Raw genomic sequence first — 115,343 nt, forward strand, 5'->3', positions numbered from 1 at the left:
CGAGCGATTCCGCGGAGACATTCGTAGCCTGCGGGTGCATGTCCCGCCTTTCCTGGCAGCTACCTGCCAGTTGATCTAGTAAAGACCAAAAAAGCGGGACTGAGTGACTATATCCGCGGAGATTTTCTCCTCCGCCCGCGCGTAGGCGAGATGGTTCGGCAGGGATCCCGCGGAAATTTTTTCTGGTGTCTCTCCCGGGCATGAACCATCGGAGGGGCTCTCTCCATGCAAGCCCTGGCCTGGGCCGGCTTCAGCGCCTGCTCCCTGGGTTACCTGCTGGTCCCTGCCTGTTGCGCCCACACAAGGCCCCGTGTGTTGGTCCCCGCCTGCTACACCCACACAGGAATCAGCCTGCCCCGGCGCACCCTCGGCAACCGCCTCCGGCTTTGCATCCCCACGCTGCAGGAGCTTCCGCGCCACCGCCTGCATGCGCGCCTTCTGCCTTGCCTGCCACTCGTCTTGGCGCGCCTCTGCCAGCGGCCGGACCACAGACTGCACGGCCTTTATCACCAGCTGCCCCTGCTCCGGCGGCAGCATAGCATGCAGAATCCACATGCCGTCCTCGTTCTGGAACCAGTAGAGCTCCCGGGCCAGCTCGCGCATGACTTCGGCGTCCGCTGCGGGCGTGCCGCCACGCCCGGCTGCGTGATCCCCACTGCCGGTAGCGGCATCATCCGCAAACCCGGCAGCATCACGCTCGACCGCCTCATCCGAAGCCCCAGCCGCCGCTATCTCGCCGGGCTCGCAATCCAGCAACCCCGCCAGCCCCGGCTCTGGCACGGGTTCATACCGGCTCACCAGTCTCTCCAGATGCCTCGCGCTGTTCTGCTGAGCCAGGTGCACCATAAAGCCCTCGTTCTCCGGCGTCGCGACGCGGGTGATGGCGCGCACCTTGGAATAGGAGAGGCCGCCCTCGGAGAAGGCGTCATTTACCTCCGGCAGTACCTCCAGCTGCCGCGCCACCCGCACCTTCTCCCGTGCGGCTCCCAGGGTGATGCCGCAGTGGGCCACCAGCCAGTGGGCGCAGGAGCGCATGGTGCCCTGCTCGCGCCAATGACCAGAGCGATCGAACTCGGCAATCAGCCGCAGCAAGCGATGATTTGCCGCATTGATTTGCCCTGAGAGGAAAGTTATCGCCTGCCCCAGCTGCGCCCCGGTCAACCGCTGGGGCGAATCCTCGATAATCGCCGGCATGCCCATGACAAAGCCCTCAATACTGTATGAATACACAGTATATTAGCCACGCCGCAGCAATACCCCAAGGACCGCGTTTCATCAAATGCGGCCACCCTGCGCGGGAGCACAGCCATCAGCACTAGAACTCAAGGAGATACTGCGCCGGTACCGGCTCGGCCACGGCGTGTGCCGCTCCCGCATCAGCCACTGGCGTCTCCAATCCCGACAGCGACAAGCCCAGCAGGCGCACGCCACGCGGCACCGGCAACAGGCCAGCGAGGATACCGTGGGCAACAGCCGCGAAGCTTGCGCGATCCGGAATCGGCGCATCCAGCGAGCGCGCCCGGGTAATCTGCTGGAAATCCGCGAACTTCATTTTCAGGGTCAGCGTGCGCCCCGAGGCTGACTGCCGGGCAATCCGCTCCCAGACGATGTCGATGATCGCATCCAGGGCCGCCACCAGCTCCGCGTCCTGTTGCAGATCCTGCGCCCAGGTACGCTCGCCGCCGATGGACTTGCGCTGCCGGTCCGGACGCACCGGGCGCTGGTCCTCGCCGCGGCTGGCGCGGTACAGGTACTCCGCAGCCTTGCCGAAATGCTGCTGCAGGAAACCCAGGCTCTGCGCCCGCAGGTCGGCGCCGGTGTGGATACCCAGCCGCGCCATGCGCTCCGCCGTGCGCGGCCCGACACCGTAGAAGCGTCGGGCCGGCAGCGTCGCGACAAAGGCGAGAGCGTCCTGGGGCAGCACCACGAACTGTCCGTTGGGCTTGTTCTGGTCGGAGGCGATCTTGGCGAGGAACTTGTTGTAACTGATGCCGGCGCTGGCGGTGAGACCGGTTTCCGCGGAAATCTCCCTGCGGATGTGTTCCGCCACCCGGATAGCGCTGCCCACACCCTGCTTGTCGCGGGTAACGTCGAGGTAGGCTTCGTCCAGCGACAGGGGCTCGATCAAGTCCGTGTAGCGGGCAAAAATCTGCCGGATCTGCTGCGACACCGACTTGTACACCTCAAAGCGCGGAGGCACGAACACCAGCTGAGGGCAGCGCCGTTTCGCGGTGACCGAGGGCATCGCCGACCGCACCCCGAACACCCGCGCTTCGTAGCTCGCCGCCGCCACCACCCCGCGCAGCGCGGAGCCGCCCACCGCGACCGGCTTGCCCCGCAAAGCGGGATTATCGCGCTGCTCGACGCTGGCAAAGAACGCATCCATATCGATATGGATGATCTTGCGGCGCGCTGGCGGGGTCCCGGATTGCATGGCCGGAATGGTAGGCGCGTGCCCGATGGACGGCAAGCGCAATGGGTACCTGCACCCGTTCGACTGGCGCCAACAGGCACAGTGGCAGCAACTCCGGGATGAACTAGCCCTGGGCCTGCGCTGCTGGCGATGGCGGGAGTTGCTACAATACAGTCACAGGTCACTTGACCCAGGCAATGCGATTACCCCATGGAAACGCCCCAGCAACGGAAGATTCGCGAAGCCCTGAACCGGCCCTCCCCCGACGACGAAGGCAGGGCTGCGGACGCCAAGCCGGAGGGTAACACTTCGCTCCAGGCACATGCCCTCGAACACACCGATCCCGACTACATACCGAAAACCCTGACGCCGCATGAGTGGGAGCAGTGGTACGCGGAACACGGTGTGCCCGAATCCCATCGTCGCTCCCGCAAGCCCGGGCCAGCCGCACCCTCACTCTGGCTGCGCGTGCTGCAATTTTTCCGCCGCTCCTGAGGGGCGGGTGTCAGTGGCAAACTTGAATGGCAAGACCTCTCGTGAGGCCTGTGCCAGGCTCATCCGACCGGCTTCATTTCTTTGACGTACAATAGTACATTGAATCAAGAGCTGCTTTAGGAGCACACCATCGCCATCAAGCCCCGCGCCGCCCACGCCCTGATCTGGTCTCTTGCCCTGGTACCGGTTGCCTTTTTCGCAGCTGGCCTGGGAACAGCAGACTTCGCCTCGGCAAGCGCCATCCTCAATATGCTGGGACGGCTGGCCGGGGTGGCCGGGCTCGCATTGCTGCTGTTGGCCGCAGCGCTGAGCGCCCGGGTGCCCGGGGTCGACCTCCCCTTTGGCGGCCTCACCAAGCTCTGGCGCACCCACCACCTCCTGGGTGCGGGTTCGCTGTTGCTGTTGCTGATACATCCACTGCTGCTGGCCTTCGCCGCGTCGGCCTGGGGTCAGGGGCTGGCGTTTGACACGCTGTTCCCGCCACTGGCGGATCGGGCAACCTGGGCCGGTTGGCTGGCGCTGCTATTGATGATGACATTCCTGGCACCGAGTTTTGCTTTCTTCGGCGCCCCCAACTACGAGCGCTGGAAGCGCGTGCATGCGCTGGCCGGGCCCGCGGTCATCCTGGCGCTGATTCATACCTTCCTGTTCAGCCGCACTATGCCGGGGCCGACGGATACCATCATCTGGTCCCTGTTTGCCCTGCTCGGTGTCGGTGCCGTGGGCTGGCGCCTGGTGTTCTCGCGCCGTATCGGCCGCCTGCCCTACACTATCACCCGGGTTGACGCGGTGGCCGACGGAATCGCGGAACTGAGCCTGCGACCGGAAAAAACCCACCTCGCCTATTCCGCCGGCAATTTCGTCTACCTGACTCCCCTGGACCCCGGCCTCGCGGCAGGCCACAGGGAAGAGCACCCCTACACCCTGTCTTCCTCGCCGCTGGAGCCGGAACTGCGCATCGCGATCAAGGCGCTGGGCGATGCCAGCCGCGCCATCCAGACCATTCCCGTCGGTACCCCGGTCACCGTGGAAGGGCCCTACGGTCGTTTCTTCCCCACCGACGCCCGGGTGACCACGCCGGAGCTGTGGGTCGCCGGCGGCGTCGGCATCACTCCCTTCCTGGCCCGCATGCGCCACCTGCGGGCACTGGGCGAGCGTGGCGATATCCACCTGGTCTACGGCGTGCAGGATGAAAGCCGCACAGTCTACGGCGAAGAGCTGCGGCAGTTGGCGGCGGAGATCCCCGGTTGCGCCCTGACTTTCCACTACTACTTCCAGGAGGGCCCGGTGACAGCAGCCTTCCTGGCCACAGCCTGCCCCGACCTCGCCCGCCGCGATGTCTACATTTGCGGCCCACTGGCGCTTAACCAGCTGATCAGGGATCATGTTCGCAAGGCGGGCGTCAGCGCCGACCGTATTCATTCCGAGGAGTTTGAGCTGCTATGAAAAAAGTCGTGTTTGCTACCTTTGTGGCGTTCTGGTCCAGCATTGCCACTATCGCTACGCTGCATGCCATGGCACCCACCGAGGCGCCAGCCGGAACCGGCCAGGAACCGGTGGCGGCCGCAGCGACGACGCCCGGATACACCCTGGAGCAGGTCGCAGGGCACGCGACTCTGGACGATTGCTGGATGGCTATCGACGGCGCGGTGTATGACCTCACAGCCTATGTGCCCAGCCACCCCACCCCGGCCTTTGTCCTGGAGCCGTGGTGCGGCAAGGAAGCGACCGAAGGCATGCGCACCAAGGGCTATGGCCGCGATCACTCCCCCGCCGCCTGGGCGATGATGGAGGAGTACCGGGTGGGGGCGCTGGTGGAGTAGGACCGACGAGACCTGACCTTCACATGTGTGCCAGGCCTGGATTGGTGACGATGAAATCCATGCCCCGCCGCACCCTGATCAGGAACCGCCTGCTCGCTGCCAGCGAGCGCTGTTGCCGCAGCGCGAGCCCGGAATTCGGCGGCACTGGCACCACCGAGTCAACCCGGTTCGGCGACAGCCGCAACCCCTGGAACCTGGAACCTGGAACCTGGAACCTGGACCAGGACAAGGCTGCCTGCGAGGCGGAAGCGGAAGCGGTGAGCCTGTCGGATTCTTTTACAATTGGCAGGCGCCAGGCCTCCCCGAAAACTGGTAACCCATTGTTGCAAAAGGGCAATAAAAATCTGGCCCAGTTATTGCGAAGATTAATAAAAGAAGTACCACATCAAAGGAAATGCAACGAATGAACAGCAAAACATTACTGGGAGCAGCATTCGGAATCGTGGGATTGATCATTTCCACATTCGCCTCGGCATCCATTATCGGTAACCCGGTGGTCGACCGCGCCAACGCAGACCAGTGGAGCAACTTTATCGTTGCACTGACCAGCCAGACATTCACCCACCCGGGTACCGTTGGTAATTGGAGCGTCTGGGCCGCAAACAGCGGCAATCTGGGCCTGCTTGTTCTGGAAGACCTTGGCAGCAATTCATACAGCGTGAAAGGCGCAGACCAGAGAACGGTTTCCGCCGGTCTGAACACGTTCGCGTTCACTCCAAATTCCGGCAGCGCTTCCGTGCAAGCGGGATGGCTACTGGGGCTTTGGATTGGTAGCGCCAAAGTTGACTACAGCAGTGGTGGCCAGAGTGTCGCCTGGTGCAGCCAAAGTGGCTGCTCTAACGAACTGCCCGTTGCAGGGGGAGACACCCTGACGCTCGGCAGTGCATCATTCCCCGGGAGTGGTGGCGGTGCACGAACCTACTCTGTTCAGGCTTCCGTTCCTGAACCCGGCAGCCTTGCCCTTTTCGGTCTCGGACTGCTCGGCCTCGCCATGGGCCGGAAGCGCTGGTCGAGGCGCGCTGCCCCCCTCGCTGCGTAAACGGGTGAATCTCGCAGGGTGTGGCGCTCTCGCCACACCACGATTCACATCCAGCTCAATCGCCCGCCACCAACGTTTTCCTGTCAGCCACAGACTGCCGCATTAGTTTGTGGGGCAGCACATCGCAGGTGGTGTCATAGCCAACCGTGAACAGCCGCTCCTTTTCCGCCCGACCCAGTTTCAGATCAAAGGGCGAGGTATCGCCGGTCTCGATAACAATGGTCGACAACCAGAAGGCCTCATTGATGTATTCGCGGGACAGCGCTGTCATGAAGGTTTGCACCAGCAGCTCGAGATAGTCGCGCAGGGGCAGCATCGACGCCCTTTTTGGTCTACGGCGACCGCCGCCGCTGCTGCGAAGCTTGAAGACCGCCACCGGAGTGCCATCTCCCGCCCAATCCCGCTGCAGCGCTTCTTCGGAAAGAATGCTGCCATCGACCATCAGGTGGTCGCCGTACTCCTTGAAGCTCAGCAGGATGGGTACCGACATGGAAAAGCGCACCGCCAGGGCAACGGGCGTGTCCGGGTGCGTGTGGCGACTGAAGACCACCGGCCGTCCCGATCGCACATCAGTTGCCACCACGTAGTAGTCGAAGTCCAGCTCGGCAAAGGTCATGCCCTGCAGCAGGTCATTGACCCAGGCCTCGAATGTGTTGCCGCTGGAAAGACCGCCTGTCCGCAGCAGTGACAAGATGCTCGGGTCGGCAAAGCTGGAAAGGTCCGTCTCCAGGGTCAGTTTGCGAATCTCCGCCAGCGAATAGCCAAACGCGGCCAGTGCCCCGACAATACTGCCGCCGGAAACGCCCACCAGCGTATCGTAGCTGATGCCCAGCTCCTCTATCGCCTGCAGCGCACCGACATGCGCGGCAAAGCGACCGCCGCCACCGGCCAGCACCGGGACGATGCGAGACTCGTCGCTGCCCTGTGTTGGGACCACGTTTCATTTCCCCTGCTACCTCAATGCACAGAGTATAGCCTGTGACCGAAACAAGGGCAGGATCCCTGTCACATCGCTCCCGGTCGACAAAAAGCATGGACGCGGCTCCACCTCCCACATCCAGCCTGGAGCCATCTCCGGGAACGGTTGCTGTACCAACACTGTTGCCCAGAGATCCAGTGTAGGCACCGTCAGGGGCCAGGACCTCGTCACCTCCACACAGTTCCAGGGATCCAACCCCGTCGTCGCTGGTCTCGATATAGACGACATTACCCGGCGAACAATTTCCAGTGCAGACGGGCGCTGCCACCGATGAGTAACTGGGTACCGCGATAGCAAGCGCAGCAAGAATTCCTCGGTAGACATTGCGGACCCACTTCATTTTCTGTTGGTTCAAACCGTATCTGGAAGCTCGTTCACCTTGTCCACGATAGCTCCGTGGCCCACTCAGGTCATGAACAATATTGGACACACAAGTTGATTTATCAGGGGCAACCACTGCGCCGACGAAACTCCACGAAGATATAACCGATGGTCCGGCGCAATGTCGTCTACATCGAGGCTCAGGTTGCCTGAGTGCGGAGCAGTTCCCTCGAACGAAACAAGTAGATCCGTACGCTGACTCTGTACGCTGACTGAGCGCCGCTACCTTACTGCGGTACGCTCGGGACTCTATTCGGACAGCAAAGCCCCAAAGAGCAACACATAGCCCCTCGCTCTCCGTATCCCGAAGCAGGACAGGCCACACTTCGACCGCTTTGACACCACGCCCGCAGGCCCCGGCCACCGTTTCTTATCAAATTGCGAGCCTGACCAGCAAGGGCTATACCGTGCTCGCGACGCACTCACTAGGGGAACCGTACATGGTGATCGGGCACACACCCGATCAACCTGTCTGCACCGCGCTGCAGCGCGCCATCATCTGCGCCAGTTCTACCTGCTGGCGGAGCAACAACAGCTGGCACACCTGGCCGTGCCTGGGGCCAAGGGCAACGATACCAATATCTGCAACATCTGGTTGGCGCCGTAGTTGCTGGCATGCTGTCAGCCGGGCCAGCTGCTGGACACAGGCTGATACAGCACGTCACCGCCCTGCTCGACGCCACGTGCCGGGCGGGCCGGTCGACGCTGATCTTGGTGCCACCCACCTGAAATTGTCGGTGCTAGAGCACGTTATCGATTGTCTGGGCAGCTCGCGCAGCCGCGGCACCCAGCGCGTCAGCGTGCGCCAGTCACTCGAACCAGTAGTGGGATTCCGCCCCAGCCATTTCCGTCTGACGGGAGGACGAACACCGGAGCAGCTTGTCCATGGCGATATCCCGTTGACCGAGCCAGGGCAAGGTTCCACCCCCTTTCTGGATGAAAAGCGCGGTTGATCCCTGGGCGATCAGCGATAGGGGCGCCCCGTTTCAGCGCAAAGCAGTCAGCTTCAATGCCGACAGCAGCATCGATTTCGTCCCCGGTACGCCGGAGCAGGCACCATCTGCCGCGACCACCGCAGCACCGGCGGTGGCCGCAGCGGACAAGCACCCGACCCTCGAGGTCTCCACCCTTGACGCGAGTCCGGGTGGCTACAGTATGGACAGGCGCAGCGTAACCCCCAGGCCGGTGAAGACAGGAGACCTGATTTGCCTGCGCGGCGATCGCGACAGCCCATGGTAACTTGTGTCATCCGCTGGTCGCGGTAAGAAAAGCCCGAGGGCACTCAGCAGACCGGCATTGTGCTGAAAGCCCCCCAACCGATGGAGAGCTCAAGCTGGGAACAACGCTATTCGAGTAGCGATTCAACTTCCTGCAGTATCGAGGACGGCTCAATTTTCTTACCGTATATTCCAACGGCGATACCCGCTTCAGCATCCTGGTCTGTATCTCCGAGCATGAAGCTTTCAGACATCAGAGGATTCCAGCGCTCAATCAGGCTTATTAACATACCGGTGTTAGGTTTACGGCAATCACACTCCGTGGAAAGCGAGGGCACGGAGCCCTCCGGGTGGTGGGGGCAGTAACGAATATCATCTATATGTGCGCCCAACTCACACAGTTCGCCCGCCATCCAATCGTGGAGCGTTTCCACTGCTGCCGCATCATAGTAGCCTCGAGCAATACCTGCTTGATTGGTGACAATAAACACCAGATAGCCTGCATCGTTCAGCAATTTGATGGCCTCCTTAGCGCCGTCGATCCATTTGAACTCCTCGATCTTGTGCGTGTACCCACCATCGTGGTTCAGTGTCCCGTCTCGATCCAGGAATGCAGCGGGTTTCCTGAGATTGTGCGAGAGATTGGCTCTGGCAGCTTCCAAATCCTCAGGAATTCCAATATCGATAAAAAAGCCCTTATAAGTGCGACCAAGCATGCGGCCCTCGCTCGCAAGCCGGGGAAACACGTCCTGTTCCAGCGAGCAAGGACCTACCTCTATCGCATCGATCATCTGGGCTTTCAGCCAATAGACACCGCTATTTATCAGCCCTGATTGTGGCAGCTTGGGCTTTTCCCGAAACGCTGTTATCAGCGATCCATCAAGATCAACAAATCCATAGCGTGTGGCGCTCTCCACGGCAAGAAGTGCAACACGGCAGAGCCAATCATCAGGTTCACCTTCACGCTGGCAGTTTGACAAATCCAGGTAATTGAAATCAAAAATGGAATCTCCGTTGAGGAGCAGGAACTCATCCTGAAGGTGTTCGCGGGCGTGCCTGAGCGCGCCACCAGTACCCATTGGCGAGGGCTCAACCACAACCTCGATATTGGCTTCGAGTTGCTGCGCGAACGTTGACTCCAATGCGTATTTCTCGTATACAACCTTGGACTGGTAGCCCGCCAGTAGAACGAACTCCGTGAAACCGAAGCGGCGCAAGTTGAGCATGATGTGCTCCACAAAGGGACGGCCACACACCTCAAGCAAGGGCTTGGGTGTGATCCGCACGGCGCTACCTAACCGGGTACCCCTGCCTCCAATGAGAATAGCGGCTTGTTTCACACTTTTCATGAAAATATCTTTCCTACTGGTTTGCAAGTGCTTTATCTATGCACGCTTGCCCTCTACTATCGTGGGGTCAATATAACTGTGCCCTCATGACGGAGCAAGGGCATACCTTGCCGCGTTGATCTGAAAAGAAGCTGAATGAAAAAACTACTGTACTTGGTCCACCGATTGCCTTTTCCCCCGAACAAAGGCGACAAGATTTCCTCGAACAACATGCTCAACTACTTCTCGCAGCATTGGCGTGTACACTTGGGCACTTTTGTCGATGACCCTGAGGATCTGCAATATGTAGATAGGGTCATGGAGAAGTGTGAGGATGGTTGTATCGTAGAATTACCCAGGTGGAAGCGATTGACCGGTAGCGTTCTGGGTCTGATTAGGGGACGGGCATTGAGCTTGAGCTACTACGATAATGTTGAGTTACAGCAGTGGGTGCGCGCCAGTATCAAGCAAGAGTGTCCCGATGCAGTCTTGATTTTTAGCGGCGTTATGGGGCGATTCGTAAAGGGATTACTTCCTGCGCATGTGCCGGTGGTTTTTGATGCCGAGGATGTTGACAGCGAGAAATGGCGCAGTTATGCCCAGGCAAAGCACTGGCCTTTGTCTTGGCTCTACCAGCGAGAGGCAGAGAAACTGCTGGCCTATGAGCGCGAAATGGCAGCCTCTACACATGTCAGTATTTTTGTCTCACGGGAGGAGGCTGCCCTGTTCAAGCAACTTGCTCCCGAAAGTGCAGACAAAGTGCAGTATCGGACACAAGGCGTAGATAGTGCGTATTTCGACCCGGAGCATTACTTTGAGAACCCTTATCAACCCGGGCAGAAAGTGCTGGTCTTTACGGGAGCAATGGATTATCGACCGAATATCGAAGCCGTGAAGTGGTTCTGTGAGCATGTGTTGCAAGCAGTGCTCGCAAAAGAACCAAATTTTCTATTTTGCATTGTCGGGATGAAACCCACCGACGAGGTAATGCAACTAAATAAACTGGCTGGAGTGAGGGTAACGGGTGGCGTCCCGGATGTTCGCCCCTATCTTCACCACGCGTTGGCTGCATGCTTGCCATTACAATTGGCGAGGGGGATTCAAAATAAGGCCCTGGAGGCAATGTCAATGGCATTGCCGATCCTGGCTACACAGGATGCCATGTTGGGTATCATAGACTATCCAGAGACCCTCTCAATTGTGGCTAACGATGCCAATGCGATGATCTCTGCTGCATCGGAACTTCTGGCGCAACCTAGACAAATGAATACGGCAGGTCGTGCTTGTGTGCTGGAACACTACAACTGGGATACAAACTTGCGGCGAATGGAAAAGTATCTGATCAATACCAAGGATGCTCAGTAATGCATGTACTGCACGTACTCGATCACTCCATTCCCCTACAGAGTGGTTATACTTTTCGTACAAAGGCTATCCTGAAAGAACAGCGAGCGCTCGGCTGGAAGACTACACAAATCACTGGCCCCAAGCACAATCCTGGTAAAGCGATCAACCCCATTGAGAAAGTTGACGGGTTTGAGTTTTATCGTTGCCAAGGGTCACAGAGACTGTTCGAGCAACTGCCAGTTGTCGGGCAATGGTCAGTGATAACGGTACTCACGAAACGGTTGCTCGAGATAGCTCGGAAGGAAAAGCCAGATCTGCTACACGCGCACTCGCCGGCACTGAATGGCATCGCCGCAATCAGAGCAAGTCGAGTTCTCGGCCTGCCGGTAGTTTACGAAGTTCGCGGATTTTGGGAGGACGCCGCCGTCAGCCACGGCACCAGCCATGAGGGTGGCCTGCGCTATCGACTGACCCGGGCGATGGAAACCTGGGTTCTCAAGCACGTCGATGCAGTGACATGTATCTGTGAGGGCATACGTCAGGATTTGATCGCACGTGGTATTGCCGCAGATAAAATTACGATCATTCCCAACGCGGTCGATGCCGACCGCTTCCAACCCGTAGGCAAGCGTAATGCCGATATTGAAGAGCGACTGCAATTAACGGGGAAAAAAGTTGTTGCCTTTATAGGATCGTTCTACGCCTATGAGGGTCTTGACCTGCTCGTAGCTGCTATGCCACAACTGTTGCAAGCGCGCTCGGACATCAGGTTATTGCTCGTCGGAGATGGTCAAATTGCCGATGCATTAAAGCAACAGATCGCGCAGCTGGACTTGCAGGATGCCGTTATAATGACGGGCCGTGTTCCATATGAGGACGTCGAGGCTTATTATTCGGTCACGGATGTGCTGGTATACCCGCGAAAATCCATGCGTCTGACAGATTTGGTTACTCCGTTGAAACCACTGGAAGCGATGGCGCAAAAAAGTCTATTTCTCGCTTCAGATGTGGGAGGACACAAGGAGCTAGTGCGTAATGGAGTAACGGGCACCTTGTTCAAAGCCGATGATGTAGATGATCTAGTGAGGTCCCTTTTGGATTTGTTGGATCATGAAGAAAGGTGGCCGGCTATCCGAGAAGCGGGTCGAAACTTTGTTGAAAATGAACGCAATTGGGTGAACAGCGTGGAAAACCTGAAGTCGGTTTATCGGCGCCTGGCGCCGGGAGGCTTTCAGTAATGTTAATCAGGTCAAAGGCACCTCTCAGGCTGGGTCTGGCTGGCGGAGGTAGCGATGTAGCACCGTACTGCGATCTTTATGGCGGCGCGGTACTTAACGCCTCAATCAATCTGAGTTCATATTGTACGATTGAGCCCTGTAACGATGGCACGGTCACATTTACGGCCACAGACCGCGAGGAAACATTTACCGCTCCTTGTGCCGCGCACTTTGCGTACGATGGACTCCTGGATCTGCACAAGGGTGTGTACAATCGGGTTATTCGTGATTTTAATGACGGCGAACCACTCTCGCTGAAGATTTGCACGTATTCGGATGCCCCGGCGGGTTCTGGTCTGGGTTCATCATCTACTATGGTGGTTGCCATCCTGACGGCCTTCGCGGAACTGCTGCACTTGCCTCTCGGGGAGTATGATGTAGCACACCTCGCCTTTGAGATTGAGCGTTTGGACATCGGCCTAAGAGGCGGCGCGCAGGATCAATACGCGGCCACGTTCGGCGGTGTCAATTTCATGGAATTTCACGAGCACAGCCGGGTCACAGTCAACCCACTGCGGATAAAAAAGTGGATTCTGAGTGAGCTGGAGGCCTCCATTGTGCTGTATTACACCGGCGTTTCTCGCTCGTCGGATATGATTATTGCCCAGCAAATCGAGAGCTTTAAATCGGGGCCGGGAAAATCTGTGGAAGCAGTACATCAGCTCAAGCAGGATGCGGGAGCCATGAAGGATGCATTACTGCGCGGCAATATTCGGCGCTTTGGCGAAATATTGGGCCGTAGTTGGGAAACCAAGCGAAATTTGGCAGACAAGATCAGTAACCCACAAATCGAAGAGGTCATGGGTGTTGCGCAAGCAGCAGGTGCCTGGGCCGGAAAAGTCTCTGGAGCCGGCGGTGGCGGCTTTATCATGTTTATTGTCGACCCAGTGGAACGGGTGCGATTGATCAGGACCTTGAATCAACTGAACGGCGATGTCGTTCCTTTTCAGTTTGAACCAGATGGAGCTTGCGCATGGAGCGTCCCGACCTAAATTACGTTGTTAGTGAGCTTCAAGCTTCGGTAGTGGTAAAGCAGCGCATTCTGGCTGACTCCCGGTTAATGCAGCAGATCACGGCCATGGGGCATCTACTAATTGACCGCTACGAGGCAGGTCACAAATTGTTGGTAGCAGGGAATGGCGGTAGTGCCGCTGACGCCCAGCATATTGCTGCGGAGTTCGTCAGCAGATTCAATTTTGATCGCCCCGGATTGCCGGCGCTTGCGCTGACTACAGACACATCCATTCTTACTGCTGTTGGCAATGATTATGGTTACGACCAGCTTTTTAAACGCCAGATAGAAGCCAATGGCCAGAACGGCGATGTCTTCCTGGGCATCTCAACTTCGGGCAACAGCCCGAATATTCTACTGGCGCTCGAAGCAGCGCGTCTCAAAGGCATTACGACTATCGGGCTGACGGGGGAGAGTGGCGGCAAAATGCGCGACCTGTGCGATCACTGCCTCTGCGTGCCAAGCGATAATACGCCTCGGATTCAAGAAGCTCATATTGTCATAGGCCACACGCTCTGCGGGATGGTTGAGCTCGCGTTGTTCGACGATCCACGTTAGGGACCCTCGGAACCACCGTTGATTTCAGCCGCGCGGAGCTTGCAATGGTGAATCCTGGTCAGAATTCGGTTGTACCGCTGCCGCCCACATTGTAGCGTAACCTGTCCAGCTCAACTCGTCGGGGATTCATCTGGGACATCTGGCGAACCCGCAGCCACTGCGGTAACCTGCACCGTTAATGCACCGAAAGCGCAGCCCTCATGAGCAACTTGCCCGTCAGCATACGTATTCCGCCGCAGGACCGGCAGAGGTTTGAACGGTTTGCCACCACTGCCAAGGCGGCCGCCGGCTGGAGTGAGATGCTGCCGATGGGCAATCCGCAGGCGCTCGCCAGCACACTCTGCGAAGCCCTTGACGAGTTCAACCGTACGCCACTCCCCGCCGCGCTTCGCCACGACCTGCTGCTGACCTTGCAACCAGCGATACAACAGGCCATGACGCTGGTCGGTCACAGGCTCGCCAATCAGCCGCTGGAATTGCCCAGGGGACTGCAGGCGCTGGCGAAACTCGCCGACCAACTGGCGGGACTGACCTGCACCGCGTACTCCATCGTCGCCGTGCACACGCTGGACGATCCCGCGAGTGTCGGCAAACGGGATCCGGCACGCATGACAGGCGAATCACTGCAACGGGCGATCCACTTCGCTGCGCAGAAGGTGCTGCTTGCCTACCAGCTGCACCTGCCACTGGAAGCGCGTGTGTGGAATACCCTGCACCAGCTCTACCTGCTCGCCGAGCAGCAACAGCTGGCAGCAATGGCCTTCCCGGGCCCGGACGGCAGGGACACCACCGTCCAGGCGACCTACCTGCTGCCCTTGCTGCTGGCCTGCTGCCAACCGGGCCAACTGCTGCAGGCAGACGTCAACCAGGTGTACCAGGGCCTGGGATACTGGGCACGGCTCTGTCGCCTGTACACGCCCCGCTCCGGCCAGGGTCTGCTGGCCGTGGACCTCGGTGCGTCCGCCCCCCCGACCTACACCGCAACCCTGCGGGTACTCGATACGCTCCGCCATCGACTGCTGGACACCGGGCCACTGGTCACTCACGTGGCTGACCTCATCGAGTCCGCGCGGCAGGCACAGCGCAACGACATCGTGCTCGGCAGCACGCGCCTGCAACTGCCGATACTCGAGCATGTCATAAACTGTCTTGGCAGTGACCGTATTCGTGCTGCCCAGCGCGTCAGCGTACGACAAACACTCGATGCAGCGCCGGGCTTCAGTGCCAGCCACTACTACCTGGCCGGAGAACGAACACTGGAACAACTGACAGGCATTGCCGGGGACCCGGTGGCCAGATCGCCAGGCGGCGCCGAAAACCCCTTCCTGCGCGAGACCGGGAGCATCGATCCCTGGTCGGTCGCCGAGGGCGGCGACCCGTTCCGGGGCTCGGCAGCAGCGATGAATGCGGATGGCAGTATCGAGATGCAGGTTGAGGAAGCCGCCCCCGAGACGATTGCAGCGCCCTCGCCGCCCCCCGCCAGCGTCTTTTCCATCAGCCCCGCCATCGCAGTGGACGCCAGCCCCGGCGGTTACTGCCTGGAGTGGGATTGTGCCCTGAAGAGCTCGCTCAGGAGCGGCGAATTGCTGTGCCTGCGAGGATCGGAGAAGGCACCGTGGCAACTGGGCGTCATACGCTGGGTGCACCAGGAACATGGCAAGAGTGTGCGCACGGGCGTTGAGCTGCTGGGCGGCAACCCCGCTCCCTGGGCGGCGCGGCTGCTGCGCGAAGGCAGCAACAAGACGACAACCGCCAGGGTATTCCTGCTGTCAGCCACAGCCCTGACGGAACATCATGCCACCCTGATAACGCCCCGCAGTGGATTCACCGAAGGCCAGCTGCTGGGGCTGGAGCGCGATGGAGAGCACACCAGGGTGCGGCTGCGGAAGCAGATTGCCATGAGTGCGGGGATGAGGCAGTTCGAGGTGGAGCGGTTGTAGGCGCTGCGTGAGCATTTGCGCTGGAGCACGAACCCCACGCGATGAAAACGCCGGGCAGGCCAAAGCCCCGGAAGCGTCAGTACCGCTCTACCGGGGCCATGGCAGGAGTTATCAGGATTGAATGCTGCGCCGACGACGCAGGAACGCAAGCCCCGTCAAGCCCAGACCAAACAGGCCAAGCATGCCGGGTTCCGGCACTGACGCAGTCGGGAATTGGAATGAGGCCTGATTGCTGTTGCTACCCGTAGCGTTCAGTGCATCAATGGTGAAAATCGATGCGCCGGACACATCGAGAAAATCCAGATTGTATACATCACGCTCGGAGCAGCAATCCGTGCGACCGAAGATCGCGATACTGCTTAGGTCCGTCGAGGACGCCAGCGATGGGGAATATCCGGTCCAACCTGGCGCGTTACAATTTGCTTTCTCATTGGTGGCGGCGGATACTCAACGGGTATCCAGCACAGATAACTAGAGGGAGCAGGGTGCACGATGAATGAATGGATTGACTACATCGGAACAGCAACCGGTACCGCCGGTATCCTGATCTGCGCCCTGGCAGTGGTACTGCGCCTGGGCGGCCAGTTCTATCTGTTGGGCACTGAACTGCGGATGTGGTTGCTGGCCGGCGTCGCCCTGCTGGCCGCCGGCTGTTTCGCAAAGATTCATGTCCTGGTGGCAGAGCAAAGGCGCTGAAACTACGCCCTGGCCAACTGCAACAGCAAGCCGCCCAGCCGTTGCTATGCCGCCGGGTCGGGCTGGCGATACTCGAAAGGGGTGATCACTGCCTTGTGCCAGAGGTGGCGCGCCAGCAGCGGCAGGGGCATTTTCAGGTAATGTGAACGCAGGTAGAGCGCGAACCGGGCAAACCCGGGCCAGCCCCCCTGCCCCGTGACCGCAATCGGCAACAGCGCGCTCGCAAACAATCGATCCATTATCCAGCGCACAGGCGCCACCGGTGCCGCGGATTGCAATCTGGCGGTGACATCCGGCGGTACCGCCAGGTCCAGCAACTGCGCGAGATAGCGCAAAGCGTAGTACAGGACCCGGCTCAACCCCAACTCCGCTGCACGCGCCGGCAGCGCATCCCAGAACCCGGGATCAGCCGCACTCAGTTCCGTCAGCAACAGATACAGGTCGGACAGGTCACGGAAGGCATTGTCGAATTCACCTTCCAGCAGCAGATGCGCCGCGCTGTGCAGCACCCGGTCGCTGGGCGCCAGCACATCGACCCCCGGGAAATCGGACGGGGTAATGCCCGCGGCGAGTGCCTCCGCATCCAGTTTGACCCGGGAAGTCAGTGGCAGCAGGTTGTGATGCACATCCAGGGCGATGCCCCGGGAGCGGTGGATCAACGGCGGAATTTCATGCATCCAGCGGCGATAGTAGGCCTGGTCGTACGCGCTTAACTCTTCGCCAGACCAGCCCTGCCAGCGGAGCAACTGCTCGACCGCATCGATATGGTCACGGGGCACAAAGATATCCACATCGCTGTACAGGCGCCCAAGCCGCGCCCGATCACCGGCGGCCAGGTAGGCGGCCCCCTTGAGCAGGACGGGGCGCACGCCGGCAGGTTTCAACGCCCGCGCGATGTGCTCCACCTCCAGTCTGACATCGTCACTGTGCGCGCGATAGACGGTAAAGGCGCTGTTTAAATGCCAGCGCACCTCAGGTGGAATCCGGTCACCGAGGTCCGCTTCGCGCAGCAGCGCGGCCACCCGCGCCAGCAGGCCCGCTCCCCGTGCCTGTTGCACCAGCAGATCCCACTGCCCGAGATCATACCCGGCGGCGGTGTCCGGCTGCAGCAACACTGCACGCAGGGGGAAATCCACGTTGCTATTCGATTTGTTCACGACTCTACCAGGGCATCCATGGTGGCAAGCGTGTCGTCAACATCGCCACCATTGGGAAACTCGTAACAGCGGCTCTGATCAACCAGGGCAGCCAAGGCCCGGAAAGCCGCCGCACCGAGGATGGAGTAATTGAAGGCGTTGTCTGCCATGCGCATGAAAGCGTCCCCTCGGGGCAGTGGAGCGAGCTTCGCCTGCGCTCCTTCGATAAACCGGGGAAATACGATCAGCGCGGGTGCGGCTGGCTCATCCACTCGAGCAATACTGTCCGGCGGTGGCCGCAGGTGTGCCACGGTGCCCTTGAGCGTATCCGCCACGGCCGGGCTCAAGACGGCCTCCGCCACCGTGCGCTGCACGATCCCGATGGAGGCGTTCTTGAGGCTGACAGGGCGCGGATTCGGGTGCAGCAGACCACTGGCGAGATCGATCAGCGCCAACTCATCGGAGAGCAGGCGCCAGCCTCCACGAGTCGTCAGCAGTGCACAGAGGGTACTCTTGCCGGCACCGGGTGCCCCCGGCAGGATTAACGCCTGGCCGTGCTTTTCCACCACCGCGGCATGAACAATCAGGTACTGATGACAATGGTTGCTGACGCACCAGTTCAGGCCCCATTCAAGCAGCGGGTAGGCATGGGCCAGCGGCAATGGTGCGAACGGCAGTGCCCCGTTAAGTGAAAACAGTGCCTGCGGCCGGTACCAGCGACGCAGTCCCGAAGCCGGCTGTACGCGCACGGTGAAATCGGCGAAGGCGGGATCCAGCCTGTCGCTATCCGCGTAAAGTTTGTGAACGCCGTCCGCGACATTGGCAAGCGGGGACATCAAGCGAACCGAGAAACGCCCGGCGCGAAGCACCACACCTTCTCCACCCAACTGCGCGGCAAATTCCTGCGCCGGTAGCTCCGCCAGCCTCATTCGCAGGCGCTGATCAGATGTTGCTGTTCAAGCGCCACCAGAACCGATTGCAGCTCCTCCACACCGACCAGGGTACAATCCTCGTCGAACCCAGCTGTCGTTCTCAGGCGCTGCAGAATATCCCCTCCGGCCAGTCCATGCGGCTCGCAGAGCAGTATGGCAAATACCGCTCCTGCGGGGTCGGGGAGGTAGGCGGTGGACTTGTCACGGGCATTGAACACTGCGACACCCTCGGGAAAGCGGTGCGTCACCAGAGCCTCGGTGACGCGCGGCTGCCACAAGGCAGCGGCTGCAGTCACGGGAAATCAGTGATAGGTCTGTTCAATGAAGGCCTTGAGGTCAAACCCATCCATCCGGATCGTGGCGCCTTTCACGGTGGTGTAAGACGAGTAACCGTAGAACGTTGCCCGGTACAGGCCGATGACGTCTTCTGTGGCCATGTAGCCGGGAATGGTCGTTGAATTCAGAAGTGCGGCGACCACATGAAACTCCAGCGACCCTGAACGTTCGAGCAAGACATCGTGCAGGGTGCCAAAATGGTCGTTGACGCCGAAAACGTCAAAGAAGAGGGTTCCTGGGGGATCAGCAAAAGTATCTACACTTCTGGACTTCTTGGCCGATTTCTCAGCCGATTTTGCGGCGGGGCTGGCATTACCCTCTTGCCGGGGGTTCGGAGCGAATGGCAGCCATTGAGCCCGGCTGCCATCACCTTTACCCGCATCCGGAGTCTTCCACGCACCGGGGCTGAGACCACCACAAGCGGCCTCATGCCGGCGAATCCCGGATGGGTTGTTGGGCGAGTAGGATACGAAGCCCGAGGGAGTGCACACAGCCCCGAAGGCCGGCCGGCTTGCCAGCGACAGGATCACCGGTGCGGCAAGGCCAGCGCCGGTAAAGCGGCGGCGCGAAAGCTGGCTGTCGGCCCCGCCAGCCACCGGCTCCTGCGCCCCTGATTCCTGGGTTTGCTTGTCGGTCGTCTTTTTCATGACTAACTCTCTTGCCCTTGGCGAACAGCCGCCTCGGCACATTACTGGCAATTTCTATGCCTTACCGTATAACCTTTTGTTTTTACATACTTTTCTGTATACACACCACCCTTGACGCCAGTGCCTGTACAGTACCTCTGTAAAAATAGTCGACGCAATGTACAGTCTTGCAGGAAAACCGGAGGTTGGCCAGCCCACCACGCTGGAATTGCGACCAGCATCACGTTTCATCGGACTGGCTTGCCCCGGCTCTCTCGGGTACGCGCCACTGCCGGAAAAAAAGTGCGAACATTCCGCGCAGCCCATGATCCCATTTAACAGCAGTCGCGACGATCGCAGCGGCGTGAATCGCACCACCCCCGTCGCGTCCCGAGTGCTATACCGACCCGGTGTTCACCGCAATGCAAGCTCCCTGAAAGGACGTCACGGTCAGCTCTTGCGGTTACCGGGAAGCCGGGACAGAGCCACCAAACCCAAGCCCAGCAAAAACAGCGTGCCCGGCACCGGAACCGGATTGACTACAGCACGCGGCGCCACGACCACGTTGTCCAACTGGATACGAGTGCCAACTCTCGTGTTGCCTGGTTCGGCCAGCATGAACCGCACCGTACCGTTACCAGACCCGGTAACCAAATCAACCAGCGAGATCGAGCCGCTGTAAACCAAGGGTGCGTTGAAGGAAGCCCCCGCACTCGACTCGGACAGCAGCAACTCCGTCACCGCCCCGGAAGTCGATGCGTAGGTCAGCTCCACCCCGAAAAAGTCTGGAGTATCCGGCGTGCCCGTTTGCCACTGGTAATCAAAGCTGATGCCGAGACTACCTGTGCCGGCGAGAATGTCGAATGACTGCTCGAAGACTGCCACCCCGGAAGGGCCGGGACGACCGACATGGGCCGTGCCTGCTACCCAGGTCACGCCAGTCGTGGTGATGGGGTTGATCGTCCAGCCTGAAAGGTCGCTGTCGAATCCGGGGTTGACCAACAAATTGGCGTGGACAGAGCCACACAACAATAGCGCCGCACCGCCAGCGGCCACCCGATTCCATACCCCTGTCATCATCTTCATATTCCACAACTCCATTGCCGGAAGCTTCCCACACGCTCTGCGGGCTCATCCGAAACATCTTGGTTTCGACAAGCTTATAACAAGCACATTCCAGGCCATCCCATATAATTTTTCTATTTATCAGTAAGTTATGAATCCACTTTCTCTGGAAACTCTTCTCGCAATAGGCGTTGTGTAAAAAAAGTTGACTCCGGGTTTCAGGCTGCCTTCATCGCCACAACGGCCCCGGCCACCAGTGAATCGGGAGCAGCGCAACGGCCCCCGCACGGCATTTCGGCCAATGGCGATTAATCCTGCAGCTCCGCCAGTAACTCACGAGCCTTTGCCTGTTCAGGGAACGCCGGCGCAGCCACCAGTTCCCTCAGAATGGTCACCGCCTCCGCGTTATCTCCCGCCGCCGCCAGGATTTGCGCCCTGTGGTAGCGGAACTGCGGGTACTCGGGCGCGGCATCCAGAGTCTTCTGGTTGACTGCCAGCGCTTCACTGTGATCACCACGCTCCAGCAGGATCATGGCGTGAGTATCCAGGACCGCGACATTGCCCGGAGCCGCCTGCAGGGCTTCCTGCACGAGCTCCAGAGCGCGCTCGGTGTTCTTTTCCCGATAGGCCCAGGCCAGATTGTTCAGCGCCACCACATCCCTGGGCGCTATCCCGTGCAAGGTTTCATAGACACGCACGGCATCGTCATCGCGGCCCTGGCTCGAATACAGGGTGCCCAGCTGGTTCAATACCAGGGCATCCTGCGAATTCTGCACCAGCCAGTCCTCAAGCAAGGCATAGGTTTCATCCCGCTTGCCCTGTTGCCACAGCGCCGTGGACAGGAACACCACGCCGTTGCTGTTGGGCTGCGCGGCATTTGCCTTGCGCAGCAGTTCCTCGGCCGCGGCGAAATCACCCTGGGTCAACGCCAGGCGACCTCGTGCCAGGTCGAGCTGGGCCGGTGGCACTACCCCTTCGGGCAGCAGGGCCAGCTGCTCGCTGGTTTCGGCCAGCTTGTTCTGCTGCAATAGCACTTCCACCAGCAACTTGCGGGAATCAACGTCACGCGGCTGCAGCTCCAGTGCCTTGCGCAGCCAGTTCTCGGCCGCGGGCAGGTCACCGTTGGCGCGCTCGGCCTGGGCCGCCAGGCGCAGGGCCCGGACGTTGTCGGGCAGCAACTCCACCAGGCGACGGCCGGCGTTCACCGCGGCGCCCGGCTGCTCCACCGCGATGAAGGCGCCGACCAGCAGCTGGTGCAGGCGCGGGTCACTATTGTGCTCTTCCCGCACTTCGGTCAGCAGGCGCACGGCCTCCCCGGGACGCTGCTGCTGGAAATGGTGCCGCGCCAACAACAGGCGCGGCTCCAGCGTCCGCGGGTGGGCAGCCACCGCCCGCTCCAGCACCTTGACCATATCCTCGGTTTCACCGCGACGCTCATGTACCGCCGCCAGGTTCATCATCGACTGCAGGTCATCCGGTTGCGCCGTCAGACCCTCGTTGAGGATATCCAGCGCTGCACCCGAGTCATCATCCTGCATCGCCAGGGCCGCCAGCCCCTGGCGGGCCTGGGTGTTGCCCGGGTCCAGCGCCAGTACCTGCCGGAACTGCTCCCCGGCACTGTCACGGTCACCTTCCGCCAGGGCCAGCTGGGCGCCCAGCAGGCCGGGCAGCGGGCTCTCCGGCGCGGCGGCGCGGAATGCCTCCAACTCGATCGATGCTGTCTCGCGGTCGCCATCGGCGACATGGGCACGTACCAGCCGGTAGCGAACCTCGGTATTCTCCGGGTCGAGCTCGCGCGCGGTTTCCAGCGCCGCCACCCCGGGCCCGGTATCGCCTGCGCGCACCAGGGCAGTGCCCAGCTCCATGTGTACGGCGGCTGAATCCGGGGTGACGCCGGCCAGATCCTGGTACACCTCGGCACTGGCAGCGTGCATGCCCTGGGCCGTGAGGGCCAGGGCCAGCAGGTTCATGGTCGGCACGTTCATCGGCAATTCCTCCAACAGGCGGCGGGCAAGGGTTTCGGCGCGCTCCGGTTCACCCATTTGCAGGTGTACCGCCGCCAGCATCTGGCGGGCATTGATGTTACGGGGCTGGGAGGCCAGGAAGCGCGTCAGGTGGCTCTCCGCCGTCGCCAGGTTACCTTCGCGGAAGTTGGCGTTGGCTGCCAGGTAGATACTCGGCAAGTGATCCGGCGCCACGTTCAGCACCTTGGCCAGTTCTTGCAGGGAACCTTCAACATTGCCGCCCTCCAGCATGATTCGTGCCTGGGCGTAGTTGACCCCCGGGTGATCGGGGATGATCTGTTCGAGCTTTTCCAGCTCCTTGCCGGCCTCCTCGTGCTTGCCCTGCTCGACCAGGGTGGCAACCAGCCCGAGCCGATCGTTGAGGCGAAAATGGTTGAGCTTGCTCGCCGTCGCGAAAGCCGCCTCAGCAGTGGCAAAATCACCCCGGGCCTGCTTGAGGCTGCCGTACAGGCTCCAGGCTTCCTCAAACTCGGGATGGCTTTCGGTCAGGGCCTTGAGGATCGCCTCGGCGTCTGCGATCTCGCCCGTATGACGGACAGCGACAAAGGCCTGGGCAAGGCGCACCTGAGGATCTTCCGGCGCCAGCTCCAGGGCCCGCGACAGGGTATGTTCGGCGGTGAAGGTATCGCCAGACTGGGCCTGGGCCCGCGCCACCAGAGCCAGCCAGGCGGGCTCGTCGGCAAGGTAGGCAAAACCGGTATCCTCGTGGAGATCGACCAGCTTCTGCGCATCACCGGCTCCCAGCAGGGCTTCCGCGTAGAGAACTGCTACCGCCGGGTCCTGGGCAGACTCCAGGGACTTCTCGAACTCCACAGCGGCCTCTGCCAGCGCCCGCTGGCGCAGGTATACCTGGCCGAGCAGCCTGCGCCCCTCGGCACTGCGGGTGTCCTGTTGCAGCGCGGTCTTGGCGTCGATCTCCGCGGCATTCAGCTTGCCTTCGGCAAAAGCGTCAGTAGCGCGCGCCAACAACTCATCGTGGGACAGGGGTTTGGAGCAGCCCGCCAGCGCCAGGCTGATCGCGAGGGGTAGCCAGAGCTTGCGGCCGGGAAACGTTGGCATGAAAGGCCTCTTGTATGAAAGAAAACACTATAGCACTTTAGGCCAGACTGGCCTTGGGGCCAAGCGCTGGAACGTGCGTGGTTCACAAATCGAGCAGGCGACAGGGCTGAACGGTGGGGGTCAGAACCAGCGGCGCAGCTCCACAAACACGCGGTCGCTGTTGTCGTACTGGCCGAACAGGCCGATGCTGTCGCCGCCGAACAGGTCGGCGCCGAAGCGCAGGCGCCAGGCCTGGGTCAGATTCCAGCTGACGCTGGGCTGCAGTGACCAGTCGCTGCGGTTGAGGCCGGTCAGGTACAGCACTTCCGCCTCACCGCTGTCGCCGAAGCGCCGGTTCAGCAGCAGGGTCAGGCCGGTTTCGTCGGCATCGAAGCCCATGGCGCGGTCGTGGTCGAAGACATGGCGGCCGTAGAACTGGGCGTCGAAACGCCAGTCGCCGCGGGGAATCATGACGCCCAGTACGTAGTCGACGGCGTCGCTCTCCTGCAGGCCAAAGCGGGCGGCCGGGTCCAGCGAGAGGAAGCTGCGCCCGCTGGTGTACACCGCCTCCCCCTTCAGCACAAAGTCGCGCCAGCCCTTGGAGAAGGTGGCGCCGACCTGGCGGATACGGTCGTGGCGCAGCTCCAGGCCCGCGTCGGTGCGGTACAGGGTCGGTGCCACATCGCTGCTCTGATAGTAGAAACCGGAAAGATCCCAGCCATCGACAAGGTAGGAAAACCGTCCACCCAGGCCGTGGTTCGAGGGCTTGCTGCGGCTGGGGGTGATTTCACGCACCGGGGTGCCCGCGGGCACCGGGAAAGGGTAGAAATCGGCACCGGGCTTGCCGATCTCGTCATAGCTGGGATACGGGACCCAGAGCAGCTCCAGGTGGGCATCGCCGGCAAAGCGCTCGGCGCGTACCGCCCACTGGGGAATGCGCATGGTCTCGAATTCCTCCAGGAAGAACTCGCGGGTGTCGCGGGCGGAGACCACATCCGCGAGGAACAGTCCCACCATTTCCCCCCACACCACATGCTGGCGGCCGAGTCGGAACTCCCAGGCCCCGGCGCCGAAGTCCAGGTAGGCCTCGCGCACACTGAAGTCGCTGCGCTGGTCGCGGCGCACAGCGGACGGATAGAAGTTATCCTCCACGCTGTAGGCGCCGTCGCCCTCCATGCGCCCGGACAACTTGAAGCGCGCGCCCCAGTCCAGGCGCCCGGTCAGCCCCAGTTCCAGCCGCGCCCGCAGCTTCGACCAGTGCTCGGGATCAGCAGTGTTCCAGGCTGCGGCCAGTTCACCGTAGCCCCGCACGTGCAGGTCGCTGACGGCCGGCTGGGGCTCACCCGCTGGCACTGCTGCCGCGGCGGGTTCGGGTCTGGGCGCCGGCCTCGCCGGGCGCGATATCGGGCGCACAGGTTCCCTCGCGGCGGCCAGGGTAGCCTCCGGCGGCGGCGCGGAAGCCGGGGCTGACGCGGCAGCCGCTGCAGTATCTGCCGCAGGCGGGTCTACGGCGCCATGGTAGAGATCCACCACCAGGCGGTGGCCCGCATCGCCGTCGGGGTCAAGGACAAATGTCTTCCGCTGCACGTCCTCCCGGGCAAGGTCCAGGACCAGGCGCAGGCCGGTATCCGCATGCATGCCGGTGCGCAGGCGCGCTACCGGCGTGGCCGCGAACAGGTCCGGCGATACCGGTCCCGCCAGCCGGGTGTCCCTGAGGTCGATCACGATACGCGCGGGATCACTGAGGCTGAACACGTGGTAGGTGGCGGGCTCGCTGAGATCCACCACCAGCCGGGTCCGGTCCGGCTCCCGACCCACCCGCAGCTCTGCGTCAATTGCCGCCAGCGCCGATGGCGCGGCCAACAGCACCGGCACCAGTGCCGGCAGAAGCGAATGCAGCGCGCGCCGGGGCGGCGTGTGCCAGATGCTCACTGGGCGGCTCCGGCCAGCTCGGCAGCATTGGTTTCCAGGGCCCGGATGCGCCCATCTTCCATGTGCACCAGGCGATCGGCCATGGTCATCACGTGCTGGTCATGGGTGGAAAAGATGAAGGTGGTGCCGGCAGTACGATTGATGTTCTGCATCAGCTCCAGAATGCTGCGGCCGGTCTCGCGGTCCAGGTTGGCGGTGGGTTCATCCGCCAGGACCACCCTGGAGTGAGTGGCCAGGGCGCGGGCAATCGCCACCCGCTGACGCTGGCCGCCGGACAGCTGGTTGGGACGGTGGCTGGCATAGCGGGTCAGGCCCACCACCTCGAGGTAGTGAGCCACCCGCTCCCGGCGCTCGGCCCGGGTCAGTTCCGGCAGTTGCAGCAGGGGATAGTCGACATTCTCCCGGGCGGACAGCACCGGCAGCAGGTTGAAGTTCTGAAAAATGAACCCGAGCGTGCGGGCGCGTACATCCGCCAGCTGGTCCGGCGTCTTGCCGGATACATCGTGGCCGTCGATGAATACCCGCCCTGCGCTGGGATTGTCGATGCAGCCGATGATATTCAGCAGCGTCGATTTGCCGCTGCCGGAGGGGCCGGCGATGGCCAGAAAGGACCCGGGCTCGATTTCCAGCGAGACATCGCGCAGTGCCTCGACCACCTGCTCGCCCAGGGGGTATCTTTTGGAGACCTTTTCTACCTTTACAATCGCCATCGTGCAGAGCCAGAATGAATTGATACACCCCGGGAGGATAGCACCCATGATTCAGACATATCGCAGAAATCCCGACTTTCTGACCATTTTGGGGGGGGTGCTGCTGGCGGCCCTGCTGGCTGCCGGCACAGCTCACGCGGTGGAGATTGCGGCTGACGCAGCCGGCGGCGCACAGGAAGAAGCCGAAGCACTGGACCTTGCCAGCGTCGACGCCACTGCACTGGTGCAGCGTGCGGACGCCATACGCTTTCCCCGGGAGAGTTTCGAGACCTTCATCACCGTCACCAACTACAGCGACGGCGACGCGGGCGATGTGCGCGAATACAAGGTGATGTCGCGGGGTAACGAGAACACTATCGTGCTCACCGAATCCCCTGCCTCGGAGCGCGGCCAGGCCCTGCTGATGCGCGGCCGCGACCTGTGGATATTCATGCCCACCGTGTCGCAGCCGGTGCGGTTGTCGCTGTCCCAGCGCCTGACCGGCCAGGTGGCCAATGGCGATCTGGCGCGGGCCAATTTTGCCGGCGACTACACAGCGGAACTGGCGGGAACCGAAATGGTGGACGGCGAGAAGGCCTGGGTGCTGGACCTCACCGCCGCCGGCCGCGGCGTCACCTACGCCAAGGTGCGCTACTGGGTGGCAGTGGCGGACGATCGGCCGCTCAAGGCCGAATTCTACGCGGTATCCGGGCGCCTGCTGAAAACCAGCCGCTACGAGAACTTCCAGGAACTCGCCGGCCGCCTGCGTCCGACCCGGCTGATGCTCGAGGATGCGCTCAAGGAGGGCGATTACTCAGTGCTGGAATACACCACGATGGAGGTCAAGGACTTGCCGGAGCGGATGTTCACCCAGCAGTACCTGCGGCGGTTGTGATGAGCTAGTATGGGGCACCAATAAGTACGCATATTGGCGCCCCCAACTTCGTCATCGCACCTCGATAAGTTGGAGATGCTGAACAAAAGGTGTGAAGTCCTTGTCGGAGAAAAGCAAAGGTACGCTACGCTCAATGCAATAAGTCGCAATGTCCGCCCGCGCCGTGCGGCGGTCCTTTCGACTGCGCGTCTATCCTTCTGCCCCTACCGCTGCCGAAGCCGAGTGCTGCACGTGGCCAGGCGACCAATCCCCGTGCAACACCAAATTCCCTCACTCTCCTGAAAGTTGGCCGGTTTTGATATACGCCCGTTGCAGCAAATTTGCCATGCTATAGCTGCGGTGAGAGACAGGCTCTTGCCAGCGCCCGCAGGAGAGCTATCATGGCCACATTGGCATTCGATTCGCTCAGGTTTGCCCGCCGTCTGAGAGACGCGGGGGTGCCGGAGCCCCAGGCTGATGCGCAGGCGGAACTTATGGCGGAAGCGTTTGGATTTTATGCGGACAACATCCTGACGAAGGATCATTTCGAGGCGGTGCTGGACGCCAAACTTGATGCGCGGGTTGCGCAGCAGGACGCCAAGTTCGATAAGCGGTTTGCGGAAATCGACCGTCGGTTTTCCGAGCAGGATGTAAAGTTCGAGGGTCGCTTCGGCAAGCTTGCGCAGGTGCTGTCCGTGCATACCTGGATGCTGGGGTTTATCGTTTTGGTTTTGTTGGTACCACAGGTACAGGCTTGGCTGTTGTGAGTGACTATATCCGCGGAGATTTTTCTTCCGCCCGCGCGTAGACACCAGTGTGCTGATCAATGCCTACTAACCCCGGCTGAACGGCTGTTTCCAGATCTGTCTGTAGTGACGCCACAGCAACTACCAGGAGGAGGATGCCATGGCAACTCAGACACTTGCCGAGTTTGATAGCGAAACTCGATTCCGCAACCTGGCGGCTGCGGGTGAGGTCAATCGCGGCCTGGAGCTTTTGGACAAACTCGACGCAGCAGAGCAACGCAACTAACTACCCCCTAAACCGCCTGGCGCAAGGATTCCGCGATATCCGCCCGCGCCGCACGCCGGGCGGGGCGCAAGGCGGCGACGACAGGCGCCAGCACGCCGATCAGGAAGGACACCCCGGTAATCCACCAGGCCAGGCGGATCAGGGCGACGTAGGCGATGTCGGAGTTGGGCGGCGGCGGCATGGGGATGCCGATCCAGGAAATCAGCAGCGCCAGGCCGGTGCCGGCGACTACACCCACCATGGCTCCCGCCAGCCCCAGCAGTGCGCTTTCCAGCAGGATCAGCCGGAAAATCTCCCGCCGCGGGGCGCCGCAGGCCTGCATGGTACCGAACTCCGCCGCGCGCTCGTAGACGTTCATGTTGATGGTATTGCCCACGCTGAGGGTCACCATCAGCAGGATTACCAGTACCAGGAAGCCAAACTGCTGCTGGTACAGCTCCACCGTCTGCTCGTAGAAGGGGTTCAGCCGCCGCCAGTCCAGCACTTCAAAGCCATCGTGCGCCAGGACGGCTTGCGCGGCGCGCTTGACCGCGGCGGTGGCCTCAGTGCGCTCCAGCCGCAGCACCGCCAGGTGGACACCGTCATCCCCCAGCAGCTCCTGGGCGGCTGGAAGCGGGATACGCACGGCACGGGCGTCGTAGTCCTTGGAGAAGGTCTGGAAGATGCCCACCACTTCAAACTCCAGCACATTGACCGCGCCATCGGTGGTGTTGGCCAGCAGGTTGACCCAGTCCCCGGGGGCCAGCTTGAGAGCCTGGGCCACGCCGGCACCGAGCAGCATGCCGAAGGGATCCGATTCCGCCAGCTGGCGGCCCTCGGAGATGTTGATGTAAGTACCCAGGCGCGCCTCGGCGGCGGGTTCCACCCCCTCCCCCATGATCGCCCAGTCCGTACGGCCGTTGTTCAACAGGCCCGAGAAGACGCTGCGCAGCATCACCTCCTCCACCGCTGGCAGGGCCGCCAGCCTGCTCCGCAGGGCTTCCGGTTCACGGATCAGGAACGCCCCCGGGTCGCGGCTGCCCTGCTCCCGGTAGCCGTCGCGATTGACCTGCAGGTGGCCGGACTGGGAGTGGATCATGGATTCGCCGAGTTCGTCGACGGTGTCCTTGATGAAGCCGCCGGCCAGGATCAGTGCCACCACGCCAAAGGCGATGGCGAACAGGGTCATCAGGGATCGGCCGCGCTGGCGCAGGATGTTGCGGGCGGCCAGGCGCAGCAGCTCAAACATGGCGGATTGCATCCACGATGACCATGCGCGAGGCGCGCCAGGCGGGGTAGAGGGAAGCCAGGGTAGTGGTGACGCAGGCGATCAGCACCGTCTCCAGCACCATGCCGGGGGTGATCAGCAGGCCCGCGTGGTAGCTGCGGGCGAAGGTGGGCGGGGGCGGCATCTCGATCTCGGCCAGCGCCAGCAGCTGGCCCAGGCCCAGGGCAACCAGCACCCCCAGCGCCGCGCCCAGCAGGCCCAGCAGGGCACCTTCGATGAGGAACCCGCGCAGCACCGAGGCGCGCTTGTTGCCCAGGGCCATCACCGTGCCGATCTCACCGGTACGCTCCAGCACGCTCATCATCATGGTATTGCTGATTCCCAACAGGATGATGAACACCACGATCGCCTTGACCAGGTCCAGCTGCTGCTGGAACAGGGCCGAGGCGCGGGCGTAGAACTCCGCCAGGGCGTGCCAGGGCTGCACATCAAAGTCGGCGCCAGGCAGGGAAGCCCGCACCGGCGCCAGGGCGGCGTCGGTATCGCGGGTATTCTCCAGGAACACCAGCCAGGCATGGGCGCCGTCCACCTGGGCCAGGCCGCGGGCGAGGTCGATGGGCATCAGCAGCGCGGCGTCGTCAAACTCCTGGCTGAAGGAGCTGAAGATGCCGACCACCTCCGCCTCCGCCGCGCCCAGGTGACCGTCCGGGGTATTGGCCAGCAACACCACCGACTGCCCCACTGCCACCTCAAGCTGAGACGCCAGGCCCTGCCCCAGCACCAGCTGCCGGTGGTCGCCCGCCGCAAGCCGGCGGCCTTCAACCATGCGCAGGGAGCGGTCGTCGAGCATGTCCAGGGCCGGGTCGATACCCTCGCTCATGAACGGCAGGGTCACCTCGCCAAAACTGACCAGGCCATTCAGCAGCAGCCGCGGCGCCACCGTGGCGCCCTCTGGCAGCAGGGCTGGGTCAACCGCAATCTCCGCCGGCAGCAGGTAGGCCCAGGGGTCGCTGCGACCGCGGTCCTGGAAACCCGGGCGGGACACCTGCAGATGGCCGAACTGGGAGCGGATGGTGGCTTCGCGGAACTCGTCGAACATGGCCTCGTTGAAGCCCAGCGCCACCAGCAGCGCCGCCACCCCGAAGCCGATCGACAGCAGCGCCGTCAGGCTGCGGCGGAACTGCCGGCGCAGGTTGCGCAGGGCCAGCAGCAGCGGCATCAGCAGGGCGGAAACGCTCACCTAGACCCCGGGGAAATAGCGGAACTTGCGCTCATAATCCAGGCCCATACCGTGGGGGAATGCGTGGTAGGGAAAGCAGCACAGCTCCGGCACCGGCGCTCCCCGCCGCGCCGCGGACTCCGCGATCAGCGCCGTCAGCTCCGTCGCCACCGCCTCGGGCGTGCGCGTGGCCGCCAGGCCCAGCTGCACGTCCAGGCGCAGTCCCTCGCCGTGGCGCAGCACCCGGAAGGCGCCGGACAGCTGGTCCGCCACCTCCGGCCGCCGGTACAGCAGGGCCTTGAAGTGGTCCACGTGCCAGTGACTATCGATTTGATCCTTGTCCCGCCCCAGCACCGCGACCATCGGAAACGGCAGCGCTGCCAGGGCCGCGCGGCTGTCGGCATCCAGCGGCGCGAGGTCCGCCTCGGTCAGCCAGCGGGCACGGTCGCCGGTGCGGTAGCGGATCATCGGGATCGGCGCCCGGGCATCAAGCATGGTGATCACCAGATCCCCGACCCCGTCCCCATCCGGCTCCAGCACCTCCACATAGCTGCGCAGGGGATTGAAACAGAAAAAAGAAGGCAGCACCTGGTCTGGGTCCCGCGCATGCCAGGCGCGGCGCAGGGCGATGGTCTCGGGGGTCTCGAAGAACAGGTTCAGGCCCAGCTCCCCAACCCCCATGGAACTGCCAATGAGTGAACCCCCGGGCGCATCCAGCGGCACCCCCAGCGCCGCCGCCAGGTAAGTGCGGTAGTCCTCGGAGAACATCTCCTCCCCCAGCACCACATTCATGCGCAACCGCGACCAGTCGAACCCCTGCGCCCGCGCGTAGTCCAGCAGACGCTTGCAGAACAGGGGGTCAGTACAGAGGATGGCCTGCTCGAACAGGGGCCCGGCCTGGTTGAGGATGGCGAAGGCCATGTCCTCGCGCACGCTGACATTGGCCACGCACACCGTATTGGAGGTGAAGAACACGCCCATGGGCAGGCAGTTCACCAGCAGGGTGGAACGCTGGTCGATGCCGAAGGCCTGCTGCAGGCCCAGATCGATGTCGTCCGCGGCCAGTTGCAGCTGGCTGCGGGTACTGACCCCGAAGGCAAAGTTGCTGCCGCCGTGGCCGGAGCTGGTGAGGACGCCACCGAGGCGGGCCGGGTCCACCTCGCGCACCAGCAACTCGTTGACCGGAAAGCGTTCGAACAGGTCCGCCTTGGCCAGCACCGGGGCCCGCGCCAGCACCTCCTCCCCGCTGCGGCAGGCCGCGGCATCCACCCCCGCGTCCGCCAGCAGCGCCGCATAGGCCGGGGACTGCCGCGCCGCGCGGGCAAAGACCCGCGGCAGGCGCTTGCGGGCCAGCGCCAGCAGCTTGTCCGGGGTCTGCCGCCCCAGCATGGCCAGCAGCAGGGAGCGCTTGAGTCGGCTCAGGAAAGGCATCAGTCAGGGCAGGCCGCCAGCAGCCGCTCAGGGCCCGCTGCGAAACCACCACAGCAGTGCGGGGTTGGACGCCTCCAGTTCACGCTCCAGCCTGCGCAGATCCCCCAGATAGGGGGTGACTGGGCCATAGTAGTCGCTCTCCGGGCCGATAGGGGTGAAGTTGAAGCCGTATATTTTCAATACCCGGGCCAGCCCCTTCTCCATGGCAGCGTACCAGTAGCGGATGCCGTTTTCACAGCTGAAGCGGTAGATCTGCCGGTACAGCCCCAATACCAGCAGGGGTGCGTTGACCCGCTTCTCGCCGTGGGGGGACTCATCCGGCGCGGACGGCCCCTTGAGGTGGGACTCGTTGATCCCCCACAGGGTGTCCCCCGCCCGGCGCCGGTATTCACGTTTCACTGCGAGGCGCGACACCTCGCCGGATTCAGACTCCGGGGGCGGCTCGAAATCCGGGAACGGCGGACAGTGGTCGAAGAAGGGAAAGGGAAGGTCCGCCTGCGGCAGTACCAGGCGCGCGGTTCCTGCGACTACCCCCTCCGCATTGGTCGCAGAGAAATGGGCCGAGCGCTGGTCATGGTCGTCGATTTCCAGCCCGTCGGGATAACGGGCGGCATTAAGGAAATGGCATTCCAGGCAATAGATCTGGTAGCGCAGTGCATACAGGTCATTCAACTCGGCGCCGTCGCTGCCCTGCTGGTAGGAATGCAGCGAAAAGTACTTGGCCAGGGCTCCCAGCGATGCTGCGGCGTCGGAATCCATTGTTATCCCCATCGTCTATGGCACTTGTCTGCGTTGTGCTTATGGGGGCAGCATAGCACGAAAAAAAAACACGAAAACACGCGCCATCGGGCAGGTTTGCTCTCTTCTACGGGGTCGAGGACAGGAACTGCAGGAAATCGGGATTGCAGCACGCCAGATGGCGGTCCAGCTCCTCCAGGTCCAGCAGATAAGGCGCAACCGGTCCGCAGTAGTCAGCCCGGGGGCCAATGCGCTCGAACACCACTCCGATCCTGGCCAGCATCCGCACCAGGGGGCGCTCCATGGCGGCGTACCAGTAGCGAATGCCCTGCTCGCGGCTGTACTGGTACATCGCCCGGTAGACCTCCATCACCACCGTGCCGGTGCTGCCGCCCCCGGGCGGGGTGCGAAAGCCCTTGTTGAGCACCAGGCGGGAGACTTCGCCCGACCGCGCAGGGTCGGGCAAAAGAATATCGTCGAACAGCGGGCAATGCTGCTGGTAGGGCAAGCCACGCGCCTCGTCGGGGCATACCAGGCGCACCGCCGCTGCCACCAGGCCATCCTGGTCGAACGCCGCAAAATTCACAGAGTGGGCATCGTAGGCGTCGCACTCGACGCCATCCGGGTAGTCGCCGGGCGGAAAAAATCCGCGCTCCTCGCAGTACACGCGGTAGCGCAGGCGGTAGATGGCCTGCAAATCCTGGGGGGCGGTGATGACTTGGGTATTGAACCAGCTGGAAAGGCGGAAAGCGCCGGGATGGGTCATATAACAACTTTTCCCTGCGGGATTGAGCCCACATCTTGATGTCGGAAGGTTTTGAGACCGAAGTATCCTGCACTGGTCAACGCGGATACTAAAGGATACCCGCGGCGACCGCCAGCAACTGTCGAATTTTTTTACACCGGGCGTCCCCAGCAGCCCCATATCACACTCGAAAAACATTCAGGCTGTTGTAATAAAAGGACTTTTCATTTGTGGCACAGGCATTGCTTCATACATCGTGCGACGGCGGCCAGGCCAAAATTACTGGCCAGACGCTAACCAGAATGGCGACCTATCGGGGCCTGCCGGCAGAGACAACCAGGAGATTCATGATGAAAACGATGATCAAGACAGCAGGCGCAGCGAGTCTCCTCGCGCTGGCCGTGGCTGGCACTTCGGCGGTAGCAGCGCCTGCCTTCTCAACGCTGTATTTCAACCAGAACGCCGGTTGGGATCCGTCAACCGCACAGTTCTTCCCCGGTGGAACCGGTCTGGATGGCCTCAATTTCTCTGGCGATCCCGGCCCGGATGCGCCCGCTGGCACCCAGACCACCATGTCGTGGAACAGCCCGCTGAACGGCGGCGTCAGTTCCATTGAAATTACGTCCTACGACCACACCAACAGCATCAGCCGGGACGGCGATCCCGACAACGCCTTTGTGAACGATGACGCCAGCGACACCTGGGACGAAGGTGAGTGGTGGGTTATTGACCGTCTGGTACAGGAAAACCAGGTCCTTACCATCAATGGCGGAGCCGCCGTACCCAACCCGCTCTGGATTGCCGATACCCTGGCAAACCTGTACATCTACACTGATGCTGCCGAGACAGACGAGCTCCTGGCAGATCTGAACAGCAATGTGACGATCGAGTTCTGGGAAACCCTGAACTCCGGCGCGAACCCCCTGTGCCCGGCCAGCCCGGCGCCGCTCGGTACACTGTGCGATGATGTCTACCGTGTAGCAGCGATTGATTTTGCACCGATTTTCGCGATCCGCGATGGCTTCAAGTACACCTTTGAGTTCGATCTGGTGCCGGGACCAAGCCGTGACGAAAATGGTGATATCGTCAGTACAACCCTGGTTTGCAGCGCGTTCTCGCCCTGCGTTGACCAAAACGGTGACGCGATCGACACTGGCAGCCAAATCTGGGTGTTTACACCGGAGTTCAATCCCGGCACCAGCGAGATCAATGTGCGGATGCGCTTCGCTGTGAGCGAAGTCCCAGAACCTTCCATCCTCGGCCTGATGGGCCTGGGCATGCTTGGCCTGGGTTTCGCAGCCCGCCGTCGCAAGCAAAGCTGAAGCAAGCAAGGCGGGGGTCATCCCCCGCCTCTGCAACAAATAGAAACGGCCTCTCAGGAGGCCGTTTTTGTGTGCACCCACGGAACCTATCGCACACACTCTGGATCAATTGGCTGCAATACCCCTCCGCCACAGGAAAAAGACCCAAGCAACAACAACATTTTTGTTATAGCATCTCCCCGGTTCGAAGTGCACATACGGTCCCAGGTAGTGACTAAAGGACGCAAAATCAAAAGGATATTGGTGCTCGACGCCGACATGGTTAGCGCGTTGACCATTGCCCGCTCACTGAGGGCTCGGCACTATATCGTGGATGTTGCAAGCGCCAGGAAAGCGCCGCTTGCAGCCTACTCGAACGCGATCAACGCACACTTTCAATACCCGGATCCACTGCTTGGTGAAGCTGCCTTTCTGGAGTGGCTGCAACAGCACCTGCAGAATGCAAGGTATGACCTGGTAATTCCCGTCACGGAGCGCAGCCTCGTACCCCTCACACGCCACCGCCACCAATTCGATCACACGCGCTTGGCAATGGCTGATGAGGAAAGTCTCCGATTGGTGCTGGACAAGGCGGCAACCTTCAAGCTTGCCGAGCGCCTTGGTGTTTCTACCCCGCAGAGCCTCCATATTTCGAGTATCGGCGAGCTGCAAGCGTTGCTCCCGCAACTCCGTTTTCCGGTCGTGGTAAAACCCAGCCACTCGGTCTCGGGCGGTGCCGCGGGTTATTCCAAACGCAACGTCAGCTACGCCGATAACGAAGCCGAGCTGAACCAACAGTGCGGGGCTTGCCTGCAGCACTCCCCGGTTATTCTCCAAAGCTACTTTCGCGGCCTGGGCGCCGGTGTCGAGCTGATTGCCCAGCAGGGGGAGATCCTTTATGCCTTCCAGCATCTGCGCTTGCACGAAATCCCCTTGACCGGAGGCGGCAGCAGCTTCCGCACGAGTACCGAGCTGGAACCCGCGCTGCTGGATGCGGCCTCTCGACTGATCCGGGAAATCCTCTGGAACGGTGTCGCGATGGTCGAGTTCAAGTGGGACCCAGCGACCAATGAATACTGCCTGATGGAAATCAACGGACGCTTCTGGGGCTCGCTACCGCTGGCCGTGGCCGCCGGTGCCGACTTTCCGGCGATGCAGGCGGAGCTGTCCCTGACTGGCGGATTGGGCGACTACCCCCCCTATCGGCGTGGCGTCTACTGCCGCAATCTCTCCAGCGACGTCATGTGGCACGAGATGGTACTGCGCAGCCATAGCGACCAAATAACCCAGGTACCGTCACCCGGCAAAGTGTTGCGGGACTTGAGCAAGGTATTGTCACCCCGGCACCATTTCGATACCCAGTGCCTGAGTGACCCGCTTCCGGGCCTGATCGAAATAAAACGCTTGATCGCGAGTTATGGAAGCCGACTGTTTGCAGTACTGGCTGAGAGGTGGTTCACACTCTCACAGCGATTGCTTTGGCGCAATGGAACTGTTCGTGAGAGACTCCGGGCATCGAAAACAGTCCTGTTCATATGCTATGGCAACATTAACCGCAGTGCTCTGGCGCAGGCACTCATGACGGCCCGGCTGCCCAGTTGCCGTGCCCTGGAGGTTCGCTCTGCGGGCTTTCACCTGCAGGAACAGCGCCCCGCGGACCCGCGAATGGTCCAGGTTGCTGCGCAACATGCTGTAGACATGACTCACTCCCGGTCACGCTGTGTGAACACTGATCTGCTGGCAGACAGCGACATCATCTTTGTCATGGAGAAAGGCCACTATGACAGGTTGGTGGCAATGGACCCGGCAGTGGCGAGCAGGACTTTTTTACTGGGTGCCGGTCCAGCCGGATCAGCACTGCCCTGCGCTGAAATCGGAGACCCCTACAACAAATCAGAGACTGTCTATCGCACCTGCTTTGACGATATCCAACGTGCGGTAACGTACCTTGTCAGGGAGCTACCCGTCCACCATGCCGGCTATTGACGCCTACAGCAGCGAGGAAATGACAACGGCAGAAGAGCCACACCGGGAGCCGTTTTTCTCCATTATCATGCCTACCCGCAACCGACCAGAGCTTTTCAACCAGGCGCTGCGGTCTGTGTTGGCGCAATCGTTCCAGAATTTTGAAGTGCTGGTGATAAACGACGGCTCCAGCGATACCCACCTCCCCCAGTACCGGAAACTGGAGGCCGAAGCCGAGACACGAACACACTGGCACTACCAGCCGCAGCGGCCCAATGGTCACGGTCCCAGCTACTCGATCAATACCGGCGCCCAACTGGCGCGGGGCATATACCTGTGCATTCTGGATGACGATGACAGCTGGGAGGACATGCAGCATCTCGAGACCGCGCACAAGGTGATTGAGGCCGCCGATGGCGTAGTGGATGCGTACTACAGCAACCAGGCCGCATACACGGCGGATAACCAGCGGGTAGCAGGGCCGCTGTGGATAGAGAGCCTGGGGAACTCATTGCAGACGCCAAATGCCCCGTTTGGCACCTTCAGGGTTAGCCCAAAAGTCCTGCTGTCCCACGGTGGCTTTCCACACCTCAACTGCACCATTATCCGGCGCGACCTGTTCATGCAACTGGGCGGCATGGATGAAGGCATCCGCTACGAATGCGAGGTGGACCTGTACCTGCGTACACTGAGTCACGCCCAGCTGATCATCTATACTAAGCAGCTCATCGGCCGGCACAATGTGCCGCGCGCAGACCGGAAAGACAACGAATCCACCATGGCGAACCTCATCGAAAAACGGCTCTCCCAGGTGCGGGTCTACGAGAAAAGCCTGGCCTTGAGTGAGCACCCGGACGTCACCGCGGCTTGCCAGGCTCGACTGGCCGACCTCTACAAGCACCTTGCAGCCGATTCCAGACAACGTTACCGGTACACGCTGGCTGTGCTGTTCGCCCGCCTCGCCCTGGCCTGTCGATTTTCCATCAAGTGGCAAGCGTACACATGGTACCTCGGCGTGCTGGCTACGGTACGGGGGAAATAATGCAAGCGTTGAATCACCTGCGCACCGCGCTGCGCCACCCGATGCTCTTCAGACACTACCAGCCCGTCATGCTGCTGAGCCACATGCGTGCCAATACCAGTCTCCTCGGGCACCTGTTGGGCAGCAACGCAGAGATTGAGGGCTACTATGAATTGCATATCGGCTACTACAGCTGGAAGAGCCTCGTTCGGCAGAAGCTCCTGCACTTTGCACGGCACCCGCCAAAACGCGCGGCGCGGTTTGTCTTCGACAAGGTCTTGCACGACGATCACTACGTTGACCTGTCCCTGTTCAAACAGGGTAAGGTCATGTTCGCCCTGCGACCTCCGGAAAAAACCATCCCCAGCATCGTCAGCCTGTATCGATCGGTTGAACCCAACCATCCCTACACAGACAGCGGCAACGCGGCACGCTATTATGTCCAACGGGTTCAATCACTGGCCAGGATTGCCCAGTCCTGTCCTGTGGATTTCCTGTATCTGGACGCGGACGCCCTGCGTGAGGACACAACCCACACGCTTGCGGCCGTCAGCCAATTCCTTGGCCTTGCGCAGCCCCTGAGTGAACACTATGAGCAACAACCGTTGACTGGTACCGAAAAAGCGGGAGACTCATCCGAGTCCATTGTTTTGGGGAAGGTCGAACGCGTAACACGCAGCTATGCCGATATCCAAGTGTCAGAGGATGTAATGGCACTTGCCCGTGAGCAATTTGAAGAGGCGCGGGGGCGGATTATTGGCAGCCCACGATGTATCAGGACGGTGCTCCTCCATGTCGAAAATTGAGCCCAACCACAAGGAACTGACTGCGCACCTGGTCCTTGGCGATTGGTCTGCGCCCACAATGTCAAAGCGTGCGGTAACACAGCCCGACTCGGAGAAGCCCATCATACAGGGTGGCCAACTAGCTCGCGATGAGCAAGGCCGCATGCTGGCACTCGCGGGGGAGGCATTCGCGCCTGAGGCAGAAGCAGTTCAGCCATTGGATGCCAATGCGCTGCTGACTCGCTACCGAAACACAGGAGAAGACACATTTACGGCGCTGCAGGGAAGCTGGGCACTGTTGGTGTTCGACCCTTGCAAACAGCAGGTTCTGTTCGCCACCGATAGGCTGGGGCGTCAGCCGCTGTACTACGCCGAACTCAGAGGAATACTTTACCTCAGCACGCGACTGCCCCCCGTCATGGAAGCGCAGCAGCGACCAGTAGTGGACCGTCAAAGCCTGTATGACTATGTCTACTTCCACATGATCCCATCGCCAGGTTGTATCTACCAAGGTATTCGCAAACTGGTCGGAGGCCATTGCGGTATCGCGACCGCTAACGGAGTAGAGCTTTTCCGCTATTGGTATCCAACTTTCAGCGAGACTCCCTCGCGCTCGCGGCCAGCAATGAAGAGCTTTCTGGTCAGCACCCTCAAAGCCTCAGTGCGCCGTTCCACCCACGATGGTGGAGAGCGCAAGATCGGCGCTTTTCTCAGCGGCGGGCTGGACAGCTCCACAGTGGCCGGGATGCTAAGCGAGGTCCAGGAATCGGGTTGCGATGCCTACGCCATAGGCTTCGACGCTGAGGGCTATGATGAAATGGCCTACGCCCGGATAACGGCGCAGCATTTTGGAATCCGGCTACATGAGTACTACGTAACACCTGATGACGTGGTTGCCGCACTGCCGGAGATAGCGGCGGCCTTCAGTGAGCCTTTCGGCAACTCCTCAGCGCTACCGGCCTACTTTTGTGCCCGGCACGCCGCCCGCGACGGGATTTCGGTGCTACTTGCAGGCGATGGCGGCGACGAACTTTTCGCTGGCAATGAGCGCTACGCTCACCAGAAACTGTTCGAACGCTACAACCAGGTCCCGCAATGGATTCGAACGGGATTGATTGAGCCATTGTCCGGATTGCTACCCGAGGGCAGCCGACTGGGCAGTAAAGCTGCGAGCTTTCTGTTTCAGGCTAACACGCCACTACCTGATCGCCTGCAGTTTTACAGCTTCCTGGAGCAGAATTCCCCAGATCAGGTTTTTCAACCGGATTTTCTCTCTGCAATAGACGCCCGACAACCCTCAGCCCTACTAAATGCGCTCTATGCCACCCCGGAAGGTGCATCCAGCCTGAACCACATGCTGTTTATGGACTGGCAGGTTACCCTCGCGGACAACGATTTGCGCAAGGTCAACAAGGCCTGCGAGCTGGCGGGCATCGAAGTTCGATACCCCATGCTTGATGACGCACTGGTCTCCATGTCGATGCAGATACCCTCGCAGTGGAAACTGCCCGGGAATTCACTCCGGCACTTTTACAAGCAGGCATTTGCAGGCTGGCTGCCAGATGCCACCATCAGCAAGTCCAAGCACGGCTTCGGTCTGCCCTTTGGTGTGTGGATGAAGACTCATACTCCTCTGCGAGACATGGCATATGACAAGGTATTGCAACTGCGCCAGCGCTCAATTTTTCAGGCACGGTTCCTGGAGCAGGCTGTCATGAGGCACAAGGACGGGCACGCCTCATATTATGGCGAACTCATCTGGCTATTGGCCGTGCTGGAGATTTGGCTGGAAACACACGAGGTCATATTATGAGTCATGCGCAGAAACATCTGGGGCTTTCCAGCATCCTGACATTGTGTGCCACGCTACTTGCCATGCCTTGTCTCGGCGAGGCTCGCGGCGTTGCGCCCTGGGTAGGAGAAACATTGGACGGCCGGCAGTGCACCGGGCCGGGAACCGAAAACTATGGCCCATTCGACTTCCGTATCGACAAGAACAAGCTGCCTATAGTTGAAAACCATCACTTTACCCTGGAAGTTGAACAGCTGGTGCGCGGTGTAACCGTTACGCACCCCATACGCGATATCCGCTATACACTGACCAAGATTCCCAATCACCACCGCGCTCTGTACTCGGCAGTGCGATTCTCCATCAGCGACCCATCCAAGGAACTGAAGCGCAAGTATCCCGCAGAGTGCTTCCTGCAAAGGGCCATTCACTACGCCCCGGACGATCCTGTACCCCACATGCTGTATGGCCTGTATCTACACCGCTTGGGCAACGCCAGCGGGGCTCTGCCACATTACCTCAAGGCCGAAGCTTTATCGCCGAACGACGTCAACCTGCTCTACAATATGGGCCTGGTGTACTTTGACCTGGGGCAATATGCCGAGGCACGCCGCTACGCCAGGCAAGCCTATGCCGCTGGCGTAACCTTCCCGGGGCTACAACGCAAATTGCGCCAGGCCGGCCACTGGGACTGAGTCCCGACCATACCTTCAAGGGGGAAATACGTGACAGCTCTAGACCTCACTCGCAAGATGATTCGTTCCTGCCTGCAGTTGAACGACTCAGTACCACTGAGTGAAGATACCTATCTCATGGGTGGATTTCCCGAATTCAACTCACTCACCATCACCACCCTGATTGTCGAAATAGAGGACAATCTGGGTTGTGAGGTCGCCGATGACGAAATCAGCGGCGAAATCTTCGAGACCGTCGGCTCACTAGCTGAATTCGTGCAACAGAAAATGAACGAGGCATGAACGCGATCCCCATCGACATTTCAGCCGGATTCACCCAGGGCCCGCATCCCGCGTTCTTTGTACGCTGTGCGCCCAAAGCGGCCGAGCCACGGGCCCATGTGATTTACCTGCCGCCTTTTACCGAGGAAATGAACCGTTGCCGTGCCATCGCCGGCGAGCAAGCCCGCAGGTTTGCCCGGCAGGGCATGAGCTGCACCCTGCTGGATTTCCATGGCACAGGTGAAAGCCCGGGTGAAACTACCGATGCGACACTCCCTATCTGGTATGACAATGTTTCAGAGATCTACACTGATCTCGTCGACCGGGCGCCCGCGCCCGTCCATTTCTGGGGCTGTCGGCTGGGAGCGCTCATCGCGGCGAGCTATCTGACGGAACGCGCCACGGCCTGTGACGCGCTGCTGATGTGGCAGCCCGTGGTTGCCGGGAAGCCCTATGCGACCCAGGTTTACCGGCAGCGCCTGGCCGCGCTAATGGAACGCGGGGGCCCAGCAGAAACCACCACTGCCATCCGCGAGCGGCTCGCCACGGGTGAGACTGTTGAAATTGGCGGCTACACGCTGGGAGGGCCGCTGATGCTTGCCCTCGATGACCTCGATATGACAACCATTCCGCAGGCACCGGCAAAGCGCGTCTACTGGCTGGAACACAGTGCCGATGGCGGTCACGGCCTAAACCCTCGCTCAGCCAAGGCTGTGGAGCACCTTATCGGCCTCGGCGTGGAAACCCACCCTGTCGCATTCACGGGCTCCCCGCTCTGGCAGCTACATGAACGCGCGACCTGTGATTCCCTGCTCGAGCAGACAGGAGCACAGCTACTGTGAACGCTGCTCACCTGAACACCGAAGTAGCCTTCTCATTCCAACTGGGAGCAAGCGCACTGCTCGGTGTTATTCATGAGTCGACAACTCCGAGTGACCTCGGCCTGCTGACCATTGTCGCCGGCGGCCCCCAGTATCGTGGCGGCTGTGGCCGGCAACTGGTAGCACTGGGACGGCGCCTGTCTCAAGAAGGGGTTCATGTGATGCGCTTCGATCACCGCGGCCTGGGCGACAGTGAGGGCGAGTTTCAGGGTTTCGAAGCGCTGCACGATGATATCGCGTCCGCCATTGCCGAGTTCCGGCGGCGAGTACCGGGCCTTGCGCGCATTATCCTGTGGGGCGGCTGTGATGCCGCATCGGCGGCGCTGATCAACGCCCATCGGTTTCCAGAGGTGGTCTCCGTGGTGGCTGCCAACCCGTGGGTCAGCAGCGAACGCACCGCAGCTCGAGTCCAGCAGAAGCATTACCTCTCCCGCCTGCGTCAATGGTCATTCTGGCGCAAGCTGCTCAGAATGGAATACGATATACCCAGTTACCTGCGAAGCGCCGCCGCACGGCTGCGGAATCGCATTGGCCGCCGCCGTGACGGCACGGACGCCCGACAGTCGACGTCATCCGCACAAGCACACTACATCGACCGCATGTTGCTTGGCCTGCAACAGTTTGGTGGCAGCGTTTTATTTCTCATGAGTGGCAGCAGCCTGATAAGCAGGGAATTCGACGAGCTGGTAGCCGCAGACCGGGAATGGAACAAGACATGCAATGGCGCTGGACGGGAGCGGCTGGAGATTCCCGGGGCGGATCAGACCTTTTCCAGTTTGCAAGCAAGACAAGGGATGCTGGATGCCGCCAGCATGTGGGCGGGAAAAGTGAAAGTTTCATGACCCTGAAACACATACGCCTGTTGATGCCCACAGTCCCAGTTGCCAAAGACGGATAGAGCCTTGTCAATCGGACGATCGCTTACAATCTCAATTGCGCAGAGATACCTCACAATAGGGCTGCAACTGCTGTCCTTCGTGATCATCGCCCGGTTGCTGACACCCGAGGAAATCGGGCTGTACTCAGTAGCAGTTGCCGTTATCGGTATTGCGCAGATACTGAGAGACTTCGGTATAGGCAGCTACCTGATTCAAGAACGCGAACTCACTGACGAAAGAATACGCACAGCCTTCACTGTGACACTGATCGTATCGATGACGCTCTTTTTGATTGTACTGGGTTGCGCCAAACCTGCAGCATCGTTCTATGATGACGAACGGCTGACGGGAATACTCGGCCTGTTATCGATAAACTTTCTGCTGATACCATTCAACTCAACTACATTGTCACTTCTAAAGCGGGATATGCGGTTTGGCTTGCTAGCCATTTTTTCAATATTGGCATCGGTAGCTGGCACCGCATCGGCAATCGGTTTTGCATTTGCAGGAGCGGGTTACAACGCGTTGGTTTATTCGAGCATAATCTCCACTGTCACTCTCGTGCTCGCTGGAGCGGTATACCGCCGCTCCGAGTTTGTGCTGCGGCCGACGCTAGTAGAATGGCGGCGTATAACCGGTTTTGGTTCCCAGGTCGCATTTACTAATGTGCTGGGGCATATCGCTATCAACATGAATGATCTCGTTGTCGGCAAGGCCCTAGGATTTACCGCTGTAGGCATCCTGAGCCGAGCGCAAGGCGTAATGAATCTGTTCCACCGTGACATGATGGGAGCCATCAAGGGCGTAGCCTATCCGGCATTTGCCGAGGCGTCACGCAGGAACGCAGACATGGAGGATATCCACAACCGGAGTATCACCGCGCTGACCGCAGTCGCCTGGCCATTCTACGGCTTTTTCGCGCTCTACCCCCTGGAGAGCTTGCGCTTCCTGTTTGGGCCACAGTGGGACGCAGCTGCACCACTGGTGCCCGTGTTCTGCGCAGCCGGTGCAGTAGCGGCAATCTGGAGCCTAGCCATGAATATGACCACCGCGATGGGACGAGTCAAGTTGGCAACCCTCTCAGCGCTCATCAATCAGTCCGTAAGAATTATCGTGCTTGTACTCGTCGCTGCAACCTTCGATGACATAATGCCCTTCGCAATCGCCTTATTTGGTGTTTATTGTTTTCAGCTTGTCACAATATACACCATCAAACAACTCGCCTGCCCCACAAGGTGGAGAACGCTTGGGGTTGGACTGATGAACTCGGCAGCTCTAACGATCTTAAGCTTGGCCCCAAGCTATGCCGTGTATCGATTCATTTTGACTGCAGGGAGCGGGATTGATGCTATGTTCGCAGTCCCTTTGCTCGCAGTGTGCGTTGCAGTAAGCTGGGTGACAACGATCCGACTTATCAAACATCCGACTCTATATGATGAGATGCTTCCAGCACACGTTAAACGGATTTTACTATACCCATGGAGACCCGATAAAGGAATGCATTGAAATCGTCATTCCTAGTTAGCGCCCCAGATTCAAGGAATCACATGATCAACCAAATGGCTCACACTTAGAAATCATTACAAGCCTAGGGAAATGGAAGCACAATGATACCCTCAACTAAGAACCTTATCAAATCGACATTAATTTCCTACAGCAAGCACTCTGGGAAATTTCTTTTTGTGCTTTCCACAGGACGAGTCGGTACTGATGCATTAACAAAGCTTTTAGATCTATCTACGAGTGTAGTTTCGGACCATGAACCAGCGCCCGAGTTTACTCAGCTCACTAAAGATTCATATCAACATTCAATTTCTAAGGAGATGCGTCAAACAACGACAGATCAATATCTGGAAGCACGAATTTTTTCTCACTCTAACTGTTCTCGACTCAGAGGAGCACTACTGAAAAATCGTATCTATGCTGAGACTTCCAACCGTCTCACCTATATCGCGCCAGAGCTATCTTCATCTCTTAAGAATGCCAAATTCATTTTCTTGCATAGACACCCTGCGGAAGTAGTTGTATCGGCGATGCGGCGAAACTACTACGCCTCCAATCCATGGGATGATTTTAGAATTACTCCGAGAGAAGATGATCAATTCTACGCCGACTGGCCGTCATTCAGCCAATTTCAAAAATGTTGTTGGTATTGGCGAGGAGTGAACGAGTTCAGCCTGCAATTCCTCGAAAACTTGCCCAAAACCCAGTATTTCACTTTATCTAGTAACGACCTCTTCGCTCCGAATATACAAACTCTTAATTCTATGTTCAAGTGGATTGGCGGTGACCTCCCCGAGGAGGCAGATATATTTGAATTACTTTCTGTAAAACACAACGAACAGCGTACGGGCGCATTTCCTCCATGGGAGGAGTGGGAGGAAAAATTGAAGACCGAGCTCGCTGAAATAGCAGGACCAGTCGCAGATAGACTTGGATATAGCCTGTAAATCTCTAGCAAACGGGCTGTTTTAAGGCTAACGTTATCTTAAATTGGTTGGAGGATAAACGATTGGTATTGAATCGGGCCATCGGTCTAGAGAAGGGGGGCGTAGAGATCAGATTCACAATAAATACAGCCTAGGATCGACAATGCATATACTCTTTGCCACGAATCGCGACTATCTGCCGCAGGCTATCGGTGGAGCAGAATGGTCTACACACATACTAGCTGAAGAATTAGTACGCCAAGGACACCGAGTATCTATCATATGCAGTATCTACCCTAGAGGATTTTTTGGCACAAAAAACCGGATAGCTCGAAGAATACTAAGAGATGAGTTTCCACGCGATATTGGTCTAGGGTACCCCGTTTATCGCGGGTGGGACCCAATCCGAAACCTGGGATCCGTGGCATCAAAGTTACGCCCCGACCGGGTGATCGTGGTCGGGGCAGCGCCCAAAGCTTATGAGCTTGCAATGGCATCTGTTGAGCTCGGCTATAGCACATTCTACCAAGTGAGGGATGTCGAGTTTAGCCGACACGGGGGTGACATCGGATCTATACCTCAATTGAAATTCATTGCCAATTCCGAGTTCACACGTGAACGAATCAAGGAATCATTCGGTAAGAATGCCGCCATCGTTTTACCACCCATAGCACAAGAGAGATGCCGGGTGCCTCAGTTAGGCAATAGAGTTCTCATGATTAATCCCGACCCATCGAAAGGCGGGGATATTGCATTGGAACTCGCTGCACAATGCCCAGATATACCATTTCTGATACAAGAGAGCTGGGCAAGCAACAAGCACTTAGTTGAAATGAAACGTGCGGCAAAAAAACTCAGTAATGTGCAGTGGGAACCACCAAAAATTGACATTCGCAAGGCATTTTCCCGAGCGAAGATAATATTGGTACCATCGAAATGCGAAGAGGCTTGGGGACGAGTAGTAAGCGAGGCTCAGGTAAGCGGCATTCCTGCAGTGGCGTGTAGGATAGGAGGACTTCCCGAATCAGTCGGAGCAGGAGGTATTCTGGTCGATGTCTCCTCAGATATTTCAAATTGGGAGGTCGCACTAAGGTCGCTCTGGGACTCTCCAGAAACCTTTCAAAAATACTCGAAAGCCGCTCTTGATCACGCAAACCGACCGCAGGCTCAACCCTCTTACCAAGCCATGCTACTCTGCGAGGCATTAGAGAACGGTTAAACAATCAGTATTCAACCGGACAACATTTGATCACCTTCACAATTTTCTGCCGGCCGCACCAACACGAGAAAGTCACCTTGCTAAACACCCAAAGTCAGTTATCAATGAGCGTAATCATCCCTGCATATAACGCAGCCTCCCACATCAGGGAAACACTACTTTCAATACTAAAACAGGGCATCGAGCCAGGCTGTATCGTAGTGGTCAACGATGGATCTACAGACGTCACTGAGAAAATCATCCTCGAAACGCATGAATTCCACGGCATCCAGTATATTTCCACACCCAACAGAGGCCAGGGTGCAGCCAGGAAACTCGGAATCAGCCAAGTTTCATCAGATTATATTTTCCTCTGCGACAGCGATGATATATGGACGCCAAATCATCTTCAGAGAAAAGCGCAGCTTCTTGAGCAGTTTCCCGAAGCTGACTTTACATTTTCCAACTGCTACTCATTTGGTGCAAACTCAGACACCTCCCATCATCTACTGGATGAAGCTCCGCACGGATGGACGGAGCGTCGGTGTGAGTTTGGCAGGGGCGGATTTTATCTGCTAAGGCAGCCCTATCTTGCTTTACTTGATTTTAATCCAGCCTATCTGTCAGGCGTTATGTTCCGGCGTGAAAGTTACAAGCGCATGGGAGGATTTCTGGAAAAGTACAGCCGCTGGATTGGCGAGGACACTGAGTTTACACGTCGATTTGCCAGCTTGGATGATTGCCTGTTTGTCGGCGATACACAGGCAACCTGGGGTTACAGACGACACTGTTCCAATTATTCAGCAGTGCAGTGGCGAAACATCAAGGCAAAAGCCGATATACTTGATGAACATCTAAGCTTGGGGGTTGTTCCACCCGCGTACGTTTCGGCCACTTGTGCTGAGCGCGACACTACCCGCGGGACCGCTTTCGACCAGGCGTGCTGGGAAAAGGCTTCAGATCATGTTGCCAGCCTGTTTTCGGAGCTTCCACCAGCGCAGCGTACCGCAAAGAGGCGCACGAAAGCCTTGCTAGCCAAAGCCGGTCTGTTTTTCTAGAGACACCTTACCTCTGGGGGCTGCATGCGACGATTACACTGGCTTTCACGTACCAAGGTGATCGCTTTAGTTTGCGCAGGAGTAGCTGCCCTTGTGATTCTCACTGTATATGTAGCTCATCGGAAACCCATCACGGTAATTTACAACGAGGAGCGAACCCAACAGCCAGCGCTGAAGATGCAGATATATCCCGCAAGAACCGATGGGGGCAACCACCCCGCTGTTCTGTTTTTCCATGGCGGCGGCTGGATCACGGGCAGCCCAGACCAGTTCAAGTGGTTTGCAAACAAATTTGCCGCCTGCGGTATAGTCTCAGCACTTGTGGAGTATCGCGTCCATTCGCGACATGGCGTTCTACCCGACAGCGCAGTCGAGGACGCCTACAGTGCCTATCAATGGATGTATCAGCACCACGCCCAGTTTGAGGTCAATCCAGCCCATATCGCACTCATTGGAGGTTCCGCTGGTGCTCACATTGCTGCCGCGAGTACACTCAGCATGAATACCTCACTTCCCTTCGCACTCGGCCTGCTAAACCCGGTGCTGGAGCTGACGGTTGCCACTGAATCCCAAGGCTACACCAAAGAAGAACTGCAGCTGATCAACGCCCTTGGACCAGCCAAGGCCGCGGAACTATCGCTTGGATCCAGATTGGAGCGAACAGACATACCAACACTGGTTATCTACGGTAGCCTCGACCCGCTGTTGCCAACGGCATACGAAGCCCTGTTGTCACAGACTGGTGACTCGAGGGCAAATCTAGAGCTACTAGTGGCCCCCGGCGAGAATCACGGCTTTTTCAACTACGAACCCTGGCGGACATCAGTAGCCAATGCACTTATAGAGTTTCTCCGCGCCCATGGAGCTGCCGCAGATTGCAAGCTGGAAATGAACGGCCCAGTCACGCTGCGAAACGTAAGAAACCCCGGAGCCTGATTCTACTCTCCAGAGCCCACGACAAGGCCAGTCTCACACCACTGCGCCTGGCAGCAGTTGCTGCAAACCGGATGAAAACGCTGCAGTCAGCTGCTGTTGCTCCTGAGCCGACAGTCGCTGGTGAACCAGTCGCCGGCTCTTGCTGTCATCGCCCGGCGGACGGACCCCCAATCTTATCCGCTGAAAATCCTCTGTCTGGTACGCAGCAACGATGGACCGAACCCCGAGATGACCGCCGTCGCCACCACCTCGGCACACCTTGACTGTCCCCTGCTCGAGATCCATGTCGTCGTGAACCACCACCGCGCGGGTCAGCTCTTCCACGCCCAACATGCGGCGGATTGCATCGCCAGAGTGATTGATGGCAGCATCCGGTTTTACCAACACGATCCGAACACTCTGTATCGGTCCCTCGGCGGTTTGCCCCGAAGGTGCCTGTTGCCAGGTCATACCCTGCTCCCGAGCCAACGAATCGAGCGCAAGATGACCGGCATTGTGTCGCGTTAGACGATATTCTTCCCCCGGGTTGCCCAGCCCCACCATGAGCATACACCCCTCACCAACAGAGATTGCGGGCAGCAGGTTCTCGGCATCCGTGAGCACCGATGAAATGCCCGTGCCCGCCCTGGTAAAATCGTACAGTCTTGGGCAACGTGTGCAGAACTGGCTCTTGCCGCACCGACTGTCCCAGCACGCGACAGGATCTTCCCGGTCGAGAATCAATCTCACGAGATGATCCATTCGGGACGACCCCTTGAGCAGTACCAGATCCCCCGGGCGCAGGATCTCGCTCAGGAAAACCGCCGCCTGACGCAGTTCGCTAAAACCATGCAGGCGTTGCCGCTGTTCGGCCTTCGATTTTCTGGTGGCGCGGTGGGCGTTCGCGCCGACAAAGATTACCTGATCGGCGATTTCCAGCGCCTTGTCCGCTATCCGGGGGTAGAGCCGGGATGCTGAGCGGGAGTAGTCTGAGAGTGTACCAATCACCATCACCTTCCTCGGAGCTACCGCATCCCGCATGAATGCCATGGGGGCGTCCACCGACCAAAGAGGTGCCTTCCAGTCATCTCTGAGATAAATGACCCCGTCACTGCCCGTCAAAACCTGCATCCGTCCCTCACTGGACTCCAGGTTCTGCAGGTTGTTGATAGCCTCCGGCAACTCCATGCCTGCCGCCAAGGCCACAGCCATGGCACAGAGAACCGACAGGGCGAGGTGCTCGCCGTGCAACCGGGTGGCCACGGTATACTGCTTCCCGCCGTAGGCCACCTTCAGGATCAGCGGCTCTGGCCACTTGGATCGGCATTCCAGCAGCCGCAGGGTGGCGCCCTCATTCCGCCCCACCCAGATCACCTTCCTGCTGCACTGTTGCGCCCGCTCCCGCAACAGAGGGTCATCGATATTGAGAACCGCTGTGCCATCTTTAGGCAAGGCGTCGATGAGCCGGAACTTCTCGGTGGCGATTTCGTCGAGCCCGAAATCTGGCCGGGCATGTTCGCGCTGGATAAGGGTGACTACGGCAATGCGAGGTTTGAACAATCTGAGCGGCCAATCCATCGCCCGGGGCTTTCCGCCGGAGACTTCCACTACCGCAAAGCGATCACTGGCCCTGGTGGCGGCTACGGTCTTGGCTACCATGATCGGTTCATTCAGGGAGTGCTGGGATTTGGTGACGGAGCCCGCGGAGGACAGAATGCCGGCGCACAGATCTTTTGTCGTGGTCTTGCCCGCACTCCCAGTGATGGCGACAAACACCACCTTCCCCAGCAAGCGCCTTTTGACCAGCGCTAGCCCCAAAGGCGCGGCAATCTCCGTCCGCCAACGGACAGCAGCCACGAAAGCGCTGATGCGGTGAGTCAATGCGGAGATGGTCATGCGCGGAAGCCCCATTGCTACTATCAAGGATTGAAGGCATCCTCGCAGCCAAAAATTGTAAAGGCTCAAGCCCCCGGAATTCCCAAGGCCACCCAACCACTATTGCACAGTATTATCGCTGTAAGATCAAATTCAGGCTCGCATTAATCGCCGACCTGCGCAAAAATGGTCCGATAGGCAACCATCGAAGTCGGACGGCTCTCTTTACTTGAAGCAATTCATTCTCGCTCTCGCCCGGCTCACCGGGCTCTTTGCCCTGAGCAAGCTACTCACTGCCGATCGAGTGAGGATACTTGCCTATCACGGCACCTGGCTAGGTGAAGGCCATTTCGGCAACTTCCTCTATATGAGCGCAGGCAAGTTCCAACGCAGAATGGAGCTACTCAAGACGCTGGGGTATCCCGTGATCTCCCTTACCGACGCTCTGGCAAAACTTGGCAGCGAAGAGCTGCCCAAGGGCACGACAGTTATTACTATCGACGATGGCTGGTACAGCACGTACTTGCATATGCTCCCGGTACTGCAAGCACACGGCTACCCCGCCACAATCTACCTAACCACCTACTATTGCTACAATCAGGCCCCGGTTATTGATGTGGCGTTACAATACTGTTTTCATCAAATCGACCCGGACTTGTGCCCACTTGTTCATATTCCCGAGTATGGGCTTGGACCGCTGCCGACCGGCACCGGGGTTGAGAGAAGCCTCGCTCTGGCGGCGGCGTCGGAAGTTTCAGCCGAACTGGACAGCGATGCTACGAGGCAGCGTTTCCTGCAATCAGTATGCCATCAGACCGCGGCAAACTACGACTTGCTATCAGCGGAACGCTGGTTTCATCTTATGACACCTGCGGAAATAAAAGATGCTGCCGACAAATGCATGACCGTGGAACTGCACACTCATCATCACAGAATCACACATCGCGGCGAAGATTGTCTCAAACAGGAACTGGCGCTCAACAACGAGTGTATCAAGGCAATAACCCGTCGGGATCCTATGCACTTTTGTTATCCAAGCGGGCGATTTTCCCCGGCGGTCTGGCCAGCTCTCAGTGAAGCGGGTATTGCCTCGGCAACAACTACTGAGATTGGTCTGGTAGATAGCGAGTCAGCGATATATGCTCTGCCCCGGATCCTGGATGGACAGAACGTCTCGGAGCTGGAGTTCGAGGCTGAGATGAGCGGCTTTATGGAGCTGATTCGCAAAGCTCGAAAATTTTCCGGGTTGCGCGGATGAACAAAACAAAAGAAGCTTCATAGGAGACGCGATAACCCTCCGAATTTATCATGAGAACCCTATATTGACAACCTCCTCAAAGCGCCTTTCCACCACCACGCTGGTTGGCACAATACGCCAGACGCTGCTACGGGCCAAGGAAGGACACTTGCCAGCCAGCAGGCAGATTCTGGAAATGATAGTGTTGCGACTGTTTTATGGCCTGGGCCCAAGCCACTACCATATCGCGAGATATTGGCGCAGGGAGCTACCCTGGCGTTTCAAGACCGGCTTTTGGACATACAAGAAGTTTCGCCGCTTTGTAAGCAAACTGAATCCGCCTGCCTACCAGAAACTGTCACAGAACAAAATCAGCGAAAAGGCAATTCTGCAGCTGTTTCAAATCCCCACACCCCATTTTTTCGGGCGGCTTCATGCCCGTCTTGGCGTCGCCGCAACGGGGGAAAGACTGATTAGCGGTGATGATTTAACGCAATTCATACTGGCAAAGCCCCAGATTGACCGACTGTGTTTCAAGCTGGTTGAGGGCTATGGCGGCACGGGCTTTCGCGCGGTCAGCGTGGTGAGGGAGCCGACATTGAGTTTAAGACTGCTCGACACGGGCGAGCAAATGACTGTTTCACAATTTGTCGATGACGTTCTGCAGCCCGGCACCGGCGCCGACTATATCATTGAGGAGTACTTTCAGCAGCACCCCGAACTCACTCGCTTTAACGCCTCCAGTGTCAACACCCTCAGAATTTGGGCCTTCAGCAGAGGGGACACCAATACTGCCCTGGGTGGGTTCCTGCGAGTCGGCCGCTGCGGAAGCCTCGTGGACAATACGAGCCGGGGAGCGCTGGCGTTTTCTGTCGATACGAAAACCGGCGAAATAGGCACAGGCATGATCAAGAGTATCTGGAACGAAACCTTCGAATCACATAAGGACTCGGGAGAAAAAATCACAGGAGGGAGCGTTCCATTCTGGCACGAATCGGTGAATCTGGCTATTCGTGCGGTGGCAGCGTTTCCTCATCTGCAATTTGCCGGCGTAGATATTGCAATAACGATCGATGGTCCCGTGGTAATAGAACTCAACGTGGAGCCGGATCCCACCTCCGCGTTCATTTTCGACCGGTCTCACGAGGATATATTTGGAATGCCGGGACTATTTGAACAGATGGATAATGTACACTAATTTACGTTACCCCTGTCACAAAGATCAACTGACTGCGCTTATGTCCCGTGTCTTGAGTTATCTGTTGGATCCCAATCTGGGGAAGTTTCCGCCAGTTTCTTCAACCGGCTAAGCAGAATGGGTCTCAAACCCCGCCCATACGCCACCTGCGTGCTATCACTGCCGTAGTTAGAGTTTGTCTCCACTACAAAAGGGCCCTCATCGGTAATGGCCACGTCCCAACCCAGGGATTTGAGTTCCGGCAGGGTAGACTGCGCCCGCAACACCAATGCTTTTGTCTCTTCCCAGAAGGGCACCAATCGACCAGCAACATGATGGCCGGTGTCGGGGTCAACCGCGAAGCTGATAATACAGGGAAAGTCCTTGCTCAGGGAGCCCTTGGCAGGCCCCAGTCTACCGCTGGCGATATCGATCTGTGCAACCATGTTGCCGCCTCGCCCCATATCAAAATTATCAGTCTCGTTGAGGCCGCGCGCCAGTTTCAGCACGGCAGTCAACAGCGCCGGGCCCTCAGGTGTCATGCACGTCAAAAGCCTGGCAGTGCTCAAGGCCCTACAGGAGCTGACCTCCTGCAGGCGAGAGTGTGTATTCACTACCGGCTGCACCAGCCAGCCACGGCTGGCGCCCTGACGCTTGCGACAGAACTCGTAGAGATCTCCTGTAGTTCCGGTTTCACCGCAGTAAGACCAAATTGTATTACTTCGCTCCGCGCTGAAGGCACCGTAACCATGAGCCCCCCCCATCAGCTTGAAAAACAGCGCGTCCGGCGCCGACCCGATACAACGACAAAAATCCTCCCGCAGTTCGTCATCCGACAAGCTGTGTTCCAGTGGATCATGGAAAATCGTTTGTATATGGGCGAGACCATAGGCTTCACAATGTCGGGAGAACAAAATCTTGTTGTCGGCGACACTGCGCTTGGCTGCAGGGTTCAGCTGTTGTAGAACCACCTCCAGATCTTTCTCCTGCTGAAAGTGTTTCCACTCTGACTGAGGAACCCCTGCCATGCCTAACATGGCATGCATTCTCGGCCCCAGCCTAAAAACCAGCCTGGCCTTCGCTACGCTTCTGATAGCCGCGAGGGCTGAAAGGTTGTGGACATTTCTGGCTACCGAAACTGCTTCAACATAGTCATCCAGCTTACCCAAACCACCCACTGTCCATTTCTCCTGAACCACCCCGAATTCTTTGAAGACCAATTGATTGAGTCAGATGCCTGAGCCAACTCCTCCTGTCGACGCGAGAGGGACACGTCAAACTCTACAGGCGGGATAGTGCCGAAAAGCGACCGGCAAGCTCCCCATCATAGTTGCCCGACAGTGGCTCCAGCAACCAAATTGGGTGAAAAACACCCTGGCCAACCCGCTCGCCCAAAGCCTTGGCACGGATGTTTGGCGGCCTTGCCGAAAACGATAGACAGGGTTGAGTGCCATCATCTAGTCTTGAATATTTTCGTTGGCGGGAGCTATGCATGCGTCGTGACATTCAGCTGCTCAGGGGGATTGCTGTTCTCGTGGTCGTTTTGTACCACGCCAGTGTAGGAATTTTCAATCAGGGGTTCCTCGGCGTCGATGTGTTCTTTGTCGTTTCAGGATTTCTAATTACCACGATTATTCTTAAGGGACTGAATAGAAACGACTTTTCCTTCTCTCAGTTCTATTTACGTAGAGCGCGGAGGTTGCTCCCGGCTCTCTATTGCACCCTCTCTGCAACCACAATATTGGCATATTTGTTTATAACCAATTCTCAAAAAACTGATTTTCTTTACCAGCTTTTTGGTTCGTTAACCTTCACTTCAAATTTTGTGCTGCCGATTCAAGTTGGCTACTTTGAGAGCAGCGCGGAATCCAAGCCACTACTGCATATTTGGTCCTTGTCTCTAGAGGAGCAATATTACTTCTTTTTGCCTGTATTTTTGTTTGCCATCCCGAGAAAACTCAGGCTCCCAGCTTTAGCCTCCATCACTTTGGCAAGTCTAATTTTGTGTTTTGTGTTGGTATCCAACGGAGACCATCCTGCTCCATATATGTGGCGTTATAGCGAGGCCACTCTCGCTGAATGGGCATTCTTTCTTTTTCCAACTCGAGCATGGGAACTGCTGGCTGGGTCTTTGTGCGCCTGGCTTATGCTGAGCAGGCCTGACTTCAAGGTATCTTCCAAGATTAAAGTTGCTTCTGTTGCCGCCATTGTCGCGCTTTGTACAATCAGCATCGATCCAGTCGTTCATCCACGGGGCGATGCCCTCCTAATAGTTTTTGCGACGTCCTTGATAGTGCTCGGTCGGGGTGAGTGGCTTCCGCAGTGGTGGCCGATCAAGCTTATCGAGAGGGTTGGGGATTGGTCCTATTCGATCTATTTGGTTCACTGGCCCTTATTTTCGTTTGCCTATCTTGGTTATTTGGAGTTGGTGCCGAATGTTATTAAAATATTGCTTATTGGTGCATCGATCTTCCTCGGGTATGTCCAGTACACATATGTGGAAAGACCTTTCCGCTCGCAGATTTCTTTACAGCCGAGAGCTGCGTGGATTGGGTTTTCTACGTCTACATTGGCATTATTGGTGCTGACCGGCCCAATGATAAGTGGTGGATTTGGTGAGCAAAAGGATCTTGATGATGCCCTGAGTACTAGAGCAGTCAACTTCGGTCTTTCTAAAGACTGTGACGGATCTATTCTTGAGCACAGTGTCAAAGCATCCTGCATGACAGGCAGAGAACCAAACATAGCTATATGGGGCGATAGTTACGCGATGCATCTAGTGCCGGGGATCGCCACCATTCATGAAAACATCGTTCAGTTAACTAAGTCTGTCTGTGGTCCCGCTATAGGGATTGCGCCTATCAGTGGCCGCTATGGCAAGGATTGGGCCGAAGAGTGCACTGCTTTTAACAACTTGGCTCTAGAATATATACTGAATAGTGAATCCATAACCCATGTTATTTTGAGTTCAAGCTTTAATCAGTACTTTAAAGCCCAAGATGATGACTCATTTCTTGTAGACGGAGATGTTGTCGCAAAAAGTCCTGCGTTGGCAGTCAATGCATTTGTACAAACAATAGCTATGCTCCAAAGTGCAAACAAAATTCCAGTGCTTGTTTCTCCTCCACCGCGATCAGGATTTAATGTCGGTGAGTGTCTTGAAAGAACAGATTCTAACTTGGTGATTCTGCGCAGCGACTGTCAGATTCTGCGATCAGAATACGTGACATTTGATCAGGAGATAATTGAAGCAATAGAGGTTATTGAGCAAGAAACAAAAGTGAGAGTTATCTGGTTGCACGATACTTTGTGTGGGAACGTTTCCTGTGAAAGTTTAATTCACGGAGTTTATGTATACAGGGATTCAGGTCATCTTTCTATAGCAGGCTCGAAGGCGCTAGTCCCTCGACTGAAGTTGATCTAAGCTTGTATTTTCCAATTTGTCCGAAACGTACTGCAAATTGGTTCCAGTGTCCAAATAGACGCCGGCTCGCTGCACCATTACGTATAGTATGCAAGGATCCTGAACGTGAGCTCCGTCCAATGGCTAATCTAGGTCCGTTACAGTACTCAGCGCTCGCGCTGCACCCTATCCGGGGAACCGGATATGCAGATCTCCCGCCACAATTGCTGGCGGCCGAAAAGGCACTGTGCAGTGAGGCAGCAGCCACGGTGAGTCAATTCAACAGGCAACTTCTCGGCTTCCTTCTACAGAAATTCAGCCTCAACACCCCGCCCTGGCAGCTTCCGGAAAATGTTTTCAAGCTGTATGACATTGAACTGGAAAGACTAGAGCACGTTCATGACTTCCAGTTTGACGGCTATTTCAGCTTTCAGAATGACCTGTTCCGCAAGGATTTGGCCATTTTGCTTCATCGCCTGATCCCATTTGGGGCTGAGTTCGCAAACCCGCACTCCGGGATACCTCGTTCTCTTGCGATCAGAGCGGGGCCGAATCAGGCCATCAAAGTCATGCGGGCGATAGTGGCCAGCCGAGGAGTTCGGCCATTTCTGGAACTTCACATGCATCCGGAGGTGAAGGAGCATTTTCATCCGGCAGGCTGGATCGATACCTATGAGCGATTGGCTGATTTTCTGCAGCTAAATCCCGCGTTTCGTGGGGTGCAAAGCGCAAGCTGGTTTCTGGACCCCGCCCTCAAACAGGTCAGCCCGCGCCTAGTGTATCTACGGGAAGTTCCTGAGCAATGTGGCGCTTACATCCTGTTCGCTGGCATGGACAAAGAAGGGAAGTCGGGCGCACTGGATACCTCCCCCACCAGACGTTGCCTGTACGAATCGGGAGACTATCAACCGCGAATCTTTACCAGAATCTGGCCAAAATCAAACATCTTGCAGCGGCAATGGCGGCACCTCCAGCCCGCTGCGATGGCATGAACTAGCGGGGCGCCTAGCGGGGCGCCTAGCGGGGCGCGCCCGAATCCAGCCATTCAGCCAGACTCTGCAATTCCTGTGGAGTAATACTCACGGGATGGTCGGGACCGAGATCGATATCGTCAGCAAAGGTGGCGTCCGTACGGCCATCCAGCCGCCGGTTCGCTGCTTTCCAGTAAAGCAGGCTTTCCCGCGCGAACATGTTGTTGACGTATTTGCTGGTATAGGGCCGCTGCAAGCCGTATCTCCGCCTTGGGTCTGTCGTCTCCCTCACCTGAACCCGCCTTTCGGGAAGCACTGACTCCTGAAAAAAGTCCCATACCAGCTTGTCGTAGTCCATCAAGGGCACATCGTCCACGTGGCAGGAAAGGCAGCGGCGCTCAAAAATTGGCTTGATGCTTTCCTCGTAGGTAGGCACTTGGCGCGCATCCATTAGCCTGACGGGCTTGGCGGCAAAGGCCATTGATGCATCATAGGCACGCCCCGGGCTCGAGTGCTGATGACACCCCCTACACACACGCTTCTCACCTGGCCGCAAGGACTGAGGCACCTGATCACGCTTGATTACGCGCCCTTCGGCGTCTACTCCCGCCATAACGAAGGGCACATTGCAGGGCAACTGGGCCTTGAATGAGCCATCCGTCAGCAGGGGCGCATCGCCCAACAAAACCAGACGGTTACCTATCGAGTTCTTGAACTGGGCCTTGCCCACCGGGTTGGGGATCACCTTCCAGAATCGGATGGCGGCGAGTTCGGTGGCTGGCAAGCCATCAATCTCGCCACCATTGTTCGCGGCTGTCGCATAGTTGTTGTTGAAATCGTAAGGTCGCCGGGGTTTGGTCTCCCCCGTAAGCGCGTCGCTGCTCGCGATCTGGCAAGTGCTGTCATGCGTCATCTTTGGCGCGGGGTTCTCGACATTGCGCGCCCTGACAACCCGGGCACCAAATTCATGCCAATCAGGGTGATCGACAACCTTGACCAGGTCCTGCATGTTTTTGGAGGGTAACACCGAGGTATGATACAGCCCGACATCACAGGCACGCTTGTCCGGCTGGTCCGCAACCGCGCGCTGAAAGCTCTGCACCGATCCGGAGACCTGGGTGCAATAGCCACGCCCCACTGTTAGCAGCAACTGATCGCCTTCCATGCCCTCGGGGTAGCCAATCTTGCCCAGGAACTCCCCGTTCTCCGTGAAGGAAGCCTCATCATTTGATTTCGACCAATCGGCCACGTTGTAGATACCCCGGGGGAGAAATGCAGGAAGTGCGCCCTCTACACCCACAGGCTCCGGTGGCCAACAAAAAACGTCACCCAGACCAAGATTATTAGCCCGATAGTAGTTCGCCACGCAGATGTCACCATTCTGGCGCTGGCCAAGGAAGTGCAAGGCCTTCATTGTCTTGGTCCGGCCAGTGCTGGCCTGTAACGATGTCCGGTGGGCACCAAGCAGGGCGGTCATATCTCCCCCTCGCGCATCCATGTCCATTACCACCCAGAAGTTATCGAGAGTGCCAGGCCAATTGATACTGCCATTGGTACTGCTGTACGCCAGATTATGACTCAGCCAGTGCGACCCATAAGCTACCCTGCCGCTGTCGAGTAAATAGGGATGCATCGCCGAAGAAACTTCGTGCGGTGTAACATTGACCGCTTTGCGTCCGTCCGCATCGGCAATATAGAGCTGCGTATGTGGACGGTTATTGGGCGTAATCCAATGTAACCGGGGCTCGCGAAAAGGCTGCCGACTCGACGCAAACATGATCCGACCGTCGGGTAACCAGGCTGGGGATACATCGAACACGCCCGCTTGGTGCGCGAGTGGTGTCACCAAGCCTGTTTCAAGATCCACCACATGCAGGCGGGCATGCGAAGCCCGGGAAAGCACCCGATTGGGCAGCGTGGCGCCATCCCACCAACCGTTACCCAGCTTCTCACCATAGTAGACGGAGAACAGCACGCGGTTGCCGTCCAGGGACACAGCCGCATCCAGTGGCACACAGGGCTGCGCAAGCTCGAAGCAGTCAAAAAGTATTTGCTCCGAACCGTCAGGATGGCGAAGAACCAGTTGGCCTGGTGCATTAAAGCCGCTGAACACGCGTCTGGTGTCGGGTAGCGCATCCCAAACATCGGGGCTGTCAAGCTGGAATTCAGAGCCATCGCGCAACGTCGCTACAGCAGGACCACGGGTACGCGGCACGCGTGTATAGACCACGGAGGTAGTCAGCCTGGCTGAAGGATCGCCAGGGGCAACGGCGCTGTCTCGCGGCCCCGGTTGCGGAGGATCCTCTGAGGGAGTGGCTACTGGCGCGGGGTTGACCGGCGCAGCATTGGGTACCGGGGGACTCGGGGGGGCTGGGGCTGGGGCTGGGACCGGAGAATCTGCAGGGGCATTCTGCGCACCAAGGCGAATTCTGACGTACTCCGCCCACACCTCCGCCGCCTTCCCCGAGTAGCGCTCGATATGGACATCCTGTCCGATGGCACTACCTGCCAGGAACAAGCACGCAAACAGCGCGCTACGCAAAAGCGTTGTTGCTACGTTGACAGGCACCACTGACTCCCGGGGGCAAACCCATGACTATTGGACAAGTCTAGCACACGCGCAGCCACCTGCCGCGAAGTCACTCAATGGTCTGCCTGGCGTTCAGAGCCATGCGGATCAGGTACTTCACGCGGCTCCTGTCCCAGGGGGTAAAGCGAGGTAGCTCAAAACGGGGCGTCGGAGGGGAAGATACGCCCCAGTTTGTGGTTACCGCGGCGAGGAAGCCGGCATCACGTACCAGATTGACATCCACTCGTCGGTAGTCCTGATCCCTGCGACCATTTGGGTAGGCAAAGTAGCTGACCGGCTCGCCAAGAATGGCCTCCAGATCCGCCTTGCCCCGGGTAATCTCGCTCCGCGCTTCATCCTCATCAAGGGATGCCAATATCGCATGGGAAACCGTATGGCCGCCAACCTCCACGCCTCTACGCCTTAGCTCCCGCAGCCCCTCGTGCGTCAACATCAGCCCCTCGCTGCGAGTTTTCGCCGCCTCCATCAGATACTGCACAACCTCCGTACGCCGCTCCAGCGGGAGATACTTGCTCGCGCGAATAATTCCCATAGCGGTACTCAGGCGGCCGGAACCATCCTCCACATCAAACTCGCCCAAGCCCAGCAAACGGAGATCCAGTGGGCCCGGCCTGAGCACCCGGAGTGCCTCGATAATGCTGTCGTTCCACATTTGCCCGCCCGAGAGAAAGCCCGAGCTGACAAACACCGTGGCGGCAAAGCCGTAACGTTCCAGTACCGGCAGCGCCACCGTGAGGTTGTCGGCATAGCCGTCATCAAAGGTTATACACACACTGCGCGGAGGCAGGCTACCATGCTCCAGATACTCAAGAGCATCGCGCAGGGATAGCACATTGAAGTGATCCCGGAGCAAACCCATCTGCCACTCGAACTCCCGGACCGTGATCTCGCCCGGGCGCATGCTGTCGGGCCGGGGGAGAACCCGATGGTATATCAGGATGGACAGCCCCTGCGCGCCACACGCGCTCCACAAGGCTCGATATGCAATGTCCTGGAGTGATTTCATGCGCGATCAACAACCCCCGACGCCGCAGCGCGCGTTCCCCGCCTCCGTGTCGGATAGACTCTCCTGCCCTCTCCAGCAGGTGAACTGGCGGACACATCGGTCGGCGATTTTTCCCTAACGAGTAGCTCATCCCGTCGAAGCGTCATCACCGCAATAATCCCCAAAACCGAATAGAGCAGGTCAAAGTAGGCGAGGCTGACATTGGCCCCGGTTATCCCATATCCCACAAGGGACAGCGTCAGAGATCCTGCCAACTTGTGGTACCAATCGACCTGGTGGGACCGGCCGAGAGAGGCATTGCGCAGGTTGGTCAGCAGCGCCAGGGCAAGTATCGTCAGGAAGATAAACAAGCCGATAAAGCCATGGTCGCCCAAAACCTGGAAGTAGATATTGTGCGCGGCCTTGCTGCCGCTGTACTCGGGTATCGGGGGGGTCTCAAGGAACGTAAATTTTGGCGTAAAGGGAGCATAGTATTCCCATATCCGGCGATCAAGAACTGCCTTGAACCCTCCTCCCGTCAACGGATGGTCCAGAGCCAGCAGCGTGGATATCTTCCAGGCCCACAGGCGCCCGATGAAGGAGCTGTCTTCTTCCGCCGCAGTCGAAATTGTAGCCTGGCGTTCGCGCCAGTCCTCAGGGGCACTCTGATACAACACTGGCAGAGCCAATAGAGCCAGAATCGCGAGCGGTACTTTGTAACGTGACCTTAGCCAGAACGCCACAGCCAGAATGGCCAGCCCGATAAACCCGCCTCGGGAACCGGTACCGACCACGCTCACCACGTTGAGGAGGAGAATTCCCCAGAGACCCAGCCTCACGGTCTTGTGCCGGGTTACCTGAATCAGGTACACCACGAGTGGAATACACATGTTGATGGCGACCGCGAAGTCATTGCGGTCGGCGATAATACCGGCGCGCCCAGAGATCATGTGGCCCCCACCGGACAGAATGAACTTCACTGCCTCCATTGCCGCATAGGACGAAATCGAGAGCACAATCGCCCAGATCAATGTGTCGATATGCAAGCGCTTGCGCACTGCCAGCGTGATAAAGAAAAACAGCATCAATACCTTGATGAATTGATTCCAGTAGTCCCACACCATGGCCGGGTAGGAGTTCAAATTCACAGTTGTGGTCACCAGGGTCCAGAGGCCAAAAATAAAGACCCAGACACCAAGGCCATTCACTTTGATGTCCTTGTTCCGGGTCGCAAAGAGATACGAAAGCGCCGTAACCACTACAATGGTGAGGTTCAGGCGAAAATCCTGCGAAAACCCGAACGCCCAGTAGGATGGCGCCATCAGGGCTATCCAGATCCAGGCGGCAACCCCCAGATAGGGTCGCTTGAACGAGTAAAAAATCGCGACAAACAGGAAGATCACCAACAGCAGATCGCGCATCAGTCCTTGTCCTGCCGGTCGGACCACCAGAACAGGTAGCACACGGCAATAATCACCATCAGCAAATACAGACTATCGATCATCTGTCTGCCACCCGACTCACCACATACCGGAACTTTCCCGAGACCTCACGCCCGATCGCCCCGGCCTCTACCACCTCAATCCGGACCCCTTTCCCCAAGCGCCCCTTGAGCCCGGTCTCTATCTCGGCGATCATGTTCTGCGTCAAAGTGTCTCGCGGCACCACCTCCACCCGCGTCAGGTCCAGTGATTCCTGCACGATCCGGAAGTTCGCCACTCCCGGCATGTCACGCAGGACATAGATAAGCGCCAGTCCATGCAATACTGTGCCATCTGCCGCAGTCACAAAATCCGTGGTGCGCCCTTCGACACTGGCCAGTACCGGCAGGCTGCGGCCGCAGGCACATGTGTCATCGGTGAGTATACCCACGTCACCCGTACGATAGCGCACAAACGGGAACTCGCTGGTAAACAGGTGGGTAACCACAATCTCACCCTGTTCCCCGGCAGGCAGCACGTTGCCATCACCATCGACAATTTCCACCACCATATCCTCGGCGGTAATATGCAGGCTACCTTCGGGGCAGGCGTGGGCGATAAAGCCGGCGTCTCGGCCGCCATAGCCATTGGCCACGGGACAACCGAAGGTCTGTTCGATGGCTTCCCGCTGGTGCTCGTAGAGCTTCTCCGAAGTCACAAAGGCAACCTTGATGCCCAGGCCATCCAGGGCCACACCCTGCTCCCGGGCAAAGCCGGCGATATGTGCCAGCGACGAGGGGTAGCCGAACAGCATTTTTGGCCGCACCCGGCGAATACGCTCAACAAACCTGTGCAGGTTGTCCGTGGACATCTCGAAGGCGGATAACAGCTCGGTGCGAAACAGCTTGTCCCGCAGCAGCCGCACCCTATCCTGGGAACCGAGTTCGATCGGCGAGCCCCATACCACGATCTCCGGGTCGCCAATATCCACTCCCCACCAGCGGGTGGCGCGACGCTTGGCCGCCACATCGTGGCTCACACGTTCGTTGCCCCGGTAGAAGATCAGCGGCTCGCCGCTGGAGCCACCGGTGTTGAAACGCATGAGGCCGTGCGCATCCCGAGCCTTGAGCTGTTCCGTGTGGGCGCGGATGGTGGCCTTGTCCAATAGAGGCAGGCGCTGCAGATCGGCCACTGAGCTCACCGCCTCGGGCTTGAAGTCCAGTTCCGCAAACAGATTCTCGTAGTAAGGCACGGTGAGGCCGATTTTCACCAGGTAGCGGCGCAGGTTGTCCAGCTGCCGCTGCGCCATCTCCTCGGACGAGAGCCACTGGGACTGCTCCATCGCCCGGTGCACGGCGATGGTGTCGTGGCCCTTGAGCTTCTCATGCAGGGGGAACAGCACCCGCCCCACAAGCCGCTGGTACAGGCTCATGCGGCGGCCCCCTGCTGCCGGCCCGCTACCTGAGCATATACATCCAGCCACTGCTGGCGGACTGCGGGCCAGCTGTACTGGGCCACCTCGGCGATACCATTGTCCCGCAACTGCTGTCGCAACTGCGCGTTTGCGCGGCAACGCAAGATGGCGGCGGCCATGGCCGCAGGGTCATTGGCTGGCACCAGCAGGGCGGTGTGTTCATGCTGCACAATGAACCGCACGCCGCCCACATCGGTGGAGATCACCGGCACTCCGCAAGCCAGCGCTTCGATAACCGAGTTGGGCATATTGTCCACGGTGGTGGGATTGAGCATGGCGTCGGCCTGCGCATACAGGTTGAGAATACCGGGCCGGTCCAGGCGGCCTTCGAAGCACACCGCGGCCGCGATGCCCAACTGCTGGGACAGTGCCCGCAGCTCCGCCTCCTGGGGCCCACTGCCGGCAATACGCAACTGCGTATCCGGGGCCTCTGGCAATACCGCCGCCAGCGCCCGCAAGGCTGTGTCGATACCATAGATGGGCTCCAGATTGCGGGTGATCACCAGAGTGAAACCTTTAGCGCTGGTAGTGGGCGTGGGTACGGGCCGGAACACGCTCTGGTCAACAATGTTGGGAATGATCCGGGTGTGCTGGCCGTAGTCCGCGAACACGGCCTGCAGGTAGCCCGAGGGCACCACCACCAGAGCAGATTTCTTTAGGGAAGGGTACACCCAGCGCCAGGAGTGCCGGAAGTACTCGCTGGCTTCTCCGCCCCGATAATTGACGATCACAGGGCAGCGACGCAGCCCGGCCAGCCACAGCACCGGTGCGGCAAACAGCTGCCAGGACCAGCCAGAGTTGGCCATCAGGTGAATCACATCCACCCTTCCCGCCAACCGCCAAACCGCCAGCAGGTACGGCAGCAAGCGGAACAAGGCACGCAAACCCGGTATGGTGGCCAAAAGTGCTGGCCTATAAGGAGCATTGGTGGCCACCTGACTGACCTTGAGCCTCTCTGTTCGCATTAGCCGCGCCAACTGCTCGGTCTGCATCGCCATACCGCCATTGGGGGGCGGGACGGGGCCCACTAGACCCAGGTGCAGTTGCATGGTCGCTATGCTCACCCGCCGACCACGAACTGGTCATCGCGCACGGTGGCCTGGAACATCAGCAGGGTCCACAGGGGCGCGCTGTGATCCCGCAGTCCGGACTGGTGTTCATCCACCAGCCGCGCCAGGTAGTCCTGGTTGAATAGCCCGGTGGCCGCCAGCCCGCCGCTTTCCAGCAGGTCCTGGCGCAGGCGCTGCCGCAGGGGGCCGCGGAACCACTTCGCCAGCGGCACCCCGAAACCCATCTTGTCCCGGTACAGGACGTCGTGGGGCAGGTGGGACTCCAGGGATTTCTTCAGCAGGTATTTGCCCTCCTGCCCGCGCAGCTTCCAGGCCGGGGGCAGACCGGACACCCATTCCGTGAACGGGTGGTCGAGGAACGGCACCCGCACTTCCAGGGCGTGGGCCATGCTCGCGCGGTCGACCTTGGTGAGGATGTCACCGACCAGGTAGGTCTTCATGTCCAGGTACTGGATCATCGACAGCGGGTCGTCGGTCGGGCTGTTGGCGGCATGGTCGTCGAACACGCTGTGCACGGAATAGCCCTGCAGCTCGCGTTTGAAGCCATCGCTGAACAGCGCCGCGCGCTGTTCGTCACTGCAAATGGAGACCGAGTGCAGGTAGGCCTGCACCGAGTTGCGGGCCAGGGCCTGGAAGGTGGTCTTGGCCCGGAACACCCGCGGCGCCCAGTCCGCCTTGGGGTACAAGCGGCCGAGGGCGCCGAACAGGGGGCGGCGCAGACCCAGGGGCAGGGCCTGGCGCAGGCGCTCCTCGTGCATGTGCCAGCGGTAGCGGCGATAGCCGGCAAAGTGCTCGTCGCCACCGTCGCCGGACAGGGCCACGGTCACCCGCTGTTTGGCCAGCTGGCAGACCCGGTAGGTGGGAATGGCGGAGCTGTCGGCGTAGGGTTCGTCGTAGAGCGCCCCGAGTTCGTCCAGCAGGCCGAAGTCCTCGCTGCTGACGGTCTCCTGAAAGTGGTTGGTGTGGTAGCGCTCCGCCACCATCGCCGCGTATTCGGTTTCGTTGAACCGCTTGACGTCAAAACCGATGGCGCAGGTGTTCACCGGCTCGCTCTGCAGTTCGGCCATCATCGCCACCACTGCGCTGGAATCCACTCCACCGGAGAGGAACGCGCCCAAAGGCACCTCCGCCACCAGCCGCACCTGCACCGCCTCGCGCAGGCGCGCCAGCAGTTCCGCCTGCAGGTCCGCTTCACTGGCTGCCGCCACCGGGGCGAAGGGAATGTCCCAGTACTGCTGCTGTGCCGGCACCGGCTCGCCGTGCTGGAGCAGCAGGGTGTGGCCGGGGCGCAGCTTGTAGACATCGCGGTAGATGGTTTTCGGTTCCGGCACATAGCCCAGGGCGAAGTAGTCTTCCACCGCCCGGGGTTCCAGTTGCCGCGACAATTGCGGGTGCGCCTTGAGCACCTTCAACTCCGAGCCGAAGATAAGCTGGCCGTCCGGCAGCACGCTGTAGAACAGGGGCTTGATGCCAAACCGGTCCCGGGCCAGGAACAGGTTGCGGGCGGCGCGGTCGTACAGGCCGAAGGCGAACATGCCGCGGAAGCGCTGTACACAGGCCGCGCCCCAGGCCTGCCAGGCATAGAGGATCACCTCGGTGTCGCAGTGGGTGCGGAACTCATAGCCCAGGCCCCGCAGCTCCTGCATCAGCTCCCGGAAATTGTAGATCTCGCCGTTGTAGCTGACGCAGAGGTTGCCATCGGCACTGAACATGGGCTGCTGGCCGCTGGCCAGGTCGATGATGGACAGGCGCCGGTGGGCCAGGCCCAAACCCGGCTCCGTGTGCAGGCCGCCCTCGTCCGGGCCGCGGTGGAACTGGGTCTGGTTTATGGCCGCCAGCAGCTCGCGGTCGGGCTCGCGCTGCCTGGTCAGGTCAAAGATGCCAGCGATACCACACATAATCAGGTCCTGTCCGATTCCACCAAAGAGCCTGAGCGAGAATCGCGCACCAGACGTATCCGTATGAACTGCAGCTCACCAACAACGATAGTAAAACATTCCAAGCCACATATACCCAAACTTCGCGAGCCATCTCCAGAGAAGACAAATAGTGATCTAAGAATCAACAGAAATAGTGAACTGTTCATCTCTTCACAACCTCGTGCCGAGAATCAGTTTTCGAAAACCCGGAATCACGTACAAGATCGCGCACCCCATCAATAGGCGACTGAAGAAGTGCCACAACTACTCGAGATACTGCAATTGTCGCCAGTGTGATAGCGGCCAATTGTGCAGCTGATGAAACTTCATCCACAAAATCAAAGTACTGGAAGGCCACCAGGCAAAGAAATCCAACCTGGTAGTGAATCAAGTAAATGGGGTAACTCAAATCTCCAATCCACTTGTCAGCCTTCCTTCCTGAACTTGAGGTGTTGAGAAACGAGAGCGCAAGAACCAGTAATGAACAAATTACGTAGCTAAAGTAAAAAGCAAATTCTTTAGAGACAATGTCCCGAAACAGCAAAAAATTTAGCGCAAAGGAAAGGACGAGAACCGCAAGGATACCCGTTTGATTTCTTTTGACGAACGACTCAAATCGAGCACGCTGGAAATAGATTAGAGCCCCTGTAGAGAAAGGAAGACTCGCCGCAGCGATTGAAAAATATGTGTCAGACCAGGGAAACTGCGGGGAGAGCGCCGTCACGTGATAGACCAAACTGCAAACAAACCAGATAACGGTCACAAAGAAGTATTTCGAAAGCCCCAAACCTATGAGGGCGTAAAAGAACAACTCCACTGTCAACGCCCAGGCCGGTGGAGAGAGACGTGCCGAGCTGAGATCCGGGAATATGATGAAAATATTTTTAATGATTTCGTTTGCCGTTGTCGGATAGCGCATTGCGCTGTGGAAGTTACTGACTTCAGTGGAACCAAAAACAACGATCAGCCCCAATGTCAGTAAGCAAGCAACCCAGTAAATCGGATATATGCGGAGGCCTCGGTTAACGGCATACTTAAAAATTCCACCAAGGGAGAAACCGTAATTCTGATGCATTATTGCAGTCATAAGGTAGCCGCTCAGCACATAAAAACCGAATACGGCGTACGTTCCAATTGAAGGCACCTCGCCCAGATGCTGAAGCACAACCAGTAGAGCAAGAGCGGTTCTATAGATCCCAAACACTGACTGGTTCCTCGAAACTAATCACTGGCTGTGTACGTCTTGCACTACCTCGAGGGAAGTGCCGAGCCTGCTCGACTCTCTAGAACGATTCTTTCAAAGTACTTCGTCGTATACCCGCAGGTAGCCGGCCACGGTACTCTCCCAATCAAAATCCGTCTGTATCCGCGCCACCGCTGCCCGGCCCATCCGCTCGCAGCGGACGGAATCTTCCACCAGTACCAGCATGGCCTGCGCCAATGCCTGGGCATCGCCCACCGGCACCAGCAGGCCGGTAACCCCGTCCTCTACCAGCTCCGGGTTGCCCCCCACCCGGGTGGCGACCACCGGCAGGCCCGTGGCCATCGCCTCCAGCACGGTGTTGGAGATGCCCTCCCCCAGGGAGGGCAGCACAAACACATCCATGCCCGCCAGCAGCGCCGGAATATCATCCCAGTCACCGGCCAGCCACACACAGTCTTCCACGCCGTGATCGGCAATGCTGGCGGCCAGCGCGGCGCGCTCTGGCCCGTCGCCCACGAGTATACAGCGCAGCGTCTGCCGCTGCTGTGGCGATTCCGTGAAAATGTGGGCCAGTGCACGAATCAGGGTCTGCTGATCCTTCACCGCTGCCAGCCGGCCCACGGTGCCAACGACCCGGCAGCCGGCTTGCGGGAGGAAACCGGCGGGCATGCCGGGCGGCGGGGTCCGCGCAGGCAGAGCTGCGCCGCTGTTGTTGGCTTCGGCAAACCGTGGCAGGAAACGAGCGTGATCCACCCCGTTGTAGATTTGCGTGACCTTGTTTGGCGGGATGCGCACCGTCTCCACCAACCACTGGGCGAGGTCCTGGCTGACCGCGATGTAGCGATGGATCAGCGGGCTCAGCAGGCGTCGCAGCCACTGATACTTGCGGTTGCTGCCATCGAGGTCGCTGACATCGCGGCCGTGTTCACCGTGAACCCGCTTGCAGCCCGTCAGCAACAGGCCCAGAACCTGAGTCTCCAGGGCCGCCAGGTTACGCGTGTGCACGATCGCTGGACACAATCGGCGCAGCGTACGCCAAAGACGGACATACATGCCCAGGTCGTGGCCCGGCTGCTTGTGCAGTTCGACCACCTCCACCCCTTCGGCGGTCAGGCGTCCGGCGAAGGCCTCCGCCACGGTCAGGCAGATGATGGCGTGGCGATAGCGCCCGGGAGGGCTGCGGTTGATGATGTTGACCAGCCCGTTCTCCAGTCCGCCGGTACCCAGGGCGTAGATGATGTGGACTACCAGCGGCGGTGCATCTGGAGTCCTCGTCATCGGGTATCCAGCGCACTTCCAAGGGCAGAAACATGAGCATCCAGAAACTCCTGCAATACCCGCCGCGCTTCTGCCAGGTCGGTGCCCGTGGGTATGGCGACGAATACTCGGCTGCCTTCCCGGCTGCCGCGAAGCAACATTTGCCTGGCCTCAATTACCTTCACCCAGTAGGGGTCTCTAAGGTAACGCCCATCGACACGATACCAACTCCAAACCAACAGTCGCTGCCTGTCTGCAACGCCGTCCAGAACGGCCTCGTCCACCAGTACCTGTCGGGACTCCAGGGTTACAGATACCTCGTTCTCCGCAACCAGGCGCCATGCTTTCCGGTCCGCGCGCCAGAATTCACCACTGGTCGCGAGCTCCACACCCGGGACCTGGTTGAAGTACTGGTAGACACCCAACATTACCGGTGCAGGTCCCTCGAAATACCATTGTTTCTCGCGGTCAGCTCCCGGCTGGCTGGGCATCCAGCCCCAATAGAGGTCGCCAGCGTCACTCCAACCAGTCGCGGGCTCAGGCATCTGGAGAGGCGAAAACGGCGCCGCTTCACCCCGAGACAACTGGAGGGAAACCAGCGGCCCAGCAGCGACAATTACCAGCAACAGCAGAAGTGTTCCGAACGCAAAACGCGAGCCAATACCTCTGCTCTCCGCCCGGGGGAGCTCTGGGGGATTTTCTGGATGAGTGGAAACCGGTTCCTGCCAGAAACTTCCGATCCAGAACAACAGAAGCATAACGACACCGAAAAAGAGCCACCCGTAAATCAAGTGATCCACGCCAGTAGCCAACTTCATGTTGGATAGATGCCCTATCATCACAATCCCGAAAGCGCGCAGGCTGTTCGCGACGATGGGGACGATAATAGCAGCCAATACGAAGGCGGAGCGCCGCCAAAGGCTCTGGTAACTCAGATAGGCGTACAGTAGCCCCAGAGTAAACGAGGCGATGAGATAGCGTACACCGCTGCAGGCCTCAACCACCGACCAGCGTCCCGTTGGCAGGGTAAGGTACATGCCTTCACGGAATACCGGCACCCCTGTAAGGCGGACAAAATACTCCAAACTGTCAGCGGTCAAAGACATCATGGGGGGGATAAGGCCCTCACCCATCGGTACCGCGAGGAACAGGAAAGCGAGCGGGAATGCCATTTCACGGGCCAAAACCGTACCAACCAGTGCCCAGACACCCGTGACCAGAATCCAGACCAGGGCCAGTTGCTGAACCAGATTCACATCGACCAACCAGCCCAGAAACCAAAGCATGACGCCCGACAGAGTCAGGACCGAGATCCAGGGATTGGGTCTGGCCGGTAGTAACTTCAACTTCTCGCGGTCGCGCCACAGCAACCACAAAGATATCGGGAGAATCAAAAAGCCATGGGCGAAGGTCTCGCCCTCTGTCCAGATACGCAGCATCGAGGCCACGGTCTCGTGCAGCAGCCCCAGCACCGCCAACAGATACAACAATGGGACCAGCAACACTGCCACGTGTCGGAACTCCCAAGTCTGTGCTACCCCGGTATTAGTCACATCCAACCGCCTTTGCATGGCACGACACAGTGTTCAAAGTCCGGAGCGGGGTATTCGCCTTTCATGCCGTTGTTGCAGAAAGCGATCTTGTGGGCGGTGGTCGGTACAGGCGCACTGGCCGGCGTTTGCGGCGAAGTCCGCGGTGTGAGCGCCCCGTTCCTCATCACCCTAGCCCAGGCTGCGGGCCAGCGATGGCCCCAGCAGGTTGGCCACGGGCAGTGGCAGCCGCTGCCAGGTGTTCACCAGCAGCCGGTACTTGGGATTGGTCGGGTTCACATCCGGCACGCTGTCGGCCCTGACCAGGTAGTACTCGTAGGGCAGCGGCTGAGGCTCGAAGCCCCAGTGTTTCTTGAACTCGAAGGGGCCGGTGCCCTGCTTGCTGCGGCCAAAGTCGAAACTGGCAATGCCCTCCTCCGCGCTGCGGCGCATGAGGTCCCAGTACATGAAGTGGTTGCAGCCCTTGATGCTGCGAGCCCGGGCGATACTGCCGCCGTAGTAGGGCAGGACCTCGTTGCGAAAATAGAAGCTCAGGACCCCGGCCACGTCCTCGTCGCCCTGGCGGATCATCAACACCCGGCAGTCGGCGCCAAACTCCTCACGCAGGCAGTCCAGATAGCGGCGGCTGAATACCGGGGTGCCCAGGTTACGCACGCTCTCGGCGTAGACCCGGTACAGGCGTTCGCTGCCCGCGACCTCTTCCCCTTCCAGCCCCTCCTTGATGCCCTTGCGGATCATCGCCCGCTGGCGGTTGGGAATGGCCTTGAGGTTGGCGTCATTGTCGGCGCTGATGGCCTTGCGGAAGGTGTAGTACAGGTCCTTGACCGGCCAGCCGCTGGCGGAAGGTTCCAGGTTGCGCAGCTCCAGGGCGTCCACCCCCAGCTCGGTGGCCAGCTCACAGGCCGCCTGCCGCAGTGCCGTAGCCGCCACCTCGCTGCTGGCGGCAATGCCGCCATAGACGCAAAAGGGCAACCCCGCCAGCTTGTGCCCGAACAGCAGGCTGCGCACCTGCGCCAGGGGCAGCACCCCCACCACAGCGCCGTCCTGCTCCGCCAGCAGGAAGTGGCAGCGGTGGCCGAAGGCGCGCTGCAGTACCCGCTGCCAGCCGAAGCGGTGGAAGAAGGTGGCCTGGGGACAGCCGCTGACGAATGCCTCCCAGGCCGGTTCATCGCCTGCCCCGGCAGTCCGTACCGCGATGCTCATGCGCCGGCACCCTGGCCCGCAAACACAGCGCCCGCAGGTGCCGCCTCACCCGCCGGGTCTGCAATCTGCCCGGCAAAGACCCGATCCATACGATCCCAGCGAAAGTCCCCCAGCAGGCGCCGCAGGCGCGGCTCCATACGCTCCAGATTGAGGTAGTGGCGAAAGCGGGTTTTCGCCGACACCCCGGCGGGGCGCGGCTGCTCCGGGTCGATTTCCCAGGGGTGGAAATAGAAGTGCCCGCTCTGGCCCTCGCGCCGGTTGATCCGGCGCAGGGCCCAGCGGGAAAAACCGTAGGGGAACAGCCGGAACCAGCCGCCGCCGCCGCAGTTGATGTTGCGCCCGGCCAGGGGCAGGGTGGTAACCGGGATCTCAGCCAACCGGCCACCGGCGGCGGCAAAGGCAAAACGCGGGGCTTCCGGCATGCCGTAAAGATCGTGGCGAATGGGGGCGATGCTGGAACTGTAGCGGTAGCCGGCATCCGCCAGCACATCCAGCGCCCACAGGTTGTCGCGGCCGATGGAGTAACTGGCAGCCCGGTAGCCGTTCACCGCCACTCCGCCCAGGTCCTCCAACAGGGCCTTGGTGCGGGTGACATCCGCGCGAAAGGCCTCCGGCTGCTGGGTATTGACCCGGATGTGCTCCCAGCCGTGGCTGGCCAGTTCATGACCCTCGGCGACGATGCGCCGCACCATCTCCGGATGGCGCTCCGCGACCCAGCCCAGAGTGAAAAAAGTGGCTTTCACCCCGTGCTCGGCAAACAGGGCCAGGATGCGGTCGACATTGGCCTGGACCCGCAAGGGGGTGGTCTCCCAGGCCGCACGGGGCACATGCGGCTCCATCGCCGAGACCTGGAAGTAGTCCTCCACGTCCACGGTCATGGCATTGACCACAGCCTGTGCTGCCTGAGTGCTCATGCGGCCCGAGCACTCCGGCACCAGTCCACCAGTACCGCGGCGATGCGCTCCGCGGCCCTGCCGTCCCAGTGCTCGGGCTGGCGGCCGGCCTTGCCGCCGCCATTGACGATGTCCTGCCAGGCGCGGCGAATGGTCGCCGGGTCGGTGCCAACAACGGTATTGGTGCCCTCCGCCACGGTAATCGGGCGTTCGGTGCTTTCTCGCAGGGTGATACAGGGCACGCCCAGGGCGGTGGATTCCTCCTGAATGCCGCCGGAGTCGGTCAGCACCAGGCGCGCCTCGCGCATCAGGCCCAGCATCTCCAGGTAACCCAGAGGTGGCAGCGTCAAGATATTGGCGGCCTCAAGCAGGTCATCCAGGCCCGCGGCGCTGATGCGGCTCCGGGTGCGCGGGTGTACCGGGAACACCAGCGGTGTTTCGCGGCTGATCTCCGCCAGCTCCTGCAGTAAGCGCCGCAGCACCACCGGGTCATCCACGTTGGAAGGCCGGTGCAGGGTCAACAGGCCGAAGCCACTATCGAAGGCGGGCGCGGCACCCGCGGCCTTCAACGTTGCCGCTGCCGGAGTCGCAGAGGCCAGGTTATAGCGCAGGGTATCGATCATCACGTTGCCGACAAAGTACACCTTCTCCGGCCCGATGCCCTCCCGCTGCAGGTTGGCCGCGGCGCTGGCCTCGGTGGTGAACAGCAGATCCGACAGCTGATCGGTGAGGATACGGTTGATCTCCTCCGGCATGCCGCGGTCGCCGCTGCGCAGGCCCGCCTCCACATGGATCACCGGAATGCCCTTCTTCACCGCCACCAGGGCGCAGGCGATGGTAGAGTTGACATCCCCCACCACCAGTATCGCGGCGGGCTTGCGTTCATCCAGCACCGGCTCGAACTTGAGCATGATCTGCGCGGTCTGCACCGCGTGGCTGCCGGAGCCCACTTCCAGGTCCACATCCGGTTCGGGAATGTGCAACTGCTCAAAGAAGGCGTGCTTCATGGCCGCGTCGTAGTGCTGGCCGGTATGCACCAGGCTGGCGCTGAGGCCACTGCCCGGAGCATTGAGAGCGCGCATGATGGGCGCGATCTTCATGAAATTGGGGCGTGCGCCCACCACGCAGAGGATGTGCGCGGGTGATTGTGGATCAGCCATGGTTGCGCCCTGGACGGGCCTCCCTAGAAAGCGTGTCTGACGTTGAAGGTTACCCGGTTTTCGTCATAGTCGTTGAGGGCAAAATCCGACTTCTGGGTGAGGAATTGGTAGGCAACGTTCAGGGTGGTGTCATTGCCCAGGCGGCGGCTAAAGCCGAACCCCGCGCGCCAGGCTTCACTGGTCTGGCCGAACCCCCCAAAACCGCCGACGCCCCCGAAGTCACCGCCACTGCCCTCGCGCTCGTTCCAGCCCAACTGCAGGTTGGCCGACAGCAGGCTGGACAGATTGCGACTGAAGGTGATCGCGGCATTGCGGAAGGTGGCTTCGGCGTCATTCTCGGTACGGCGCTGGCGCGAATCCGAGCCGGACAGGGTGACCGTGGTCCGACGCGTGGCGAAACGGTAACGCAGATCCAGCCGCTCATTGAGGACCGGGGAGTTGCCGATAAAGGTGGGCAGTCCCTCCTCGCCCAGCGGGTCCCCGGGCAGGCCGCCGAACCCCGGATCGAAGGGGTCCCCGGGTTCCACGAAACCGTTGTTACCCGCCCGCAGGTTGCGCGGGAAGGTCAGGGTGCGGGCGTAACTGGCGCTGAGCTCACTGCGCTTGTGGCGGTAGCGGATGTCCGCCCGCGGCGTACTGCCGAAGAACCGTTCTCCGGTGCCAATGCTCACCTCGACCCGGGAATTCGGCGTCCAGCGTACGCCCACGTCCCAGTAGCTGCCTTCGATATCATCGCGGGCACTGGTGAACTCGTTCCACTCTTCGCCGCCCAGTGCATTGAGCTCCCAGGCGTTGCTGAGCCGCAGCGCCAGGCGCAGCTCCGCCGAGGACAGTTTATTGTCAAAGGCGGGGCGCAGCTCGCTGGTGTCGTAGTTGACCTTGCTGTAGCGGCCACCCACCGCGACATTCAGGCGACCTGTGCCAGCGAGAGTGCCAAGGTCGAGTTCAGCGCGGTCCTCGGTGCTGTCGCCATTCACACCGACACTGTTGAACTGTTCGTTATAGGCGTAGCGCAAGCGCAGATCGGCAGTCTGTGCCAAGCGCCGCTGCAGCAGGGCCCCCGCCGTGTAATCGTAGACGATATCGGTGTTGTCCCGCCCGCTGGTGGTGCCGCCGGGCGCGAAGGGGTTGATGTTCGTCTGCCGTGCGGAGGCGGCGAGATCCAGCTGCAGCCAGTCCTGCACCAGTTCATAATCACTGTTGAAGCGCACGCTGGGTACCACGGACTCGCGGTTGGTCAGCGATGCCCCCTGCCCGGTGGCGCACTGCAGATCGCTGTCGCCCAGGGAATTGTATTCGGCGGCGGCCCGCAGGTTCACATTGCCGCGGGCCCCGCGGCCACGCACACTGATGTCTGGGCGGGCAGTGCCCACCCACTTGTCTTCCTCGTCCTGCTGCGCCAGGCAGATGTTGTCGGAATAATAGCCGCCCACGGCAATACCGGCGCCGGTTTCCCACTCCGCCGCGCGGGCGGTTGCCGGCAGCAGCAGGCTGCTGCACAGGGCCGCGGGCAGGATTGCTTGCCAAGGTTTCACTGATTCATCGCCCTCGCCGCGGCTTCATCCGCGGCCTCCGCGGCCAGGGTCCGGCTACCCTGGCCGTAGCCGTAGCCGTAGCCGTAGCCGTAGCCGTAGCCAAAGCCCTTGCCAAACAGGCTCATCCGTCGCCGCGAGGCCCGGTTCAGCATCACCGCCACCATCTTGTCCGGGCCGATGTGCTCCAGCGCTTCCTGCACCGCGTGCTGGGGCGTAATGTCCGCGGCGGCGACGAACATGATCTGCCCCATGAAGCTGGCGAGTACACCGGCTTCAGTGGTCAACAACAGGGGCGGGGAATCAAACACAATGACCCGGTCGGGATAGCGGGCCGCCAGTTCCAGCATGAACTGGTGCATGGTTTCGCTCGCCAGCAGCTCCGTCGCGTGTTCGTCCGGCGTGCCCGCCGGCAGCACCCGCAGTTTCGCCATGCTGGTGTGCAGGATCACCTCCTCGGGAACGACCTCCTCGCGCAGGATATCATTGAGCCCGGGAGTCCCGCGGGGAACCCCCAGCAAATGCCCGGCGGTGGCCTTGAGCACGTCCGCATCCACGAACAGCACGGTCTTGTCCTGCTCCATGGCAATGCTGACCGCGAGGTTGATGGAGGAAAAGGTCTTGCCGTCGCCCTGCAGTGCACTGGTGACCATGATCAGGTTGGGATTGGCAATCGGCGTCGGGGACATGCCGGCAATATTCTTCAACAGTGGCCGCTTGATGCCGCGGAACTCTTCGGCAATCACGCTGCGGGGCACCGCCGGGGTCAGAAAGCCCTGGGCATGCAGGGCATCCCAGGGAATGTGGACGACGACCGGGTCCCCGGAGCCAGCCGCAGCCGCCTGCTCCGCGCCGGCCGCATCGGCTTCCGCCCCCGCCCGTTCCACCGTCTTCTGGCCGTCATCCTCCGGCGCGTCCCGGCGGGCGGCCTCAAGCTGGCTGAGCGCCTTTTCAATCGTGCTCATGTTCGCATGTCCTCGCCTTGTGGCCTCTGTTGGTCCATCAGGCCGTCAGTCCCGGCATGACAAGCACCCCGGCAAAGGCGACCAGCAGGGCGCCGCCGCAGGCGACAAAGCCCGCCAGCCGCCACAGCCCGCTGCGTTTTTCTTCCCGGGTCTTGTTCCAGGTAACCGTACCCAGCAGCGGCAGGCCGGTGGCGTGGGCCAGCATCCGCGCGTCGGTCACGATAGGGTAGACCAGGGTCAGCAGCAGCGCTGCGCCGACGCCCGCGCCGAGCGCCAGCACCAGCACCCCCGCATTCAGCAACAGCTTGTTGGGCTTGCTGGGATTGCGCGGAACGAAGGGGGGATCGATGACCCGGAAGGTGACTTCCCCACCGGTGCTTTCGACATCGCCGGACAGGCGTGCGGACTCGCGCCGCTCCAGCATCTGCTGGTGCTGCCGTGCGATCACGTCGTAGTCGCGGTCCAGTTGCTTGAGTTGGGCCTCCACCTCGGGTATCTGGCTGACCTTGGTTGTCAGGTCTTCCACCCGGCGCCCGTATTCCTCTACCCGCACCCGCAATTCCGCCGCTTCCGCTTCCGTCTGCGCCAGCATGCTGCGCATACCCTGGTATACCGGGCTGCTGGCCAGGCCGCTGAAGGCCGCGCTCGGCTCCTGCCGCATGCGCGCGTACTCCGCCTCTCGCTCCGCTTCCAGTTCGCCGATCAGCCCGCGCAGGCGCAGGACCTCGGGATGACGCGCGGTGTATCTGGCAAGCAGGCTGTCCATTTGCAGCTGCAGGGCCTGGATGCGGGCGTCCAGCGGCGACCGGGCCGCTCCGGAAGCACCACCGGCGATAAACACCGGGTCTTCGCCGTCGATCTGGCGCTGCAGTTCGCGGCGCCGGTTTTCCACCTCGCGCAACTGCAATTGGGCCTGCTGCAACTCCCCCCGGGCCTGCTGCAGGCGACTGTAATAGTCGCCGCCACCGCCGGGGAGGACATCCACGTTCTCTTGCTTGAACAGCGCCAGCCGCCGCTCGGCCTCGACCAGGCGCTGCTCCGATTCGGTGATCTGCTGCTGCAGGAAGCTCTTGGCGCCCGAGCTGTCCTGGCGCTTGTCACTCATGGAGGCTTCAATGAACACCGTGATCAGGGCCTGGGCGATGCGGCGGGCGGTCTCCCGGTCCCGGTCGGTCACGGAAATCGCGTAGATCGAGGTATTGCCGCGACTGCCCGACAGGCTGATCGACTGCTGCAGGCGCTTGATCAACGCCTCCTTCTGGGCATCCGTGGTCGCCTGCAGGTCGAGGTCGGTCATGCGTGCCAGTTTTTCCAGATTGGGCCGGGTAAGCAGCGTCTGGCTCATCAGCTGGATGCGCTGGTTGATATCCGGGCTAATGGTGAGCCCTCGCATCAGTGGCCGCAGCACCGAATTGGTGTCCACGTGCATGCGCGCATTGGCGACATAGGATTCAGGCATCTGCCAGACGTAGGCCCAGCCGGTCAGCGCGATCACCCAGGCGAGAGCGAGAGCCACCCAGCGGTGGCGCCAGACCCCGAGGATGTAGCTCGTCAGCTGTGCAAACAGATCCTGCATCGGAATATTCCCGCCCCGTTCCAGCCCGGACCGGTCAGAACCAGCTCTCGGAGATGATCACGATATCCCCGGGCATCAACGCCAGGTTGGCGGAGATATCCCCTTTCTTGAGCAGGTCGTCCAAACGCACGTTGAAGGACTGCTGCTGGCCGCCATGCGTGCGCACCAGCACCGACTTGTTGCCGGAGGCAAACTCGGTCATGCCGCCCACCGCGATCATCAGGTCCAGCAGGGTCATGTGCTGGCGATAAGGTACACTGGAGGGCGTGGTGGCTTCGCCGACCACTCGCACCTGCTGCTCCGGGACGCCGACGAAACCGTTGACGATCACGCTCACCACCGGTTGCCGCACATACTCGCCGTAGGCGTTCTCGATAGCCCGGGCAAGCTCGGTGGAGGTCTTGCCGCTGGCCTGCAGGTCTTCCACCAGGCGGGTGGTGAACTTGCCGTCCGGACGCACAATGCCGGTGGTGGTCAGCTCCGGGTTGCCCCAGACGAAGATTTCCATGGTGTCACCGGGCCCGATGACGTAGTTGTAGTCCGGCCCCGCGGCGCGTTCGCCCGCAGGTACCGGTGGATGCGAACCACACGCTGCCAACAGCAGGGCCACCATCGCGGCCATTGCCGCGGCTGCCAACCTGCCCATACCTGTAACCCCTGTGAGTGTAGTCATTGCCTTCTGCTCCTTTGTGGGCCGCTTCCAGCCCTTTATTTGTTGCCAGTTTAGCCCCGGGGCCACCGGACTCACCAGCCCGGATCCCCAGTGTTACCACAGACTGTGAGACAGGTCACAGCGCAACCATCACTATTGCACAAAAAACAGGCTAAAGCCCGAGGCGGCCCATGCCACCAGCGCCACCGAGAGGACAAAGAAAGCCCCCACCATCCACGCCGTGCCCCCCTCCCTGGGCTCCGACGCGCTCCGCGCGGGCGGCTGCACCACGGGTCGCTGCCTGGCGGGCGCGCGCTTGCGCCCCGCGGTTTCAGCCGTGGCCGGGGGCTTCCCGGACCTGGCAGCGCTGGCCCGGGAGGCGGGCGCCGCCGGAGGCGGCGCAGACGCCTGCGCCGCTGGCACCACATCCTCCGCGACCGCAGTGACACCCACCTCCGGTGCGGCCGCCTGCTCCGCCAGCGCCTCGCCGTCGGTACCGGTACGCCGCGCCACCATTGGCTCCGCGGCTGCAACCACCTTCAGGTGCTGGCGCGCCCGAGCCTGGGTGGCCACGCTTGCCTGGGTCGCGGTGTCCCCGGCTTCCGGCCCTGCGACCGCAGGTTCCGGCCCCGGCTCGGGGGCGGCTTGATCGCGGGCCATCGGTGCCGGGTCGCCCCCGGATTCCGGCGCCGCATCCGCCTCGCGGGCGGCGGCTACATCCTCGGATTCGTCCAGGCCGATGAAGTCGGCCTCGCTGAGGGCACTGCCTGCGGCCAGATGCTCTTCCTGCAGCTCCCCGATCACTTCCCGCACATCCGCCACTTGCACGCGGTGACGCTGCTCCAGGGCACAGTGCAGCAGCAGACGACTGCAGATCAGGTTGATGCGGCGGGGAATGCCCTCGCTGAACTTGTACACCAGCGGGAACACCGCCTGGCTGAAAGCCGGGTCGCCCTGCCAGCCAACCACGTCGAGACGGTGCAGGATATAGGCCTGGGTCTCCTCCATGGCCAGGGGCCGCAGATGGCTGGCGGCGACAATCCGCTGGTGCACCTGCTCCAGTTCCGGGCGCAATACCAGCTCCCGCAATTCGGGCTGGCCCAGCAGGAAAATCTGCAACAGGGGCTTGCCGTTGACCTGAATGTTGGTAAGCAGCCGCAGTTCTTCCATGGCGGACACCGCCAGGTCCTGGGCTTCGTCGACGATAAGTAAAGCGCGGCGGCCATCCCGGTGCCAGGCCCGCAATTGCTGGGTCAGGCGCTGCAGGAGTTCGCCCTTGTCGACCACGTTCACGGCGATGCCGAACTCGTAGGCCACGATTTTCAGCAGGTCGTCGGCCTCGAGCTGGCTGCAGACCAGGTTGGCGACGCGCACGTTCTCACCGCTGAGATGCTCGATCAGGGTACCGACCAGGGTGGTCTTGCCGGTGCCGGGTCGGCCGGTGACCATGACAAAGCCTTCCTCGCGCATGAACGCGTAGGCCATGTAGGCCCGCGCCTTGATGTAGCCCTTGTGGGGGAAGGCGAAGGCGTGGTCCGGGCTCAGCCGAAAAGGCTCCGAGCGCAGCTTGTAGAATTGGTCGTACATGGCGACGCGTCTCTACGTGAGGCAGGCATTGCCCTGTATGGTGCAACTAAACCACTGGTATCGCAAGGAATTGGGTGCCTGTGCTTATGTAGTTTGTGAACCAGTTCATGCCCGGCGGGCTACAGGCGCCAGAGTGCCACGCCGCTGGCTGCGGCTGCGCTCCGGTCCAGCACACCTTTGATATCCATCACTACCCCGTCGGGGGCGAGGATCGGCAGCACCACATCCAGGCCCTGCTCCAGATAGGCCGCGTGGGGCACGGCCAGCACCACCGCGTGGGCCCGGCCGAGCTGTTCCCAGGGGGTAAGGGTCACACCGTACTCGGCCTCGGCTTCCTCGCTGCTGGCCAGGGGGTCGTGCACGGTGACCTCGCAGCAGTAGTCCCGCAACTCGCGGATGATGTCCTCCACCCGCGAGTTGCGCAGGTCCGGGCAGTTTTCCTTGAAGGTCAGTCCCAGCACGGTCACTTTCGCGCCCGCCACCGGATGGCCGCGGCTGACCAGCTGCTTCACCGTCTGCTCGGCAATGAACTTGCCCATGCCGTCGTTGGTCTGGCGCCCGCCGAGGACCACCTGTGGGTGGTAGCCGACGCTTTCGGCCTTGTAGGTGAGGTAGTACGGGTCCACGCCGATGCAGTGGCCGCCCACCAGGCCGGGGCGGAAGGGCAGGAAATTCCACTTGGTGCCGGCGGCCTCGAGCACATCCAGGGTGTCGATACCCAGCTTGTTGAAGATCAGCGCCAGCTCGTTCATCAGGGCGATGTTGAGATCGCGCTGGGTGTTCTCGATCACCTTGGCGGCCTCGGCGACCTTGACGCTGGCGGCGCGGTGCACCCCCGCGGTCACCACCGATTCGTACAGCGCCGCCACCCGCTCCAGGGTCGCCGGGGTGTCGCCGGAGACCACCTTGGTAATGGTCTCCAGCCGGTGCACCTTGTCGCCCGGGTTGATGCGCTCGGGAGAGTAGCCGATGAAGAACCCCGTTGCCGACTCCATGTCCACGCCATCGCGACCGCACCATGCGAGCCCCGACCCCGCCTCCAGCAGGGGCACGCAGACTTCCTCGGTGCAGCCGGGGTAGACGGTCGACTCATAGATCACAACCGTGCCTGGCTGCAGATATTTGGCCACGGTGCGCGAGGCGCCCTCCAGCGGACTCAGGTCCGGGCGGTGGGCGTGGTCGATGGGCGTGGGCACTACCACGATGATGATGGAGGCCTGCGCCAGCTGTGCCGGGTCGCTGGTGTACTCCAGGCCCGTGGCCGCCACCAGAGCCTCCGCGGAAACTTCGCCACTGGGGTCGTGGCCGGCGCGGTAATGTTCCAGCTTGCGTTCGTTGAGGTCGAAGCCGATGGTACGGCGCTGGCGGCCAAAGGCGACTGCCAGCGGCAGCCCGACATAGCCCAGGCCGACAATGGCCACGGTTTCGTTCATGCTGTGCTCGCTCATGCTGGTGACTGGGCTCATGGGTGTGACTGGGACAGGAACCAGGCGGCCGTGCGCGCCAGGCCTTCGTGGACATCGTATTCCGGGGCGTAGCCCAGCAACCGCGCCGCCTTGCCGATATCGGCCTGGGAGTGACGCACGTCACCCTCCCGGAACTCCCCGTACTCGGGTTCCACCTGCGCCAGCGCCGGGCGCCCCGGGCTCAGCAGGTCGCGAATGCCGTAAAACAGCTCGTTGAGCGTGGTGCGACCGCCGAAGGCAACATTATAAACCTGGTTCAAGGCTTCGGGTGCGGGAGCCGTCGCCGCCAGCAGGTTGGCCTGTACCACGTTGTCGATATAACAGAAGTCGCGGGAGGTCTCGCCGTCGCCGTTGATGCGGCAGCTGCCGCCCGCGACCAGCTCCCCGAACCAGCGCGGGATCACCGCGGCGTAGGCGCCTTCCGGGTCCTGGCGGGGACCAAACACGTTGAAATAGCGCAGGCCAACGCAGTCCAGGCCATAGGCACGGTGAAAGACATCGGCGTAGAGTTCGTTGACGTACTTGGTGACCGCATAGGGCGAAAGGGGCCTGCCGATTTCGTCCTCGACCTTGGGCAGACCCGGGTGGTCGCCATAGGTGGACGAGGAGGCAGCGTAGACGAAGCGCCTGACCTGCGCATCCCGGGCCGCCACCAGCATGTTGACGAAACCGTCGATATTGACCGCATTGGTCAGCAGGGGATCTTCCAGGGAGCGGGGCACGCTGCCCAGGGCGGCCTCGTGGAGAACATAATCCACCCCCCCCACGGCGCGCCGGCAGTCGTCCAGGGAGCGGATGTCGCCCTCGATGAAGGTGAATTCGCCACTGCCCGCCGCCGCGGCCAGTACCGCGTCGAGGTTGTGGCGATGGCCGGTGGCAAAATTGTCCAGCCCCGTGACCGTCTGCCCCAACCCCAGCAGCCGCTCGACCAGGTGGGAACCGATAAAGCCGGCGGCACCGCTTACCAGCCATGTGGCCGGTTGTGCCCGCAGCCTGCTTGCCATTGCCTCGTATGTCGCCACTGTTCCCGTCCCTGTTCCCGTCCCTGTTCCCGCACCGCAGGGGGCAATGGCTCCCTGAACTGTGCGCCAGGTCGCGCCCGCGCACTGCCGACGTTTACACCTTGGTGCCGGGAGTATAAGGTCTCGCTGACACTACGGCCATGCCAAGGCATGACGCCGGTCACAGTTTGGTGATTTCTGCAGGGAGCGGCGCACCTCCATGGCGGGCAATATCAGCCTTTTCACCTACCTCGCGGCAAGCGCAAGCTTTGCCGCGCTGGCCGTGCTGCTGTTGTCGCAATGGCGGGTCAAGCCACTGGGCACCAGCCTGGTGCTGGCCTGCACCGCATCCGCCCTGTGGGCGGCGATCATCAGCTTGGGCACGCTGGCCGAGTACCCGCCAGTACACCTGATCCAGCTGGCGGAGCTGGTGCGCAACATCGCCTGGCTGTACTTCCTGCTGCAGCTGTTGGGCCTGCAAACCGATGGCGCCACCCTGACCCTGCACGGTCGCGACTGGCGGCCACTGTTCCTGCTGGGGGCGGGCATTGCGCTGGGCCTTGTGCTGGCGCCCCTGGCCGGGCTGCGGGTCGGCCACGAAATGGTGCTGGGCCTGTGGCTGTCGCTGGCGCTTGGCACCCTGTTGCTGGTGGAGCAGCTGTACCGCAATGCCACCCCCGCCGAGCGCTGGTCGCTCAAATTCCTCTGCCTGGGCCTGGGCACCATCGCCGCCTGGGACTTCTTCATGTACTCCGAGGCACTGCTGTTCCGGCAGCTGGACCCGGACCTGTGGCAGGCCCGTGGCCTGGTCAACACGGTGGTCACGCCCCTGCTGGGGGTCGCCTTTGCCCGCTACAGCAGCTGGCGGGTGAAGCTGCAGGTTTCCCGCCAGGTGGTGTTCCACACCGTGACCCTGATGGGCGCCGGGCTCTACCTGCTGGGCATGGCGGCGATCGGCTATTTCCTCAAGTTCATGGGCGGCAGCTGGGGCACGGTACTGCAGCTCGGCTTCCTGGTGGCCGCCGGCGCACTGCTGGCCAGCCTGCTGTTCTCCGGCAGGTTGCGGGCGCTGCTCCGGGTGCAGCTGAGCAAGCATTTCTTCAGCTACCGCTACGACTACCGGGAGGAGTGGCTGAAGTTCACCCGCGCCCTCGCCAGCCTCAACGAGGAGGTCGCGGAAGGCATCATCCGCATCATGGCCAGCCTGACCAGCAGCTCTGCGGGACTCCTGTGGGTAACCGCTGAGGGCCAGCCCCAGCGACTGTTGGCGCACTGGGAGATGCCGATCCCGGCTGGTGCCACCAGCGAAGGGCTGGGTACCCTGCCGGCCTGGCTGCAGCGCACGGACTGGGTCATTGACCTGCGGGAGTGGCGGCGCGCACCGGACCTGTACGCCAACCTGGAGCTGCCCGACTGGCTGCGCCAGGACCCGAGCCTGTGGCTGGTGATCCCGCTGGTGTTTCGCGATCGCCTGGAGGGGATTCTGATGCTGAAACAGTCCGACCTCAAGGACAGTATCAACTGGGAGGACCGGGACCTGCTGAAGACCGCCGGGCGCCAGGCGGCCAGCCACCTGGCCCAGCATCTGGCCAGCCAGGCCCTGGTGGAAGCGCGCCAGTTCGATGCCTTCAACCGGCTCTCTGCCTACGTGGTTCACGACCTCAAGAACATCCTCGCCCAGCAGTCGCTGATGGTGGCCAATGCCGCCAGGCACCGGGACAACCCCGCCTTTGTCGACGACATGATCGCCACCGTGGAGAATTCGGTGACGCGCATGCAGCGGCTGATGGAGCAGATGCGCAGCGGCCTGCGCAGCAGCGCCGCCGACGAGGTGGCGCTGGCGCCACTGCTGCAGCAAGTCATCGCTGGCCGCAGCGGCGCGCGCCCGGTACCAACCGCGGAGCTCGCCGCAGACCTGCACGTGGAAGCCGACAGCGAGCGCCTGGCAACCGTGTTCAACCACCTGATCCAGAATGCCCAGGAAGCCACGCCGGCGGATGGCTCTGTCAGCGTAACACTGACACGGGAGCAGGATCGGGCCCAGGTCGCCATCACCGATAGCGGCCGCGGCATGGACCCGGACTTCATCCGCCAGCGCCTGTTCCGGCCCTTCGAGTCCACCAAGGGCCTGACCGGCATGGGTATCGGCGCCTTCGAGAGCCGCGAGTACATCCGCCAGCTCGGGGGCGACATTGATGTCGACAGTACTCCGGGCAAGGGCAGCGTGTTCCGGGTGACACTACCGCTGGCTGCGCCCGCCGACAGCGCTCACCATTCACCGCAGACACAACAACCGGACTGATCATGACCAAGACGAACACCAGACACCTGCTGGTAGTGGAAGACGACAAGGGCCTGCAGAGCCAGTTGCGCTGGGCCTTCGACGGCTACGAAGTGGCGATCGCCGGCGACCGGGGCGAGGCCATCGCCGCCCTGCGCCGGTTCGAGCCGGGAGTGGTACTGCTGGACCTGGGCCTGCCGCCAGACCCGGGTGGGGTCACCGAGGGCCTGGCGACCCTGCGCGAGATCCTGACCCTGGCCCCGGAAACCAAGGTCATCGTGGTGACCGGAGACAACGACCGCGCCAACGCGGTCAAGGCCATTGCCGGCGGCGCCTGGGACTTCCACCAGAAACCGGCGGATCCGGAACTGCTGGCGCTGCTGGTGGAGCGGGCCCACCACGTCTACGAGCTGGAGCGCGAGAACCGGCGCCTGCAGCGGGCGGACGAGAACATGCCCCTGCGCGACATCATCGCCATCAGCCCGCAGATGCTCAAGGTCTGTCGCACCGTGGAGAAGATCGCCCCCACCGACATCACCACCCTGCTGCTGGGCGCCAGCGGTACCGGCAAGGAGCGCTTTGCCCGCGCCCTGCACGAGCTGAGCCCGCGGGCCGGCAAGCGCCTGGTGGCGATCAACTGCGCCGCGATCCCGGAAAACCTGCTGGAAAGCGAGCTGTTCGGCTACGAGAAAGGCGCCTTCACCGGCGCCAACCAGCAGACTGCCGGCAAGATCGAATACGCCCACGAGGGCACCCTGTTCCTGGACGAGATCGGCGACCTGCCACTGGAACTGCAGGCAAAACTGCTGCGCTTCCTGCAGGAGCGGGTAGTGGAACGGATCGGCGGCCGCAAGGAGATCCCGGTGGATGTACGCATCGTCTGCGCGACCCACCAGGACCTGGAGCAGCAGATGCGGGACGGCCGCTTCCGCGAGGACCTGTACTATCGGGTCAGCGAGATGAGCATCCAGATCCCGGCGCTGAAGGACCGCACCGGCGACGCCCCGGTGCTGGCCAAGGCGTTCCTGGCGCGCTTCGCCGGGGAGCTGGGCAGCGGTGGCCTCAGCTTCGATGCCACCGCGTTGGCGGCCATCGAGCAGTACAGCTGGCCGGGCAACGTCAGGGAACTGGAGAGCCGGGTCAAGCGCGGGGCAATCATGGCCGAGGGTTCCCAGGTCACCGCCGGCGACCTGGAGCTGGATGCGGTGGCCAGCGGCGACAACATGCCCCTGAACCTGCGCCAGGTCCGCGAGGCCGCGGAGCGCGACGCCATCATCCGCGCCCTGGGGCACGCCGGTGACAACGTCAGCGAGGCCGCCAACCTGCTCGGCATCACCCGGCCCACCCTGTACTCCATGCTGGAGAAGCATGGCCTCAAATAGATCGCCCGGCCGCAGCGGATGAAGCGGCCGGCGCGCAACCCGCTGCCCTGGCTGTGGGCCGCCTATACCCTGCTGCTGGTCTACGGCACCTGGTTTCCCCCGGATGGCTGGGACTGGAGCCTGGGCGGGCTGGAAGCCTTCATGGCCCTGGACCGGCCGCTGCGAATGCCGCGCTCCGACTTCACCCTCAACCTCATTGTGTACCTGCCCTTCGGCCTGCTGGCGATGCTCTGCCTGCCCGGCGGGTTTGCCCGCCGCCTGCTGTTGGCGACGGCCAGTGGCACGCTATTGTCCGCCGGTCTCGAATTTGGTCAAACCTACCTCCCCAACCGGGTGAGTTCCCTCGCCGACCTGCTGCTGAACAGTGCAGGCGCCCTGCTGGGGGCGCTGGGGGCCGGCCTGGCGACCCGGCTGCCCCTGGCGCGACGGTTGACGCAGCTCGTGCAGGCGGCGCTGCTGGACCCGGCCAGCGGTCGGCTCGGCCTGCTGGCCCTGGGCTGCTGGGTACTGGCCCAGTGGGCGCCGCTGGTACCGAGCCTCGATATTGGCAACCTGAGAGCGGGGGTCGCCCCCCTCAAAGCCAGCCTGCTGGGGCATGCGCCGCTCGACGGTGCCCGGCTGACAGGCTACCTGCTCATGCTGACGGCGGCTGGCAGCCTCGCACTGGCTATCCTGGCCCCGGCTTGCCGCCGTGTACACTGGCTTTTGGGCATCGCTTTGGCAGTACTGGCGGGCAAGGTTCTGGTCATGGGCCGGGTGCTGTCGACCGAGGCACTGCTCGCGCTCGCTTGCGTGGGCCCGGTCTTGTGGCTGTTGCGACACGCCCCCTGTGGTCTGCTGAGACTCGTGACATTGCTCGCACTGGCGGCCTTTCATGTTCACGAATCCCTGCTCCCGGCCACCCAGGACTCGTCCCTGCGCGCAATGAACTGGATCCCCCTGCGCGGCCACATGAATAGCGTCAACGGCGTGGTCAACCTGCTGGCGACCATCTGGGTGTTCGTGGCCCTGGCCTGGGTGCTGTACCCCTGGAGCCGCAACCGGAACACCCGCCTGCTGCTGGCCGCCATGGTCGCCTCGGCGGCCTTCGGGCTGGAATGGTGGCAGCAGTTCATTCCCGGCCGTCATCCGGACCTGACCGACGTGCTGGTTGCCGCCGGTGCCTGGTGGCTGGCGTCGGCCTGGGCCTGGCAGCGTCAACAACCCGCCCGCGGGGCGCCCGCCGTCCCCAGCGCGAATGCCGGCGCCCGGCGCCGAGTTGGGCACACTGCCCGGTGGCTGCTGTGGTTCGGGGCCGCCTGCCTGTTGTTGCTGGCGGTGCTCTACGCCACCGGCACCCGGGACCAGCGTCCGCCCTACGCACTGCCCGCCCGCGACCAGTTGCCGCTGCCGGAGTTTCCGGCCTGGCGCGCTGCCCATCCAAGGCTGCCGGCACCCATGCCCGCCGACGTGCATTTGCTGCGGGAGCACAATCCGGCTTTCTGGGCGCAACACCGCCGCCGGGCCGCCAGCGGCAAGTTCTACTCACGAATCCTCCTGGCCAGGGCCGATCCCGGCTCGGTGGACCTGGACACCCTGCATGCGGCGCTGCTGGCGCTGGAACCGAACTGGCGCGGCCACAACCAGACCGCGCCGATCGCGCTGGCCTATGACTGGCTGCACGCTGACTGGAGCGCGGAACAGCGTCGAACGCTGCTGCTGAAGCTTGAGGCAGCCTGCGCCTACCAGGTCCACGTCATCACCGACAAGTACTCGCTGTCACCCTATAACGTGTACCTGTACAACAGCCCCCTGCAGGCATTGATGATGGCCGCCATCGCCAGCCATGGAGACAGCGCCAACGACCACTGCATGCGCTTCACCGCCGATTACTGGCGCCATCGGGTACTGCCGGTGTGGCGCCAGGTCATGGGCCAGCAGGGCGGCTGGCATGAGGGCGGCGAATATATCGGCATCGGCATTGGCCAGGCCATCCATCGCTTGCCGGCCCTGTGGCGCCACGCCACCGGCGAGGACCTGTTTGCCAGCGAGCCCGGCATACGCGGCTTTGCCGACTTCGCCGTCCATCGCACACGCCCGGATGGCACCTACGTGCGGTTGGGCGACGCCGCCTATTTTCGCCGGCAGATTCCCGACCTGGCGCCACTGGCGCTGGAACTGGGGCACCGCGCCGCCTACACTCTGGCAGACCCGCCCGCCCTGCCCACGCCCCTGGGCTACCCCTGGGGACCCCTGTCCCAGGTGTCGCTGGCGGATCCCGACGCCCGCCGCGCACTGCCCACCAGTGTCTGGTTCGACGGCATCGGCCTGCTGCTGGCGCGCTCGGACTGGGGCCCGGACGCCACCTTCGTCACCTTCAGGGCGGGCCACAACTACTGGTCCCACTCGCACCTGGACCAGGGTGCCTTCACCATCTTCAGGGGTGGTGCCCTCGCCATCGACAGCGGGCTCTACAACCGCTCCGGCTCCGACCACCACCGCAACTACAGCAGCCAGAGCATCGCCCACAATGTCGTCACCGTGACGGACCCAGACGATACCGTGCCCATGCCGCCCCGGCGGGAAGGTGATGCCAACCGCGCCATCGCCAACGACGGTGGCCAGCGCCGGGTCGGCTCCGGGTGGGGGCGTTCAGCACCCCTGGACTACAACCACTGGTACCAGCAGCGGGATCATTACCAGACCGTGGGCGAGGTCCTCCAGGGGAATACGGAGGGGGTTTCCTGGGTGGTCGCCGACCTCACACCGGCCTACACCAACAGCCACTCCGGGCGCGGTGATTTCGCCGAGCGCAGCCACCGCGTGCGCCATTTTCAGCGCAACTTCCTGTTTGACCGGGAGCAGGGGCTGGTGATCGTCCACGACCAGGTGGAAAGCACGGATCCCGCCTTCCGCAAGAAATGGTTGCTGCACAGCCAGGGACATCCGGCCGTCAGTGGGCGCGGCTTCCGGATCACAGTGCCGCCGAACGCCGCCACCGGCATGGCCGGCGGGCGCCTCACCGGACAGGTACTGCTGCCCGAAGACGCCAGCCTGACCGCGATCGGCGGGCCCGGCTTCGAGTACTTTGTCGATGGTGTCAACCAGGACCAGGGCGGCACGGTTCAGGAGGCCGCCCGCCGCCTCGCCACTGAGCGCGGCGCGGAACCCGGTGCCTGGCACCTGGAACTGCAGCCGGGGATACAACAGCGTCGACACGAGTTCCTGGTGGTACTGCAAACCTCTGACCTGAGCGCCGCGGACGCGCCCCTGCCGCCCCTGACGCTGGAGCGGGTGGACGGCTCCCTGGTCCTGAGCGTTGGCCATGACCGGCGGGTGGTGTACCAGTTGCCGGAGGGCAGCGAAGCGGTGCGGGTGCAGCGGCGCCCCTGATTCTGGCCGCTCAGATGCGGGTTTACAGTTCCAGCAGCAGAGTATCGACGAACCCATCCAGCGCGGCCTCTATCCGTTCATGGACCGCGCAAAATCCCTGCCAGTCACTGAAGTACGGGTCGGGAATGGCAGCCGCTGCCGGCGTCATCGAGGGTTCACAGGTACCCAGCAGCCGCGCCTCGACCGGCAGTTCGCCGCCAGGATACAGCGCCGCCAGTTCCTGCAGGTGCTCCGGTTCCATCGCCAGCACGTGGTCGCTCTCCGCGAGCATGGTCGGCGTTACCTGGCGGGCACGGATACGTCCCAGCTTAAAACCGGCCTCCAGCGCGAGCTTCCGCAGGCGCGGGTCCGGTGGCCGGCCCGGCTGGCCGACCCGGGTACCTGCCGAGGCCACCGCCACTCGCCGTTGCAGGCCCAGAGCCCGCAGGCGGTGGCGCAACAGCGCCTCCGCCAGCGGGGAACGGCAGACATTGGCGGTGCAGACAAACAGCACCCGCAATTGGGGGCGCCACCAGATCACCGGGATCCCGACCTCGCAGCAGTTACGCCCGCCGGGCGTCTAAGGCTCCACACGCTGCAACAACTCCCGCACCCAGCTCACGGGGATCGCGTAGCTGATACCCGAGGGCCGCTCCAGTACCGACTCCCGGGACTCTTTCACGAACACACTGTTGACCACCCCCAGCACCTTGCCCGACGCCGGATCGTACACCGGGCTGCCGCTGTTGCCCGGGTAGGCGATGGCATCGAGCTGGAACACATCAAAGGGGTTGCGCATGCGCTGCAGCTGCACCGCGGTGAGATCGCGGGCGCCGTCCGCGGCTCGCGCCACGGGAGTGATCGAGGCGACAATACCGCGGTGAGTGACCGGATACAGGCCCAGCACCGCACCGATGGGAAAGCCGGTGAAGGCTACGGTGTCACCCTCGCGTACCGCCCGGTCATCGCCCAGCGCCAGCGTCGGCAGCGGGCCGCCCACAATGCGCAGAATGGCGAGGTCATGTGCCGGGTCCTCGGCGACAACCTCGGCCGCGTGGCCCCGTGCGTCCTTGCCACGGCCGGCGAACACTGCCAGCCGCTGTTGGTTGTCGTGGTCCAGCAGCTCCGGTAACACATGGTAGTTGGTTACCACCAGCTGGCCGTCACCGACCACAAACCCGGTACCGCGGAGCACATCCGGGCGCCGGTCACCAATGGGCTGGCGCGGGGGATAACTGGTGCCAACACCGACGATGGCCGGCCGCACCCGTTCGATGACATCCGCCAGCGAATCTGCCAGCGCGGACGGCGCGGCAAGCAGCAACGCAACCAGCAACGCCCACAGCCGGGCCAGATGGCACGCTCGGGTATTCGGATTCATAATGGCACTCCTGCCGGATCGGGATCACATTTTTGGAATGAGGCGCTTGCCGCCAGCGGCGTCGCGGGCAACACTGGCGCCGGAGAACCTTAGTCCAGAAAGCATGGGCAGCGCAAACAACACCGACAGGGAGAACCAACCAGTGGCGGATCTGCTCCACGAGTTCATTGCCGCAGCCGCCGCCGACCGGGGCGAGCGGCCGGCGCTGCTGTTCCGGGACAGTACCCTGAGCTACGCCGGGCTGTGGCGCAGTGTCAGTGGTGTTGGCCATGGCCTGCTGGCGGCGGGGATCCAGGCCGCGGAGCGGGTGGCCGTGTATCTGCCCAAGCAGCCGGAGACCGTGGCGACCATTTTCGGCGCCGCCGCCGCCGGCGCCAGTTTCGTGCCGGTGAACCCCCTGCTGAAGCCACGCCAGGTCAGCTACATTCTGCAGCACAGCCAGGCGCGGGTGCTGGTCACCTCGGGCCAGCGCCTGCAGCTGCTGGCTGCGGAGCTGGCCCACTGCACCGACCTGCATACCGTGGTTCTGGTGGACGAGCTCGCCGCGGACCGCCTGGATGCGCTGGCGCAGGAGCTGCCCGCGATTACCCTGTGCGCCTGGCGCGACCTGCTGGCGGCCCCGGAGCGGCCCGCCCACCGGCGTATCGACACCGACATGGTCGCCCTGCTCTATACCTCCGGCAGCACCGGCAACCCCAAGGGGGTGGTGCTGTCCCATCGCAACATGGTGGCGGGCGCCCGCAGCGTGGCCCAGTACCTGGAAAACACCCCGGAGGACCGGCTGCTGGCGGTGCTGCCGCTGAGCTTTGACGCCGGCCTCAGCCAGCTCACCACTGCCTTCTCGGTGGGCGCCTCGGCGGTGCTGATGGACTACCTGCTGCCGCGGGATGTGCTGAAAGCGGTGGTTCGCTACCGGGTGACCGGCCTGGCCGCGGTACCGCCCCTGTGGAACCAGCTGCTGCAGCAGGACTGGCCCGCCGAGGTGGCCGACTGCCTGCGCTATGTCACCAATACCGGCGGCGCCATGCCGGTGGCCAGCACCCGCACCCTGCAGCAGCGCCTGCCGCGCACCCGCATCTACCTGATGTACGGCCTCACCGAGGCCTTCCGCTCCACCTTCCTGCCGCCGGAAGAATTGGAGACGCGGCCCCAGTCCATCGGCAAGGCAATCCCCAACGCCGAAATACTGGTGGTGAACGAGGCCGGCCAGTTGTGCGGCCCCAATGAGCCCGGCGAGCTGGTACACCGGGGCGCCCTGGTGGGACTGGGCTACTGGAACGACCCGGAGAAGACCGCCGAGCGGTTCCGGCCCAGCCCAGGGCAGGACACCGCCCTGCCACTGCCGGAGCTGGCGGTGTGGTCCGGCGACCAGGTGGTACGCGACGAGGACGGATTCCTGTATTTCGTGGCCCGCAAGGATGACATGATCAAGACCTCTGGTTACCGTGTCAGCCCCACCGAGGTGGAGGAAGTCGCCTATACCTCGGGCCTGGTGGCCGGTGCCGCGGCCCTGGGCATCAGCCATGCCCAACTGGGGCAGGCCATCGCCCTGGTCGTCACCCCGGCCACCGGAACTGACCCGGAAACCCTGGGTGCGGAGCTGCTGGCCTTCTGCCAGCGGGAACTGCCCAACTTCATGGTGCCGGGGCGGATCGTGGTGCGGGACAACCTGCCCCACAACCAGAACGGCAAGATCGACCGGCGCGCGCTAGGCGCCGAGTATACCCATCTGTTTGAGGAGTCCCAGGCGTGACCAGCAGCAACGATTCCGCGGCGGGCGCCACCGACAGCCCCGCCCGCAGCCGCCCCCGGCACGCGCCGCAAAAGCACTTTGCCGTGGTCGACAATTGCCTGCAGATCGGCGGCCAGCCGCTTACGGCCCTCGCGGTACGGGCCGGCGGACGCCCGTTCTACGCCTACGACAGCGCGATAATGACCCGGCGTGTCGAAGCCCTGCGGGCGCAGCTACCTGCGGCCATCCACCTGCATTACGCGATCAAGGCCAATCCCATGCCGGCAGTGGTGCAACACATGTCCGGCCTCACGGACGGCCTGGATGTGGCCTCGGCGGCCGAACTGGCGACGGCCCTGGCCACTGGCATCGACCCGGCCACCATCAGCTTCGCGGGCCCTGGCAAGTCACTTGCAGACCTCGAGGCGGCGGTCCGCGCCGGGGTCATCATCATCCTCGAATCCACCACGGAAATGCAGCGAGTGGCAGACCTGGCCAGCACTGTGTCCGCGCCGCCGCTGGTGGCGATCCGGGTCAACCCGGACTTCGAGCTCAAGGCGTCGGGGATGAAAATGGGCGGCGGCCCCAAGCCCTTTGGCATCGACGCCGAGCAGGTCCCCGAGGTGATGCGGCAGCTGGCAGCGCTGCCCCTGGATCTGGTAGGACTGCACATTTTCAGCGGCTCCCAGAACCTGCGCGCGGAAGCCCTGATCGAGGCCCACGACAAGACCTTTGCCCTCGCCCTGCGGTTGGCGGCGGAGGCTCCCAAACCCTTCCGCTGGCTCAACATTGGCGGCGGTTTTGGCGTGCCCTACTTTCCCGGCGAGGAATCCCTGGACTTGGCGCCGGTAGTGGCCAACCTGCGGCAGCGGGTGGACGAAGCCCTCAAGCAACTTCCCGGCGTGGAACTGGTCATGGAGCTGGGGCGCTATCTGGTTGCGGAAGCGGGTATCTACGTATGCACGATCAGCGACAGGAAGGAGTCGCGCGGCCACACCTTCCTCATCACCAATGGCGGCCTGCACCACCACCTGGCCGCCTCGGGCAATTTTGGCCAGGTGATCCGCAAGAACTATCCGGTCTGCATCGGCAACCGGGTCCACGGCGACGACGAGGAAACGGTGTCCATCGTCGGCCCCTTGTGCACCCCCCTGGATATCCTCGGGGAGCGCATGTCGCTGCCGCGCGCCGCCATCGGTGACCTGGTGGTCCTGTTCCAGTCCGGCGCCTACGGCTACACCGCCAGCCCGCACCTGTTCCTGAGCCATCCACCGCCACTGGAGTTCCTGCTCTGAAGGGCGCCGACTGCGACCTCTGTCACAAAATTTTACACTGCACAGGAAATGTCATGATCACCTGCTAGACTCTATTTTCCCTGCTGAGTGAACCGATGCCGGAAGACAGGGCACCAAGGCCGGACGATCCAGAGAGTCAGCAATCATGATAGCGAGCAGCCTGTTGGGAACGAAACGCGTCTTCAATCACCACGTCCATATCGCCTACTACTGGCTGGCGCTGCTGGACGCGCTGTTGTTTGTCGGCGCCTGCTACCTGGCCACCTGGGCCTACTACCTGCGGGAGCCCGCGCAACTGGCGCTGCACCTTGATGCGCTGCCGGTGCGGGCCGTGGTCTTTGCCATCATTACCGTGCTGGCGATGACTTCCATGGGACTGTACCAGCCGCGGCTGCGAGAGGGTACCAACGGCGTCCTGCTGCGGGTGGGCGGTGCCCTGCTGCTTGTCATGGTGGCCATGTCCGCCATCTTCTACCTGCTGCCTTCCCTGCTGCTGTGGCGCGGCGTGCTCGCCTTCACCCTGGTGATCGCCTTCGCGTCCGCCCTCACGACCCGGGTGGTGTTCAGCAATACCGTGGAACTGGAGCAGTTCAAACGCAGGGTGCTGGTACTCGGCAGCGGCCAGCGGGCGGCCAACATCGCCGTGCGCATGCGCCGCAAGAGCGACCGTCGCGGCTTCCGGATCGCCGGCTATGTCCGCTCCGGCAATGAGCAGACCGTCGTCACCACAGGCAATGTGTTCACGCCCGAGCAACCGCTGCCGGAGTACGCCCGGGATCACGACATCCAGCAGATCGTGGTGGCCCTGGACGACCCGAACGTGCTGCCGGCGGAAGACCTGGTGCGCTGTCGCACCTGGGGTATCGAGGTGCTGAATATCCTCGACTTCTTCGAGCAGGAAGCGAGCAAGGTGCTGGTGGAGGAAGCCCCGCCCGAGTGGTTCATCTACGCCGACGGCTTCAACTGCGGCAAGGCCCACGACGTCGCCAAGCGCACGATGGACCTGCTCGCGGGCTTCCTGCTGCTGATGGGCACCTGGCCCTTCATGCTGGTCACCGTGATTGCCATCAAGCTGGAGGACGGCTGGCGAGCACCGGTCATTTTCCGGCAGAAGCGGGTGGGGCTGGACGGCCGCGCGTTCGATGTCCTCAAGTTCCGCAGCATGACCGTGGACGCGGAAGGTGATGGCAAGGCACGCTGGGCGACCAGCAACGATGCCCGCATCACCCGTGTCGGCCACATCATTCGCAAATTGCGCATCGACGAGTTGCCCCAGGTAATCAACGTCCTGACCGGGGAGATGTCGCTGGTGGGCCCGCGGCCCGAGCGCCCCGAGTTCGTGCGCCAGCTGGCGGCGGAGATCCCCTTCTTCGACAAGCGCCACTGCGTCAAGCCGGGCATCACCGGCTGGGCCCAGCTCAACTACCCCTACGGCGCCTCCACCCGGGACGCGCTGCACAAGCTGGAGTACGACCTGTACTACGTGAAGAACCGCAGCCTGTTCCTGGACTTCCTGGTGCTGCTGCAGACCGCGGAGGTGGTCCTGTTCGGCAAGGGTGCCCGCTGAAGCCACTCCGCAGCCGGCGCCCTCGCGCCGGCATACCCCAAATGTGTCAGATTTTTTAACTTTCTCCGTGTTTCTCGCCTTGAGCTCCAGCACAGGCTTAGGTAACCTCCTGAAAACAGAGGCCAGCACGCAGACTGGTGCAGAAATTGCTTGCCAATGGCAACGCAGCGAGAATACAACAAGGGGCCCGCACGCAATGAACATGGTACTGACGATTATCGCTGTACTTGGACTGGGTGCTCTCCTGATCTCTGTCGTCATCTTCACCATGGCGGCTCGCCGCTATGTCTCCGACGATGACCGCGAGTCCCTGGGGCTGGTTGCCGACAGCGGTCGCGACTACCGGCCCCGCAACCGCGAGGATCGCCGCCAGGCACCACACCCCGCAATATTCCCCATTACCATCAATGGCGAACTGATTCCCGAGGACCGCCGCCAACTCCCCGATCGCCGCCAGGCACGGTAGCCCTCCAGTTCGCCTTCCGGGTCGATCCACTGTCGGGCGCGTGGGGCGGCCAGCGGCAACTCACGCACGGCGGCCATTGCAAATCCGCACTTTTCCCGAGTCTGCCCACGACAAGCGCCAGCACTGCCACTAGACTTGGAACTTGACCGGTAACTGAGGGCGACATTATGGTACGCCGACTCCTGGCCAGCCTGCTGCTCGCTGGCACCGTGGCACTGGTTGCCGCGTGCGGCGGTGGCGGCGGCGAGGCCGCGCCGACCACTGCGCCACCCATCGCCCCAGCCCCGGGCGGTGGGGATCCCGCGCCAGTAGACCCAACCACCCCCGAGCCCCTGCGCGGCATTGATGCAGCCGCCAGGCTCGCGTCCAGGGCCTCGTTCGGCATGCCCTGGGCAGAGATCAATGCCATCGCCGACCATGGCGAGACTACCTGGCTGGAGGACCAGTTCGCCCTGCCGCGCGGTTACCACGATCCGGTAGTGGCCGAGCTGCAGGCTCGCGCCGCACGGGGTGACTTCGATGTCCTGGACCTCGATCCGGTCATTCTGCAGGGACTGTTCAGCCGCATGGCCTGGTGGCACCGGACCCTGACCGCGGAGGACCAGCTGCGCCAGCGGGTGGCCTTTGCCCTCAGCGAAATCTTCGTGGTCTCGGACAATGTCGATGTGCTGTTCACGTCAGCCTATGCCATGAGCAACTACTACGACACCCTGCTGACCCACGCCTTCGGCAATTTCCGTGACCTGCTGTTGGCGGTGACCCTGCACCCCACCATGGGCGTGTATCTCAGCCACATCAACAATGCCCGCGCCGACCCCGAGGCCAACACCTTTCCCGATGAGAACTACGCGAGGGAGGTGATGCAGCTGTTTTCCATCGGCCTGTTCGAGCTCAATCCCGATGGCAGCGAGCGCCTGGACGGCGCCGGCCAGCCTTTACCCACCTATGACAACGAGGATATCGGCGAGCTGGCCCGGGTTTTCACCGGCTTGTCCTTCGGCGGAGCCAACAACCGTTTCCCCAGCCGTCTGCCCGAGTTCCGCGAACCCATGCGCATGTTCGAGGCCTTCCACGACAGCGACGCCAAACAGCTCCTGGGGGGCACCGTCCTCCCCGGCGGCCAGGGCGGGATGCAGGATATCGAGGACGCCATCGACAACCTGTTTCAGCACCCCAATGTCGGCCCCTTCATCGGGCGCCAGCTGATCCAGCGGCTGGTCAGCTCCAACCCCTCGCCCGCCTATGTCGAACGGGTCACCGCGGCGTTCAACGGCGAGGATGGCACGGTGCGCGGAGACATGCGCAACGTGCTGCGGGCGATCCTGCTGGATCCGGAAGCGCGGGCATTGCCAGACCCGGACAGCCACCGTGGCAAACTGCGTGAGCCCCTGCTGCGGCTGGTGGCCGCCCTGCGCCAGCTCAACACCAGCAGCCCGGACGGTTTCTATGCCAACACCGGCTTCTACGTGCAGGAGCAGATCCAGCAACACCCGCTGTCGGCGCCCAGCGTGTTCAATTTTTTCCTGCCGGCCTTCCAGCCGGTGGGGGCGATCGCCGACGCGGGACTGGTAGCGCCGGAGTTCCAGATCACCAACAGCAGTTCAGTCATCGCCATCGCCAATCTGCTGCAGGCTGCGGTACTGGGCAATTTCCTCAACGATCTGCGGCTACCGCCGTTCAGCGCCGCCAGCATGGACCTGGGGGAGTATCTGGCACTGGCAGACGACGTTCCGGCGCTGCTGGACCGACTGGACACCGTCTTTACCTATGGCACCCTCAGCGATGCCAGTCGCGGGAGTATTGCCGAGGCGGCTTCAGCCATTGATGAACCCGAGCTTCGGGTCCGGGTCGCCCTGTACCTGCTGCTGATTTCCCCCGACTACGCGGTGGAGCTGTGACCATGCTGACACGTCGACGTATCCTACAACACGGGCTGACGCTGGGCGCCGCAAGTGGGCTGGCGCCCCTGCTACAACTGGGATTCGCACGCCGGGCAGCCGCCCAGGCAGCGGACGGGGAGTACCGGGCGTTGGTTTGCATTCTGCTGGCGGGCGGCAATGACGCCTTCAACATGCTGGTACCTTGGGACAGTGGGACCTACGCCGGCTACGCGGCCATGCGCTCGGACCTCGCCCTGCCTCGCGACAGCCTGCTGCCCCTGGCGGGGAGCGACAGCAGCGGTAGGCGCTATGCCCTGCACCCGGGCATGCCCGGCCTGCAGCAATTGTTCGCGGCCGGGGACGCGGCCCTGGTCAACAACGTCGGTCCGCTGGTGGCGCCCCTGGATAGCGCTGCGGCCGCGGCGGGAACCTGGCCCCTGCCACTCGGACTGTTCTCCCATGCCGACCAGATCCAGCAATGGCAGACCGCTGTCTCCGACGCGCGTATCGCCCAGGGCTGGGGCGGGCGCATCGCCGATCTGCTGCAGGGAGTATCGCCTCTCAATGGCCTGGCGATGAATATTTCCCTCTCCGGCAACAATGTATTCCAGAGCGGCCAGGCCACCACCGCCTACAGTGTCACGACCGCGGACGCGGGTGCTGTCAGCCTGACCGGCTATACCGATAACACGCCGGGGGGAGAGTTTACCCGCCAGGTGGTGGATGCGCTGCTGACGGGGCATCAACAACAGCTGCTGCGCCGCGAGTACCGCGACCGTTTCGCCGAGGCCCTGGCCACCCAGCAGACGGTGGCATCCGCGCTGACCAACGCTGCAGTGCTCAACACGGTGTTCGCCGACGATCCGTTCGCCCAGTCACTGCGCCAGATCGCGCGCCTGATCAGTGTGCGGGAAGCGCTGGGGTCACCGCGACAAACCTTTTTCGTCACCGTGGGCGGCTGGGACCACCACGATGGGCTGCTGGAAAACCAGGCCGCCATGCTGCCAGTGATCGACGCCGGCCTGCTGGCATTCCGCGACGCCCTGGCGGAGCTGGGCGCCCTGCCCCTCGTCACCACCTTCACCATGTCCGACTTTGGCCGCACCCTGACCTCCAACGGCAAGGGCTCCGACCATGGCTGGGGCGGCCACCACATCATTATGGGCGGCGCGGTCAATGGCGGCCGGTTCTACGGCGACTACCCGGAGATCCATCCGGACAACCCGCTGGATGTCGGTCGCGGCATCTACATACCCACCACCGCCAGTGACCTCTACTTCGCCGAGCTGGCGCGCTGGTTCGGGGTCAGCGACAGCGATCTCGGCCTGGTGTTGCCCAACCTCGAGCGTTTCTACAGCCCCTCCCAGGGAGCGCCGCTGGGCTTCCTGTAGAGGGAATGGACTCTCGCATTGCTGCTTTCGGCGAAAGGCGACAATGCGAGACCTGACCCCCGGTTTCTGTTACGCTTATCTTATTAGACGCAAACAAGCAAATGAGCGGACACGGGAACAATAATAATGCGGAAGACAATCGCCATCGCCGGTGGCACCGGCGGACTGGGCGCGGCCATATGCCGCGAGCTGGCCGTACGGGACTACCACATCCTGGTGGGCTACCACAGTAACAGGGACTCGGCAGAGCAGATGGTTAACGCCATCACCGGCACCGGCGGCAGCGCCCGCAGCCACGCCGTGGACCTCTGCGACGAAGCACAGGTGCATGCTTTCCTCGACCATGCCGCCAGCCTCGGCGCAGGGCTCGCAGGCGTGGTCAATGCCACCGGCCCGGCCATCCCGCTGCGGCCACTGACCGAGATCAGCAGCGCCGAGTTCCGCCACATCATGACCACCGATGTGGAGGGCGCCTTCAACCTGCTCACCGCCGCCGGCAAGTTCTTTGCCGCCAATGGCGGCGGCGCCATCGTGCAGCTGCTGACCACCGCGGTGCTCCGCACCCTGGAGAACGACGCCATGTCCGGCATCCCCAAGACCGCGATCATGGGCATTGTGCGCCAGCTGGCGCGGGAACTGGGGCCCCAGAACGTGCGCCTGAACGGTATTGCGCCCGGGGTCATCGACGCCGGCATCGTGCACAGCTCATTCACTGCGGACCCGGTGGCGGACGCTGTCATCAACGACTGCCTGGACAAGACGCCAATGCCGCGCATGGGCAAGCCGGAGGAAGTCTCCGCCCTCGCCGCCTTCCTGCTGAGCGACGCGGCAGCCTACATCAACGGACAAATTATCGGAATCGACGGAGGATACAGCGCATGAACACGCTGACCAGCCAGAAATTCAAGCTCACCCTCGCTGCGGCCGCCCTCGCTGCGGCCGTCAGCCCGGCAACACGGGCGGATACGGCCCTCGCCGCCAGCGGCGAAGCACTGTACGCCGACAACTGCGCCACCTGCCACGGGCTCAGCCTGCGCGGCTCGGCCCACGGCAATACCCTGAAGGGCCCCGGGTTCCTGGGCCAGTGGAGCGAGCGCGAGGCCATGGCACTGCTGGCCTACAACCGCGCCAACATGCCCCCCGGCGGTGCCGGCAAGCTGAGTGACGCCGAGCACGCCGCCATTGCCGCCTGGATCATCGAGGCCAACCGCGAGGCGGGTGACCCGGAGAGCCTGCTGTTCACCAGCACCCCCGCCCTGGCGGCGGCTGCGGACGGCTCGGAAGCCGTCTCCTGGGTAGCCTTTGACGCCGCCGGCAGCATCGATGCCGATGCCCGCACCCGGGGTGGCTTCAGCAACCGTGAAGTCACGAGCTTCCAGCCGGTCACCGCCGCCCAGCTGCGCAATCCGCCGGAGGGCGACTGGCTGAGCTGGCGCCGCACCCTGGATGGCCAGGGCTACAGCCCCTTGCAGCAGATCAATCGCGACACCGTCAGTGACCTGAAGCTGGCCTGGGTCCTGACCATGAAGGATGGCAGCAACCAGGGCACGCCGCTGGTACACAACGGCATCATGTACCTGACCCACCCGGGCAACGTGATACAGGCCCTCGAAGCAGCCAGCGGCGAGCTGATCTGGGAGTACAGCTACACCTTTCCGGAGGCATCGCGCACCCTGGGCGGCCCCACCCGCAACATCGCCCTCTACGGCGACAAGCTGTACATGGCGACCTATGATGCCGCCATCGTCGCCATCGACGCCCGCAACGGCCAGGAAGTGTGGCGCACGCCGAAAGCGGATTTTGAAAAGGGCTATACCCACACGGCGGGACCCATCATCGGCGACGGCGTGGTGCTGAGTGGTATCAATGGCTGCGAGTGGTACAAGGAAGAAGGCTGCTTCATCACTGGCCACGATGCCGACACCGGTGCAGAGCTGTGGCGCACCTCCACCATCGCCCTGCCGGGTGAGCCCGGCGGCGACACCTGGGCCGGACTGCCGGCGGAAATGCGCGCCGGCAGTGACACCTGGATTGCCGGCTCCTACGACCCGGCACTGAAACTGTTCATCCTCGGCACCTCCCAGGCCAAGCCCTGGGTCGCCGCCAGCCGCGGCATGTCCGCCACCGACGAAGCCCTCTACACCAACTCGACCCTGGCCCTGCGCCCGGACACCGGCGAACTGGTGTGGTTCTTCCAGCACGTGCCGGGTGAAACCATCGATATGGAGGTCGGCTTCGAGCGTGTGCTGATTGATATCGACGGCGAGAAGCGAGTGTTTACTATCGGCAAGGACGGTCTTTTATGGCAACTTGATCGCGCCAGCGGCGAGTATCTCAGCGTGGTCGAAACCCTGCCCCAGACCATCTACGCGGAGATCGACAAGGTTCGCGGTGTGGTGCGCTACCGGGATGACATCATTGCCGCCGGCATTGGCGACACCATCGAAGCCTGCCCGGGCATCTACGGCGGCCACAACTGGCAGGCCTCGGCCTACAGCCCCGAGACCGGCAACCTGATCATTCCCCTGCACCAGCTGTGCTCCGACATGGTGGGCCGGGAAGTAGCCCAGGAGCCGGGTTCCGGCGGCTACGGCGCTGACTCACGCACCTACGAAATGCCCGGTGTCAACGGCATGCTGGGGCGCCTGGCGGCCTGGGATGTGCGCAGCATGGAAGAGAGCTGGGCCGTGGAACAGCGCGCCATGTTCCTGACCGGCGCACTCACGACCGGCGGTGGACTGGTGTTTATCGGCGACCTCGACCGCTACTTCAAGGCCTTTGACGTCAAGAGCGGCGAGCTGAAGTGGCAGACCCGACTCGGCGCCCCGCTGCACGGCTATCCGATTACCTACGCTGTCGATGGCAAGCAGTACCTGGCGGTACCCACCGGGATCGGCGTATTCCGCGCCATGACCGCGGTGGTGAGCCCGGATATCTACCAGCCCACGGGCGGGCAGGCGCTGTATGTGTTCGAGCTGCCCTGACCTACTCCGGCAAGCCTGACCTGCCTGCTTCGCGGATCATCGGCTGGTACTCCGCGAAGGCCGGACCGGCGGCCGTTGCCCCCACGGTAAAGCCCGCATCCGTGGTCAGGGTGTGGCCGGTGGTGTAGCCGGACTCATCACTGGCCAGCCACAGGGCCGCGTTGGCTACATCCTCCGCCAGGCCCGGGCGGCCACGCAACGGTGAGGCCTCGGCCAGGATCGCCTTGGCGCCTTCGATATCGCCGGGGTCGCCGGTTAGCACATTGGCCACCATCGGCGTGGCCATGGAAGCCGCGGCAATCGCATTCACCCGCACGGTGCTGCCAGCCAATTCCGCTGCGACATTCTTGGTCAAGCCCACCACGCCGTGCTTGGCCGCGGTATAGGCATGCGGCCCCAGGCCACCCATGAGGCCGGCGGTGCTGGCCATGTTGATGATGGAACCGGAGCCCTGCGGCACCATGACCCGCGCCGCGTGCTTCAGGCAGTAGAAGGCCCCGTTCAGCAGCACATCAATGCTGAAGCGCCACTCGGCTCCGGGAGTGGTGGCAACCGGCCCCACCGCACCGACAATGCCGGCGCTGTTGAACAGGATGTCGAGCCTGCCGAAGCGACTGACCGCCGCGTCCACCGCCGCGCTGACACTGTCTTCATCGGTGATGTTGCAGTGCACGTAGATGGCCTGGTCACCGTAGCTGGCCGCCAGTGCCTCGCCTGCCTCGTCCTGGATGTCGCAGAGGCAGACCTTGCAGCCCTCGGCGATGAACCGCGCCACCGTGGACGCACCAATACCGCTGGCAGCGCCGGTAATCAGGGCCACCTTGTCTTGCAAGCGCATGCTTGTCTCCTTGTCGAAAATGGCCGGGGGAGCCCCGGCCGGGTTGGTCTCAGTCCCTGCCGGCCCAATGGTAGAGCAGGTCGTCCGGATAACGCCGGCCGATGGTCTCCGCGGCAATGTCGTCAAAGCCCTGGCTGCTCGGAGGTTCCAGGCGGGTCCAGTCGGTCATGCCGGTGCGCCGGGTGATGCGCCACTCGCCGTTGCGGCAGGCAAAGTGATCCAGGTAACGGCCGCCGACAAAGTAGTCCATCTCGGTATCGCAGGCATTGGGCGCCGCTTTGGGGTCGCCCCGAGGGCGCATCCGGTGGTAGGCAGTGAAGTAGGTTTCCGCCACGGCGTGGTCGGCGGAGGTGAGTTCTATGAGGGTGTTGCCGAGCTGGTGGTGGGTGCGGGTGTGGGTCGCAAGCACCCCCAGCGCGAATTCCACGAAATCCCGCGGGCCGCCGTCGGCGGGCCGGGGAGCGTCAGGGGCCGAGGAAGGCCCCTGATAGAAGTGATGATGCACGGCGTCCGGATGAAAGACGCTGCGCAGCAGTGTCTCATCCAGCCGATCCAGGGCGCGGGCGTAGCGGACGATCACTTCCGTGATCGCCTGCTTCGCCAGCAGTACCTGCGACTGGTCGTTCATGTCAGCCATGAGGATCAGTTGTTGAAGTTGTAGACCACTTCCAGGCCGTAGGTGCGCGGCGGACGGGTGGCGGCGTAGGACCAGAGGCCCGCCACTTCGTAGCCGTGGGTATAGCCATCTTCATCCGTCAGGTTGCGGCCAAACAGGCTGAACTGCAGGTTGTTGATGGAGTAGTTGACGGAGGCATCGACCAGACCCTGAGAATCGTTCTTCAATTCTTCGTTGTTGGTGACACTGGTGTGGTGCTCGCCAATGTAGCGATAGGAACCGCGGACCCAGGCATTACCGCCGGCCACATCCCACTCATAGGTGGCATCGATGGTGCCGGTATAGTCGGGAGCCCGGCGGAACTCGAGGCCGCTGAAGTCGACAATCGAACCCTCGGCGTCCTGAAATACGAAATCATCGTATGACGAATCCAGGTAACCCAGGTTGGCGCGTAGGCTGAAGTTTTCGTTCAGATAGGCCATGGCTTCCACCTCGATGCCCCGGATGGTCGCCGTCGAGGGATTGGCTACCACGGTCTTCTGGCCAGTATCGGTCTCATTGGACGGCAGCTGCAGTTCTTCCTGCTTGTCCTTGTAGTCCATGTTGAACACGGTCGCGTTCAGACGCAGGCGACGATCCAACAGCTCAGACTTGATACCGATTTCATAGTTGTCGATGGTCTCCGGGTCATAAGGCTGGAAGGCCTCCACAACGCTGGCGACACGGCCGTTGAAACCGCCCGCGCGGTACCCGCGGGAGTAGGTGGCGTACAGCATGATGTTGTCATCCAGCGCATAGCGCAGACCCACCTTGGGTGTAAACTCATCCCACTTTTCCTCGGGGTGACTGGTGCGCCCGTCGGCTACGGTGAACACTTCGCCATATTGCTCGGAGGTCTTCTCGTCCTCGGTGTAACGACCACCCAGGGTCAGCGTCAACTTGTCGGTGAAGCGATAGTCCGCCTCGAAGAACCCCGCAATGGACTCGGTCGTCTGCCGGGTGGTTTGCGGGATATCCGCAATCAGGCTGGTGAAGCCCGGATCGTTGGGGGCACCATTGGCAAGATCAAGGAAGCCGATATAGGAGCGCATGCGGCTCTCGTACTCGGAATCCCAGAAGAACAGGCCGCCGACCATGCTGAAGGCACCGCCATCATCCCAGGTCAGGCGCAATTCGTGGCTATCCTGCTTGAACTCGCCCGGACGGCGAGTGTGATAGAGCAGGTCCGGGGTTCCGTCCCAGTCCTGGAGGCTATCTTCATCGGATTCCCAGCGGCCGAAAATGTAGTCAAAGCGCAGCGCGTCACTGATTTCCCAGCGCGCCTCCACAATATGGGTGTCAGTGTCAAAGAACGCTTCCATGAAATTGTCGTTGAGATCATCGCGCAGCGTCACGTTCGTCACGAGGCCCGGCGCCGGGGCTGGCTCACCGCCACCACCGGCAACGCCGTTGCGGTCACCGGTGATCGTTGTATCGTTGTTAGGCGAACAGTAGTTGTAAAATATACAGAAGGCCTGATCCGGGCGCGTGGCGTTGACCAGCGCCGGCGTATCCTGGTCCAGGCGCTCGCGGATATAGGAGTACTCCAGCTCCAGCGTGTCAGTTGCAGTCCAGAGGAAGTTGGCTCCCAGCTGCTCATAGTCCTGACGACCCTGATCACCGCGACGGGTGACGTTGTCGTAATAACCTTCGCCCTGATCGCGCTTGGACGCCGTCAGCTTGACTGCGAGGTCATCAGTCACTGCAAAGTTGAATACGCCATCCAGGTACCAGGTGTCGTAGTTTTCAACGCCGGCACGGAAGCGGCCGCCGAGCTCACCGGTGGGCTGGGAGCGGGTGATATTGATGATCCCACCCACGGTGTTGCGACCGAACAGGGTGCCCTGGGGGCCGCGCAACACTTCCACGCTGGCAATGTCGATCCCGCGCATCAGGGCGCCGGCGGTGGAGCCGATGAATACACCATCGACGCTGACGCCGACTGCCGGATCGAAGTTTTTCTCCAGGTCTGCGACGCCAACACCACGGATAAAAATGGCCGCGGTGCCGCCGGGGCCCTGGCCGGTGTCATCAATGATGACGTTGGGCGCGATGTTGGCCAGGTCCTGGATATCGCGCGCGAACTGGCGCTGGATTTCCGTCTCGCTCAGCGCGCTAACCGCGAGGCCCACGTCCTGCATGCTTTCCTCACGCTTGCGGGCGGTCACGGTGATCTCTTCCAGCACACCGGCCTGGGCATTGACCACGGTCGGGACCGAGAGGCCGACCGAAGCCGCGGCGATGGCGGCAAACATGATGTTGCGTTGTGTTTTCATGGGGCGTCTCCTCGACGATGTAGTTAATAGTTATCTGCGAATTGCGGTTTACGGTCCCAGGGCCGGGTTCAGCCCTGCGGCGCCTGCAGTGGCACTCCGAGTATGGGATTGAAATAGTGAATCTTGACGTCGCGCTGGATGATCTTCCAACGCCCGTCCTGCCGTCGCACGGTGTCGGTGTAGGTCGCCCCGACGATTTGGCAATCGGTATCTCCGGTCAGCGTACCCACGCAGTCCACATCACAGACACAGGTGGCGTTGTCAGCATCCTGGAAGCGGATGACGTGGTTGGTCGAAAGGTGATGTGACTCCTGCCAGGCGGGCCAGAGAACATCCTGCACTGCCTCGCGGATACCGTCGTGGCCGCTGAAAGAGCCAAAGGGGGGGCCGATATTCCAGACGCAATCCTTGCTCCAGATTGCCAGGAAGCGGTCGAAATCACGCTTGTCGAAGCCGTGGCAGTAGTCCGACGTCAGGTCGATGATCGCCTGCCGACTCTCGAGTTCGTCTATCCGTGCCACCAGGGCCGCCAGCGTCGCGCTGTCGTCAGCCATCCTTCACACCTCATACCACTATTATCGTTAATATAGCCGCAGCGAATCGCGGCAGCCCAATGGTAACCGCGTTCGCTTGTTTGCGTCTAGCAAGTGTAGAGAAATTTCGGAGGGAGTCAAGCCATCCCGGGGCTTACTCCCGGAGTCCAAACGCCAGCAGCACATTCCCCGGCATGTGGAAGTAGATGCCGTAGCCTGAATTGACGAACATCATGCCGTCACTGAACACCGGCCCGGCGGCGCCGCCAAAGGAGCCGCCGGTGGCGCTGCCGCCATCGGTGGTCTGGTACTCGCGCACGCTGTCGAAGGACCACAGCACCTTGCCGTCAGCCTTGCGGTAGGCGCGCAGCATTCCGTCCATGCCGCCGGCAACCACCGCACCCTCGATCGCGGAGGTCGCGGCAGACAGGCCCGGCTGGCAGAACTCGCGACCGTCGCAGATATCCACGGTGCGGTTGTACCACAACACTTCTCCGGTACGGATATCGACCGCGAACATGCCGGGAAACATCTCCCCCGGCCAGCGCGGACCGCCGTCGAAATCCGACATCGGCACATAGAGAACATCGCCGTCCAGCGCCATGCCGAAGTGGACGCCGCCCTGGATGCCACCGCGCCCCAGCTTCCTGCGCCAGACAATCTCCCCGCCCTTGTCGGGATCCAGAGCAAAGACCTCGCCGGACTTCTGTCCCGCCAGCACCAAGTCGCGCCCCTCTGAGGTAGTCGCCAGGATAGTCGCCGCGCCAAAGTCGTAGTCGGGGCCATCCTCGGGCGGACAGTTGACGCGCTGTTCGGTTTCACAACCCATGTTCCAGACATCCCCCTCGGTCATCTGCTGGCTCCAGACGATGGCGCCGTCCTCGAGACTGAGTGCAAGAATCGCGTCGCTGGTGTCATTGGCGGGGGAGGAATAATTTTCACCCGTACCGACATACATGACCCCGCGAGCCGGATCCAGGGCCGGTGTGTTCCACACTGGCGACCCCGAGGGTGCCATGCGCTCCGTGCCCACCGCGTTCTTGCCCACCACGACCGGCTTCTCTGCGATGGTGTAACTGGTGTGCAGTTTTTCTCCGGTTTTGGCATTGTAGACCGCCACGCCGCCGCGGAAGGTACAGCAGGCGTAGCCCGGATCCGCTGCCGCGGTCACCTCCAGTGATGACAGCGGCACGTACAAACGGTCACCGCGCACTGCCGGTGAAGCCGTCAGGGTCAGGCTGGGATGGTCATCCGGCCGGTCGCGCCAGGCCAGTTCCCCGGTCACCGCATTGAGTGCGTAGACGTTCCCCACCAGGTCGCCAAAATACAGCAGCGGCGCCGCCGTGGCGCCCTGCTGCCAGTCCGCGACGACAATACCGTTGCGCACTTCGGCAACGGTGGCAAAGCGCCAGCGGATGCAGCCGGTTTCCCGGTCCAGGGCGTAGACCGTACCGTCCTGGCTGCCGACGAACAGGGCGCCGCCGGCAATCGCGGGCTGCGACCTGGCCCGCAGCGCGCCCGGGAACGCAAAGGCCCATTTCAGCTCCAGCTCACCGATATTCGCCGCCGTTACCCCGGCCAGGTCACTGCTGTAGAAGCGCTGGTTACCGGGATCGACTCCCCAGCCTCTGGTATCCGGGCGCGCCGCAAAGTCGAATTGCGCCCGCTCCGCGCTGCACATGGGCGCCGTGCTTTGCATGTGCGCCTCAGCCAGGGTTCGCCCGGACAGGTATTCCGCCAACCGCTGTTGCTCGACAGCGGTCATGTCCGCCGCCTGGGTCTGCATGACCCCACCCTGCATCGCACGCAGGATGGAGCTCGGCGGCATGATCTCCAGCAGACTGAACTGGGGCGCCTTGGCGACGCCGCCCTCGTGGCAGCTGGCGCAATATTGCTGATAGAGAGCCGCGCCATTGCGCTCTGGTGCCGTGTCCGCTGCAGCGCCGGCCAAAGTACTGCCCGCTGCCATCAGCAAGGCCAGAATACCCCGGAAATAGTTCATCATGCTTTCTCCACGCGATAGCCCACACGGGGGAAGTGCACCACCACTTCACCCGCACGGGGGTCTGTACGACGTACGGCGATGTCCTCGTGGGTAAGCCTCACCAGCTCTCCCGCGACGGGCACCGCCCCGTAATCCTCCGGCGTCACCGCCACCGGCATGCCGGCGGCCAGGCCGGGCACCGCCTCTCCGAGCACCAGCACCTCGGCAATGGAGTGCTGCTCCCGGGCACTGGCCAGCGCTGCCTCCGCATCAAGCTCACTGCGTTCACCGTGGCCCAAGCCGGCTATGCGCGGCTCCCAGGCCAGCACGCGGGGGAACGCCGCCAGCAGGGTGTCGCCGCCGCGGATATTGCCCCGGCACATCCAGACCGGGAAGTAGCCGAGGATGTCTGCCCACGAGGGTTGCCCACCCAGCAGGTAGTCGCGACCATCCGCGAGCATGGTTTCCAGCAGCTGCAGCTGCGCCTTGAAGCGTGCATACAGGTGCGGCAATTCGTCGGGCAGCGCGGCGAAATCAATGAAGTTGAAGAACTCGCGGCGGTCCCTGAGAATCGCCTCCGGCAGATCGGCATTGGTACCCATGGACAGGCCCGCGCCCGGCTGGAAAAAGGCCGCGTCGCTCCAGTTCGCCAACGCCAGGCACAAACCCTTGCTGCCCTGCGGGAACAGGGTCCTGGCGGGATAGCGCTGCTCCAGCTCAACGGCAATGCGCTGGGTATCACAATAGATATCGGCGCCGATCTGCAGCACCGGCGTCTTGCGATAGCCGCCCGTCAGTGCGACCAGATCCGGCTTCGGCATGACCACCGGAATCTGTACCGACTGCCAGGCCAGGCCCTTGAGCCCAAAGACCAGGCGGACCTTTTCGGCAAAGGGTGAAATATCGAAATGGTGCAGAATACAGTCCATCAGGCACTGCCCTCCCCTGCGCTGTGGTTGCGTCAGCAAAAAAAGGGCCGACAAAGCCGGCCCTCAAGCATCGCAGATGCGACTCAGTTGCCGCCGAACTTCATGCCCACTTCCAGGCCATAGGAGCGCGGCTGGCCGTAGTAGGTCATGGTCCACAGGTCCGCCACCGGCAGTTCACCCACCCGGTACTCCTCGTCGGTCAGGTTGCGACCATAAAGGCGCGCAAAGAACCGCTCATCGGCACTGTTGTAGGTGACACTGGCGTTGACCAGGGTGCGGTCATCGGTCATGCCGTGATACTCGGGCGCGACGTTGGAATAGACAAAGATCGCCTCGTCCTCGTAGGTCAACCCGGCCACCCAGGTCAGATCGCCATTGAGGAAGTTGTGGTTGTAGATGGCGTCCAGGCTCCATTGCCACTCCGGCGCCCGGTTGACGTCCTCGTCGCTGAGGTCGACGTTGATCTCGCCGTCGAAATTGGTATCGGCGAGGAATTCGTCGTACTCGCTGTTGAGATAACCGAGGTTGCCACGCAGGGTGAAGTTGTCAGTGAGTGCCGCCGTCATCTCCAGTTCCAGACCGTAGGAGGTCAGGTCCGCCGCGTTGAAGAAGCGGGTCTCCTGAAAGCTGCCGCCGAACGGGTTGTCGAACACCGCCACCAGATCGCGCTGGGCATCCGAATACTCCACGTAGAAGGTGGCCATGTTCAGACGCAGGCGGCGGTCCAGGAACTCGCCCTTGAAGCCCAGCTCCAGGGAGTCGGCGATTTCCGGATCCGTCGGTGCAGCCGAGGCGGCGGTGATCGGCGAGCCGGAGGTACCGGTCTGGTCGTTGTAGGCACCGCTCTTGAAGCCGCGGGAATAATTGAAATAGGCGAACAGATCGTCGGAGAAGGTGTGGCTGACAGTCACCCGCCAGGTCGGCTCTTTCCAGGTTTCGTCATCGCTGAACACGCCGTCGGAATAGCGATTGAAGTCAGCGGCATCCAGCGGCGAGTTGAAGTTGCGCCAGGTCAGGTTGGGGTCGAAGCCACCGGTGAGCTGCTGGAAAAATACCTGGTTGCGACCGGTCCAGGACTTTTTCTCGTTGGTATAGCGGAAGCCGGCCGAGACCGTCCACTTGTCGTCGAGATCGTAGCTGCCATCCACGAACACTGCCCAGTTCTCCGCCTCCTGTTCGTTACAGAGAATCTGGGGGTTGTTGTCCCACCAGGTGGGGTCGCCGAAGAACTCGCTACCCAGGCCCAGCAGGTCAAGGAAGCCGAGTACCTGCACCACGCAGAAGGTGGTGTCGTCTTCCTGGTAGAAGCCGCCGACGACATAGTTGAAGGGGCCGTCCAGATTGGAGGCGAGGCGCAGTTCCTGCTGGAAGGTTTCCCGGTCATCGACGCGGTTGGCGTCAAACAGGGAGCCACCGGGGCCGACTTCGCCGGTGTAGGTCGAGGGCAGCTGGCTTTCCTGCTTGCGCAGGCCGGTCACTGAACTCAGGGTGTAGTTGTCCAGCTGCCAGTCCATGTTCAGGTAGTAGCCGTCGATGTCCACCTGGTGACCATCAGACATGTTCAGCAGCAGGTCGTCACGGTTGGTGATGCCGGCTTTCTTCACCTGGTCGCCGCCGGGATCGGAGGTGAGACCGAGGAAGTTGAATACCAGCGGTGCGCCGGGGGGCGTACCGTTGGCCACCGGTGGCGAATCACCGTTGTCGCGGATGATCTCGTACTGGGCGACGGCGGTGAAATTGGGGGTGGGCTCCCACAGCGCCTTGAAGCGCGCGGAGATCGAATCATCACCGCCCAGCTTGCTGCCGTCGCCGCGGCCGGTAGTGCCCAGCGCCGGGTGGGTGGGATCAAAGGCGGTGACCGGACCGTACTCGGCGTTGTTGCGCCAGTAGCCGTCGGACTCCATGTACAGGCCGGACGCTCGCAGGGCCAGGGTATCGGTGACTGCCAGGTTGCCGGCAACACGGGTTTCAAAGCGACCAAAATTCTCCACCTTGCCCTGCAATTCCAGCGAGTTCTCGCCCAGCACCGGGCGCTTGGTCTTGACGTTGACCACGCCGCCGGTGGTGTTCTTGCCGAACAGGGTGCCCTGGGGGCCGCGCAGCACTTCGATCTGGTCGATGTCGAACATCTCCAGCAACTGCGACTGGATATGCGGGATCACGAAGTCGTCGACGGTGACGCCGACCTGTGGGTCCTGGTAGACGATGATGGAGGTCTGGCCGACACCGCGCATGGCGAAGGAGGCGGCGTTGAAGCCCGCCGGCTTGGCCGCGGAAAAGTTCGGTACCAGGCTGGCGATGTCGCCGAGATCGCGCGGCGTCAGCTGGTTGATATCGTTGCTGGTGATGGCACTGACCGATACAGCCGTGGTCTGGATGTCGGTTTCGGTACGGCGGTTGGCGGTAACCAGCACCTCCTCCAGTTGCGCCATGGCCGTCAACGGCACACCACTCAGCATCGGCGTACTGGCCATGGCCAGTGCCAGCGGCAGCGCCCTGGCGGTAAAGCGGCGCTTTGGATCACTCTTGCTGTTTATCATTATGACGTACTCCTGAACTTGGTTATTGGTTTGAATTTTCCGGCGGTTACCGTCGCGGGGCTTGCGACCCCGGGGCGGTTCTGCCCTGTTGCCCTTGCCTGCTACCTCGCCAGCCTGCGCTCCAGTTCCACATGGAAGTGCCGCAGGCGCTGCTCCTGCTCACTCCAGAGCTGGCCATCAAAGCCCCGCGAGCGCATACCCTGCTGCACTATCGGCAACAGGGACGAATCCTGGCTCAACACCAGCCCCAGGTTCGCGTCCTCTTCGATGCCGTAATGCTCCGTGGCCGGGCGCACCTTGCCGCTGGTGTCCGTGCCCTCCGGCAGACCCATCCAGGCCGGGGGTTTGTAGCTGCCGTCCGCCACCGGGAAGATCAGGGTCATGGTGTCGTAGTAGAAGCGCTCCGGATCCGTCTCGTGGGGCAGGAAGCGCATCAGGAACACCGCTTCCGGATGGCAGCCGATCTGCACATTGGGGAATATCCCCGTGGCCCAGCTGTCCGACAACTGGCCATCGACAAAGCGGTCGTACTCCAGGCCCAGCCGCTGTGCCCGGGCACGCTTGCCCTCCTGGATCGCGCGGCGCACATCGGCGGCGGTGCCGTCAAAGCCCGAGGAATCAATACCGGCATCCTCCAGCATCATCTTCAAACCTTCATTCACGGTGGTTTGGTCGTGGATGCGCGGGCTGGGCTGCCCCAGCGGCACGATCATGCGACTGGCGCCGTTCGGGTACAGATCGTACTGCACGTTCAGGTCACCCATGACCCCGCGGGTCTCGGGATGCACCGCGTGCAGGTGATAACTCTCGTAGAAGGCCTCCACGCCCACTTTCCAGTTCGCACCCCACTCACTGCGGACGTGGCGCACCACTTTCATCTCGTCCAGGCGATAGGCCTCGAGATAGCCTTCCGGCAGGCCGATCGCCTCCTTGAGCGGCCCCGGGTCGGCACCCATGTTGATGAACACGATGCCCGCATGGGTGTCGCAGGCCACCGGCTTGAGACCGGGGCGGTGGGCGATCACTTCCGGCTTGAAATACTCCTCGTCGGTGATGCGGCGCAGCTCCCCGGTATTGTTGAAACTCCAGCTGTGGAAGGGACAGACAAAGACCTTGCGATTGCCGCGCTCCTCCTGCACCAGGCGCGCGCCGCGGTGGCTGCAGACATTGTAGAAGGCGCGCACACCTTCCTCCGTGCGGGTGACGATGATCGACTCGTCGCCAATGGCGAACAGGAAGTAATCGCCCACCCTGGGGATATCCGCCTCGACGCCGGCAATCAGCCAGCTGCGGGTCCAGACCTTGTCCCATTCCAGGGCCATGTACTCGCGGCTGAAGTAGCCTTCCTTACTGGCAATATCGACGCCGTTGTCGAGTTCTGGCTGCTTCGATTCCAGAGACTCCGCGGGCGCATCCGGATTGATGACTGCTACAGGAATTCCTTTCGCATTCATGGTTGGTCTCCTCTAGTCTCGGCTTGCGAGTGTAAATACCGGCAGGCTTGTACTGTCCGACCAGGCCGCAAAATCAACCCGGACCGACAGGCCCACCGCGACGTCTTCCGGTGTACAGGCAACGATGTGACTCATCATGGTCGGCCCCTCCTCCAGCGCGACAAGGGCCACCACATAGGGCGCCTCATAGGCCGCCGAAATGGGCCGCCGCACCACGGTAAAACTGCTGATCTGGCCGCGCCCGCTGGCGGCGACCCAGGACAGATCACGGCCGTGGCAGTCCGCACAGATGATCCGCGGATAGAACTGGTACGTTCCGCAGCTATCGCAGCATTGGAGGCGCAGTTCGCCCACACGGCAGCCGGCAATAAAGCTTTCTGCGAGGGTTCCCGGTGTCGGCTGGATTTTTTCCATGTCAGCCCAGCTCCCTGCCGAGAATCAGCGTGCTGTGGCTGGACATGATGCCGCCCTGGGCGTGCAGCAGGCCGACGCCGGCGTCGGCGACCTGGCGCTGGCCCGCGCTGTGGCGCAGCTGCCAGACGGACTCGGTAAGCGCGAACATGGAGCCGGGATTGCCCGGGTGGCAGTGGGACAGCAGGCCGCCGTGGGTGTTGACCGGCAGCGCGCCGCCGGGGCCGATGCCGGCACTGGCAATGAACGCGCCGCCCTCGCCCTTGGCGCAGAAGCCGAGATCCTCCAGTTCCACCAGCACCGTCGGGGTAAAACAGTCGTAGAGCTGGGCGAAGTCCATGTCCCGGGGGCCCAGGCCAGCCATCGCGTAGGCGCGGCGGCCGGACTCGACCGCGGCCGAGGTCGTGAGGCTGCGCGCCTGGCTGATGTGTTCGTGGCTGTGTCCTTCACCGATTCCCAGCAGGTAGACCGGCGCGTGGGGAAAGTCCCGGGCGCGCTCGGCGGAGGTCAGCACGATGGCGGCGCCGCCGTCGGACACCAACGAGCAGTCCAGCAGGTGCAGGGGGTCGGCAATCATGCGCGAGCCAAGCACGTCGTCGACACTGATCAGGTCGCGCTTTTGCGCGGCCGGATTGCGCGCCGCGTGGGCGCGGCAGGCCACGGCCACCGCGGCGAAGTGTTCCGGCAGGGTGCCGTACTGTGCCATGTGGGCCTGCGCGATCAGCGCGTAGTAGGCGGGTACCGTGGGCCCATAGGGCTGCTCATACTGCGGGTGCCCGGTGGAGGACTGCATGAGCATGGCCTGGTCGCGGCTGAGACCGCTGCGCAGGCTGTCGGCCATCGCAATCACGACGGTCTCGGCCATGCCGGTGGCAATCGCCGACGCGGCGTGATGCAGCACGGAGAAGGTGGTGCCACCGCCGGCGCCGGCGGCAAAACAGTAGCGCGGGAAAATCTGCAGGTACTCGGCGATGGCCTCGGCGTGGTAGAGCATGGGCTGGGACATGCTGTTGCAGGTCACCAGGCCGTCCACCTGGGTCTTGTCCAGGCCGGCATCCGCCAGCGCCAGCAGTATGGACTCGACACAGAGCTCCGTGGCGGTGGCATCGGGGACACTGCCCACCCGGGTATCGGCGGCAC

95 protein-coding genes and 1 pseudogene (1 of these 96 running past the window's edge) are annotated in these 115,343 nt (G+C 61.6%); 45 read left to right on the forward strand and 51 right to left on the reverse strand.

Features of this window, described 5'->3' with window-relative positions; genetic code table 11:
* Positions 1–75: 75 nt before the first annotated feature.
* Positions 76–1,230: a DUF222 domain-containing protein gene (locus tag RLO07_RS11425; protein WP_462292278.1), complete on the reverse strand. Its 1,155-nt coding sequence runs from the start codon at positions 1,228–1,230 to the stop codon at positions 76–78.
* 85 nt (positions 1,231–1,315) lie between these two features.
* Positions 1,316–2,470 carry a DNA polymerase IV gene (dinB, locus tag RLO07_RS11430; RefSeq protein ID WP_462292279.1) on the reverse strand — a complete coding sequence of 385 codons (1,155 nt, stop codon included), beginning with the start codon at positions 2,468–2,470 and terminating at the stop codon, positions 1,316–1,318.
* Positions 2,471–2,623: 153 nt separating this feature from the next.
* Between dinB and RLO07_RS11435 the strand changes: the two genes are divergently transcribed.
* The 5 genes from RLO07_RS11435 to RLO07_RS11455 all read left to right on the forward strand — a co-directional run bounded on the left by RLO07_RS11435 (position 2,624) and on the right by RLO07_RS11455 (position 5,770).
* Complete coding sequence (locus tag RLO07_RS11435; protein WP_462292280.1) at positions 2,624–2,908, forward strand: hypothetical protein; 285 nt, start codon at positions 2,624–2,626, stop codon at positions 2,906–2,908.
* A 249-nt stretch (positions 2,909–3,157) separates the two neighbouring features.
* Positions 3,158–4,354 carry a ferredoxin reductase family protein gene (locus tag RLO07_RS11440; protein ID WP_462292281.1) on the forward strand — a complete coding sequence of 399 codons (1,197 nt, stop codon included), beginning with the start codon at positions 3,158–3,160 and terminating at the stop codon, positions 4,352–4,354.
* Positions 4,351–4,731 carry a cytochrome b5 domain-containing protein gene (locus RLO07_RS11445; protein WP_462292282.1) on the forward strand — a complete coding sequence of 127 codons (381 nt, stop codon included), beginning with the start codon at positions 4,351–4,353 and terminating at the stop codon, positions 4,729–4,731. The genes RLO07_RS11440 and RLO07_RS11445 overlap by 4 nt, the downstream gene beginning before the upstream one ends.
* Before the next feature lie 50 nt (positions 4,732–4,781).
* A complete protein-coding gene (locus RLO07_RS11450) occupies positions 4,782–5,138 on the forward strand; it encodes a hypothetical protein (RefSeq protein ID WP_462292283.1) in 357 nt (118 codons plus the stop codon).
* A complete protein-coding gene (locus tag RLO07_RS11455; protein WP_462292284.1) occupies positions 5,135–5,770 on the forward strand; it encodes a PEP-CTERM sorting domain-containing protein in 636 nt (211 codons plus the stop codon). The genes RLO07_RS11450 and RLO07_RS11455 overlap by 4 nt, the downstream gene beginning before the upstream one ends.
* Positions 5,771–5,825: 55 nt before the next feature.
* Here RLO07_RS11455 and RLO07_RS11460 read toward each other — a convergent pair whose 3' ends face one another.
* A complete protein-coding gene (locus RLO07_RS11460; RefSeq protein ID WP_462292285.1) occupies positions 5,826–6,707 on the reverse strand; it encodes a patatin-like phospholipase family protein in 882 nt (293 codons plus the stop codon).
* A gap of 1,359 nt (positions 6,708–8,066) precedes the next feature.
* On the opposite strand from RLO07_RS11460, the gene RLO07_RS11465 reads away from it, so the two are divergent.
* The gene (locus RLO07_RS11465) at positions 8,067–8,369 is read left to right on the forward strand and encodes a hypothetical protein (protein ID WP_462292286.1); all 303 of its coding nucleotides are present in this window, start codon (positions 8,067–8,069) and stop codon (positions 8,367–8,369) included.
* A 106-nt stretch (positions 8,370–8,475) separates the two neighbouring features.
* Here RLO07_RS11465 and RLO07_RS11470 read toward each other — a convergent pair whose 3' ends face one another.
* Positions 8,476–9,696 carry an HAD-IIIA family hydrolase gene (locus RLO07_RS11470; protein ID WP_462292287.1) on the reverse strand — a complete coding sequence of 407 codons (1,221 nt, stop codon included), beginning with the start codon at positions 9,694–9,696 and terminating at the stop codon, positions 8,476–8,478.
* A gap of 135 nt (positions 9,697–9,831) precedes the next feature.
* On the opposite strand from RLO07_RS11470, the gene RLO07_RS11475 reads away from it, so the two are divergent.
* The 5 genes from RLO07_RS11475 to RLO07_RS11495 all read left to right on the forward strand — a co-directional run bounded on the left by RLO07_RS11475 (position 9,832) and on the right by RLO07_RS11495 (position 15,809).
* On the forward strand, positions 9,832–11,040 hold the full coding sequence (locus tag RLO07_RS11475) for a TIGR03087 family PEP-CTERM/XrtA system glycosyltransferase (RefSeq protein ID WP_462292288.1): 1,209 nt from the start codon (positions 9,832–9,834) through the stop codon (positions 11,038–11,040).
* Entirely contained in the window at positions 11,040–12,260 is a 1,221-nt protein-coding gene (locus tag RLO07_RS11480) for a TIGR04063 family PEP-CTERM/XrtA system glycosyltransferase (protein WP_462292289.1), read from the forward strand. Before RLO07_RS11475 ends, RLO07_RS11480 begins: the two co-directional genes overlap by 1 nt.
* Positions 12,260–13,291, forward strand: a complete 1,032-nt coding sequence (locus RLO07_RS11485; protein WP_462292290.1) for a GHMP family kinase ATP-binding protein — start codon at positions 12,260–12,262, stop codon at positions 13,289–13,291. The genes RLO07_RS11480 and RLO07_RS11485 overlap by 1 nt, the downstream gene beginning before the upstream one ends.
* Positions 13,273–13,869, forward strand: a complete 597-nt coding sequence (gene gmhA / locus RLO07_RS11490) for a D-sedoheptulose 7-phosphate isomerase (RefSeq protein ID WP_462292291.1) — start codon at positions 13,273–13,275, stop codon at positions 13,867–13,869. The genes RLO07_RS11485 and gmhA overlap by 19 nt, the downstream gene beginning before the upstream one ends.
* A 200-nt stretch (positions 13,870–14,069) precedes the next feature.
* On the forward strand, positions 14,070–15,809 hold the full coding sequence (locus RLO07_RS11495; RefSeq protein ID WP_462292292.1) for a hypothetical protein: 1,740 nt from the start codon (positions 14,070–14,072) through the stop codon (positions 15,807–15,809).
* Between the two features lie 111 nt (positions 15,810–15,920).
* On the opposite strand, the gene RLO07_RS11500 is transcribed toward RLO07_RS11495, so the two are convergent.
* Positions 15,921–16,097 (reverse strand): PEP-CTERM sorting domain-containing protein, encoded by a 177-nt coding sequence (locus RLO07_RS11500; RefSeq protein WP_462292293.1) that lies wholly within the window; start codon positions 16,095–16,097, stop codon positions 15,921–15,923.
* A 204-nt stretch (positions 16,098–16,301) separates the two neighbouring features.
* Between RLO07_RS11500 and RLO07_RS11505 the strand changes: the two genes are divergently transcribed.
* Entirely contained in the window at positions 16,302–16,505 is a 204-nt protein-coding gene (locus RLO07_RS11505; RefSeq protein ID WP_462292294.1) for a hypothetical protein, read from the forward strand.
* Positions 16,506–16,549: 44 nt separating this feature from the next.
* Here RLO07_RS11505 and RLO07_RS11510 read toward each other — a convergent pair whose 3' ends face one another.
* From RLO07_RS11510 to RLO07_RS11545, 8 genes are all read right to left on the reverse strand, one after another.
* Positions 16,550–17,662: a nucleotidyltransferase domain-containing protein gene (locus RLO07_RS11510; protein WP_462292295.1), complete on the reverse strand. Its 1,113-nt coding sequence runs from the start codon at positions 17,660–17,662 to the stop codon at positions 16,550–16,552.
* Complete coding sequence (locus RLO07_RS11515; protein ID WP_462292296.1) at positions 17,659–18,570, reverse strand: HprK-related kinase A; 912 nt, start codon at positions 18,568–18,570, stop codon at positions 17,659–17,661. Before RLO07_RS11515 ends, RLO07_RS11510 begins: the two co-directional genes overlap by 4 nt.
* Complete coding sequence (locus RLO07_RS11520) at positions 18,567–18,869, reverse strand: hypothetical protein (RefSeq protein ID WP_462292297.1); 303 nt, start codon at positions 18,867–18,869, stop codon at positions 18,567–18,569. The genes RLO07_RS11515 and RLO07_RS11520 overlap by 4 nt, the downstream gene beginning before the upstream one ends.
* Before the next feature lie 6 nt (positions 18,870–18,875).
* Positions 18,876–19,556: a hypothetical protein gene (locus RLO07_RS11525; protein ID WP_462292298.1), complete on the reverse strand. Its 681-nt coding sequence runs from the start codon at positions 19,554–19,556 to the stop codon at positions 18,876–18,878.
* Positions 19,557–19,985: 429 nt separating this feature from the next.
* Complete coding sequence (locus tag RLO07_RS11530; protein WP_462292299.1) at positions 19,986–20,621, reverse strand: PEP-CTERM sorting domain-containing protein; 636 nt, start codon at positions 20,619–20,621, stop codon at positions 19,986–19,988.
* A 287-nt stretch (positions 20,622–20,908) separates the two neighbouring features.
* Complete coding sequence (prsT, locus tag RLO07_RS11535) at positions 20,909–23,683, reverse strand: XrtA/PEP-CTERM system TPR-repeat protein PrsT (protein WP_462292300.1); 2,775 nt, start codon at positions 23,681–23,683, stop codon at positions 20,909–20,911.
* Between the two features lie 120 nt (positions 23,684–23,803).
* The gene (locus tag RLO07_RS11540) at positions 23,804–25,594 is read right to left on the reverse strand and encodes a DUF1302 family protein (protein ID WP_462292301.1); all 1,791 of its coding nucleotides are present in this window, start codon (positions 25,592–25,594) and stop codon (positions 23,804–23,806) included.
* The gene (locus tag RLO07_RS11545) at positions 25,591–26,304 is read right to left on the reverse strand and encodes an ABC transporter ATP-binding protein (protein WP_462292302.1); all 714 of its coding nucleotides are present in this window, start codon (positions 26,302–26,304) and stop codon (positions 25,591–25,593) included. Before RLO07_RS11545 ends, RLO07_RS11540 begins: the two co-directional genes overlap by 4 nt.
* A gap of 46 nt (positions 26,305–26,350) precedes the next feature.
* Between RLO07_RS11545 and RLO07_RS11550 the strand changes: the two genes are divergently transcribed.
* The 3 genes from RLO07_RS11550 to RLO07_RS11560 all read left to right on the forward strand — a co-directional run bounded on the left by RLO07_RS11550 (position 26,351) and on the right by RLO07_RS11560 (position 28,189).
* The gene (locus tag RLO07_RS11550) at positions 26,351–27,178 is read left to right on the forward strand and encodes an outer membrane lipoprotein-sorting protein (protein WP_462292303.1); all 828 of its coding nucleotides are present in this window, start codon (positions 26,351–26,353) and stop codon (positions 27,176–27,178) included.
* 380 nt (positions 27,179–27,558) lie between these two features.
* Entirely contained in the window at positions 27,559–27,924 is a 366-nt protein-coding gene (locus tag RLO07_RS11555) for a hypothetical protein (RefSeq protein WP_462292304.1), read from the forward strand.
* A gap of 139 nt (positions 27,925–28,063) precedes the next feature.
* Positions 28,064–28,189 (forward strand): hypothetical protein, encoded by a 126-nt coding sequence (locus RLO07_RS11560; protein WP_462292305.1) that lies wholly within the window; start codon positions 28,064–28,066, stop codon positions 28,187–28,189.
* A gap of 7 nt (positions 28,190–28,196) precedes the next feature.
* On the opposite strand, the gene RLO07_RS11565 is transcribed toward RLO07_RS11560, so the two are convergent.
* The 5 genes from RLO07_RS11565 to RLO07_RS11585 form a co-directional block, all read right to left on the reverse strand.
* Positions 28,197–29,417 (reverse strand): ABC transporter permease, encoded by a 1,221-nt coding sequence (locus RLO07_RS11565; RefSeq protein ID WP_462292306.1) that lies wholly within the window; start codon positions 29,415–29,417, stop codon positions 28,197–28,199.
* Entirely contained in the window at positions 29,410–30,636 is a 1,227-nt protein-coding gene (locus RLO07_RS11570) for an ABC transporter permease (protein ID WP_462292307.1), read from the reverse strand. The genes RLO07_RS11565 and RLO07_RS11570 overlap by 8 nt, the downstream gene beginning before the upstream one ends.
* On the reverse strand, positions 30,637–32,046 hold the full coding sequence (locus RLO07_RS11575) for a phenylacetate--CoA ligase family protein (RefSeq protein ID WP_462292308.1): 1,410 nt from the start codon (positions 32,044–32,046) through the stop codon (positions 30,637–30,639). It abuts the gene before it with no gap.
* A 27-nt stretch (positions 32,047–32,073) separates the two neighbouring features.
* A complete protein-coding gene (locus tag RLO07_RS11580; RefSeq protein ID WP_462292309.1) occupies positions 32,074–32,805 on the reverse strand; it encodes a PEP-CTERM/exosortase system-associated acyltransferase in 732 nt (243 codons plus the stop codon).
* Between the two features lie 106 nt (positions 32,806–32,911).
* The gene (locus RLO07_RS11585) at positions 32,912–33,550 is read right to left on the reverse strand and encodes a GNAT family N-acyltransferase (RefSeq protein ID WP_462292310.1); all 639 of its coding nucleotides are present in this window, start codon (positions 33,548–33,550) and stop codon (positions 32,912–32,914) included.
* A 329-nt stretch (positions 33,551–33,879) separates the two neighbouring features.
* Here RLO07_RS11585 and RLO07_RS11590 point away from each other — a divergent pair, with 329 nt between their 5' ends.
* The 15 genes and pseudogenes from RLO07_RS11590 (at position 33,880) to RLO07_RS11660 (ending at position 48,726) form a co-directional block, all read left to right on the forward strand.
* Complete coding sequence (locus RLO07_RS11590; protein WP_462292311.1) at positions 33,880–34,851, forward strand: PEP-CTERM sorting domain-containing protein; 972 nt, start codon at positions 33,880–33,882, stop codon at positions 34,849–34,851.
* Positions 34,852–35,094: 243 nt separating this feature from the next.
* Positions 35,095–36,816: an arsenate reductase/protein-tyrosine-phosphatase family protein gene (locus RLO07_RS11595; RefSeq protein ID WP_462292312.1), complete on the forward strand. Its 1,722-nt coding sequence runs from the start codon at positions 35,095–35,097 to the stop codon at positions 36,814–36,816.
* A complete protein-coding gene (locus RLO07_RS11600) occupies positions 36,803–37,837 on the forward strand; it encodes a glycosyltransferase family 2 protein (protein ID WP_462292313.1) in 1,035 nt (344 codons plus the stop codon). The genes RLO07_RS11595 and RLO07_RS11600 overlap by 14 nt, the downstream gene beginning before the upstream one ends.
* Complete coding sequence (locus RLO07_RS11605; RefSeq protein WP_462292314.1) at positions 37,837–38,622, forward strand: hypothetical protein; 786 nt, start codon at positions 37,837–37,839, stop codon at positions 38,620–38,622. Before RLO07_RS11600 ends, RLO07_RS11605 begins: the two co-directional genes overlap by 1 nt.
* Entirely contained in the window at positions 38,609–40,414 is a 1,806-nt protein-coding gene (locus RLO07_RS11610) for an asparagine synthetase B family protein (RefSeq protein WP_462292315.1), read from the forward strand. Before RLO07_RS11605 ends, RLO07_RS11610 begins: the two co-directional genes overlap by 14 nt.
* On the forward strand, positions 40,411–41,085 hold the full coding sequence (locus tag RLO07_RS11615; protein WP_462292316.1) for a tetratricopeptide repeat protein: 675 nt from the start codon (positions 40,411–40,413) through the stop codon (positions 41,083–41,085). Before RLO07_RS11610 ends, RLO07_RS11615 begins: the two co-directional genes overlap by 4 nt.
* A gap of 30 nt (positions 41,086–41,115) precedes the next feature.
* On the forward strand, positions 41,116–41,367 hold the full coding sequence (locus tag RLO07_RS11620; protein WP_462292317.1) for a phosphopantetheine-binding protein: 252 nt from the start codon (positions 41,116–41,118) through the stop codon (positions 41,365–41,367).
* A complete protein-coding gene (locus RLO07_RS11625) occupies positions 41,364–42,188 on the forward strand; it encodes a hydrolase 2, exosortase A system-associated (protein ID WP_462292318.1) in 825 nt (274 codons plus the stop codon). The genes RLO07_RS11620 and RLO07_RS11625 overlap by 4 nt, the downstream gene beginning before the upstream one ends.
* Positions 42,185–43,069, forward strand: coding sequence for a hydrolase 1, exosortase A system-associated (locus RLO07_RS11630; protein WP_462292319.1), 885 nt, complete (start codon positions 42,185–42,187; stop codon positions 43,067–43,069). Before RLO07_RS11625 ends, RLO07_RS11630 begins: the two co-directional genes overlap by 4 nt.
* Before the next feature lie 60 nt (positions 43,070–43,129).
* Positions 43,130–44,611: a lipopolysaccharide biosynthesis protein gene (locus tag RLO07_RS11635; protein ID WP_462292320.1), complete on the forward strand. Its 1,482-nt coding sequence runs from the start codon at positions 43,130–43,132 to the stop codon at positions 44,609–44,611.
* A 101-nt stretch (positions 44,612–44,712) separates the two neighbouring features.
* On the forward strand, positions 44,713–45,555 hold the full coding sequence (locus tag RLO07_RS11640; RefSeq protein WP_462292321.1) for a sulfotransferase: 843 nt from the start codon (positions 44,713–44,715) through the stop codon (positions 45,553–45,555).
* Between the two features lie 142 nt (positions 45,556–45,697).
* Positions 45,698–45,994 (forward strand): annotated as a pseudogene (locus RLO07_RS11645) (glycosyltransferase); the annotation flags it as partial.
* Positions 45,995–46,249: 255 nt separating this feature from the next.
* Positions 46,250–46,753 carry a glycosyltransferase gene (locus tag RLO07_RS11650; RefSeq protein ID WP_462292379.1) on the forward strand — a complete coding sequence of 168 codons (504 nt, stop codon included), beginning with the start codon at positions 46,250–46,252 and terminating at the stop codon, positions 46,751–46,753.
* A gap of 104 nt (positions 46,754–46,857) precedes the next feature.
* The gene (locus RLO07_RS11655) at positions 46,858–47,790 is read left to right on the forward strand and encodes a glycosyltransferase family 2 protein (RefSeq protein WP_462292322.1); all 933 of its coding nucleotides are present in this window, start codon (positions 46,858–46,860) and stop codon (positions 47,788–47,790) included.
* A 93-nt stretch (positions 47,791–47,883) separates the two neighbouring features.
* Entirely contained in the window at positions 47,884–48,726 is an 843-nt protein-coding gene (locus tag RLO07_RS11660; RefSeq protein WP_462292323.1) for an alpha/beta hydrolase, read from the forward strand.
* A 33-nt stretch (positions 48,727–48,759) separates the two neighbouring features.
* Here RLO07_RS11660 and pth read toward each other — a convergent pair whose 3' ends face one another.
* Positions 48,760–50,601 carry an aminoacyl-tRNA hydrolase gene (pth, locus tag RLO07_RS11665; RefSeq protein ID WP_462292324.1) on the reverse strand — a complete coding sequence of 614 codons (1,842 nt, stop codon included), beginning with the start codon at positions 50,599–50,601 and terminating at the stop codon, positions 48,760–48,762.
* Between the two features lie 208 nt (positions 50,602–50,809).
* On the opposite strand from pth, the gene RLO07_RS11670 reads away from it, so the two are divergent.
* Both RLO07_RS11670 and RLO07_RS11675 read left to right on the forward strand, forming a co-directional pair.
* On the forward strand, positions 50,810–51,838 hold the full coding sequence (locus tag RLO07_RS11670) for a polysaccharide deacetylase family protein (RefSeq protein WP_462292325.1): 1,029 nt from the start codon (positions 50,810–50,812) through the stop codon (positions 51,836–51,838).
* Between the two features lie 64 nt (positions 51,839–51,902).
* Entirely contained in the window at positions 51,903–53,015 is a 1,113-nt protein-coding gene (locus RLO07_RS11675) for a sugar-transfer associated ATP-grasp domain-containing protein (protein WP_462292326.1), read from the forward strand.
* Positions 53,016–53,053: 38 nt separating this feature from the next.
* On the opposite strand, the gene RLO07_RS11680 is transcribed toward RLO07_RS11675, so the two are convergent.
* Entirely contained in the window at positions 53,054–54,172 is a 1,119-nt protein-coding gene (locus RLO07_RS11680; RefSeq protein ID WP_462292327.1) for a sugar-transfer associated ATP-grasp domain-containing protein, read from the reverse strand.
* Positions 54,173–54,486: 314 nt separating this feature from the next.
* On the opposite strand from RLO07_RS11680, the gene RLO07_RS11685 reads away from it, so the two are divergent.
* Positions 54,487–56,418: an acyltransferase family protein gene (locus RLO07_RS11685; protein ID WP_462292328.1), complete on the forward strand. Its 1,932-nt coding sequence runs from the start codon at positions 54,487–54,489 to the stop codon at positions 56,416–56,418.
* Positions 56,419–56,537: 119 nt separating this feature from the next.
* Positions 56,538–57,389, forward strand: coding sequence for a hypothetical protein (locus RLO07_RS11690; protein ID WP_462292329.1), 852 nt, complete (start codon positions 56,538–56,540; stop codon positions 57,387–57,389).
* A 25-nt stretch (positions 57,390–57,414) separates the two neighbouring features.
* Here RLO07_RS11690 and RLO07_RS11695 read toward each other — a convergent pair whose 3' ends face one another.
* The 19 genes from RLO07_RS11695 to RLO07_RS11785 form a co-directional block, all read right to left on the reverse strand.
* Entirely contained in the window at positions 57,415–59,598 is a 2,184-nt protein-coding gene (locus tag RLO07_RS11695) for an HzsA-related protein (RefSeq protein ID WP_462292330.1), read from the reverse strand.
* Positions 59,599–60,007: 409 nt separating this feature from the next.
* On the reverse strand, positions 60,008–60,964 hold the full coding sequence (locus RLO07_RS11700) for a polysaccharide deacetylase family protein (RefSeq protein WP_462292331.1): 957 nt from the start codon (positions 60,962–60,964) through the stop codon (positions 60,008–60,010).
* A complete protein-coding gene (locus RLO07_RS11705; RefSeq protein WP_462292332.1) occupies positions 60,961–62,364 on the reverse strand; it encodes a putative O-glycosylation ligase, exosortase A system-associated in 1,404 nt (467 codons plus the stop codon). Before RLO07_RS11705 ends, RLO07_RS11700 begins: the two co-directional genes overlap by 4 nt.
* A 79-nt stretch (positions 62,365–62,443) precedes the next feature.
* Positions 62,444–63,796: a phenylacetate--CoA ligase family protein gene (locus RLO07_RS11710; protein WP_462292333.1), complete on the reverse strand. Its 1,353-nt coding sequence runs from the start codon at positions 63,794–63,796 to the stop codon at positions 62,444–62,446.
* Positions 63,793–64,887, reverse strand: a complete 1,095-nt coding sequence (locus RLO07_RS11715) for a glycosyltransferase family 4 protein (protein WP_462292334.1) — start codon at positions 64,885–64,887, stop codon at positions 63,793–63,795. The genes RLO07_RS11710 and RLO07_RS11715 overlap by 4 nt, the downstream gene beginning before the upstream one ends.
* An 11-nt stretch (positions 64,888–64,898) precedes the next feature.
* A complete protein-coding gene (locus tag RLO07_RS11720) occupies positions 64,899–66,806 on the reverse strand; it encodes an XrtA/PEP-CTERM system amidotransferase (protein ID WP_462292335.1) in 1,908 nt (635 codons plus the stop codon).
* 184 nt (positions 66,807–66,990) lie between these two features.
* Positions 66,991–68,031, reverse strand: coding sequence for an acyltransferase family protein (locus RLO07_RS11725; RefSeq protein WP_462292336.1), 1,041 nt, complete (start codon positions 68,029–68,031; stop codon positions 66,991–66,993).
* 93 nt (positions 68,032–68,124) lie between these two features.
* Complete coding sequence (locus RLO07_RS11730) at positions 68,125–69,309, reverse strand: TIGR03088 family PEP-CTERM/XrtA system glycosyltransferase (protein ID WP_462292337.1); 1,185 nt, start codon at positions 69,307–69,309, stop codon at positions 68,125–68,127.
* Positions 69,306–70,799, reverse strand: a complete 1,494-nt coding sequence (xrtA, locus tag RLO07_RS11735) for an exosortase A (RefSeq protein WP_462292338.1) — start codon at positions 70,797–70,799, stop codon at positions 69,306–69,308. The genes RLO07_RS11730 and xrtA overlap by 4 nt, the downstream gene beginning before the upstream one ends.
* A 210-nt stretch (positions 70,800–71,009) precedes the next feature.
* On the reverse strand, positions 71,010–72,041 hold the full coding sequence (locus RLO07_RS11740; RefSeq protein ID WP_462292339.1) for a FemAB family XrtA/PEP-CTERM system-associated protein: 1,032 nt from the start codon (positions 72,039–72,041) through the stop codon (positions 71,010–71,012).
* Positions 72,038–72,955 carry an XrtA system polysaccharide deacetylase gene (locus RLO07_RS11745; protein WP_462292340.1) on the reverse strand — a complete coding sequence of 306 codons (918 nt, stop codon included), beginning with the start codon at positions 72,953–72,955 and terminating at the stop codon, positions 72,038–72,040. Before RLO07_RS11745 ends, RLO07_RS11740 begins: the two co-directional genes overlap by 4 nt.
* Positions 72,952–74,094: a non-hydrolyzing UDP-N-acetylglucosamine 2-epimerase gene (gene wecB / locus RLO07_RS11750; RefSeq protein ID WP_462292341.1), complete on the reverse strand. Its 1,143-nt coding sequence runs from the start codon at positions 74,092–74,094 to the stop codon at positions 72,952–72,954. The genes RLO07_RS11745 and wecB overlap by 4 nt, the downstream gene beginning before the upstream one ends.
* 23 nt (positions 74,095–74,117) lie before the next feature.
* Positions 74,118–75,629 (reverse strand): TIGR03016 family PEP-CTERM system-associated outer membrane protein, encoded by a 1,512-nt coding sequence (locus tag RLO07_RS11755; protein ID WP_462292342.1) that lies wholly within the window; start codon positions 75,627–75,629, stop codon positions 74,118–74,120.
* The gene (locus RLO07_RS11760) at positions 75,626–76,591 is read right to left on the reverse strand and encodes an XrtA-associated tyrosine autokinase (protein ID WP_462292343.1); all 966 of its coding nucleotides are present in this window, start codon (positions 76,589–76,591) and stop codon (positions 75,626–75,628) included. The genes RLO07_RS11755 and RLO07_RS11760 overlap by 4 nt, the downstream gene beginning before the upstream one ends.
* 37 nt (positions 76,592–76,628) lie before the next feature.
* Positions 76,629–78,167, reverse strand: coding sequence for an XrtA system polysaccharide chain length determinant (locus RLO07_RS11765; protein WP_462292344.1), 1,539 nt, complete (start codon positions 78,165–78,167; stop codon positions 76,629–76,631).
* Between the two features lie 34 nt (positions 78,168–78,201).
* On the reverse strand, positions 78,202–78,840 hold the full coding sequence (locus RLO07_RS11770) for an XrtA/PEP-CTERM system exopolysaccharide export protein (RefSeq protein ID WP_462292345.1): 639 nt from the start codon (positions 78,838–78,840) through the stop codon (positions 78,202–78,204).
* 132 nt (positions 78,841–78,972) lie between these two features.
* On the reverse strand, positions 78,973–80,406 hold the full coding sequence (locus RLO07_RS11775; RefSeq protein WP_462292346.1) for an ExeA family protein: 1,434 nt from the start codon (positions 80,404–80,406) through the stop codon (positions 78,973–78,975).
* A gap of 119 nt (positions 80,407–80,525) precedes the next feature.
* Positions 80,526–81,854: a nucleotide sugar dehydrogenase gene (locus RLO07_RS11780; protein ID WP_462292347.1), complete on the reverse strand. Its 1,329-nt coding sequence runs from the start codon at positions 81,852–81,854 to the stop codon at positions 80,526–80,528.
* Positions 81,855–81,868: 14 nt separating this feature from the next.
* Complete coding sequence (locus tag RLO07_RS11785) at positions 81,869–82,894, reverse strand: SDR family oxidoreductase (RefSeq protein WP_462292348.1); 1,026 nt, start codon at positions 82,892–82,894, stop codon at positions 81,869–81,871.
* Between the two features lie 199 nt (positions 82,895–83,093).
* Here RLO07_RS11785 and prsK point away from each other — a divergent pair, with 199 nt between their 5' ends.
* The 3 genes from prsK to RLO07_RS11800 are packed head-to-tail and all read left to right on the forward strand — an operon-like array spanning position 83,094 to position 89,908.
* Entirely contained in the window at positions 83,094–85,175 is a 2,082-nt protein-coding gene (prsK, locus tag RLO07_RS11790) for an XrtA/PEP-CTERM system histidine kinase PrsK (RefSeq protein WP_462292349.1), read from the forward strand.
* A 2-nt stretch (positions 85,176–85,177) separates the two neighbouring features.
* Entirely contained in the window at positions 85,178–86,536 is a 1,359-nt protein-coding gene (gene prsR, locus RLO07_RS11795) for a PEP-CTERM-box response regulator transcription factor (protein WP_462292350.1), read from the forward strand.
* Between the two features lie 18 nt (positions 86,537–86,554).
* Positions 86,555–89,908 (forward strand): VanZ family protein, encoded by a 3,354-nt coding sequence (locus tag RLO07_RS11800; protein ID WP_462292351.1) that lies wholly within the window; start codon positions 86,555–86,557, stop codon positions 89,906–89,908.
* Between the two features lie 22 nt (positions 89,909–89,930).
* On the opposite strand, the gene RLO07_RS11805 is transcribed toward RLO07_RS11800, so the two are convergent.
* Entirely contained in the window at positions 89,931–90,428 is a 498-nt protein-coding gene (locus RLO07_RS11805) for a low molecular weight protein-tyrosine-phosphatase (RefSeq protein WP_462292352.1), read from the reverse strand.
* Between the two features lie 39 nt (positions 90,429–90,467).
* Entirely contained in the window at positions 90,468–91,268 is an 801-nt protein-coding gene (locus tag RLO07_RS11810; protein WP_462292353.1) for a S1C family serine protease, read from the reverse strand.
* Between the two features lie 142 nt (positions 91,269–91,410).
* Here RLO07_RS11810 and RLO07_RS11815 point away from each other — a divergent pair, with 142 nt between their 5' ends.
* From RLO07_RS11815 to RLO07_RS11850, 8 genes are all read left to right on the forward strand, one after another.
* Positions 91,411–93,021, forward strand: a complete 1,611-nt coding sequence (locus RLO07_RS11815; protein ID WP_462292354.1) for an acyl-CoA ligase (AMP-forming), exosortase A system-associated — start codon at positions 91,411–91,413, stop codon at positions 93,019–93,021.
* Positions 93,018–94,295: a pyridoxal-dependent decarboxylase, exosortase A system-associated gene (locus RLO07_RS11820; protein ID WP_462292355.1), complete on the forward strand. Its 1,278-nt coding sequence runs from the start codon at positions 93,018–93,020 to the stop codon at positions 94,293–94,295. Before RLO07_RS11815 ends, RLO07_RS11820 begins: the two co-directional genes overlap by 4 nt.
* A gap of 145 nt (positions 94,296–94,440) precedes the next feature.
* Positions 94,441–95,862 (forward strand): TIGR03013 family XrtA/PEP-CTERM system glycosyltransferase, encoded by a 1,422-nt coding sequence (locus tag RLO07_RS11825; protein ID WP_462292356.1) that lies wholly within the window; start codon positions 94,441–94,443, stop codon positions 95,860–95,862.
* Positions 95,863–96,058: 196 nt separating this feature from the next.
* Positions 96,059–96,328 (forward strand): hypothetical protein, encoded by a 270-nt coding sequence (locus tag RLO07_RS11830; RefSeq protein WP_462292357.1) that lies wholly within the window; start codon positions 96,059–96,061, stop codon positions 96,326–96,328.
* A 167-nt stretch (positions 96,329–96,495) separates the two neighbouring features.
* Positions 96,496–98,226 carry a DUF1800 domain-containing protein gene (locus RLO07_RS11835; RefSeq protein WP_462292358.1) on the forward strand — a complete coding sequence of 577 codons (1,731 nt, stop codon included), beginning with the start codon at positions 96,496–96,498 and terminating at the stop codon, positions 98,224–98,226.
* Positions 98,227–98,228: 2 nt separating this feature from the next.
* Entirely contained in the window at positions 98,229–99,599 is a 1,371-nt protein-coding gene (locus RLO07_RS11840) for a DUF1501 domain-containing protein (protein WP_462292359.1), read from the forward strand.
* Between the two features lie 126 nt (positions 99,600–99,725).
* Entirely contained in the window at positions 99,726–100,481 is a 756-nt protein-coding gene (locus RLO07_RS11845; protein ID WP_462292360.1) for an SDR family NAD(P)-dependent oxidoreductase, read from the forward strand.
* Positions 100,478–102,583: an outer membrane protein assembly factor BamB family protein gene (locus RLO07_RS11850; RefSeq protein ID WP_462292361.1), complete on the forward strand. Its 2,106-nt coding sequence runs from the start codon at positions 100,478–100,480 to the stop codon at positions 102,581–102,583. Before RLO07_RS11845 ends, RLO07_RS11850 begins: the two co-directional genes overlap by 4 nt.
* Position 102,584: 1 nt before the next feature.
* Here RLO07_RS11850 and RLO07_RS11855 read toward each other — a convergent pair whose 3' ends face one another.
* The 10 genes from RLO07_RS11855 to RLO07_RS11900 all read right to left on the reverse strand — a co-directional run.
* Positions 102,585–103,421 (reverse strand): SDR family oxidoreductase, encoded by an 837-nt coding sequence (locus RLO07_RS11855; RefSeq protein ID WP_462292362.1) that lies wholly within the window; start codon positions 103,419–103,421, stop codon positions 102,585–102,587.
* A gap of 49 nt (positions 103,422–103,470) precedes the next feature.
* Positions 103,471–104,058, reverse strand: a complete 588-nt coding sequence (locus tag RLO07_RS11860) for a nuclear transport factor 2 family protein (RefSeq protein WP_462292363.1) — start codon at positions 104,056–104,058, stop codon at positions 103,471–103,473.
* Positions 104,059–104,063: 5 nt separating this feature from the next.
* Entirely contained in the window at positions 104,064–106,352 is a 2,289-nt protein-coding gene (locus RLO07_RS11865; RefSeq protein WP_462292364.1) for a TonB-dependent receptor, read from the reverse strand.
* A 68-nt stretch (positions 106,353–106,420) separates the two neighbouring features.
* Positions 106,421–106,906, reverse strand: a complete 486-nt coding sequence (locus tag RLO07_RS11870; RefSeq protein WP_462292365.1) for a nuclear transport factor 2 family protein — start codon at positions 106,904–106,906, stop codon at positions 106,421–106,423.
* 133 nt (positions 106,907–107,039) lie between these two features.
* Positions 107,040–108,890 carry an outer membrane protein assembly factor BamB family protein gene (locus RLO07_RS11875; RefSeq protein ID WP_462292366.1) on the reverse strand — a complete coding sequence of 617 codons (1,851 nt, stop codon included), beginning with the start codon at positions 108,888–108,890 and terminating at the stop codon, positions 107,040–107,042.
* Positions 108,887–109,798: a glutathione S-transferase family protein gene (locus tag RLO07_RS11880; protein ID WP_462292367.1), complete on the reverse strand. Its 912-nt coding sequence runs from the start codon at positions 109,796–109,798 to the stop codon at positions 108,887–108,889. The genes RLO07_RS11875 and RLO07_RS11880 overlap by 4 nt, the downstream gene beginning before the upstream one ends.
* A gap of 83 nt (positions 109,799–109,881) precedes the next feature.
* On the reverse strand, positions 109,882–112,338 hold the full coding sequence (locus tag RLO07_RS11885) for a TonB-dependent receptor (protein ID WP_462292368.1): 2,457 nt from the start codon (positions 112,336–112,338) through the stop codon (positions 109,882–109,884).
* 101 nt (positions 112,339–112,439) lie between these two features.
* Positions 112,440–113,792 (reverse strand): aromatic ring-hydroxylating oxygenase subunit alpha, encoded by a 1,353-nt coding sequence (locus tag RLO07_RS11890; protein ID WP_462292369.1) that lies wholly within the window; start codon positions 113,790–113,792, stop codon positions 112,440–112,442.
* A gap of 12 nt (positions 113,793–113,804) precedes the next feature.
* Positions 113,805–114,206, reverse strand: coding sequence for a Zn-ribbon domain-containing OB-fold protein (locus RLO07_RS11895; protein ID WP_462292370.1), 402 nt, complete (start codon positions 114,204–114,206; stop codon positions 113,805–113,807).
* A gap of 1 nt (position 114,207) precedes the next feature.
* On the reverse strand, positions 114,208–115,343 hold the 3' portion of the coding sequence (locus RLO07_RS11900; RefSeq protein ID WP_462292371.1) for a thiolase C-terminal domain-containing protein. It continues 34 nt past the right edge of the window; only the last 1,136 of its 1,170 coding nucleotides appear in the window; the start codon falls outside the window, past its right edge — the gene reads right to left on this strand; its stop codon occupies positions 114,208–114,210.

It is taken from the genome of Haliea sp., from assembly GCF_040221975.1.
Classification (GTDB): domain Bacteria; phylum Pseudomonadota; class Gammaproteobacteria; order Pseudomonadales; family Halieaceae; genus Haliea.

Excerpts from the sequence above, each read along its gene's own strand:
- RLO07_RS11435 (WP_462292280.1), top strand. The coding sequence starts at position 2,624 with ATGGAAACGCCCCAGCAACGGAAGATTCGCGAAGCCCTGAACCGGCCC.
- RLO07_RS11440 (WP_462292281.1), top strand. The coding sequence starts at position 3,158 with ATGCTGGGACGGCTGGCCGGGGTGGCCGGGCTCGCATTGCTGCTGTTG.
- RLO07_RS11445 (WP_462292282.1), top strand. The coding sequence starts at position 4,351 with ATGAAAAAAGTCGTGTTTGCTACCTTTGTGGCGTTCTGGTCCAGCATT.
- RLO07_RS11450 (WP_462292283.1), top strand. The coding sequence starts at position 4,782 with ATGAAATCCATGCCCCGCCGCACCCTGATCAGGAACCGCCTGCTCGCT.
- RLO07_RS11455 (WP_462292284.1), top strand. The coding sequence starts at position 5,135 with ATGAACAGCAAAACATTACTGGGAGCAGCATTCGGAATCGTGGGATTG.
- RLO07_RS11465 (WP_462292286.1), top strand. The coding sequence starts at position 8,067 with ATGAAAAGCGCGGTTGATCCCTGGGCGATCAGCGATAGGGGCGCCCCG.
- RLO07_RS11470 (WP_462292287.1), bottom strand. The coding sequence starts at position 9,696 with ATGAAAAGTGTGAAACAAGCCGCTATTCTCATTGGAGGCAGGGGTACC.
- RLO07_RS11475 (WP_462292288.1), top strand. The coding sequence starts at position 9,832 with ATGAAAAAACTACTGTACTTGGTCCACCGATTGCCTTTTCCCCCGAAC.
- RLO07_RS11480 (WP_462292289.1), top strand. The coding sequence starts at position 11,040 with ATGCATGTACTGCACGTACTCGATCACTCCATTCCCCTACAGAGTGGT.
- RLO07_RS11485 (WP_462292290.1), top strand. The coding sequence starts at position 12,260 with ATGTTAATCAGGTCAAAGGCACCTCTCAGGCTGGGTCTGGCTGGCGGA.
- gmhA (WP_462292291.1), top strand. The coding sequence starts at position 13,273 with ATGGAGCGTCCCGACCTAAATTACGTTGTTAGTGAGCTTCAAGCTTCG.
- RLO07_RS11495 (WP_462292292.1), top strand. The coding sequence starts at position 14,070 with ATGAGCAACTTGCCCGTCAGCATACGTATTCCGCCGCAGGACCGGCAG.
- RLO07_RS11505 (WP_462292294.1), top strand. The coding sequence starts at position 16,302 with ATGAATGAATGGATTGACTACATCGGAACAGCAACCGGTACCGCCGGT.
- RLO07_RS11515 (WP_462292296.1), bottom strand. The coding sequence starts at position 18,570 with ATGAGGCTGGCGGAGCTACCGGCGCAGGAATTTGCCGCGCAGTTGGGT.
- RLO07_RS11525 (WP_462292298.1), bottom strand. The coding sequence starts at position 19,556 with ATGAAAAAGACGACCGACAAGCAAACCCAGGAATCAGGGGCGCAGGAG.
- RLO07_RS11530 (WP_462292299.1), bottom strand. The coding sequence starts at position 20,621 with ATGAAGATGATGACAGGGGTATGGAATCGGGTGGCCGCTGGCGGTGCG.
- prsT (WP_462292300.1), bottom strand. The coding sequence starts at position 23,683 with ATGCCAACGTTTCCCGGCCGCAAGCTCTGGCTACCCCTCGCGATCAGC.
- RLO07_RS11545 (WP_462292302.1), bottom strand. The coding sequence starts at position 26,304 with ATGGCGATTGTAAAGGTAGAAAAGGTCTCCAAAAGATACCCCCTGGGC.
- RLO07_RS11550 (WP_462292303.1), top strand. The coding sequence starts at position 26,351 with ATGATTCAGACATATCGCAGAAATCCCGACTTTCTGACCATTTTGGGG.
- RLO07_RS11555 (WP_462292304.1), top strand. The coding sequence starts at position 27,559 with ATGGCCACATTGGCATTCGATTCGCTCAGGTTTGCCCGCCGTCTGAGA.
- RLO07_RS11560 (WP_462292305.1), top strand. The coding sequence starts at position 28,064 with ATGGCAACTCAGACACTTGCCGAGTTTGATAGCGAAACTCGATTCCGC.
- RLO07_RS11565 (WP_462292306.1), bottom strand. The coding sequence starts at position 29,417 with ATGTTTGAGCTGCTGCGCCTGGCCGCCCGCAACATCCTGCGCCAGCGC.
- RLO07_RS11575 (WP_462292308.1), bottom strand. The coding sequence starts at position 32,046 with ATGCCTTTCCTGAGCCGACTCAAGCGCTCCCTGCTGCTGGCCATGCTG.
- RLO07_RS11580 (WP_462292309.1), bottom strand. The coding sequence starts at position 32,805 with ATGGATTCCGACGCCGCAGCATCGCTGGGAGCCCTGGCCAAGTACTTT.
- RLO07_RS11585 (WP_462292310.1), bottom strand. The coding sequence starts at position 33,550 with ATGACCCATCCCGGCGCTTTCCGCCTTTCCAGCTGGTTCAATACCCAA.
- RLO07_RS11590 (WP_462292311.1), top strand. The coding sequence starts at position 33,880 with ATGAAAACGATGATCAAGACAGCAGGCGCAGCGAGTCTCCTCGCGCTG.
- RLO07_RS11600 (WP_462292313.1), top strand. The coding sequence starts at position 36,803 with ATGCCGGCTATTGACGCCTACAGCAGCGAGGAAATGACAACGGCAGAA.
- RLO07_RS11605 (WP_462292314.1), top strand. The coding sequence starts at position 37,837 with ATGCAAGCGTTGAATCACCTGCGCACCGCGCTGCGCCACCCGATGCTC.
- RLO07_RS11610 (WP_462292315.1), top strand. The coding sequence starts at position 38,609 with ATGTCGAAAATTGAGCCCAACCACAAGGAACTGACTGCGCACCTGGTC.
- RLO07_RS11615 (WP_462292316.1), top strand. The coding sequence starts at position 40,411 with ATGAGTCATGCGCAGAAACATCTGGGGCTTTCCAGCATCCTGACATTG.
- RLO07_RS11625 (WP_462292318.1), top strand. The coding sequence starts at position 41,364 with ATGAACGCGATCCCCATCGACATTTCAGCCGGATTCACCCAGGGCCCG.
- RLO07_RS11640 (WP_462292321.1), top strand. The coding sequence starts at position 44,713 with ATGATACCCTCAACTAAGAACCTTATCAAATCGACATTAATTTCCTAC.
- RLO07_RS11650 (WP_462292379.1), top strand. The coding sequence starts at position 46,250 with ATGATTAATCCCGACCCATCGAAAGGCGGGGATATTGCATTGGAACTC.
- RLO07_RS11655 (WP_462292322.1), top strand. The coding sequence starts at position 46,858 with ATGAGCGTAATCATCCCTGCATATAACGCAGCCTCCCACATCAGGGAA.
- pth (WP_462292324.1), bottom strand. The coding sequence starts at position 50,601 with ATGACCATCTCCGCATTGACTCACCGCATCAGCGCTTTCGTGGCTGCT.
- RLO07_RS11685 (WP_462292328.1), top strand. The coding sequence starts at position 54,487 with ATGCGTCGTGACATTCAGCTGCTCAGGGGGATTGCTGTTCTCGTGGTC.
- RLO07_RS11690 (WP_462292329.1), top strand. The coding sequence starts at position 56,538 with ATGGCTAATCTAGGTCCGTTACAGTACTCAGCGCTCGCGCTGCACCCT.
- RLO07_RS11700 (WP_462292331.1), bottom strand. The coding sequence starts at position 60,964 with ATGAAATCACTCCAGGACATTGCATATCGAGCCTTGTGGAGCGCGTGT.
- RLO07_RS11705 (WP_462292332.1), bottom strand. The coding sequence starts at position 62,364 with ATGCGCGATCTGCTGTTGGTGATCTTCCTGTTTGTCGCGATTTTTTAC.
- RLO07_RS11710 (WP_462292333.1), bottom strand. The coding sequence starts at position 63,796 with ATGAGCCTGTACCAGCGGCTTGTGGGGCGGGTGCTGTTCCCCCTGCAT.
- RLO07_RS11715 (WP_462292334.1), bottom strand. The coding sequence starts at position 64,887 with ATGCAACTGCACCTGGGTCTAGTGGGCCCCGTCCCGCCCCCCAATGGC.
- RLO07_RS11720 (WP_462292335.1), bottom strand. The coding sequence starts at position 66,806 with ATGTGTGGTATCGCTGGCATCTTTGACCTGACCAGGCAGCGCGAGCCC.
- RLO07_RS11730 (WP_462292337.1), bottom strand. The coding sequence starts at position 69,309 with ATGACGAGGACTCCAGATGCACCGCCGCTGGTAGTCCACATCATCTAC.
- RLO07_RS11740 (WP_462292339.1), bottom strand. The coding sequence starts at position 72,041 with ATGAGCATCGCGGTACGGACTGCCGGGGCAGGCGATGAACCGGCCTGG.
- RLO07_RS11745 (WP_462292340.1), bottom strand. The coding sequence starts at position 72,955 with ATGAGCACTCAGGCAGCACAGGCTGTGGTCAATGCCATGACCGTGGAC.
- wecB (WP_462292341.1), bottom strand. The coding sequence starts at position 74,094 with ATGGCTGATCCACAATCACCCGCGCACATCCTCTGCGTGGTGGGCGCA.
- RLO07_RS11760 (WP_462292343.1), bottom strand. The coding sequence starts at position 76,591 with ATGAGCACGATTGAAAAGGCGCTCAGCCAGCTTGAGGCCGCCCGCCGG.
- RLO07_RS11765 (WP_462292344.1), bottom strand. The coding sequence starts at position 78,167 with ATGCAGGATCTGTTTGCACAGCTGACGAGCTACATCCTCGGGGTCTGG.
- RLO07_RS11770 (WP_462292345.1), bottom strand. The coding sequence starts at position 78,840 with ATGACTACACTCACAGGGGTTACAGGTATGGGCAGGTTGGCAGCCGCG.
- RLO07_RS11775 (WP_462292346.1), bottom strand. The coding sequence starts at position 80,406 with ATGTACGACCAATTCTACAAGCTGCGCTCGGAGCCTTTTCGGCTGAGC.
- RLO07_RS11780 (WP_462292347.1), bottom strand. The coding sequence starts at position 81,854 with ATGAGCGAGCACAGCATGAACGAAACCGTGGCCATTGTCGGCCTGGGC.
- prsK (WP_462292349.1), top strand. The coding sequence starts at position 83,094 with ATGGCGGGCAATATCAGCCTTTTCACCTACCTCGCGGCAAGCGCAAGC.
- prsR (WP_462292350.1), top strand. The coding sequence starts at position 85,178 with ATGACCAAGACGAACACCAGACACCTGCTGGTAGTGGAAGACGACAAG.
- RLO07_RS11800 (WP_462292351.1), top strand. The coding sequence starts at position 86,555 with ATGAAGCGGCCGGCGCGCAACCCGCTGCCCTGGCTGTGGGCCGCCTAT.
- RLO07_RS11810 (WP_462292353.1), bottom strand. The coding sequence starts at position 91,268 with ATGAATCCGAATACCCGAGCGTGCCATCTGGCCCGGCTGTGGGCGTTG.
- RLO07_RS11825 (WP_462292356.1), top strand. The coding sequence starts at position 94,441 with ATGATAGCGAGCAGCCTGTTGGGAACGAAACGCGTCTTCAATCACCAC.
- RLO07_RS11830 (WP_462292357.1), top strand. The coding sequence starts at position 96,059 with ATGAACATGGTACTGACGATTATCGCTGTACTTGGACTGGGTGCTCTC.
- RLO07_RS11835 (WP_462292358.1), top strand. The coding sequence starts at position 96,496 with ATGGTACGCCGACTCCTGGCCAGCCTGCTGCTCGCTGGCACCGTGGCA.
- RLO07_RS11840 (WP_462292359.1), top strand. The coding sequence starts at position 98,229 with ATGCTGACACGTCGACGTATCCTACAACACGGGCTGACGCTGGGCGCC.
- RLO07_RS11845 (WP_462292360.1), top strand. The coding sequence starts at position 99,726 with ATGCGGAAGACAATCGCCATCGCCGGTGGCACCGGCGGACTGGGCGCG.
- RLO07_RS11850 (WP_462292361.1), top strand. The coding sequence starts at position 100,478 with ATGAACACGCTGACCAGCCAGAAATTCAAGCTCACCCTCGCTGCGGCC.
- RLO07_RS11855 (WP_462292362.1), bottom strand. The coding sequence starts at position 103,421 with ATGCGCTTGCAAGACAAGGTGGCCCTGATTACCGGCGCTGCCAGCGGT.
- RLO07_RS11860 (WP_462292363.1), bottom strand. The coding sequence starts at position 104,058 with ATGGCTGACATGAACGACCAGTCGCAGGTACTGCTGGCGAAGCAGGCG.
- RLO07_RS11865 (WP_462292364.1), bottom strand. The coding sequence starts at position 106,352 with ATGAAAACACAACGCAACATCATGTTTGCCGCCATCGCCGCGGCTTCG.
- RLO07_RS11870 (WP_462292365.1), bottom strand. The coding sequence starts at position 106,906 with ATGGCTGACGACAGCGCGACGCTGGCGGCCCTGGTGGCACGGATAGAC.
- RLO07_RS11875 (WP_462292366.1), bottom strand. The coding sequence starts at position 108,890 with ATGATGAACTATTTCCGGGGTATTCTGGCCTTGCTGATGGCAGCGGGC.
- RLO07_RS11880 (WP_462292367.1), bottom strand. The coding sequence starts at position 109,798 with ATGGACTGTATTCTGCACCATTTCGATATTTCACCCTTTGCCGAAAAG.
- RLO07_RS11885 (WP_462292368.1), bottom strand. The coding sequence starts at position 112,338 with ATGATAAACAGCAAGAGTGATCCAAAGCGCCGCTTTACCGCCAGGGCG.
- RLO07_RS11890 (WP_462292369.1), bottom strand. The coding sequence starts at position 113,792 with ATGAATGCGAAAGGAATTCCTGTAGCAGTCATCAATCCGGATGCGCCC.
- RLO07_RS11895 (WP_462292370.1), bottom strand. The coding sequence starts at position 114,206 with ATGGAAAAAATCCAGCCGACACCGGGAACCCTCGCAGAAAGCTTTATT.